Source organism: Citrobacter sp. wls717 (assembly GCF_005280955.1).
In the GTDB taxonomy this organism is placed as follows: domain Bacteria; phylum Pseudomonadota; class Gammaproteobacteria; order Enterobacterales; family Enterobacteriaceae; genus Citrobacter; species Citrobacter werkmanii.
In genome coordinates, this window is record NZ_SZWW01000032.1 from 57,672 (window position 1) to 140,136 (window position 82,465).

Here is an 82,465-nt window from a genome sequence, read left to right on the forward strand (position 1 = left end):
GGGATCATGTTGCGTTCCGAATGGGACGTACAACCGTTTCTGGCAAGCGGTGAACTGGTGCGTGTACTTCCGGACTATGCACAGAGCGCCAATATCTGGGCGGTTTATCAGGAGCCGCTGTATCGCAGCGTGAAGCTTCGCGTGTGCGTGGAGTTTCTGGCGACGTGGTGCCAGAACAGATTAGGCAAGCCAGTGGAAGGGTATCAAATCCCGTAGGTTGCAGGCCGGATAAGACGCTTTAGCGCCGCCATCCGGCAGTACCGTCACTCAGGATCTCTTTCGCGTTTTTTCTTCAGTTTGGTCCAGATCTTCGGCTCCTGACGGCGCCACAGACGCTGAATGTTGTCATGGTGACGTAGCAGAATTAAGCACGACAACATGGAAACCGGGAAAGTGAACTGGGGATTAAACCACCAGACATAAAAGGGAGCGATCAGCGCGCTGACGATAGCGCCCAACGACGAATAGCCGCTGAGCAAGACGGTCAGCAGCCAGGTTCCCGCCATTACGCCCGTTAAGTCCCAACCAATTGGCGCAATTGCGCCAAAGGCGGTGGCAACGCCTTTCCCACCCTTAAAGCCGAAGAATACCGGCCAGATGTGTCCCAGACAGGCAGCGATCGCTATCAATCCCAGCCAGAAGGGGCTGACGCCTAGCGCATAGGCGCCCCAGACGGGTAACATGCCTTTCAGTACGTCGAAAATCAGTACGGCGACGGCGGCTCCCTTACCACCGATGCGCAGCACGTTTGTCGCGCCCGGATTGCCGGAGCCGCTGTCACGCGGGTCCGGCAATCCAGCGAGGCGGCATACCAGAATGGCACTGGAAATAGAGCCGCAGAGGTACGCGAAGATAATCATTCCAGGCGCGATTGCACTCATAAGCTGTTCCGTTTTGAAAATGTCGTGTAAAACGCTACTTCTATGGATAATACGCATATTTCGCCGGAAGTGGTATCCGGGTTAGTCAAAAAGCAGGCGGGTCGTGATGGATATTGTATTTATAGAGCAACTTTCAGTAATCACCACTATCGGTGTTTACGACTGGGAACAAACGATCGAGCAAAAATTGGTGTTCGATATCGAAATGGCATGGGATAACCGTAAATCGGCTAAAAGCGATGATGTCGCAGATTGCCTGAGCTATGCTGATATTGCTCAAACGGTTGTTAATCATGTGGAAGGCGGACGTTTTGCGCTGGTAGAGCGCGTAGCGGAAGAGGTGGCGGACCTCCTGCTGAGTCGCTTTAATTCCCCATGGGTGCGTATCAAACTCAGTAAGCCTGGCGCGGTGGCGCGTGCGGCAAACGTCGGGGTTATCATTGAGCGTGGCAATAATCTGAAAGAAAATAATTAATTTAATAATTTCTAAAACAAACAGGTATAAAAGGGTCCTTTCGTCGGCTCTTTTTTGCCGTGGTTTCTTTATGTAGGGGTTTATTGATGAGTGATATGCACTCGCTGCTGGTGGCGGCAATTTTGGGTGTGGTCGAAGGTTTGACGGAGTTTTTACCCGTTTCCAGTACCGGCCATATGATTATTGTTGGCCACCTGTTGGGTTTTGAGGGTGATACCGCAAAAACATTTGAAGTGGTGATCCAACTGGGCTCTATTCTGGCCGTCGTGGTGATGTTCTGGCGACGTCTGTTTGGCCTGATTGGCATTCACTTTGGCAAAGCCCCACACGAAGGTACTGGCAAAGGTCGGTTGACGCTGGGCCATATCCTGCTCGGGATGATTCCGGCCGTTGTCCTGGGACTGGTTTTCCACGATACCATCAAATCGCTGTTTAACCCGATCAACGTGATGTATGCGCTGGTGGTAGGGGGCCTGCTGCTGATAGCCGCAGAATGCCTGAAGCCGAAAGAGCCGCGTGCGCCGGGGCTGGATGATATGACCTATCGCCAGGCGTTTATGATCGGTTGTTTCCAGTGTCTGGCGTTGTGGCCGGGTTTTTCCCGCTCCGGGGCGACGATTTCTGGCGGTATGCTGATGGGGGTGAGTCGTTATGCGGCATCTGAGTTTTCTTTCCTGCTGGCGGTGCCGATGATGATGGGCGCGACCGCCCTGGATCTCTACAAGAGCTGGTCTTTCCTCAGCGCGTCAGATATTCCGATGTTTGCAGTCGGTTTCGTGACAGCGTTTATCGTGGCGCTGGTGGCGATCAAAACCTTCCTGCAACTGATTAAACGCATCTCGTTTATTCCTTTTGCGATTTACCGCTTTATTGTGGCGGCCGCCGTTTACGTCGTGTTCTTCTGAATAATTTGATGAAAACATCCTGTTTTTTTACAGGATGTTTTTATTTCCACAAATTAATAATTCGCTTCAATTAATATACTGCATATGATTGTTGTGCCTGCATGCTATGGTACTGATGATTTATATGGGAAATTAATTCATCACTTTAGTCTTATTTTTAATTAAACACTGCATAAAGAGTTGTATGCTTTATTTGCTTTGTTAAATAATGTGACTGCAGCAAAGTTAAATTTACATATATTTGTTTCTTAAATGGATGGCGTTTGAATGGAGTAAGTTATGAAATTAAACAAGATTGCACAGTCAGTTATTTTTGCCGCCATAGGGGTTCCTTTCCTGGCATCTGCGGCTTCTGTTACGCATAACGATGATACCAATAGTTTTTCTGGCCTTGATGCCTGGATGATGATTTCGAAAGATTTGGGAAATACCTGGGAAGCCTATACTGACGAAAGTCAGAATAACTTTCCGGGTTCAACCTATGGAATTATTGCCGCCAAAGATGAGCTTGCTATTATATCTCAGCCTTATGATCCAAACTCTACCTATAGAGGTGGAGAGAAAGTTCGCTTCCTGGGCTATTACTGGACGGCGCAATGGTGGGTTGATCAAGGGGTTAGTCCTTCCACGGATTCTGTATGGAAAAAGGGCGATAAAGTCAATTTTAACATTTACTCAGAATTTCAGTTTACCCCTTATACAGGGCAGAAAGCGGAAGAACTGCAAAATAGTGAGAAGAAAAGGGTTAAATCACAGCGCAAAGTGATTGGCTATTTTCCTGAATGGGGGGTTTACGAGGCGCATAATTACTTTACCCCCGATAAGGTGAACTATAAGGGCCTGAGCCATCTTAACTATGGTTTTGCCGTAGTTAAAAACGGTGTAGTGACGATGCATGATACTACGCAGGCGCCTAATTTAATGCGTGAGCTTGACAAGCTTACAGAAAAAAATAATGTCACGTTTATGCTTTCTGTTGGTGGTTGGGATAACTCACAGGAAGGCGTGTTTGAAGCGGCAACTCGCACAGATGAAGGCGTTGAGAAGTTGGCGAACAGCATGGTCGATTATGTCCATGCATGGAATTTTGATGGTCTGGATATTGACTGGGAGTATCCGGACAACGACAGCGAAAAAGCGCAGTTTACTAAACTTATCAAATCATTACGCGCCAAACTTGATGAGCAGGGGCGCAAAGACGATAAGTACTATCAACTTTCTGCCGCTGTCACAACCAACCATAACAATGTGGCTTATATTAACCCGGCTGTCACCGCAGATTACCTCGACAGTATCAACGTGATGGCATACGACATTCACGGCGCTTTTGATGCAAAAACGGGCCACAATGCTCCGCTTTTCGCCAATCAAAAAGATGACGATCAGAAGTTGAATGTCTCCTCTGCGATGAGTGAATATGCGGATGTTTGGCAGATTCCTAAAGAAAAATTAATGATGGGCGTTCCATATTACGGAAGAGGATGGGGATCTGTTCCTGCTACACAAATTGAAGCGGGACTGCCGGGGCTATTCGCGCCGGGTGAGGCGTCTGTAAAAGGCGCATGGGATGATGAGGGGCAATATACTGGCACCAACCCGTGGTATGTTCTGAAAGAAAAACTAGCCAGTGGCGAATACAAACGGTATTGGGATCCGCAGTCACATGTTCCTTATTTATATAGCGTAGGCAGTCAGGAGTTTTTAACCTATGATGATCCGCAATCTATTCGTGAAAAAGTAGATTACATCAACCAGCAAGGATTTGGTGGTGCGATTATCTGGGATATCAGTGGCGATACGGCAGATTATGAGTTAGGGAATATTGTTGATGATATTCTGACTACCTCAGTTGCAAAAGAGAAAGGTGCAACGCTCTACACTGATATAAATTATCTGGGTGATGATATTCAGACTAATGATGATATTTCATGTTTAGCCGATGTTAAATCCGCAACAGGCAAAAAAATGAATGACACTATCTCTTCAGTAAAAATTGCTGAGGGTAGTTTGGGTGTGAATGCTTTTACAAACTGTAATTATTCGGGGACAAAAATAGCGCTTCTGGAAAGTAACTCCGCGCTGAGTAGTGGCAATAATGCGATATCATCCGTAAAAATTATCAAGGCAATTGCTTACGAGGACTACGGACTGGAAGGGCGTTCTCTTGTTATGGATGGTGACATTAAGGATCTGTCAACTTACAGCCTCAATGATGCGCTATCTTCAATTCAGGTCGCTCAGGGTTACAAAGCGCGGCTATATGCAAACGGGAATTATAAAGGCAATTATATCGATATCACGGCCGGCAGTGCCGCAATACGTGATGGCTTTAATGATAAAGTTTCTTCTATTCAATTTATCAAAGAATAATTCTGTCTGATAAGAGCTCAACTTGCCCCTTTACAGGGGCAAGTTTTTTTAACCGATCGCCTTTTCTTGCTTCCAGGTGGCCACCGCCTCAATACGACGCCGGGTCAATTCCTCGCGAATCGCCTGACCTTTGAATCCTGCCTCAACGACGTCTTTCGTTGGCACCGCCTGCGCAACCTGCCAGGCTTCACGCAACAGCCTGCCTTGCGGATAATCCGCCGCTTCAAAGCCGGTACGCCCACGCACGTCTGCCTCGCTGGTCAGAGCGATTTGCTCCACGCGCTGTGGTTTACGCCAGGCATCGATGGAATCAAACAGCTTAACGATGGTTTTTGGCTGCAGGATTGGGAAGGTATGAATGAGATCGTGGAACTCAGCCACCAGTTTGGCTAAATCACGGATGTCATTTGGTACGCGCAGGCGTTGACACAGTTGCTCGACCAACTTGACGCCCGCCGGACCATGACCGTGATGGCGTGGCCACAGCGCTTTAGGCGTTAATGCTTTGCCAAGATCGTGGCACAACGTGGCAAAGCGCACGTCGACCTCGGGGCTTAACATGGCGGCCATCGACAGCGTCATCAGGGTGTGAATACCGGTATCGATTTCCGGGTGCCACTTCGCGGGTGCTGGAACGCCGAACAGGGCATCAACTTCAGGAAACAGAACGCGCAGCGCACCGCAGTCGCGCAGAACCTTAAAGAACACCTGGGGATTACGGGTAGTTAAGGCGTTTTCCGTTTCTTTCCACACCCGCTCTGACGTCAGATGTTCCAGTTCACCGGCAGCGGTCATGTCGCGCATCAATGTCATGGTTTCGTCAGCGATACGAAAACCGAGGTGCGCATAGCGGGCAGCAAAGCGCGCCACGCGCAGTACGCGCAGCGGATCTTCGCTAAAGGCGGGAGAAACATGGCGCAGCAGACGGTTTTGCAGATCGCTGCCTCCGTTATACGGGTCGATAATCTTCCCGTCGTCATCGCGGGCCATTGCGTTGATGGTCAGGTCGCGACGTTGAAGATCGTCCTCCAGCGTTACATCCGGCGCGGCGTAACAGGTGAATCCGGTATACCCCGAGCCTGATTTACGCTCGGTTCGCGCCAGCGCATACTCTTCCCGGGTTTGCGGATGCAGAAACACGGGAAAATCGCGGCCTACCTGCTGGTAGCCCGCATCGAGCATTTCTTGTGGCGTGGCGCCGACAACGACCCAATCTTTATCTTTAACCGGTAGCCCTATTAACGCATCCCGAACAGCACCACCGACCAGATAAATCTTCACGCCACTTTCCTTTTGAAAAAAATCATCCCTTAATCATATGTCAGTGTGGCGGAGAAGGCGATTCAGTTCATCCAGCGATCTTTGCGTTTACGGCTTGGGATCATGTGCGGCAGAACCAGGCCGAGCAGCAGACCAAGACCCAGCACGCCGCCGCCGTACATAAACCACTGCATGATGATGGTGCGCTGTTTGTCATCAAGCTGCAGGTTGGCTGCGCTCACCTTCTTTTGCGCCACGATAAGTTCGTTTTTCAGCTTCTGATTTTCTTGTTTCAGCCCGTCGATCACGCTGTCGCTTTGCGACACTTTTTGCTGCATATCGGCGGTGCGCTGATTCCACGTAGTATCGATATTATTGAGCTTATCTGTCAGCGTCTTAACCTGGTTTTCCAGATCGGGAACGCGGGTACGCAGGCTTGGCGTACTGTTCAGCTCTTTCAGTGGGATCCAGGCGGTACGTCCGGTGCTGTCTTTCACCTGGGCATAGTTGGTGTTGGCATCGGTCTGTAATAGCGTGACTTCCTCGCCGGCGTTAACCGTACCCACGAGGCGATAATTATCTCCCGGACCGCTGCGGACCCAGGTGTTCAGTTCGTCAGAGACATAGCGCTTTTCTTCGGCATGTGAGACTGCAGTGGCGCTAAGTGCGAGTAAAGTTAATCCAATCAGGCGTAATTTTGGCATCAGGCTGTCGTTATTGTCATAGAAAGTGGAACGATAGTAGTGGCATCAGTGTCTCTACGCAAAGCATTCGACATCAATCGGAATCATCTGTGTCCTTTTTGCCACCACCCGAAACTTTTACGCCCGTCAAATTGCTCGTTGCATGGCAATTTGGCGCAAAATACTATCTACTTGACCATTAAGAACGAACTTAGTTCGCAGTCAGTTTTCTCAACTGTGACATAACCCATAAGTACAAGACCATGGCCCAGGAAATCGAATTAAAATTTATCGTCAATAGTGATGCTGTAGATGCGCTACGTGAGCGTTTGAATACGCTGGGAGGAGAGCATCACGCGCCCAGCCAGTTGCTGAATATCTACTACGAAACGCCGGATGCCTGGTTGCGTGGTCACGATATGGGCCTGCGTATTCGCGGGGAAAACGGTCATTATGAAATGACCATGAAAATTGCCGGACGGGTAACGGGCGGTCTGCATCAGCGACCAGAATATAACGTTGCGCTGAGCACGCCTGAGCTGGATCTCGCCCTGTTTCCCGCTGAAGTCTGGCCTGATGGCAAGCTACCCACGGAACTCGCTTCTCAGGTGCAGCCGCTGTTTAGCACCGATTTTTACCGTGAAAAATGGTGCCTTGATGTTGACGGTAGCCGGATTGAGATAGCCCTCGACCTTGGGGAAGTGAAAGCGGGCGAGTTTGCTGAGCCTATCTGTGAGCTTGAACTGGAACTGCTAAGCGGCGATACCCGTGCGGTATTGAAGCTGGCAAATCAGCTGGTTTCGCAAACCGGTTTACGTCAGGGCAGCCTGAGCAAAGCGGCGCGTGGCTATCATTTGGCTCAGGGGAATGCGCCGCGTGAACTCAAACCGACGCGCATTTTGCGGGTTCCGGCGAAGGCGAGCATCGAGCAAGGTCTGGAAGCGGCGCTGGAGCTGGCATTATCCCAGTGGCAGTACCATGAAGAGCTGTGGGTACGCGGCGTCAAGGGGGCGAAATCCGAGGTACTGGCGGCAATGGACCTGGTGCGCCACATTCTGATGCTGTTTGGCGGTAATGTGCCACGAAAAGCGAGCGCTCACTTACGTGATTTGCTGACCCAGTCGGAAGCAATCATGGCGTCGGACGTTTCTGCCGTTTCGGCGGTTTACAGCACACAAACGGCGATGGCAAAACTGGCGCTGACCGAATGGCTGGTAACCAAAGGATGGCAGCCGTTCCTTGATGCGAAGGCGCAGGGTAAAATTGCCGACTCCTTTAAGCGTTTCTCAGATATTCATCTCTCGCGCCATGCCGCCGAACTGAAAACCGCTTTTGCTCAGCCGCTGGGCGATCGCTATGCCGATCAGCTTCCACGCCTGACGCGCAACATTGATAGCATGCTGATGCTGGCGGGATATTATGACGAAAATGTCGCCTCGGAATGGATCGCCAACTGGCAGGGCCTGCGACACGCCATTGCGGCCAACCAATATATAGAAATCGAACACTTCCGTAATGAGGCAATCGCGCTGGAACCGTTCTGGCTGCACAGCGGAAAACGATAATCAGGACTGAGGCCGCCATCTGGCGCTATTCAAAGGATAACTCATAAATGAAGCAGCTCTCTTCACCGTTACAGCAGTACTGGCCGACCGTTGTTGAGCGGCTGCCAACAGCAATATCTGAGTCCTCGCTTAGCGTGCAGGCGAAGTCAGTGCTTACATTCAGTGATTTTGTTCGCGACAGCCTTATTGCCCATCCTGAATGGCTGGTCGAGCTGGAAAGCGCAGCGCCTCAGGCGGACGAATGGCGACATTATGCCGCCTGGTTACAGCAGGCGTTGACCGACGTCAGCGATGAAAACACGCTGATGCGTGAGCTACGCCTGTTTCGCCGTCGCATTATGGTGCGTATCGCGTGGGCGCAGACGCTGTCGCTGGTGACGGAAGAGAGTATCTTGCAGCAGCTAAGCCATCTGGCTGAAACGCTGATCGTTGCCGCGCGTGACTGGTTATACGCCGCCTGCTGTCGAGAATGGGGAACGCCTTGTAATCCTGAAGGTGTTGCGCAACCGCTGCTGATTTTAGGCATGGGGAAACTGGGCGGCGGCGAGCTGAATTTTTCCTCCGATATCGACCTGATTTTTGCCTGGCCGGAGCACGGCAGTACGCAGGGCGGGCGACGCGAGCTGGATAACGCGCAGTTCTTTACCCGTATGGGCCAGCGGCTCATCAAGGTCCTGGATCAGCCCACAATGGATGGCTTTGTTTATCGGGTGGACATGCGTCTACGCCCATTTGGCGACAGTGGTCCACTGGTGCTGAGCTTCTCCGCGCTGGAGGATTATTACCAGGAACAAGGCCGCGACTGGGAACGTTATGCAATGGTCAAAGCCCGCATTATGGGCGATGCCGATGGCACTTACGTCAATGAACTCCGCGCCATGCTGCGACCGTTTGTCTTCCGTCGTTATATCGATTTCAGCGTGATCCAGTCTCTGCGTAACATGAAAGGGATGATTGCCCGTGAAGTGCGCCGTCGCGGACTGAAGGACAACATTAAGCTGGGGGCGGGCGGTATTCGTGAAATCGAATTTATCGTGCAGGTATTCCAGCTTATTCGCGGCGGACGCGAGCCGTCGCTGCAATCCCGCTCACTGTTACCGACGCTGAGCGCCATCAAGGCGTTAAACCTGTTGCCAGACACCGATGCGGAGCAACTGCGCGCCGCCTATCTCTATTTACGCCGTCTGGAAAACCTGCTGCAAAGTATCAATGATGAACAGACCCAGACGCTGCCGGGTGATGAACTGAATCGTGCGCGGCTGGCGTGGGGAATGAACGTTGATAACTGGCAGCAGTTGACCGATGTGCTGGCGAGCCATATGCACAATGTGCGACGGGTATTTAACGAGCTGATTGGCGATGACGAAGCCGAAACTCAGGAGGAGTCGCTGTCAGAACAGTGGCGCGAACTGTGGCAGGACGCCTTACAGGAAGATGACACCACGCCGGTGCTGACGCATCTGGCGGATGACGATCGGCGACGCGTCCTGTCGCTGATCGCGGATTTCCGCAAAGAGCTGGATAAACGCACCATTGGCCCACGCGGACGCCAGGTGCTGGATCATCTAATGCCGCATCTGCTGAGCGATGTCTGTTCGCGTGACGACGCCTCAGTTCCGCTATCGCGCATTACGCCGCTGCTGGTGGGCATTGTCACCCGTACAACCTATCTGGAGCTGCTGAGCGAATTTCCCGGCGCGCTTAAGCACCTGATTTCACTCTGTGCCGCCTCGCCGATGGTCGCCAGCCAGCTGGCGCGCTATCCGCTGTTGCTCGACGAGCTGTTGGATCCGAACACGCTGTATCAACCCACGGCGACAGATGCCTACCGTGATGAGCTGCGCCAGTATTTACTGCGCGTGCCGGAAGATGACGAAGAGCAACAACTGGAAGCGCTGCGCCAGTTTAAGCAAACCCAGCTGCTACGTATTGCCGCGGCTGATATCGCCGGTACGTTGCCGGTGATGAAGGTGAGCGATCACTTAACCTGGCTGGCGGAAGCTATGATTGATGCGGTAGTACAGCAGGCGTGGACGCAGATGGTCGCTCGCTACGGGCAACCCACCCATCTTGGCGATCGCGAGGGACGCGGTTTTGCCGTGGTCGGCTATGGCAAGCTGGGCGGCTGGGAGTTGGGTTACAGCTCGGATCTCGATCTGATCTTCCTGCACGATTGCCCGATGGATGTAATGACGGACGGCGAACGTGAGATTGACGGGCGACAGTTCTATCTGCGTCTTGCGCAGCGCATTATGCACCTTTTCAGTACCCGTACCTCCTCCGGTATTTTGTATGAAGTGGATGCGCGGCTGCGTCCGTCCGGTGCGGCGGGGATGCTGGTAACATCAGCGGATGCTTTCGCCGATTACCAGCGTAACGAAGCCTGGACATGGGAACATCAGGCGCTGGTGCGCGCGCGCGTAGTATACGGTGACCCCCAGTTGACCTCTCAGTTTGACGCGGTGCGTCGCGATATCATGACCCTCGTCCGCGACGGAAAAACCTTGCAAACCGAGGTGCGCGAAATGCGTGAGAAAATGCGTGCTCATTTGGGCAATAAGCATCGCGATCGTTTTGATATCAAAGCGGACGAAGGCGGCATTACCGATATTGAGTTCATTACGCAATACCTGGTGCTGCGCTATGCCCATGAAAAACCGAAGCTGACGCGTTGGTCGGATAACGTGCGCATTCTGGAATTACTGGCGCAAAATGACATTATGGAAGAGCAGGAGGCGCTGGCGCTTACCCATGCTTATACGACGCTGCGTGATGAACTTCACCATCTTGCCTTGCAGGAGCTTCCGGGCCATGTAGCGCCAGAGTGCTTTGAGGCTGAACGTACGCTGGTGCGCGACAGCTGGCAGAAGTGGCTGGTTGCCGAGTGAAGTGTGCTATTATCGCGCGCAAATTTTAAGACCCTCAGAGAATCTCTCAGGAGACAGGAATGAAAGTAACGCTGCCAGAGTTTGAACGTGCAGGAGTCATGGTTGTCGGTGATGTGATGCTGGATCGCTACTGGTACGGTCCTACCAGCCGTATTTCGCCTGAAGCGCCGGTTCCGGTGGTGAAAGTGGATACCATCGAAGAACGTCCCGGTGGCGCAGCAAACGTGGCGATGAACATTGCCTCCCTGGGAGCGAATTCGCGTCTGGTGGGCCTGACTGGTATTGACGACGCGGCGCGTGCGCTGAGCAAAACGCTGGCGGATGTGAACGTAAAATGTGATTTCGTCTCCGTACCAACCCATCCGACGATTACCAAACTGCGCGTACTTTCCCGTAACCAGCAACTGATTCGCCTGGATTTCGAAGAAGGTTTTGAAGGTGTGGATCCGCAGCCGTTGCACGAGCGTATTAATCAGGCGCTGGGTTCTATCGGCGCGCTGGTGCTCTCTGATTACGCCAAAGGCGCGCTGGCAAGCGTGCAGCAGATGATTGCGCTGGCGCGTAAGGCCGGAGTTCCGGTGCTTATCGATCCGAAAGGAACCGATTTTGAACGCTACCGTGGCGCTACGCTGCTGACGCCGAATCTGTCTGAGTTTGAAGCGGTTGTTGGTAAGTGCAAAAGCGAAGATGAGCTGGTGGAACGCGGCATGAAATTGATTGCTGATTTCGACCTTTCCTCTTTGCTGATCACGCGTTCCGAGCAGGGGATGACGCTGCTGCAACCGGGTAAAGCACCGCTGCATATGCCGACCCAGGCGCAGGAAGTGTATGACGTGACCGGCGCGGGCGATACGGTTATTGGCGTGCTGGCGGCGACGCTGGCGGCGGGTAACTCTCTGGAAGAAGCGTGCTACTTTGCTAACGCTGCAGCCGGTGTTGTCGTAGGTAAACTGGGGACTTCAACCGTTTCTCCCATTGAACTGGAAAACGCCGTGCGCGGTCGGGCAGATACTGGTTTTGGCGTGATGAGCGAATCTGAGCTGAAACAGGCCGTTGCCAGCGCCCGCAAGCGCGGTGAGAAAGTGGTAATGACCAACGGGGTGTTCGACATTTTGCATGCGGGGCACGTCTCCTATCTGGCAAACGCGCGCAAGCTGGGCGATCGCTTGATCGTAGCGGTAAACAGCGATGCTTCGACCAAACGTCTGAAAGGCGAAACGCGTCCGGTCAACCCGCTGGAACAGCGGATGATCGTACTGGGCGCGCTGGAGGCCGTCGACTGGGTGGTCTCTTTTGAAGAAGATACACCGCAGCGTCTGATTGCGGGCATCCTGCCGGATCTGCTGGTAAAAGGCGGCGATTATAAGCCGGAAGATATTGCGGGCAGCAAAGAGGTGTGGGCGAACGGCGGTGAAGTACTGGTGTTGAACTTCGAAGACGGCTGCTCAACGACTAATATCATCAAAAAGATCCAAAAAGACAGCGATAAATAATCGCCGGGAAGTTTGCCGGATGGCGGTGGAAACACCTTATTCGACCTACGAGGTTGTGGGCCGGATAAAACGCGTGAGCGTTGCCATCCGGCATTTCTGTTTCTTATTCTTCAGTGGTTTTTTCAACAGGCTGTGGACTGTTTTTCAGCGGTTCAGCTTTACGATGACGCTCTGTCTCAAAGGCGGCGATTGTCGCGTTTTGCTGCAGCATCTTTTCACTCTCCGCACGAGGCGTAGGTTTCATAGGAAAGTGTGAGCCTGGGCTATAAATTTGCGCACATTATGTACAAAACCATTTCGCGTATAGGGAAATACTGAAATCAGAAAAAGCATATGGCCTTAGCAGATATTCAATAACTGGAGGGTATGCTCATGCACAGCAACATGTATTCAATGAACAATTTCGATTTCCTGGCCCGCAGTTTTGCCAGGATGCAGGCTGAGGGCCACCCTGTTGATATCCAGGCCGTCACGGGCAATATGGATGAGGAACATCGTAGCTGGTTTTGTAAACGTTATGCGCTGTACTGCCAGCAGGCGACAGAGGCGAAGAAACTCGAACTGGAACACTAACAAAAAACGGGCCTTGCGGCCCGTTGTCGTTTTTACTCTTGCGGATCGACTGAGGGGATCGCAGGGGCAGGCTTAACGTCTGCCGTTTTTTCACGCGCTTCCAGCTCAGTCAGGCGTTGTTCAAGCAGCGCCAACTTTTCACGGGTACGCAGCAAAACCTGAGTCTGCACATCAAACTCTTCACGGCTTACCAGGTCCAGACGGGTCAGTTGTGACTGCAGCGTTTGACGAATTTTCTTCTCGACGTCTTCCCCAAACTCCCGGATCCCTTTCGGCATCGACTCGTGAACCTGACGAGCAATCTGCTCAATTTTTTTCGGGTCAATCATTGTGGTTTCCCTGAACTGGTACGTGTTGCTGCTTATTGTAGTGCGAATGGGCGCAGGCATAAACCAGAATTGTGTGAAGCTAAGTCGAGTAAAGGCGTTGATGAAGGTAATCAATAGCGTTATAGTTAACCCGCTTATTCTCAGGGCGGGGCGAAATTCCCCACCGGCGGTAAATCAGCTTAATGCTGAAAGCCCGCGAGCGCTTTGGGTGCAAACTCAAAGGTCAGCAGATCCGGTGTAATTCCGGGGCCGACGGTTAGAGTCCGGATGGGAGAGAGTAACGATCCAGTCGGGCATGGACCCGCTCACGTTATTTTTTTGCCGCTTAGACGGTACTCCTAAGACTGCCCTGATTCTGGTAACCATAATTTTAGTGAGGTTTTTTTACCATGAATCAGACGCTACTTTCCTCTTTTGGTACGCCTTTCGAACGTGTTGAACATGCGCTGTCTGCGCTGCGTGAAGGACGCGGTGTAATGGTGCTTGACGACGAAGATCGTGAAAACGAAGGCGATATGGTTTTCCCGGCAGAGACCATGACCGTTGAACAGATGGCGCTGACCATCCGTCACGGCAGCGGTATTGTTTGCCTGTGCATCACTGAAGACCGACGCAAACAGCTCGATCTGCCAATGATGGTGGAAAATAACACCAGTGCTTACGGTACCGGTTTTACCGTGACCATTGAAGCCGCAGAAGGCGTGACCACCGGCGTTTCCGCGGCAGACCGTGTCACTACGGTACGTGCGGCAATTAAGGATGGCGCAAAACCTTCCGATCTGAACCGCCCGGGACACGTTTTCCCGCTGCGCGCTCAGGCAGGCGGTGTGTTGACTCGCGGCGGTCACACTGAAGCCACCATCGATCTGATGACGCTGGCAGGCTTTAAACCCGCCGGTGTGCTGTGCGAACTGACCAATGACGATGGCACCATGGCGCGCGCGCCGGAGTGCATCGAATTTGCCGGCAAGCACAATATGGCTGTGGTCACTATCGAAGACCTGGTGGCTTACCGTCAGGCGCATGAGCGTAAAGCCAGCTAATTGCTCACTACCACGCTTGTCGTGCCAGGGATAAAAAAACCGAAGTCAGTTTTCTGGCTTCGGTTTTTTGTTATTGCAGTCTGGCTATTTAGTTCTGGCCAGTTTGATTGCCCAGGCGCCGCTCATTATCACTAACAGCAGCAAACATACGCCAAAAGCCAGCAGGCAGGCCTGCGCCATATTCATAAAATGCCACGGCGGCAGGAGATACCAACCTTCCGACTGTTGGTACAGATCGACAAACCACTTTTGCATACTGCTGAGCGCCACGCCATCGGGAACGATGGGCGCATCATAGCCGCAGTCTCCTGTGGGCTTAAACCATTCTGGCGCCCAGTTTGCCAGCGGCAAATTGAACGGGAAGGTCGGATCGGTGGAACATCCCTGTACGCCAAACAGTGAATCTGGGTCCGGGTTATGTACTGCATAATGAATGCTGTTAAGTTTGATGGAAAACTTAATGCCCATGATGCTGCCGTAAAATGCCGCGATGCAGCCGATGAGCTTCAGAACAACATTTTTGGGGTTAAGCGCCGCGATTAGCCCACCAAAAACCATCACGAACATGGCAAAGCGAATGTATACACATTGTTCGCAGGGAGCCATGTAGAGATAGATTTGGAAGAAAGAGTGCGCCAGAATAATTAACCCACCCATTGCGCAAGCCATCAGTAACCACAGAAAGCGCCGTTCCTGCCATCTCACCAGGGTATCAACCGGTGCAATACATAAGTCTCGCCACAGTCCTTTAATGAAAGCCATAGCCGGGTCCCTGTTTATTTTGCCGCCAGCTCTCTGACAAGCTCAGCCATAGAATCAATGGATTTGATGTTTTTGGTGTAGATCAGGTATTTGCCGTTGACGACATAAGCCGGTACGCCCTGAATTTTGGCGACATCATATGCCGCTTTCCATTTCTCCAGCGTTTGCTGGACGGCGGGGTCCTTCAATGCGGTTTCAAAATCCGCCTGACTCATACCCGCAGCATCCAGCCCCGTCTTAATGAATGAGGCAGGATCTTTACCGTCTGACCAGCGCTCTTTCTTGTCGTGGTAGGCTGCGTAATAGGCGAACTTGGCTTTTTTGAACTGAGATTTGGCGTCAAACAATGAAATTCCTGCTGCCTGATCCTTATTGATCATTACCGCAAATACCTCACTGGCCTGTTTGCCGTATTCCCCTTTGGTTTCCAGATGAAACGGTGTGAAGGTAACCACGTCGGCTACTTTTTCTGACACGGGAGCCGTTACGGCTTTATCGTATTTGTAGCAGAACGGACAGGCGTAGCTGAATACTTTGATTAACGTCTTATCCGCATTAGGAATCGGTTTCTCCAGCACCATATAGTCAGTGCCCTCGGTAAAAGCCGATGCTGTAAACGATGAGGCAAGTACGGCGGTTAATACCACGCTTTTAAATAATGAAGTGATCCATTTAGACGACATAATTAATCCTTAATCTAACGTGATTATTTAAACATTTGTTGTGGGTGGACCAGTAATGCACGGTAGTGTGTTTGGTTCGGTTTATCGGAAAGGACATCAATTTCAACTTTGACTTCTTTTGTCTTGTAGTCAATTTCATTGATTTTGCCAATGGTCGGTTGTCCAACGTCAAATAAATTAATCGATCCACCAAAGCCAAACATGGTATCGCGATCTTTTTGATATTCGATAACTGAAGTGATAGGACTATAAAAATCATAGCCGCGCTCTTTTCCGTATTCCCAAATTTGTTGGACGGTTCCTTTTTTCTCATCAATTTTATATTCGACAAAACGGGAGTATTTCATCGTCGGCAAAGCGGGTTGTTCGAGTCCACGACCATCGCCGTTATCAAAAATGGTTAATGTCCCTTTGCTGGAGAGCCATGCGGTGTGCTGGGTGTAGGTAAAATCGAAATCAGTATTTTCACACTTGCCATTTTCATCACATTTTAGCACGTTGCCTTTAGCATCTACCGGTTTTAACAGCTTGCTTGCCAGCGCTTTATTCCAGCCTTTAGATGGCGCCAGGATCCACTTCACCTGTTTATCTCGACCAATTTTTACGACCCCCTGATGGCGGGAAGAGATAATGATAGAGTCATCTTTAGCGTCATAGGCAATGGAGTTGACGTGAGCCCAGTTACGACCCGCACCAACGCCGAGGGCATCACCATAGGGAGTATCTGGCTCCAGTTTCGCCTGTTGGCCTGCGTGCGCGAGGTCGACGTTGACGCATACCGCGCCTGCGTCCAGTGCACCCAGCAGGGCATCACGCATCGGGTCGAGAATTTTTGTCAGATCCCATACGTCAACAACGCGACCGGATCTGTCGACTTCAATAATCTGGTCGCGGATAGTTTGCACGTGAATGCCATCTTCCTTGCGATAATCGCGTTTACCTACGCGAAGCAGTACGGTGTCATTGACCGTTTCGATCGATTCATGCGATGCGTCAAGGAATCCACGCGGCAGCTTATGGTCGGCCAGAATCTGTCCCATCATATCGAATTCATACCAGTGCTGACCCTGCACGGCGGTGAAGGTTCCGCGCGGTGTTTCCCGAATGCCCATCAGGTAACCGCGCTTATTGATATCCATGTCATGGCCGTCATAGAAGGTATCCTGATCCAACCACCAACGATATTCACCTGCCGTATCGACGACGAAGGTAAAAGGGGCGATATCAAAGGGTAATGCGCCACCTGCGGGGCCCGCATCAAGGATGCCGGCATTTTTGTCTTTTTCACCATGCCAGTGGAATTCTGCGCCCTGCGCGGTGAAAGTATGGGTATTCACCAGATACAGACGGTCTTCAAAGCCGGGAGCAACCTTAATAACTTTAGTTTGCTGTAAATCAGAAAGAGAACGGTTATCCATGTAGTGATTAACGATGGCGGATGTTTGCACCACGTAATCTTCCTTCATCGCCTTGCCATTTTCTTTATATTCGATGGTAACTTTATTAGCGTACTTTTGATAAAGGCCAAAAACAGGAATGCCATCGTAAGTGGCGAGTGATTCTTTGCCAACGGTATAAGTAACCGGAACCCCTTTTTCACCTTTACCATGAACGGTGACTTTAACATCCGAAATAACGTGACTATCTAATTCAATCAGTGCGGTAAGTGGGGCATTTCCATAAGGATCAACAACTATTGCGCCCAGTTTACCTGCGGGTTGGGCGGGTTGAAAACCTGCGGCAAACGAATTCCCCACAGTTAATCCAAATGCCAGTGCAAGCGTTCCAGCGAGAAGTGTTTTTCGGTATTGCGTAAACATGGATATATCTCCTTATATTACCTGTAAATATAATGGTGCTGAATATATTATGTTTTTACGATGTTAATTAAGCAAAGGATAGTATTGCTGATGCTGCTTTAATGATGAATCAATTAATATTGATGAGGCTTATTGTTCTGCAGAATCTAATTTTTATTATTTGAATAGTATTGGCGAGATATTTTAAGAACAATGTTTATTATTGTGTTGTGTGATCTTGTCGACATAGTTTAATTGTTTATAACGATCTGGGCTATTAGCTTAGTCGCTTATTTATATGATCGAAATCATATATTTGTTTCTGGAATATGCCACTATAGGGGTAGGTTGGAATAAGGTAGTGTAAAATTTTAACGTTAAATGTTTAATGATGTTAAATATTAAGGGTAAAAGAATGTTTATTGCCTGGTATTGGATTGTATTAATTGCACTCGTTGCGGTGGGTTATTATTGTCATATGAAGCGTTATTGTCGTGCGTTCCGCCAGGACAGAGATGCGCTGCTTGAGGCGCGTAACAAACTCTTTCGTCGATCTGGCGAAGATAACGGCACGGTTAAGGGACAGGAATAGTCCTTCGCGTTCTGCTATGGATGAGCGGATGCTGTTAAACTTGCAGGGTGGCATCCGCCCTCTGGATTATCCGATTCCCATGGACTGGAGAATGACGAGACTTAACCCCATCACCGACATTCCGCACAATACCCCATAGCTGGGATTATTATTGGGATCGATCTCTTTTGCCAATGGCATCAATTCATCGACGGACAGCGCGACCATAATACCTGCGACGGCCGCCATTATCGCCGCCATCACTACCGGCGAAATCAGACTACCGAGAATTAACCACGCCAGTACGCCACCCAATATTTCTGCCATGCCCGAAATCCCGGCCCAGAATATCGCGGTGCGTTTAGATCCCGTAGCCGCATAAACCGGACCCGCCACGGCTAATCCTTCAGGAATATTGTGTAATGCGACGGCAAGGGCAATACCAAAGCCCAGTTCGAGGTTGCTGCTGGCGGTAACAAATGTCGCAATTCCTTCCGGAAAGTTGTGCAGGCTAATGCCGAGTGTCAATAAAATCGCGGTACGCCGGATGGAACCAGGTAAAGGCTGCGTGGTTTTTTGCACCAGATCCTGGGGGTGAGCATGCGGCAGTGTACGATCGAGGCCAAAGTAGCCCAGCAAGCCCACAATAAACATCCCGTAGCCCAACACCGGCGACATGCCGTCAGCGGCCAGCGCAGCGGGCAGCATCTCCATTAGGGATATCAGTAACATAATTCCGGCAGCGAAACCTAAAGAAAAGGCAAGAACGCGGTTAGAGGGTTTTTGCCCCAGCACGCCGAGAAATGCGCCAATAAACGTGGCGGCGCCTGCCAGTAAAGTCAGAAGTAAAGGTACTGACATCGACAAATCTAACTCCTTATCAATCTGCTGTTCGGGCCAGATCGTCAAAATAACTGATGATCTTCATCATGGTTATCTGAGTTCTTCATCAACCGAAAAAGCGTATTGTGATGGTATCAAAATGACTCCCTCAGTAAGGATATCATCATGTCTTCAGCTCGTATGCCAGCATTGTTTTTGGGCCACGGTAGCCCGATGAATGTTCTGGAAGATAACGTTTATACCCGTGCCTGGCAGCAACTGGGGGAAACGTTGCCGCGTCCGAAAGCCATTGTGGTGGTGTCGGCGCATTGGTTCACTCGTGGAACAGGTGTGACGGCGATGGAAGCGCCAAAAACAATCCACGATTTTGGCGGTTTTCCACAGGCGCTGTATGGCACGCATTACCCGGCCCCGGGTTCACCGGAACTGGCTCAGCATCTGGTTGACATGCTTGCTCCGGTGCCAGTGACCTTAGACCAGGAAGCGTGGGGCTTTGACCACGGCTCATGGGGCGTGCTGATCAAGATGTATCCGAATGCGGACATTCCGATGGTGCAGCTGAGTGTCGACAGTACCAAACCCGCGGCCTGGCATTTTGAGATGGGTCGCAAACTGGCGGCGTTGCGTGATGAAGGCATTATGCTGGTGGCCAGCGGTAATGTGGTACACAACCTGCGTACTGCGCGTTGGCACGGTGAGAACACGCCATACCCGTGGGCGACCTCATTCAACGATTATGTGAAGGCCAACCTGACATGGCAGGGACCGGTTGAACAGCACCCGCTGGTCAACTACCTCGATCATGAAGGTGGATCGTTATCGAACCCGACGCCGGATCACTATCTGCCGCTGCTGTACGTTTTGGGCGCATGGGACGGTATGGAACCGGTGACGATCCCGGTTGACGGTATTGAGATGGGCAGTTTGAGTATGCTGTCGGTGCAGGTAGGGTAATTAATGCCCGATGGCGTTGCGCTTATCGGGCCTACGGTTCATGCCGTAGGCCGGGCAAAGCGGAGTCGCCATCCGGCACAACGATTATTCGACAAAAATATGCGGATAGAAGCGCGAGAGATCCTGAGTGATCAACGCTCTGTCTTCACGAATGCCGATGCCTGCGGGTTGATCGTTGATCAGCCAGCTGCCAATCAGCATATAGCTGTCGCCAAATTTCGGTAGCTGATGGAACTGCTGGACGATCATGCCTTCTTCGCCATACGGCCCTTCCACGGCTTCGATCGTTTTCCCGTTCTCGATGATGGAGACGTTAGCGCCTTCACGCGAGAAGATTGGCTTAACGACGAATTTATCCATCTGCGGATAGTCGTCTTCGGCGAAATAAGCAGGCAACAGGTTCGGATGGTTCGGGAACATTTCCCACAACAGCGGTAATAGCGCCTTGTTGGAGATGATGCTCTTCCAGGCAGGTTCCAGCCAGCGAACGCCCGCGTCTTCAAGCTTAGTGGAGAACATTTCACGCAGCATGAATTCCCACGGATAGAGCTTGAACAGGTTAGCAATAACCTGATCCTGCATATCCGTGAACTGACCTTTTTCACCCAGGCCAATATCTTCGACATAGAGGAATTCAGTGGCGATCTCAGCCTCGGCAGCGCAATCCTGCAGGTACTGGATCGTACCGCGATCTTCGACCGTATCACGACAGCAGGTCAGATGCAGCAGTTGAAAACCATACTGTTCACGCAGCTCGGTGAAACGCTCGATCAGCTTTTCCTGCAGACTGTTGAACTGATCGCTGCCTTCCGGCAGGTTGCCGGCATTGAGCTGATCTTCCAGCCAGATCCACTGGAAAAACGCGGCTTCGTACAATGACGTTGGCGTATCAGCGTTGTTTTCCAGCAGCTTGGGTTCACCTGTGCCGTCCCAGGCCAGATCCAGACGAGAATAAAGCGACGGTTGCTGTGTCTGCCAGGACTGGCGGACAAAGCCCCAGGTATGCTTCGGAATGCGGAATTTTGTCATCAGCTCATCGCTGGCGATGACCTTTTCCACCACTTTGAGGCACATTTGATGCAGTTCTGCGGTGACCTCTTCCAGCTTTTCAACCTGGGCAAGCGTGAGCTTATAGTACGCGTCTTCACACCAGTACGGCTCGCCGTACATGGTGTGAAAGTTGAAACCGTATTCGGTGGCCTTATCGCGCCAGTCCGGGCGCTCAACAATACTGACTCTTTCCATGACCATCAGCCGCCCATTGAACGTGTAGTGGTACCGCTGGCGCTACGTTGCATGGTGCTCTGTTTAGCCACAGATTCGCCAAATCCGCCGCGGGTGACGGTAGTGGTGGTGGCCGGTTTCGGCGCCATGGCGGTTTTCGGCACGGTCATGGTGCGGCCCGGCGTCGCTGCGCCGTAGTTTTTACCGCTGGCGTCAGTGTATTTGCCGTATGCCGGGCTGGCCGGGTTTTTCGAGCTGAACAGCGGCTGCTGAGCGCCCATTCCGCCGCCCATCAGTCGGCCCATCATGTAGCCTGCCATCAGCGGCATCCAGAAGCTGCCGCTGCTTTGATTCTGCGCCTGAGCCTGGCCTTCGCCGGTCGGCGCCATACCCGCTTGCGCAGGTGCTTGTTGGCACTGGCCTTCGCCGAATTCAGCGATACAGTCTTCGCGAGTGGCATATTTTGGCGCGGTGCGTTCCGCTTCTTTCAGCGCATTGTTGAACGCGGTGGTACATTCGGCGCTTTTACCCGGATTCGCTGCTGAGCAGTCGTCCGCGTTTTGATAAAGCGAAACCGTTTCGTCGCTCTTTTCACAGCCCGCGAGCATAAACACAGCGGTAACTGCCAGGGCGACAGGAGTCAGATGGCGCGCGCTCCAGCTTTTGCGGAACGAAGCGTGATGTATTGATTTTGTCCGTTTCATATATGTCTTCCAGGACCCAGTGGTAAATACTGCTCAGAATAGAGGATGACTGGTCGAAATTGAAGCGGGAAGAGGCGAGAATGCGCAGGAAGGGGCGGATCTTTACGTTGTCTTACGTTCAGACGGGGCCGAAGCCCCGTCATCAGCATTAATTACGGAACGGGTTGGTACCGTTGCTGCTGGTTGTACGTGCGGCTGTCGGCTGCGCCGCTGGCGTCGTGCTGTTGGACGTATAACCATCCGCGGCGGCGTCTTGCTGCGCGTTTTGCGGGGCGATCGTATCCGGGGTAGTGGATACCGGTTTACCCAGCGTATTGTTCAGGGCCACCAGATCCTGCTCGTTCAGCGTACCGAGCGCGGATTTGACGTTTAACTGATTGATAAGATAGGTGTAACGCGCATTAGCCAGCTGTTGCTTGGCGTTGTACAGCGTGGTGGTGGCATCCAATACATCCACGATGGTACGTGTACCAACGGAATAACCGGCTTCCATCGCATCCAAAGAACTTTGCGCAGAAACAACCGCTTGTTTGTACGCGTTGATGCTACTGATGGACGCATTAATGTTGTTAAACGAAGAACGAACGGTCTGCACCACGCTGCGGTGTGCGCTTTCCAGTTGTTCGCTTGCGCCAACAAAGTTGTACTGCGCCTGTTTCACCTGCGAGTTAACCATTCCGCCCTGGTAGATAGGCAGCGAGAAGCTCAGGCCGATTTTGTTCTGGCCCATGTTGCTGTCGTCATACTGGGAGGTGTTGGTTTTGGAACCGCTGTATGACGTATCAGATACGCCAGTAGATGCGGTCAGGTCCAGAGTCGGTAAATGACCGTCCTGTGCCAGGCGAATCTGTTCACGCGCCAGATCCTGGCTCAAACGCGCCTGCAATAAGGTCAGGTTGCGGTTTTCCGCTTCTTTCAGCAGTGCGTTCACCGCCTGCGGTTTGTTGGTTTTGAAGCCGTCAACGTTCAGCGAAGCCAGTTCCGGGTAGTAGTTACCAGTCACCTGGCGCAGTTGTTCCACCGCGTTATCCAGATTGTTGCGTGCGGTAACTTCGTTTGCCAGCACGGTATCGTATTGTGAACGGGCGTTCTGCACGTCAGTGATAGCGACCAGGCCAACGTTAAAACGCTGAGTGGTCTGATCTAACTGACGGTAAACCGCATCTTTCTGTGCCTGGGTGTAAGACAGCACGTCAATTGCGTTCAGTACGTTAAAATAGGCGGTGGCGGTATTCAGGATCAGCGTTTGCTGATCGGTCTGATAGGTCACGTCCTGGATGCCCGCTGATTTTTCTTGCAGCGTCAGGGCACGCCATTTTGACATATCAAAAATGGACTGAGTTAACTGCAGAGATGCGCTGGTGGCGTTGGAGTTGACGCCATTTGCATCACGGTAGCCATTGCTGTAGGTGTAATCGGCACCTAATCCCAGTTGCGGCAGTAATGGGCTACGCGCTTCGTTAATTTTTTCGAATGCAGCATCGCGATCGGCGGCGGATTTACGCAATTCCGGGTTGCTCAGGCGTGCTTGCTGATAAACCTGCATCAGGTTCTCTGCCTGGCTCAGAGTACTGAACCCCGACAGGCTCAGGCCGATAAGGATGGGGAGCAATTTCTTCATTTGCATTCCTTGTTGTGAAGCAGTATTTAGCGCTGATCAAATTGTAAAAATATTTGCTGATTCTAGCAGAATCCGCCACTGCAAAAAGTTGGCGTTACGTGCCATACGGCGTTAATTTGCATCAATTTAACACAAGGGCGTTGAAACATCAGTCAAACGACCTTGAAATTCACATTTTAAACACTATTGGTTTCAGGACAGCACAATGCGTAAACCAGACAACTTGCCAATGACTTTCACTAAAAATGATGTAGAAATTATTGCACGAGAAACGCTATACCGCGGATTTTTTTCACTGGATCTTTATCGGTTCCGCCATCGCTTGTTTAACGGCGGTATGAGCGGTGAGGTAAAGCGCGAAATTTTTGAGCGCGGACACGCGGCAGTCTTGCTACCCTTTGACCCTGAGCGGGACGAAGTTGTGCTGGTCGAGCAGATCCGCATCGCGGCGTTTGATACCAGCGCAAGCCCATGGCTACTGGAAATGGTGGCCGGGATGATCGAAGAAGGCGAGAGCGTGGAAGATGTCGCGCGCCGTGAAGCGATGGAAGAAGCCGGGCTTAACGTTAAACGCGTAAAACCGGTGCTGAGTTATCTGGCAAGCCCAGGAGGCACCAGCGAACGCTCATCGATTATGGTGGGTGAAGTGGACGCCACGACCGCGAGCGGAATTCATGGTCTGGCTGATGAAAACGAAGATATTCGTGTTCATGTGGTGAGCCGGGAACAGGCTTACCAATGGGTAGAAGAGGGGATAATCGACAACGCGGCTTCTGTCATCGCTTTGCAATGGTTACAGCTGCACTATCAAGAGTTAAAAACTGAGTGGAAAAAATGAAGCGTTACACACCTGACTTCCCTGAAATGATGCGCCTGTGCGAAACCAATTATTCGCAATTGCGCCGCCTGTTGCCACGTAATGACGCAGCCGGCGAAACAGTGAGCTATCAGGTGGCAAACGCACAATATCGGTTAACGATCATTGAATTGACCCGATACACTACGCTTGTCGCGATCGAACAAACGGCACCGGCTGTGACTTACTGGAGCCTGCCGTCCTTAACCGTGCGTCTGTATCATGATGCGAGGGTCGCTGAAGTGTGTTCAAGTCAGCAGATCTTTCGCTTCAAAGCGCGGTATGATTATCCAAATAAAAAGTTGCATCAACGCGACGAAAAGCATCAAATTAACCAGTTTCTGGCCGACTGGTTACGGTACTGTTTAGCACATGGAGCGATGGCGATTCCGGTTTATTAGCGTCGTGAAACCTAAGGACACCATTTGGAAAGCCTGTTAACCCTTCCTTTGGCTGGTGAGGCCAGAGTCAGGATCTTACAAATTACAGACACTCACCTGTTTGCCGAAAAGCATGAAACGCTGCTGGGTGTGAATACCTGGGACAGCTATCAATCCGTACTGGATGCAATACATGCTGAGTCGCCAGAGTTCGATCTGATCGTCGCGACTGGCGATTTGGCGCAGGATCAATCCGCTGCGGCTTATCAGCATTTTGCTGAGGGCATCGCAAGTTTTCGTGCGCCCTGCGTTTGGCTCCCGGGTAATCATGATTTTCAGCCTGCAATGTACAGCTCGCTGCAGGACGCGGGCATTTCCCCGGCTAAGCGCGTCTTCATTGGCGAACAGTGGCAAATCTTGTTGCTGGACAGCCAGGTGTTTGGCGTTCCCCACGGCGAGTTAAGCGAATTTCAGCTCGAATGGCTGGAGCGTAAACTTGCTGATGCGCCTGAACGCAATACCTTGCTGCTTCTGCATCATCATCCTCTGCCTGCGGGCTGCAGCTGGCTCGATCAGCACAGTCTGCGCAATGCCGCCGAACTGGACAACGTGCTGGTGAACTATCCGCGCGTGAAGTATCTGCTGTGTGGGCATATTCATCAGGAACTGGATCTGGACTGGAACGGTCGCCGCCTGTTGGCGACGCCATCGACCTGCGTGCAGTTTAAGCCGCATTGTTCTAATTTCACGTTAGATACCATCAGCCCCGGCTGGCGTACGCTGGAGCTATTTGCTGACGGTACGTTGCAGACTCAGGTGTGTCGTTTGCAGGGTAATCGGTTTCACCCTGATACCGCTTCAGAAGGTTACTGATGTCTACGCTTCTTTATCTTCATGGATTTAACAGTTCTCCTCGTTCGGCGAAGGCATGTTTGCTGAAAAGCTGGCTGGCGGAGCACCATCCGCACGTTGAGATGATTGTACCGCAGCTGCCGCCGTATCCTGCTCAGGCCGCAGAGATGCTGGAATCGATCGTTCTTGAGCATGGCGGCGAGTCGCTGGGGATTGTCGGTTCCTCGTTGGGCGGCTATTACGCCACCTGGCTGTCACAATGTTTTATGCTGCCAGCGGTGGTGGTGAACCCGGCGGTACGGCCTTATGAACTGCTGGTCGACTATCTCGGTCAAAACGAGAACCCCTACACCGGGCAGCAATATGTGCTAGAGTCACGCCATATTTACGATCTTAAAGTCATGCAGATTGACCCGCTGGAAGCGCCGGATTTGATCTGGTTGCTCCAACAAACGGGCGATGAAGTGTTGGACTACCGCCAAGCGGTGGCGTATTACGCCTCCTGCCGCCAGACAGTTACTGAGGGTGGAAACCACGCATTCACGGGCTTCGAAGATTATTTCAACCAGATTGTCGATTTTCTTGGACTGCACAGTTTCTGACGATCAATTCGAATTGCTTATTTAAACCATGACGCAAACTTATAACGCTGATGCCATTGAGGTACTCACTGGGCTTGAGCCGGTACGCCGTCGCCCTGGGATGTACACCGATACGACCCGTCCGAACCACCTTGGGCAGGAAGTGATTGATAACAGTGTGGATGAAGCACTGGCGGGCCACGCAAAACGTGTGGACGTGATCTTACATGCCGACCAATCTCTGGAGGTCATTGATGATGGCCGCGGCATGCCAGTAGACATTCACCCTGAAGAAGGTGTTCCGGCGGTTGAGTTGATCCTCTGCCGTTTACATGCGGGTGGTAAGTTCTCCAATAAAAACTATCAGTTCTCTGGTGGCTTGCATGGGGTGGGTATCTCCGTGGTCAACGCTCTGTCGAAGCGTGTGGAAGTAAACGTGCGTCGCGACGGGCAGGTGTACAACATCGCGTTTGAGAACGGCGATAAGGTGCAGGATTTACAGGTTGTCGGGACCTGCGGTAAACGCAATACCGGAACCAGCGTGCACTTCTGGCCGGATGAAACCTTCTTCGACAGCCCGCGTTTTTCCGTTTCGCGCTTAACGCACGTCCTGAAAGCCAAAGCGGTATTGTGTCCGGGTGTTGAGATCACCTTTAAAGATGAGGTCAACAACAGCGAACAGCGCTGGTGCTACCAGGATGGTCTGAATGATTATCTGAGCGAAGCGGTGAATGGCCTGCCTACCCTGCCGGAAAAACCGTTTATCGGTAATTTTAGCGGTGAGACGGAAACTGTGGACTGGGCGCTGCTCTGGCTGCCGGAAGGCGGCGAGCTGCTGACCGAAAGCTATGTAAACCTGATCCCAACCATGCAGGGCGGTACGCATGTTAACGGTCTGCGTCAGGGCCTGCTGGATGCGATGCGCGAGTTCTGCGAATACCGCAATATCCTGCCGCGCGGCGTGAAGCTGTCGGCGGAAGATATCTGGGATCGCTGTGCCTATGTGCTGTCGGTGAAAATGCAGGATCCGCAGTTTGCCGGGCAAACCAAAGAGCGCCTCTCCTCGCGCCAGTGCGCGGCATTTGTCTCTGGGGTGGTGAAAGATGCCTTCAGCTTGTGGCTGAACCAGAACGTGCAGTCAGCCGAACTGCTGGCTGAGATGGCGATTTCCAGCGCCCAGCGTCGTCTGCGCGCGGCGAAAAAAGTGGTGCGTAAAAAGCTGACCAGCGGTCCGGCGCTGCCGGGGAAACTGGCGGACTGTACCGCACAGGATCTCAATCGCACCGAACTGTTCCTCGTCGAAGGTGACTCAGCGGGCGGATCGGCCAAACAGGCGCGCGATCGTGAGTATCAGGCGATCATGCCGCTCAAAGGTAAGATCCTCAATACCTGGGAAGTCTCTTCCGATGAAGTGCTGGCCTCGCAGGAAGTTCACGATATTTCGGTGGCGATCGGTATCGATCCGGACAGCGACGACCTGAGCCAGTTACGTTACGGTAAGATCTGTATCCTGGCGGATGCGGACTCCGATGGTCTGCACATCGCCACGCTGCTGTGCGCACTGTTTGTGAAACACTTCCGCACGCTGGTGAAACACGGTCACGTGTACGTGGCGCTGCCGCCGTTATACCGTATCGACCTCGGCAAAGAGGTGTATTACGCGCTGACGGAAGAAGAGAAAGCGGGCGTACTGGAGCAGTTAAAGCGCAAGAAAGGCAAGCCGAACGTGCAGCGCTTTAAAGGTCTGGGTGAAATGAACCCGATGCAACTGCGTGAAACCACGCTGGATCCGAACACTCGTCGCCTGGTGCAACTCATCATCGATGATGAAGACGATCAGCGCACCAACGCGGTGATGGATATGCTGCTGGCCAAGAAGCGTTCTGAAGATCGTCGTAACTGGTTGCAGGAGAAAGGCGACCTGGCGGATCTCGAAGGGTAAGGGGTATGTAGGCCGGATAAGGCGGTTTGTGCCGCCATCCGGCAAGGTCATCATGCCCGATGGCGTACGCTTATCTGGCCCGGCGGCCAGAACAATAACTTAAATGCCCGGCTCCAGAATACGAATATTCATCTCCAGCACATCGCCTTTGACGGCTTCGCTGTAGGCTTTCATATGCGGAGTCTGCAAATGCGCTTCAAGGTGGGCGATGCTTTCCCACTGTTCAATCATGACGATTGAATCCGGGGCTGTAGTCTGAAAACTGACGCCAGCAGCATGATCGACCATCGGCGTGTAGCCGTGGCAACCTTCTTCCTGTAAAACGATCGGAACGATTTTAGCGAACTGATCCAGTACCGCCTGGCGGTGATGTTGACCTGGACGTGTACGGATTTCTGCAATAACGGTAAGCATGGTTAACTCCTTCTAATTCCAGGTTACCAGTTAACCAAAAATTTCGTTCAGATGCTTGCGATATTCTGCGATATAACGCGGGACATCCGGCATTTTAATCACGTCATTGGTGATAAAGGTCGGCAGCGCTTCCATTCCCAGGAACTGGTTTGCTTTATGGAATGGGAGATAAACGCCATCAACCCCAACGCCATGGAAGAACTGATCTTTTTCCGTAAAGGCTTCCATCGGCGCGTTCCAGGTCAGAGACAGCATGTATTTTTTGCCCTGAATCAGTCCGCCGGAACCGTATTTTTTTGACGCATCTGAACGCGTGCGCCCATCGCTGGCGTACAGCGTACCGTGCCCGGCAGTGAACACGTCATCAATGTATTTCTTCACCGTCCACGGCGCGCCCATCCACCAACCCGGCATTTGCCAGATAACGGCGTCTGCCCAGACGAAGTTCTGCACTTCTGCTTGCACATCATAGTCGCTGTCAGCGCGTACGACTCTAACATCATGCCCGAGGTCGCGCAGGATACCGTCCGCGACCTCGGTCAGGGTGTCATTCAATTGCCCATTGGAATGGCCAAATTTTTTCGCACCGTTGATAATCAGGATATTGCTCATTTTGTGTCCTCAAAGAATAACGTTTGAGGCCGATTCTACGCTGATGATCGGTACGGTGAAATTAGCAAAATGTGCAAAGTCTTTTGCTGACTGCGCAATAATAACGCAGTTACCAACTGATTTTAACTTCAAAGCCGCCTTGCGGCGCATTACCAAACGAGGCTGACATTCTGTGTAAGGTCGCGATGCGACGGACAATTGACAGCCCCAGACCGCTGCCGGTCACGCTTTGCCCCGGTGGGCGATAAAAGCGTTCTCCAATGTGCATCAGAACTTCCGGCGCAATACCTGGACCATTGTCTTTGACGCTAAAATTGCGGGCGTTGAGCGTCACTTCCACAATACTTCCCCGTGGACTATAGCGAATCGCATTATCCAGCAGATTTCGCACCATCAGGCTGAGTAACAGCGGTTGCCCGGTACATGTGATGCCGTGCGCGTTAATCTGCAAACGTACGTCAATATGCGCCTGCTGGGCAGAATGGTAGATATCCATCACCGAAGATTGCAGCAACTCCTCCAGCGAGATTTCCGCCACATCCTGAAGATTGTCGAGGGAGTCAAGGCGCGAAAGCGTCAGTAACTGATCGACCAGACGCGTGGCGCGATCGATCCCGGCCTGCATCTGCATTAAGGCTTTTTGCCGTGCCTGCGGGTCATCGTCAGACAGTTGCGCCACTTCGGTTTGCACTTTCAGCGCCGTCAATGGACTACGCAACTCGTGAGCGGCATCTGAAGTAAAGCGCCGTTCACGCACCATGGTGGTATGAATACGGGTGAAAAGTTGGTTGAGTGATTCAACCAACGGGCGGACCTCGCCAGGAATGCCTTTCAAACTGAGCGGTTCTTCTGATTCCGGGTCGCGTAAACGTAGCGCCTGCGCCAGTTTCTTCAGTGGCTTAAGTTCAAGACTTAACAACACAATCAGGATTAACAGCATCAGCGGCAGAGCGACCAACCACGGCACCAATTGTGCTGTCACAATCGCTAAAGCCATATCTTCACGATATTCCCATTCCTGCCCGACAACGATTCGATACTTTTTATCTGCGGAAGTCAGCCAGACAAAACGCCATTTATCGTTGTCGCCATTCAGATAGCCATCGTCAAAACCTTCCCGGCGATAGCTGTAGGGAATGTATTGGCCATTATCTCCATCGTGAAGAACCATTTTCCCTTCTGGCGTGTAGGCCGCAAAGGTTAGTACATCGTCGTCAATATGACCATGTTTGAATTTTTTCGGGGTATGCGCGATGCGTTCAGAGGCTTTGAGTTCATCAAGATCCAGCGTGACCAGACGCTTGGCGAACAACATTTGCTGCGTGTCGAACATCTCATTCACGTTGTCGGTGGTTTGCTTCCAGGCGACAAAGCTGGAAATCAGCCAGGTCACTAAAACCAAAATCATGAAGATAAGCGTTAGCCTGATGCGCAGGCTGAGACGTTGTGCGAGTTTCATGCGTCACCCAGGGTGTAGCCAATGCCATGCACGGTACGGATAAAGTCGCTGCCGAGCTTACGGCGTAAGTGATGGACGTGTACTTCAACCGCATTGCTGGAGACGTTTTCGTCCCAGGTATACAGTTTTTCTTCAATCAGTTTGCGGGGCAGGACGCGGCCCTTGTTACGCATAAGCAGCTCCAGCAGCGCGAACTCTTTGGGCTTAAGAGACAACGGTTCGCCAGCCGCCGTGGCGACCAGCGCGCCGGGATCAAGCGTCACCTCGCCATGGCGTAATGTGTTGCTGGCCTGGCCGCTGGCACGACGCACCAGCGCCTCCAGCCTGGCGGCAACTTCAATCAACGCGAAGGGTTTACACAGATAGTCGTCCGCGCCCAGGCGTAAGCCTTCAACGCGTTCTGCCAGCGCGTCGCGGGCGGTCAGGATCAGCACCGGTTCCTGCTTCCCGTTGGCTCGCCACTCGCGCAGGATATCCCGTCCGTCTATGCCTGGCAGCGTCAGGTCGAGGATTACCGCATCATACGGGGCACTGTAGAGTGCTTCTTTCCCCTGACGTCCTTCGGTAAACCAGTCGATGCTAAAACCCATTTTACTCAGACCGGTTTTAAGGCCATCCCCAATCAACGTATCATCTTCAACCAGTAAAATGCGCATATATTCTTCCCTGCGAAAACTCTCTTTGCCGTCAGTAAACCTTGTCGCCGCCGCATCTGTACAGCAAAAAAGAATCTTTTTTTTCCTTAAGAACTTGTTAAGGATTAACTTATTTAATAGTCGTAAACCAACATGAAAGGGAGACATGACGATGAAAAAATTAGCTGCAATGGTTGCCGTAATGGCACTGTGTTCCGCACCTGTTCTGGCAGCGCAGCAGGGCGGCTTCTCTGGGCCAACGACGACCACGCAAAGCCAAAGCGGCGGGTTTGTCGGCCCGAACGGCAGCATCACGACGGTAGCAAGTGCTAAATCGCTGCGCGATGACGCTTGGGTTACCTTGCGTGGGAACATCGTTGAGCGTATTTCCGACGATTTGTATGTGTTTAAAGATGCGACCGGCACGGTGAATGTGGATATTGACCATAAGCGCTGGAACGGCGTAACCGTAACCCCGCAGGATGTGGTTGAGATCCAGGGCGAAGTGGATAAAGACTGGAACTCCGTTGAAATCGACGTGAAACAGATTAGCAAAGTTGCTAAATAATCCCCATCAGGGCCGCATTCGCGGCCCTTTTCTTTGTGACTCAACACGCCAGATAGGGTAGTATCTGCGGCAATATTGCCCTTCAATAGAGGGGTACAAAGTTGAGGAACCACGATTAATGAGCGATATGGCAGAGCGCCTGGCGCTGCATGAATTCACGGAAAACGCCTATCTGAACTACTCCATGTACGTCATCATGGACAGGGCGTTGCCATTTATTGGCGATGGTTTGAAACCCGTTCAGCGTCGCATTGTGTATGCAATGTCCGAACTGGGGCTGAATGCCAGCGCCAAATTTAAAAAATCCGCCCGTACCGTCGGTGACGTGCTGGGTAAATACCACCCGCACGGCGACAGCGCCTGCTATGAAGCGATGGTGCTGATGGCGCAGCCGTTCTCTTACCGTTATCCGCTGGTTGATGGTCAGGGAAACTGGGGGGCGCCGGACGATCCCAAATCCTTCGCGGCGATGCGTTATACCGAATCCCGCTTGTCTAAATATGCGGAAGTCCTGCTGGGGGAACTCGGCCAGGGAACGTCGGACTGGGTGCCAAACTTCGACGGCACCATGCAGGAGCCAAAGATGCTGCCTGCGCGTCTGCCAAATATTCTGCTGAACGGTACGACCGGTATTGCCGTTGGTATGGCGACGGACATTCCGCCGCATAACCTGCGAGAAGTCGCCAAAGCGGCGATTACGCTGATTGAGCAGCCGAAAACTACGCTCGATCAACTGCTGGACATCGTGCAGGGGCCGGATTATCCGACCGAAGCCGAGATTATTACCTCGCGTGCGGAAATTCGTAAGATTTACGAAAACGGACGCGGCTCCGTGCGTATGCGCGCGGTATGGACGAAAGAAGATGGCGCGGTGGTGATTTCCGCGCTGCCGCATCAGGTTTCCGGGGCAAAAGTGCTGGAGCAGATCGCTGCTCAAATGCGCAACAAAAAGCTGCCGATGGTTGACGACCTGCGTGACGAATCGGATCACGAAAACCCGACCCGTCTGGTGATTGTCCCGCGCTCCAATCGCGTGGATATGGAACAGGTAATGAACCACCTGTTTGCCACCACCGATCTGGAAAAAAGCTACCGTATCAACCTGAACATGATTGGCCTCGACGGTCGCCCGGCGGTGAAAAACCTGCTGGAGATCCTCACCGAATGGCTGGCGTTCCGCCGTGATACCGTGCGTCGTCGCCTGAACTATCGTCTGGAAAAAGTGCTTAAGCGCCTGCATATCCTTGAAGGTTTGCTGGTGGCGTTCCTCAACATTGACGAAGTGATCGAGATCATTCGTCATGAAGATGAACCTAAGCCTGAGCTGATGTCGCGGTTTGGCATTTCTGAAACGCAGGCTGAAGCTATCCTTGAGCTGAAATTGCGCCATCTGGCCAAACTCGAAGAGATGAAAATCCGCGGTGAGCAGGATGAACTGGCGAAAGAGCGCGATCAACTGCAGGCCATTCTCGCTTCCGAGCGTAAAATGAATAACCTGCTGAAGAAAGAGCTGCAGGCCGATGCCGAGGCCTATGGCGACGATCGCCGCTCCCCGCTGCAGGAACGCGAAGAAGCGAAGGCGATGAGCGAGCACGACATGCTGCCGTCTGAGCCGGTGACCATTGTATTGTCTCAGAGTGGTTGGGTGCGTAGCGCCAAAGGCCACGACATTGATGCGCCAGGATTAAGCTATAAAGCGGGCGACAGCTTTAAGTCGGCAGTGAAGGGCAAGAGCAACCAGCCGGTGGTGTTCGTTGACTCGACCGGACGCAGCTACGCCATCGACCCGATTACGCTGCCGTCGGCACGTGGTCAGGGCGAACCATTGACCGGTAAGCTCACGCTGCCGCCGGGCGCGACGGTGGAGCATATGCTGATGGAAGGCGACGAGCAGAAACTGCTGATGGCATCCGATGCGGGCTACGGTTTTGTCTGTACTTTCAACGATCTGGTAGCACGTAACCGTGCGGGTAAGGCATTGATTACGCTGCCTGAAAATGCGCGCGTTATGCCGCCGGTGGTGATTGAAGATGAAACCGATATGCTGCTGGCGATAACGATGGCCGGTAGGATGTTGATGTTCCCGGTGAGCGATTTGCCGCAACTGTCGAAAGGCAAAGGGAATAAGATTATCAATATCCCTTCAGCAGAAGCGGCGAAAGGCGAAGATGGCCTGGCGCTGCTCTATGTGCTGCCGCCGCAAAGCACGCTGACTATTCACGTCGGTAAACGCAAAATTAAACTGCGTCCTGAAGAGTTGCAGAAAGTGACCGGCGAACGCGGTCGTCGCGGCACGCTGATGCGTGGTCTACAGCGTATCGATCGCATTGAAATTGACTCGCCTCGACGCGCCAGTCAGGGCGACAGCGAAGAATAACGCGACTGCCCGGCTCTCCCTGCTTTCGCTCAGGGAGAGCCAACGTTAAAATTTCCCGTAAAACCGTTGTTTATTCGTGCGTTGCGATTAACAATACGCTTTTCCAGAGAGCCGCCTTAACAAAGCCCTAACCTGATGCAGAGTTATGTATCCGGTGACGTAAAATGCCAGGCTCTTAGGCCTTAGAGGTTGTTATGTTATATATTTTTCGTTTAATCATTACTGTTATTTACTGCATTCTGGTCTGTATTTTCGGTTGTATATACTGTCTGTTCAGCCCACGGAATCCAAAACACGTCGCAACGTTCGGTCATATGTTTGGCCGCCTGGCTCCCCTTTATGGCCTGAAGGTCGAGTGCCGCATGCCGGCAGACGCGCAGAACTATGGTAATGCTATCTATATTTGTAACCATCAGAACAACTATGACATGGTTACCGCTTCGAATATCGTTCAGCCGCCGACGGTAACGGTGGGTAAAAAAAGCCTGCTGTGGATCCCGTTCTTCGGGCAGCTGTACTGGTTAACCGGTAACCTGTTGATCGACAGAAACAACCGTGCTAAAGCGCACAGCACCATTGCAGCCGTGGTGAACCATTTCAAAAAACGTCGTATTTCTATCTGGATGTTCCCGGAAGGGACGCGCAGCCGCGGCCGTGGTCTGCTGCCGTTTAAAACCGGCGCGTTTCATGCGGCGATTGCTGCAGGCGTTCCGGTCATTCCAGTCTGCGTTTCTACAACCTCGAACAAGATCAAATTAAACCGACTCAATAATGGTCTGGCGATTGTAGAGATGCTGCCGCCGGTGGATATTAGCCACTTTGGTAAAGATCAGGTTCGTGAACTGGCAGCGCATTGCCGCTCGCTGATGGAACAAAAAATCGCAGAACTCGATAAAGAAGTTGCTGAGCGGGAAGCCGCCGGTAAGGTTTAATCCGCACAATTCGGGTTTTTTACAGGAAAAGATTTCCTGCGTGTTAATCGCCAGTTTTTCATGGAGTTTATATGTCATTCAGTCGGCGTCAGTTCATTCAGGCATCGGGGATCGCACTGTGTGCAGGTGCTGTTCCGCTGAAGGCTAATGCTGCCGGTCAGCAACAACCGTTACCTGTGCCTCCACTGCTGGAGTCTCGTCGGGGGCAGCCGTTATTTATGACGCTGCAACGCGCGCATTGGTCCTTTACACAAGGCACGCGCGCGCCTGTCTGGGGGATTAACGGCCGCTACCTGGGACCGACAATTCGCGTCTGGAAAGGGGATGACGTCAAGCTTATTTACAGCAATCGTCTGACAGAAAATGTCTCGATGACCGTCGCCGGATTACAGGTACCTGGTCCGCTGATGGGGGGCCCGGCGCGCATGATGTCCCCTAATGCGGATTGGGCGCCAGTGCTGCCGATCCGCCAGAATGCCGCCACGCTGTGGTATCACGCCAATACGCCAAATCGTACTGCCCAGCAGGTCTATAATGGTCTTGCCGGGATGTGGCTGGTTGAAGATGAGGTCAGTAAATCCCTGTCTATTCCCAACCATTACTGCGTGGATGATTTTCCGATCATTATCCAGGACAAGCGTCTGGACAACTTTGGGACGCCGGAATACAGCGAACCCGGCAGCGGCGGTTTTGTTGGGGATACGCTTCTGGTTAATGGGGCGCAAAGTCCGTATGTCGAAGTCTCCCGCGGCTGGGTACGCTTGCGTTTGCTGAACGCGTCAAACTCGCGTCGTTACCAACTGCAAATGAGTGATGGCCGTGCGCTGCATGTGATTTCCAGCGATCAGGGCTTTTTACCCGCGCCTGTTTCATTGAAACAGCTCTCGCTGGCGCCAGGCGAACGTCGTGAGATCCTGGTGGATATGACTAACGGTAATGAGGTCTCTATTACCTGTGGCGAGGCGGCCAGCATTGTCGACAGGATCCGGGGATTCTTTGAACCATCAAGTATTCTTATCTCCACGCTGGTGCTGACTCTGCGACCAACCGGCCTCTTGCCGCTGGTGACTGACAGCCTGCCAATGCGCCTGCTGCCAACCGAGATCCTCAGCGGTTCGCCGATTCGCAGCCGTGATATCAGCCTGGATGACGATCCGGGGATCAACGGTCAGTTGTGGGACGTCAACCGCATGGATATTACCGCGCAGCAGGGTACCTGGGAGCGCTGGACGGTGCGGGCGGATATGCCGCAGTCTTTCCATATTGAGGGCGTCTCGTTCCTGATCCGTAATGTGAACGGCGCGATGCCGTTCCCGGAAGACAGAGGCTGGAAAGATACCGTTTGGGTAGATGGTCAGGTCGAGCTACTGGTTTATTACGGTCAGCCTTCCTGGGCGCATTTCCCGTTCTACTTTAACAGCCAGACGCTGGAAATGGCGGATCGTGGCTCGATCGGTCAGATCCTGGTGAACCCGGCGCCGTAACGCGCCGGGGTTTGCGTTACGCCCGCCAGAACATGCGCGAAAACAGGATCAGTATGGGGTAAATCTCCAGACGCCCCATGATCATGGCTGCGCACATCAGCAGCTTTGCCTCCTCATTTAACGTGCCAAACGTCGTGGCGGTAACGCCAAATCCCAGCCCCATATTGTTGATGCAGGCGGCGACGGTGGCGAAAGAGGAGAAGAGATCGTAGCCCATCAGATTGAGCGCCCAGATAAAAAAGCTGGTGAACAAAACGTAGAGAAAGAAAAAGCTCCATACCGAACGCACCACCCTGTCGCTTACCACGCTGTTACCCACTTTGATGTTCAGCAGGGCGCGAGGATGCGCGAGCTGGTGTAACTCCTGGCGGCACTGCTTGAACATAATCAAAAAGCGCAGCACTTTAATTCCCCCGCACGTCGATCCCACACAACCGCCGAAGAAGCTGGCGCTAAGCAGCATGAAGATCGTGTGCGAGGGCCACTGCGCGTAATCCGCCGTTGACAGGCCATTATCCGTCAGCATGGAGCTGGCCAGAAAAAAGGCATGCACCAGGCTGTCCGTTAGCCCGTACATACCCGCCCGCCAGACCTGCCAGGTGGCGATCAGTGTGACCACCAGCGCAATTAGCAGAAAGAAACGCAGCTCGGCATTACGACGAAAGGGCTTGAAGGTACGTTTTACAATAGCAACGTACCAGAGGGTGAAGTTAAACGCGGATAACAGTGAGAACAGTCCGGCGACGAGTTCTATAGCGTGGCTGTTATAAAAGCCGATGCTCTCGCTGCGAGTGGAAAATCCGCCAAGAGAGACCGTCGACAGCCCGTGGCATAAGGCGTCGAAAAACGACATCCCGGCAGCCCAGTAGGCCAGAGTACAAATAAGACCCAGAATGACGTAGGTCAACCACAGCGTACGTGCGGTATCGGCAAGCCTTGGCGTGAGGCGTTCTTCTTTGAAGGGGCCAGGCATTTCAGACTGATACAGTTTCATGCCGCCAATACCCAGCAGCGGTAATACCGCCACGGCGAGGACAATAACGCCCAGGCCGCCAATAAAATTGAGCTGAGCACGATAGTAAAGATACGATTTCGGCAAGGCGCTGACGTCGTCAATCACCGTTGCGCCTGTGGTGGTAATCCCGGAAACCCCTTCGAACAGGGCATCGGCAAAGGAGAGATTTAAGCCATCGTCCATCCACATCGGCATTGCGCTAATAAACGAAAACAGTAGCCAGAACAAAACGATAATGACGAATCCATCCCGGGTTCTCAGTTGAATTCCCGCATGTTTGGTTGCCAGCCACGCCCCGCCGCCGAGGGTAAAGAAAGTCATAAATGTGCTGAAAAATGCGAAAAAGCTCCGCTCTTTATTTAACAGAGCGATGGTCATCGGCGGCAGCATGGAGAAGCTGTAGAGAAGAACCAGAAATCCGCACAGGTGAACAACAACCCGTAACTGGGAAATATGCAGTGAATCGTTGAGTCGCAATGAAAAATCCCCCGCCGAAAAGAGTGATCTCAGCTGGCCGGCATGGTGTTAATTATGATTGATAAAAATGGCTGTCGTAAAATTTAACAATTTATACAACTTTCTACTGGTCTGGTTCAGACTCCACTTCATTTCTTGCCGACATACAGCGTATAATCCCCGGCCTTTGATTATTTTTTTACCATTTTTGGAAGCATTATGAGCGCAATATCCCTGATCCAACCGGACAGAGACCTTTTCTCCTGGCCGCAGTACTGGGCTGCCTGTTTTGGCCCGGCACCGTTTTTGCCGATGTCACGTGACGAAATGGACCAACTTGGCTGGGATAGCTGCGACATCATTCTGGTGACCGGCGATGCCTACGTCGACCACCCAAGCTTTGGTATGGCGATTTGTGGCCGTATGCTGGAAGCTCAGGGCTTTCGCGTCGGAATTATCGCCCAGCCGGAGTGGAACAACAAAGACGATTTTATGCGTTTGGGTAAACCGAACCTGTTCTTTGGTGTGACCGCTGGCAACATGGACTCGATGATCAACCGTTATACCGCCGATCGCCGACTGCGCCATGATGATGCCTACACGCCGGACAACGTGGCGGGTAAACGTCCGGACCGCGCCACGCTGGTCTATACCCAGCGCTGTAAAGAAGCATGGAAAGATGTGCCGGTTATTCTTGGCGGCATTGAGGCCAGCCTGCGCCGCACCGCGCACTACGATTACTGGTCTGATACCGTTCGCCGCTCCGTTTTGGTGGATTCGAAAGCTGATATGCTGATGTTCGGCAACGGCGAACGTCCGCTGGTGGAAGTGGCGCATCGTCTGGCGATGGGGGAAACTATCGATCAGATCCGCGATGTGCGTAACACCGCTATTATGGTTAAAGAAGCGTTGCCGGGCTGGAGTGGGGTGGATTCTACGCGTCTCGACACGCCAGGCAAGATTGACCCGATCCCGCATCCTTACGGTGAAGATCTGCCGTGTGCTGATAACAAACCTGTCGCACCGAAAAAGCAGGAAGCGAAAGCGGTCACCGTGCAGCCACCGCGTCCGAAACCGTGGGAAAAAACCTACGTGCTGCTACCGTCCTTCGAAAAAGTGAAGGGCGATAAAGTGCTGTATGCGCATGCGTCGCGTATCCTGCACCACGAAACTAACCCAGGCTGCGCGCGTGCGCTGATGCAAAAGCATGGCGATCGCTACATCTGGATCAACCCGCCAGCTATTCCGCTGTCTACCGAAGAGATGGACAGCGTCTTTGCGTTACCGTACAAGCGTGTACCGCATCCGGCGTATGGCGACAGCCGTATTCCGGCCTATGAGATGATCCGTTTCTCGATCAACATTATGCGTGGCTGCTTTGGCGGCTGCTCGTTCTGTTCGATAACAGAGCATGAAGGCCGTATCATCCAGAGTCGCTCTGAAGATTCGATCATCAATGAAATCGAAGCCATTCGCGACACTGTCCCGGGCTTTACCGGCGTGATTTCCGATCTCGGCGGCCCAACGGCGAACATGTATATGCTGCGCTGTAAGTCACCGCGTGCGGAGCAAACCTGCCGTCGTCTGTCATGCGTCTATCCGGATATTTGTCCGCACATGGATACCAATCATGAGCCGACAATTAACCTCTATCGCCGGGCGCGTGATCTCAAAGGCATTAAAAAGATCCTTATCGCATCTGGTGTGCGCTATGACATCGCGGTGGAAGACCCACGCTACATCAAAGAACTGGCTACCCATCACGTGGGCGGCTATCTGAAGATTGCGCCAGAGCATACTGAAGAAGGCCCGCTGTCGAAGATGATGAAGCCGGGGATGGGCAGCTACGATCGCTTCAAGGAATTGTTCGATACCTACTCTAAACAGGCCGGTAAAGAGCAGTACCTGATCCCGTATTTTATCTCCGCACACCCGGGTACGCGTGATGAGGATATGGTGAATCTGGCGCTGTGGCTGAAACAACGTCGTTTCCGTCTGGATCAGGTGCAGAACTTCTATCCATCGCCGTTGGCGAACTCCACAACCATGTATTACACCGGGAAAAACCCGTTGGGTAAAATTGGTTATAAGAGTGAAGACGTGGTGGTGCCGAAAGGTGATAAGCAGCGTCGTCTGCATAAAGCCCTGTTGCGCTACCACGATCCAGCCAACTGGCCATTGATCCGCCAGGCGCTGGAAGATATGGGTAAAAAGCATCTGATCGGCGGGCGTCGCGAATGTCTGGTTCCGGCGCCTACGCTGGAAGAGATGCGCGAAGCGCGTCGCCAGAACCGTCATACTCGTCCGGCGCTGACCAAACACACGCCAGTGGCGCACCAGCGTCAGACGCCTGCCGCGAACAAAAAACGCGGGAAAGTGGCGGGACGTTAATCTGTCTTGCCCGGATAAGGTGCTTGCACCGCTATCGGGCAGAAGAGATCAGTATTTATGCCTCACGAATTCTGGCCGCTAATGCGGCCAGTTTTTCGTCATCAGCCCGTTCATGATCGTGTGACGACAGATATCCTTCATACTGCTCGAAAAATTTGTTCTGCCGCGATTCAATCGGTTTCCAGTGGGTTAAATCGCCAGTACCGTGCATGGGACTTAATTTACTGTGCACATGGTCTACGCCGAAACCTTCGAAGAACATTCCCGTACGACTAACATCCGGGAAAGCCTTATCCAGTTTCTTAGCCACTTTTTGGGTCGCCAGCATCAGGTCCGCTAACGCCTGCGGCGGCATATCGAAGGCATAGCTCGGGTAATGCTTTTTCGGGATCACCACGGTAAAACCGTCGGTGTTCGGGAAAATCGACAGAAAAGCCAGGTGGTGCTCGTCTTCCCATACCTTATGGCAGGGCGCTTTGCCTTCAACAATTTGACAGAAAATACAGGTCATTCCTTTTCTCCGCAGGTAAGGTATTCCTCAGAACGCAGTCAGTTTAGTACAGACCCAACACCTTCCACCACAACAGACCCACGGTAATAAAGACCGCCTGGTTAAACAGGCTGATTATAAATCCTGTGCGCCACCAGACGCCCGTTGGAACGTACCCTGCGCCAAACAGAATTGGACCGCGAGCATGAGTGTACTGGGTGAGCGAGCAGTACAAACTGCTGGTGAAGGCCAGCATTAGCGCCGTGGGGGCCGCGGGAATATTCAGATGCAGCCCGACGCCGAGGAAAACGGCATACAGCGCGGCAATCTGCGCATTTCCGCTGGCAAAAAAGTAGTGGGTATAGAAATAGGCGGCGTTCAGCAGTAGCAGGACGATCACCCAACTGGTCCCGTGCATAGTACTGCTCAGGCTATCGCCAATCAGATTGCCAAACCAGGTGGTGAAGCCCAGTTTTTTCAACTGATTCGCCATCATCAGTAGCGCGGCAAACCATATCAGCGTATCCCATGCCCCTTTCTCACTTTTGACGTCCTCCCAGCTCAGCACGCCGCTCAGCAATAAAATCGACAGCCCTACAAACGAGGCGGTGGTGGCGTCAACGCCCAGCGTATCGCCAAAAATCCACAGCACCAGCAGTACGCCGACGGTTGCCAGCATCAGCCATTCACCGCGTGACATGCGGCCCATTTCCGCCAGCTCTTTGCGCGCCAGGTTAGGGGCATCCGGCGTGTGTTTGATTTCCGGGCGCACCAGCCAGTAGACCAGTAGCGGAACGAGCAGCAAAGAGACCAGACAAGGTAGCAGCGCCGCCATAAACCAGCCGCCCCAGGTCAGCGTAACCCCGGCGTTGGCCGCCAGTTTTACTGCCAGCAGGTTGCCGGTATAGCCGGTCATAAACAGTGCTGCCGTCACGTCGTTGACGTTGCCAATACAGGTGATAAGAAAGGTGCCGATTTTACTGCGGGACTCATCTTCCGGGTTCGAATGGAAACTACGCGCCAGAGAGTCGGCAATCGGATAGATGACGCCGCCGCAGCGCGCCGTATTACTCGGCATAGCGGGAGAGAGGATCAGATCGGCAAAAGCCAGACCGTAGGCGAGTCCCAGCGTGCGCTTGCCGAGCAGGCGGATCATCTGCAATGCAATGCGTCGTCCGAGGCCGGTTTTGATAAACCCACGGGCAATCATAAAGGCCACGACGATAAGCCAGATAAGTGAGCTGTTCAGTTCGCTGAGTGCCGTGGTGATGGCGCCGCTGGCGGTTTTATCGCCGGCAGCATAGGCGAGCGCGAACACCGTAATACCAATAATGCCGACCGCGCCGATGGGTAAGACTTTCGCCACAATAGAGGCGATGGTGGCAACGAAGATAATTGCCGAATGCCAGGCTGGCGCACTTAACCCAGTGGGGGGAGTAAGCTGCCAGAGACCGGCAGAAATGAGTACTATAAGAATTAATGGGAGCTATTTGACACCATTACTTTTTTTATCAGCCACGATTACGCACCTATAGGTGTGGTAAATATATTCATTAGATGAATATATTTATTGAATAATTAACAGGTTATGTTGCGTAATGCTGCTCCAGCGACTGCAAGAAATACATCAATATATGTATGTTAATTGTTTCCTGATATTTCATTGCCAGCAAGGCCCGACGGGAGTGTCGGGCCGGAGAGAAGAGATTAACCGCCGAACTGGTCCGGGTCTGGTCCCAGCCGTCTGCCCTGATCGAGTTTCGCGATTTCGCCTAATTCTTCTTTATCCAGGCGGAAGTCCCAGACGTTAAAGTTTTCAGCGATACGGGCAGGCGTCACCGATTTCGGAATAACCACCAGACCGTTATCCAGATGCCAGCGGATGACAATCTGCGCTGGTGATTTACCATATTTCTCTGCGAGGTCACGGATGATCTTTTGGTCGAAGACGTCTTTCCCGCCCTGCGCCAATGGGCTCCAGGATTCGGTCTGGATCTTATGCGTGGCGTTCCAGGCATGAAGCTGGCGCTGCTGCATAAGTGGGTGCAGTTCTATCTGGTTGATCACGGGATGAACGCCAGTTTCATCGATCAGGCGCTGGAGATGATTGATCTGAAAGTTGCACACGCCGATGCTCTTAATCAGCCCTTCTTTTTGCAGATCGATCATGTTTTCCCACGCTTCAACGTAGTGATCGATCGCCGGAACAGGCCAGTGCATCAGGTAAAGATCGAGGTAATCGAGCTGGAGTTTCTCCATGCTTTCGAGTAAGGCTTCCCGGGCGCGTTTCTGATCATCATTCCACAGCTTGGTGGTGATGAATAACTCTTCCCGCGGCACGCCGGCATTACGTATCGCTTTGCCGACACCTTCTTCGTTTTTGTATGCGGCGGCGGTATCAATCGAACGATAACCCACTTCCAGTGCTTTATGGATAGCGGTAATGACTTCTTCGTTGCTTGCCTTCCAGACCCCCAGGCCCAGTTGCGGCATGACGTTACCATCCTGTAGCTTGATAATGGTTGGACCGGTCATAATTCCCCCCTGGATTACAGTCACCGGAGCAAGCTCCGGTGAGTTAGGTGTGACTTAAGTCTGGTATAAATACCCAAAAACGAAAGGCGGAGGTTAAAAAACCTTAGCGGGCAGCTTCGTAAATCCGACGGCTGACGTCGAGCGTAATGTCCTGATGTTCACCCAGTTTCGTACCGCCGTGCGCTTGCAGTTTTTCCAGCAGCGCCGGGATGGAGCTACCGTCCAGACCGTAGTCAGACAAGCGAGTTGGTACGCCCATTTGTTCGAAGAAAGCACGGGTAGCGGCAATGGCGGCATCGATACGCTGGTCTTCGGAACCTTCAGTGATATTCCAGATACGCTCTGCGTATTGCAGTAGTTTGGCACGCTTGGTATCGCGTTTTTCATTCCACAGCGCAGGCAGAACGATGGCCAGAGTTTGCGCATGATCCAGACCATGCATCGCGGTCAGTTCGTGGCCCAGCATATGGGTTGCCCAGTCCTGCGGTACGCCTGCGCCAATCAGGCCGTTCAGCGCCTGGGTTGCCGCCCACATCACGTTCGCACGCACGTTGTAGTTTTCCGGCTCCTGCAAGGCTTTCGGACCTTCTTCGATCAGCGTAAGCAGAATGCCTTCGGCAAAGCGATCCTGAATTTTCCCGTCGACCGGATAAGTTACGTACTGCTCAACGGTATGCACGAAGGCATCTACAACGCCGTTCGCAACCTGACGTGGCGGCAGGGTATAGGTGTAAACCGGATCCAGAACGGCAAATACCGGTTGTACAAACGGGGTCATAAAGGCCAGTTTGTCGCCGGTGGTTTTCCGCGAGATGACCGCGCCGGAGTTAGATTCAGAACCGGTGGCGGGCAGCGTTAATACGGAGCCCATCGGGATGGCGCTTTTTACGTCGTTGCCGTGAGTTTCCAGAATACGCCATGGGTCGATGCCGTCAGCGTACTGTGCTGCTGCCGCGATGAATTTGGTGCCGTCCAGTACCGAACCGCCGCCCACTGCCAGCAGGAACGTTACTTTTTCATCACGCACGAGCTTTACCGCATTCATTAGCGTTTCATAAGACGGGTTTGGCTCAATACCGCCAAACTCCAGCACGTCCAGGCCTTTCAGTGCATCCTGAACCTGTGCCAGGACACCGGTTTTTTTCACACTGCCGCCGCCGTAGGTAATCAGTACGCGGGCATCCTGAGGGATTTGGTCGCGCAGCTCTGCAATAGCGCCTTTACCGAACAGAATTCGGGTTGGGGTATGGAGATTAAAATTGTTCATTGCTCGTTCCCTTGTGTGGGTAAAAAAGAGGGCAGGAGAGTGTCTGCCGGATGATGAACATTGTGGTCGCCAGCCGCGCTGCTCTCAATGCTCATTTCTGCCGATGTCTTGCCCATTTCTACAGATTACTGGAGAAAACGGATAAATCTGCGCATTATGTCAGGGTCGCAAACCGATGATGAAATGGTGCTTTATGAACCGTGAAGAGATCTGCCTTCTGCTGACAGATAAAATTAAGCAGCTGAAAAACAATGAAAATAAACTCAGTGCATTGCTGCCAGATGTCCGCCTGCTGCACGGAACGGAGCCAGCGGCGCGCACACCGGTCATGTATCAGCCAGGCATCATATTTCTCTTCTCTGGACATAAAATTGGTTATATCAATGAACGTGTATTTCGTTATGACGCCAATGAATACTTGCTGCTAACCGTACCTTTACCCTTTGAATGTGAAACGTATGCGACACCGGAGGTTCCGTTGGCCGGAATTTATCTGAATGTCGATATCCTGCAATTGCAGGAGCTGTTGATGGACATTGGAGAAGATGAGCTGTTTCAGCCTGCCATGGCGGCCAGTGGAATTAACTCCGCGACGCTTTCAGACGAAATTCTCTGCGCCGCTGAGCGCCTGTTGGATGTGATGGAGCGCCCGTTGGATGCGCGTATTCTCGGCAAACAGATCATTCGCGAGATTCTCTACCATGTGCTGACCGGGCCGCGCGGCGGCGCGTTACTTGCGCTGGTCAGTCGTCAGACGCATTTCAGCTTGATAAGCCGGGTGCTGAAGCGGATTGAAACCAAATACACCGAAAATCTCAATGTAGAACAGCTGGCGGCAGAGGCGAACATGAGCGTGTCGGCGTTTCATCATAATTTTAAAGCGGTGACCAGCACGTCGCCGCTGCAATATCTTAAAAGCTATCGTCTGCATAAAGCGCGGATGATGATGATTCATGACGGGATGAAGGCCAGTGCGGCAGCCATGCGCGTCGGCTATGAGAGCGCATCGCAGTTTAGTCGGGAGTTCAAACGTTTCTTTGGCGTGACGCCGGGGGAAGATGCGGCCAGAATTCGGATGATGCAGGGGAGTTGATTTCTTGTCCGTCTGAAAGGTACACCGTAGGCCTTAAAGCTGCGCGCCATAAGGCAAAATGCCGGAGAGTATCCGGCCTACGGATGCGACTCAGGCGTTACAGTATTTTTTTTTAATCACCACGAACAGGGTTCCCAACAGACCTGCGGTTAACAGGGCAATCGGTAGGATCATTAAAAAGGTCATCACCTGATCTTCATGGCGTTTAACGAACGGGATCATGCTCAGCGCGTAGCCAAAGCTGGTGACGACGGTGACCCACAGCAGGCCGCTCAACCAGTTAAAAAACTGGAATCGACGGTTAGGCAACCCTGAAATTCCCGCCATGGTCGGCAGCAAGGTGCGTACGAACGCCAGGAAGCGCCCGGCCAGCAGCGCCATCAGGCCGTGTTGGTCAAACATGCAGGTGGCGCGCTGATGATATTTTTCAGGTAATTGCGCCAGCCAGCCTTTTACCGTTCGCGTGTTGCCCAGCCAGCGTCCCTGAATGTAACTGAGCCAGCAGCCCAGGCTGGCGGCGGCGGTCAGAATAGCTATGGTAGGTAAAAAACTCATCACGTCCTGGGCGATCAGCGCTCCAGCCAGTAATAACAGGCTGTCTCCGGGTAAAAAGGAGGCGGGCAGCAGGCCATTTTCTAAAAACAGTGTGGCGAACATGACGAAGTACACCACGCTCACAACGTGTGGATCCGCCAGCGCGGCAAAGTCGTGTTGCCAGAGCGCGGAGACAATATCTTGAATAACTACCATGGACTTTCCTGTGGAACAGCGTTTATGTGTGGATTGTACTCCTGAATTGTCCGGGATGCCTTGATCCCGGACGCAACAATTGCAGACTTTTCCACCAGAAGTGTCTGCATATATGTCCATCTATGGCAATGTTACTCGATTCGGGCAAATCCTGCGGCTAAATCGGCAATCAGATCGTCAACATTCTCTAAACCGATATGCAAACGGATAAGCGTTCCGCTGAAGTCCACCTCGCCTTGCGGACGGATTGCCGCAATGTGCTCCGGCTGGTTGGCGAGAATCAGCGACTCAAAACCGCCCCAGGAGTAGGCCATGCTGAACAGGCTGAAGTGATCCAGATACGCGGCCAGCTCTTCATTATTAAGCTTCTTATTCAATACAAAGGAGAATAGCCCGCTGCTGCCGGTAAAATCACGTTTCCAGAATTCATGGCCTTTACTGCCGGGTAGCGCCGGGTGATTAACACGAGCGACCTGTGGGTGGTTGGCCAGCCACTCGGCGACCTTTAAGCTGCTTTCATGATGCTGACGTAAGCGTACGCTCAGCGTGCGTAATCCACGGCTGGTCATATAGGCGGTGTCGGCGTCCAGCATTTGTCCCATCAGATAGGCATTTTCGCGCAGTTGGTCCCAGCAGCGGGCATTGGATACCGCTGTGCCGACCATGCCGTCGGAATGACCAATCAGGTATTTCGTACCTGCCTGAATCGAGATATCAATACCGAAATCCAGCGCGTTGAACAGCACGCCGGCAGCCCAGGTGTTATCAATCATGATGACAGCCTCAGGCGCAACGCTTCTGACGGCGGCAACAATTGCCGGTACATCATGTACCTCCATGGTGACGGAGCCGGGTGATTCCAGAAAGACAACTTTGGTGTTCGGCTGAATATGCTTCACTATATCGGCGCCAATCAACGGATCAAACCAGCCCGTTGAGACGCCAAGTTTACCGAGAATTTTGGTGCAGAAGTCCTGGCTGGGCTCATAGGCGGTATTGGTCATCAACACATGATCGCCTTGTTCAACAAAAGCAAGGATGGTGTTGGCAACAGCTGCCGCGCCGCAAGGGAACAACGCGCAGCCCGCGCCGCCTTCCAGTTCGCACATGGCTTCCTGCAGCGAAAAATGCGTCAGGGTTCCACGACGTCCGTAGAAAAGCGCACCGTTAGCACGGTTGCGCGTGGCCTGCTTTTTTGCCTCAACGCTGTCAAACACCAGCGAAGAAGCGCGCTGGATCACGCTATTTACCGAGCCCAGCGTGTACTTTTTACTCCGTCCTGCGTGCACGAGTTTGGTTTCAAGTTGTTTATCTGCCATGGTGTATTACCTGTTTTTATACGTCTGGATGTCTAAACTACCATGAATCAAAGATGACGCATCCTGCAGAAAGGTCATACAGTAGAAAATAATCTCAAAATGCTTCTGGTGACTTTTTTACTGCGTAAGCGCAAGGAAAAGAAACCAAAGGTGCGGCAATATGTAAATAGTAATGAGAACGACTATCAATTCGACGTTGTTTTGATATGATTACGCTTAGATTTTGTGATTTGCGTCCTGGAGATACAGAGTGGGTAATAATTTGATGCAGACGGACCTTTCCGTCTGGGGTATGTATCAGCACGCCGATATCGTGGTTAAGTGCGTGATGATTGGGCTGATTTTAGCGTCAGTGGTCACCTGGGCTATCTTCTTTAGTAAGAGCCTTGAGTTCTTTACTCAGAAACGCCGTCTTAAGCGTGAACAGCAACTGCTGGCGGATGCCCGCTCTTTAGACCAGGCAAACGAGATTGCCGCAGGATTCGATGCTAAAAGCCTTGGCGCACAGTTGATTTATGAAGCGCAGAACGAGCTGGAACTGTCGGAAGGCAGTGACGACAACGAAGGTATTAAAGAGCGCACCGGTTTCCGTCTGGAGCGTCGTGTGGCGGCAGTAGGTCGTCATATGGGACGCGGTAATGGATACCTGGCCACCATCGGGGCAATCTCGCCATTCGTGGGCCTGTTCGGTACGGTATGGGGCATCATGAACAGCTTCATCGGGATTGCACAAACCCAAACCACCAACCTGGCCGTTGTTGCGCCGGGCATTGCAGAAGCGCTGTTAGCGACCGCGATTGGTCTGGTTGCGGCGATTCCTGCGGTCGTCATCTACAATATTTTCGCACGTCAGATTGGCAGCTATAAAGCGATGCTGGGCGATGTCGCGGCGCAGGTGCTGTTGCTGCAAAGCCGCGATCTGGACCTGAATGCCAGCGCCTCCGCGCATCCGGTACGTGCTGCGCAGAAATTACGTGTAGGGTAATGTTCCATGGCAATGAGCTTTAATGAAAACCTGGACGATAACGGTGAAATGCATGAAATCAACGTGACGCCGTTTATCGACGTTATGTTGGTTTTATTGATCATCTTTATGGTGGCCGCGCCGCTGGCAACAGTGGATGTGAAGGTGAATCTCCCTGCCTCCACCAGTACGCCGCAGCCGCGTCCCGAAAAACCGGTTTATCTGTCAGTCAAAGCCGATAAGAGTATGTTTATCGGCAACAATCAGGTGACGGATGAAACCATGATTAGCGAGCTCAATACGCTGACAGAAGGGAAGAAAGACACCACAATTTTCTTCCGCGCGGATAAGACCGTCGATTATGAAACCATGATGAAGGTAATGGACTCGCTGCATCAGGCGGGTTTCCTGAAGATTGGTCTGGTCGGTGAAGAGACCGTGAAAGCGAAGTAACTTTCTCGCCGGGTAGTGGTTTTCACCTACCCGGCCTGCTTATCCTTATTCCACGCCCCACAAACCTGTTCTTATCTGTTTTCATCTAACGCGACCGTGGTTATCCTGGTCGGTTCGTAGCTGCCTTCGGACAGCTTGCGCGTCAGGCGTAAGGTGGCCGTTTCTCGCGCGAGTATATGCTGGTAGGTGCTCTCCAGCCGGGCCATGATTTTATCCCGCAGTTCGGGTTGTTGGGCTATGATGGCCTCAATCGCGGCGCCATAGATCTCTTCTTTCGCCTGTAGCGCATAAATTTCACGGCGATTTTGCCATTTCATCCGCACCAGCGCGGCGGGTATAGAAACCATTTCCTGGGCAACGCTTTCCAGTGTTGCGTTTTTATTGGCAATCAGGATGGCTAAATTCTGCTTTAAGACAAACTCATCACTTTTATGGTCATCTAAAGCCAAATAAACATTATTATCCTCAACATCTTTCATTTTATTTCTCTTCCAGAGAATAAAAAATAGGATCGCTGGATTCGCGGGTAATTAAATTAAGCCAAATTTTATTGCCTTGCTCATTAATGATGGCTGTTTTTTCGGTCAAAATTTCACTTAATTCTTGTGCATTAATGTCGCCTTCTGCTTGCAATGAATTGAGCAAGCGCGTGAATGACTCAATCTTTGCCGCGCAAAACAAACGCTCTTTTAAATGACGGTCGCTCTCTTCAAACAACATATTGCGCGCCTGGCCGGTCGCTGTAGCGCTGATCAAAATATCTGCTTCATAATCGCTTAATGTTCTCTTTCCCTGAGTCAAATTTTCACTGTTTTCTGTGGGGAAGGTATTAGTCGATGTTTGAGATAAATGATAATGCGCGGGAACAAGATGCTCGGGAAGCATGTTGAAATATCCTTTGATGCCAATACTGTATTGTTTTTAATATGTCAGGCTGCGTTGACAATAGCATGGCGTAATTTTAAAATCAAAGAAAATGGAGCCAGTATATGAACAGTATATTTTATTCTGTTATTACCCTGCTATTGCTTACCTGCGGGGTGCTTTTGTTGATGCGCAGCGCAAATAAAAACCGCTATGCAGAAAATGGTAACGCTGGACACCAGCCGGAAATCTTGAGTAAAGAAGAGGGTGAAGATCATTTTTCTGTATTGATGAATTCGATTACCCCGGTATGGTATTGGCGGGTTAATCACGAATATATCGATTTTATCCACTCGACGATCAAACGGATGACGATGGCGGAGCTGAATGAGACGCCTGGCTTATTTGATGCGCAGCGGCGCTGTAGCGACCTTAACTCTGCGGTGTATAAATATTACGACAATATAAAAAAACGCTGTCTCAGCGGCGAGAAGGTCCCGCATGCCGATCTGGATGTGCTCAACTTACGTCAGTGCTTCAGGGAGTTCAGCCTGGAGGCTTACCCTGCGCTCGTCGCGCTGGTGTGGCCGGAATACCAGCGTCCACAGCTCAAAGCAGAAGAAGTATAAGGTCATGGCGCGTTACCATGGCCGGGTAGATCTACATGGCTACCCGGCACGGAGTGACGAACGGCTATTTGTCAGATGAGGCTTGCCACAGGTTCAGCTCGCCATCAGCGACGTGTTTATCGATCTGCGCCAGTTCTTCGGCGCTGAACGTCAGATTAGCCAATGCCTGAACGTTTTCTTCCAGTTGCTCCGGTCGGCTGGCGCCAATTAATGCCGAAGTGACCCGGTTGTTTTTTAGCAGCCAGCTTAAAGCCATTTGCGCCATCGACTGTCCGCGCTGTTGCGCCATCTCATTGAGCAAACGCAGGCTGCTAAGGTTTTCTTCCGTCAGCATATTTTCTGTTAGCCCACGGACTTTTTTCCCTTCACGCTGCATACGTGAACCTTCCGGGATGCCGTTGAGGTATTTCCCCGTCAGCAGTCCCTGGGCCAGCGGCGTAAAGGCAATACAGCCCATGCCGTTAGCTTCCAGCGTATCCAGCAAGCCACTGCTGTCTACCCAGCGATTAAGCAGGTTGTAAGAGGGTTGGTGGATAAGAAGTGGAATTTTCCATTCCCGCAGCAGTTCGGCCATCTTTTGCGTTCGTTCCGGGGAATAGGATGAAATGCCGACATACAGCGCTTTACCGCTTTGCACCGCATGGGCCAGCGCTGAGGCGGTCTCTTCCATTGGCGTATTTTCGTCCACGCGGTGCGAGTAGAAGATATCGACATAGTCGAGACCCATGCGTTGCAGGCTCTGGTCGAGGCTGGCAAGCAAGTATTTACGCGAACCGCCAGAACCGTACGGCCCTGGCCACATGTCGTAGCCCGCCTTGGTGGAGATGATCAGCTCATCTCGGTATTGTGCAAAATCCTCGCGCAGTAAACGGCCAAAATTCTCTTCTGCGCTGCCTGGAGGCGGCCCATAGTTATTGGCCAAATCAAAATGGGTGATGCCTAAATCAAAGGCTTTACGCAGCAGGGCGCGCTGTGACTCCAGCGCCTGAACGTGCCCAAAACTGTGCCACAAACCCAGCGACAGCGCGGGTAAGCGTAAACCGCTGCGTCCACAGTAGCGATAGAGCATCTGCTCGTAACGTTCAGGATTGGCAAACCAGGCCATGAGATCTCCTTAGTGCAGGTGAATTTCGAAACAGCGTTTCTATTCTAGCGGGTTCTCGGTGAATATTCCGTTCACAGGTCACACTGGGATGAAAAACTGGGCAGAATTCGTTACGCGAGTTATTGAAGGAGACCCGCGTGTGAAGGCTATATATCTCCCTGCGTTAATCACGGCTTTCATAATGATCCGACCTCTCATTATGATAATACTGACTCTGATTTCTCTTGGGAGCGCACTCTTGCAGGGTTTAATAAATATTTACGATAAAAAACAAAGCATTATTAAATAATTTAGGTGAGTTATCTGAATAATAATGCTGGCTAATTTCATTAGCATTCATGTTGATATCATCTGGAGAGATATGGCCTGGACTTAAGAAAGTAAAAAAATAAAGAACGCATTATATCTTCTCTACCGCCTGCCGATAACAAGGATAAGTATCGCCTGATGGCGAATTCCTCATCAACGGCAAGGAAATTATTATGGGTTTGCTGAAAAACTTCACTATTCGTATTGTCATGTTGGCAATATTGGGACTTTTTTGCCTGCTGTGGTCGGGCGTGGGTTTATTCAGTCTTCATTCTTTATCAAAAATATCAGAAGGGAATGATATTGACAGTCATCTCGTCCATCAGATGACTGTTCTCAGCCAGGGTAACGATCAGTATTTTCGTTTTGTGACGCGGTTAAGTCGCGCAATGGATGTCAAAATGAGCGGCGGAACGCCGGATTTTGCGCCAGCGCAACAGTCCCTGGACAATATGAGTAAAAAACTCCAGGAGATGAAAACATTGTCTCCCGGCCCCATGGATCCGGAAGTCGCCGCGGCGGTGCTGACCAAGTGGCAGGCGTTGCTGGATAACGGCGTTATCCCACAAATGCAACTGGCTCAGCAGGGCACGCTCACGGCCTTTGCGGAGCATGCCAGCACCGTTACGCCAGCCTTGAGCCGTGAATTTGGCGCCAGTGCTGAGCGTTTTAACACCACTGCGGGTGAAAGGCTCGATACCACCCGCGTTATGGTCGATGGCAAAACGTCTATCATCCGGACGCTAATTATCACCGCCGTAATCCTCGGTATTGCGCTCCTGTTCTTTACCGACCGCTACCTCGTCGCCATGATGGTGAAACCTCTGGGACGTATTCGCCAACAATTTCAACAAATTGCGCAGGGCGATCTCAGCCATTCTATTGAAGATTTTGGTCGTAACTGCGTGGGCCAACTGGTGCCGTTACTGTGCGCGATGCAGGACAGCCTGCGCGAAGCCGTGAGTACCATTCGTTCTGGTAGTGACAATATCTGGCGAGGAGCGACGGAAATTTCCACCGGTAATAACGACCTCTCCTCACGTACTGAAGAGCAGGCTGCGGCGCTGGAAGAGACCGCAGCCAGCATGGAGCAACTGACCGCAACGGTAAAACTGAACGCCGAAAATGCGCGTGAGGCCAGCCAACTGGCCGATACGGCGACAGAAACGGCAGGTAAAGGCAGCTCGTTGGTTTCAGAAGTGGTTGAGACCATGGACGGCATTGCCGCCAGTTCTAAACAGATCGCGGAAATTACCTCTGTGATTAACAGCATTGCTTTCCAGACCAATATTCTGGCGCTTAACGCGGCGGTTGAAGCGGCCAGAGCGGGCGAGCAGGGGCGCGGTTTTGCCGTGGTTGCCGGTGAGGTGCGTAATCTTGCCAGCCGTAGCGCCGGAGCAGCCAAAGAGATTGAGACGCTGATCGGCGAATCGTCGCGTCGTGTCGATCAGGGTGCTCGTCTGGTTAAAGAGACTGGATTAACGATGGAGGCGATTCTGCGCGGCGCGACAGAAGTCACCACCATCATGAAACAAATCGCCTCTGCTTCGGAAGAACAGAACAAAGGCATCTCACAGGTAAGCGTGGCGATCACGCAGATGGACAGCGTTACGCAACAGAACGCCGCGCTGGTCGAACAGGTTTCCGCCGCGGCAGTCGCGCTGGAACGGCAAACGGAAGATCTGCAACGTTCGGTGCAACAGTTCCGTCTATCAGCTAACGACGTGCAATACGCTGCCACTGCGACCGCTTCCCCTTCAGCAGAACGCAAAACCTCTGCAACAGCTAAAACGGATGACTGGGTGTCGTTTTAAGCTGGCACAAAAAAGTCCCTGATACCTCTGGTCTTTGCTTAAAAAATCGCTATATAATTTATTATATAGCGATTGGGGGTTATGCATGGACAACCATTTTGGTAAAGGCCTGATGGCCGGATTAAACGCGGAAAATGCGGATAGCGCACGCTCGGTGGCGCATTTTTGCGCGGATTATAAACGCGGTTTTGTACTGGGGTTTTCACATCGAATGTTTGAAAAAACAGGCGATCGACAGCTCAGCGCGTGGGAAGCGGGCATCCTGACGCGTCGCTATGGACTGGATAAGGAGATGGTGATGGATTTCTTTAAAGAGAACCAGTCCAGTACAACAATTCGCTTTTTCATGGCCGGCTATCGGCTCGAAGCTTGATCCGAAAGGGGTATTATCTTGCTTTAATTAATTACACTATTGACCTACGCCTTCGTTTTGTTGCTCCGTCGAAGTATTATATCGCACATAACCATATAAAAAGTGTGGTAAATGGCGCGCCGATCGCAATATGCAACATGCGAATGGTGCAAAATAAAAAGCCAGGTCTTCGCAACGGAATAACTATAAAATGACTGGAGATAACTCTCTCATCAATTCGAGCGGCATCAATCGCCGCGATTTCATGAAGCTTTGTGCAGCACTGGCCGCCACCATGGGGCTCAGTAGCAAAGCCGCCGCAGAAATGGCCGAATCAGTTTCCCGCCCTCAGCGCCCACCGGTTATCTGGATTGGTGCTCAGGAGTGTACGGGTTGTACTGAATCGCTGCTTCGCGCGACACACCCTACAGTGGAAAACCTCGTCCTGGAGACAATCTCTCTGGAATACCATGAGGTACTCTCTGCCGCCTTCGGCCATCAGGTTGAAGAGAACAAACATAACGCTCTGGAGAAGTACAAAGGGCAATATGTTTTGGTTGTAGATGGTTCTATCCCACTGAAAGATAATGGTATTTACTGCATGGTTGCCGGTGAGCCGATCGTGGATCATATCCGCCGGGCCGCTGAAGGCGCAGCCGCTATCATTGCCATTGGCTCTTGCGCCGCGTGGGGTGGTGTTGCTGCCGCTGGCGTTAACCCAACGGGTGCAGTCGGCTTGCAGGAAGTTCTGCCAGGCAAAACCATCATCAACATTCCCGGCTGTCCGCCGAACCCGCATAACTTCCTGGCAACGGTCGCGCATATCATCACTTACGGTAAGCCGCCGAAGCTGGATACCAAAAACCGTCCAACATTCGCCTATGGCCGTTTGATTCACGAACATTGCGAGCGTCGCCCGCACTTCGATGCTGGCCGCTTTGCGAAAGAGTTTGGCGATGAAGGCCACCGTGAAGGCTGGTGTCTCTACCATCTGGGCTGTAAAGGACCCGAAACCTACGGCAACTGCTCAACGCTGCAATTCTGCGATGTTGGCGGCGTGTGGCCGGTGGCTATCGGCCACCCTTGCTACGGCTGTAACGAAGAAGGCGTTGGTTTCCATAAAGGTATTCACCAGCTTGCTCATGTGGAAAACCAAACCCCGCGCTCCGAGAAACCTGACGTCAACATGAAAGAAGGTGGCAATGTCTCTGCCGGCGCGATTGGGCTGCTTGGTGGCGTGGTAGGGCTGGTCGCCGGCGTCAGCGTGATGGCGGTTCGTGAACTGGGTCGTCAGCAGAAGAAAGATAACGCTGACTCACGGGGAGAATAACCGTGAACAGACGTAACTTTATTAAAGCAGCCTCCAGCGGGGCATTGCTGTTGGGCGCTGCGCCGTCCATCAGCCATGCGGCTGCAGAAAACCGTCCGCCGATCCCGGGTTCTCTTGGGATGCTCTATGACTCGACGCTATGCGTGGGCTGCCAGGCCTGTGTCACCAAGTGTCAGGACATCAACTTTCCGGCGCGTAACCCGGAAGGCGAGCAGACCTGGTCAAACAACGACAAGCTGTCGCCGTATACCAATAACATCATCCAGGTGTGGCGTAGCGGAACAGGCGTTAACAAAGACCAGGAAGAAAATGGCTACGCATATATTAAGAAACAGTGCATGCACTGTGTCGATCCGAACTGCGTCTCCGTTTGCCCGGTCTCCGCACTGAAGAAAGATCCGAAAACCGGCATCGTCCACTATGACAAAGATGTCTGCACAGGTTGCCGCTATTGCATGGTCGCCTGTCCGTACAACGTGCCTAAGTACGACTACAACAACCCGTTTGGCGCGCTTCACAAATGTGAACTGTGTAACCAGAAAGGTGTTGAGCGTCTGGATAAAGGCGGTTTACCGGGTTGTGTTGAAGTGTGTCCTGCCGGGGCGGTGATTTTTGGTACGCGTGAAGAGCTGATGGCTGAGGCGAAAAAACGTCTCGCGCTGAAGCCTGGCAGCGAATACCACTATCCGCGTCAGACGGTGAAAGCGGGCGATACCTATCTGCATACGGTACCGAAGTACTACCCACACCTGTACGGTGAGAAGGAAGGTGGTGGTACGCAGGTGATGGTGCTGACGGGTGTTCCTTACGAGGATTTGGATCTGCCAAAACTGGATGATCTTTCAACCGGTGCGCGTTCTGAACATGTTCAACATTCCCTGTATAAGGGCATGATATTACCCCTGGCTGCGCTGGCGGGCTTAACCGTGTTGGTTCGTCGTAACACGAAAAACGACCATCACGACGGAGGAGACGATCATGAGTCATGATCCTAAACCGCTGGGCGGAAAAATAATCAGCAAACCGGTCATTATTTTTGGGCCGTTAATCGTCCTGTGTATGCTCCTGATCGTGAAACGTCTGGTCTTCGGATTGGGTTCAGTCTCCGATCTGAACGGTGGTTTCCCATGGGGTGTATGGATCGCGTTTGACCTGTTGATTGGTACTGGCTTCGCGTGTGGCGGTTGGGCGCTGGCGTGGGCGGTGTATGTTTTCAACAGAGGGCAATACCATCCGTTGGTGCGTCCGGCGCTGCTGGCAAGCCTGTTTGGCTACTCGCTGGGTGGTCTGTCGATCACCATTGACGTCGGTCGTTACTGGAACCTGCCGTATTTCTACATTCCTGGTCACTTCAACGTGAACTCGGTATTGTTCGAAACGGCGGTCTGTATGACCATCTATATCGGCGTCATGGCGCTGGAATTTGCTCCGGCTCTGTTTGAACGTTTGGGGTGGAAAGTCTCCCTCAAGCGTTTGAATAAAGTGATGTTCTTTATTATCGCTCTCGGCGCGCTGCTGCCAACCATGCACCAGTCTTCAATGGGTTCATTGATGATTTCTGCGGGTTATAAGGTGCATCCGCTATGGCAAGCGTATGAAATGTTGCCGCTTTTCTCCGTATTAACCGCCTTTATTATGGGTTTCTCGATCGTCATCTTTGAAGGCTCACTGGTCCAAGCCGGTCTGAAAGGTAACGGTCCGGACGAGAAAAGCTTGTTCATCAAGCTGACGAATACCATCAGCATATTGCTGGCGATTTTCGTGGTTCTGCGCTTTGGCGAGTTGATCTATCGCGACAAACTGTCCTATGCGTTTGCAGGCGATCTTTACTCCGTAATGTTCTGGATTGAAGTCGTACTGATGGTCTTCCCGCTGGTGGTGCTGCGCGTCACTAAGCTGCGTAATGACTCACGCATGCTGTATCTGTCCGCGCTGAGCGCATTGCTGGGTTGTGCAACATGGCGTCTGTCCTATTCGCTGGTGGCGTTCAATCCTGGTGGTGGCTACCACTACTTCCCAACCTGGGAAGAACTGTTGATTTCTATTGGTTTTGTGGCTATTGAGATTTGTGCATACATCGTACTCATTCGTCTACTGCCGATACTTCCTCCTTTAAAACAAAACGATCAAAATCGTCATGAGGCGAGCAAAGCATGAGCCAGAGAATTACTATTGATCCGGTAACCCGTATTGAGGGTCATTTACGCATCGACTGCGAAATTGAAAATGGCGTGGTATCTAAAGCATGGGCTTCCGGTACCATGTGGCGCGGCATGGAAGAGATCGTGAAAAACCGCGATCCGCGCGATGCCTGGATGATTGTTCAGCGTATCTGTGGCGTTTGTACTACCACTCACGCTATCTCTTCCGTTCGTGCAGCAGAAAGCGCGCTGAATATTGATGTTCCGGTGAACGCACAGTACATCCGTAACATCATTCTGGCCGCGCACACCACGCATGACCACATTGTTCACTTCTATCAGCTCTCGGCGCTGGACTGGGTGGACATCACCTCGGCGCTGAAAGCCGATCCAGCGAAAGCGTCCGCGATGCTGAACGGTGTGTCCTCCTGGCACCTGAACAGCACGGAAGAGTTCACCAAGGTTCAGAATAAGATCAAAGATCTTGTCGCCAGCGGTCAGTTAGGCATTTTTGCCAACGGTTGCTGGGGTCATCCGGCAATGCAGTTGCCGCCGGAAGTGAACCTGATTGCGGTTGCACACTACCTGCAGGCGCTGGAATGCCAGCGTGATGCTAACCGCGTTGTCGCGCTGTTGGGCGGTAAAACGCCGCATATCCAGAACCTGGCGGTAGGTGGGGTTGCTAACCCAATTAACCTCGACGGCCTCGGTGTGCTGAACCTTGAGCGCCTGATGTACATCAAGTCCTTCATCGATAAGCTGAGCGACTTTGTTGAGCAGGTTTACAAAGTTGATACCGCGGTTATTGCTGCGTTCTACCCTGAGTGGCTGGAACGTGGTCAGGGTGCGGTTAACTACCTGAGCGCGCCGGAATTCCCGACTGACGGTAAAAACGGCAGCTTCCTGTTCCCGGGTGGTTACATCACCAATGAAGATCTGTCGACCTATCGTCCGATCACCTCTCACTCCGATGAGTACCTGATCAAAGGGATTCAGGAGAGTGCGAAACACGCGTGGTACAAAGACGAAGCGCCGCAGGCTCCGTGGGAAGGTACAACGGTTCCGGATTACACCGGCTGGTCTGATGACGGCAAATACTCCTGGGTTAAAGCGCCGACCTTCTACGGTAAAACGGTTGAAGTGGGTCCGCTGGCCAACATGCTGTGTAAACTGGCGGCCAAACGCGAGTCTACTCATGCCAAACTGAATGAAATCATCGCGATTTACACCAAGCTGACCGGCAAAACCATCGAAGTGTCGCAACTGCACTCAACGCTGGGCCGTATCATTGGCCGTACCGTTCACTGCTGTGAACTGCAGAACGTTCTGCAGGATCAGTACAACGCGCTGATTGTGAACATTGGTAAAGGCGACCACACCACCTTCGTGAAACCGGATATTCCGGCAACGGGCGAATTTAAAGGCGTTGGTTTCCTCGAAGCGCCGCGCGGTATGCTGTCTCACTGGATGGTGATTAAAGACGGTATTATCAGCAACTACCAGGCGGTTGTTCCGTCAACCTGGAACTCAGGCCCACGTAACTTCAACGATGAAGTCGGACCGTACGAGCGCTCGCTGGTAGGCACGCCAATCGCCGATCCAAACAAACCGCTGGAAGTGGTTCGTACCATTCACTCCTTCGACCCTTGTATGTCATGTGCGGTGCATGTGGTGGATGTTGACGGGAACGAAGTGGTCTCAGTTAAGGTTCTGTAATGCGGATATTAGTCTTAGGGGTCGGCAATATTTTGCTGACCGACGAAGCCATCGGGGTGCGTATCGTTGAGGCGTTAGAGCAACGGTACATCCTGCCAGACTTTGTTGATGTTCTGGACGGTGGTACGGCTGGGATGGAGCTTCTCGGCGATATGGCGAACAGGGATCATCTGATCATTGCTGACGCCATAGTGTCGAAGAAAAACACGCCGGGAACGATGATGGTCCTGCGGGATGAAGAGATTCCGGCGCTGTTTACGAACAAAATCTCACCGCACCAGCTTGGCCTGGCCGACGTATTGTCGGCCCTGCGTTTCACCGGCGAGTTTCCGAAAAAGCTGACGTTAGTCGGTGTTATTCCGGAATCGCTTGAACCGCATATCGGGCTAACGCCGACGGTTGAAGCCATGATTGAACCTGCGCTTGAGCAGGTTCTTGCCGCGCTTCGCGAATCAGGCGTTGAAGCGATCCCTCGGGAGGCGGCTCATGTCTGAGGAGTTTGTCGGTTTTCAGACGGCCCCGAAGACGCAAATTCAGGCGGCGTTTGAAGAGATTGCCCGGCGTTCAATGCACGATCTTTCCTTCCTGCATCCGAATATGCCGGTGTATGTCTCTGATTTTACGCTGTTTGAAGGTCAGTGGACGGGGTGTGTTATCACACCCTGGATGCTCAGCGCACTGATTTTCCCCGGACCGGACCAGATCTGGCCGGTGCGTAAAGTCAGCGAAAAAATCGGGTTGCGTCTGCCGTATGGCGAAATGACCTTTACCGTGGGTGAACTGGAGGGCGTATCGCAATACCTCTCTTGTTCGCTGATGTCGCCGCTTTCGCATAGCATGTCGGCACAAGAAGGTGTCCGTCTGACTGATGATTGCGCGCGCATGCTGTTATCGCTGCCGGTGAGCGATCCGAATGCGCCGCAGCTAAATCGCCGCGCGCTGCTGCTGGGTCGTCGGAACTGCGAAAATGCATGAGCTGTCCCTTTGTCAGAGCGCGGTTGAGATTGTTCAACAGCAGGCAGAGCAGCACGGTGTCAAACGCGTAACCGGCGTTTGGCTGGAAATTGGCGCACTCTCCTGCGTTGAGGAGAGTGCCGTCCGTTTCAGTTTCGACATCGTCTGTCAGGGGACGCTGGCACAGGGTTGTGAGCTGCATATTGATTACAAACCAGCCCAGGCGTGGTGCTGGGATTGCAGTCAGGTTGTGGAAATCACCCAGCATGATGCGCAGTGTCCACTATGTCAGGGCGATCGTCTGCGGGTTGATGCTGGCGATTCACTGAAAGTGAAAAGTATTGAAGTCGAATAACCCATAGGTTGCTATGGGGCGGAGTCAGATATGTGTATTGGAGTCCCTGGTCAGGTTCTGGCCGTTGGTGAAGATATTCACCAGCTTGCGCAGGTTGAAGTGTGCGGCATCAAACGTGATGTCAATATTGCCCTGATTTGTGAAGGTGATACAGCTGAGCTGGTCGGGCAATGGGTGCTGGTGCACGTAGGGTTCGCCATGAGCATCATTGATGAAGATGAAGCTAAAGCCACGTTAGACGCACTTCGCCGTATGGAGTACGACGTCACCAGCGCGTGATTTTATGCCGGATGGCGGCGCAAACGCCTTATCCGGCCTACGGCATGACATCTTTGTAGGCCTGATAAGACGCCCCGGCGTCGCCATCAGGCATTTTAAGCCTGGCGCTTATCTTCGGTATTGGTATCGAAGTCGCTGGCGTCATGGCGTTCATGAAGCTGTTCGTTCAGCGGCCCGTTGGTACGGTTTACAATACGGCCACGCTTAACCGCCGGACGCGCTGCAATCTCTTTTGCCCAGCGCTGCACGTGCTTGTAGCTTCCTGCGTCAAGGAACTCTGCCGCGTCGTACACGTTGCCCAGAACCACATTGCCAAACCACGGCCAGACCGCCATATCGGCAATAGTGTATTCATCTCCGGCCACAAACTGATGCTGCGCTAATTGCTTATCCAGCACGTCGAGCAGGCGCTTGGCTTCCATTGTGAAGCGATTAATAGCGTACTCAATTTTTACCGGCGCATAGTTATAGAAGTGACCAAAACCACCGCCAAGGAAGGGGGCCGCACCCTGTAGCCAGAACAACCAGTTCAGCGTTTCAGTACGTTTAGCCAAATCCTGCGGCAGGAAGTAACCATATTTTTCCGCCAGATAGAGCAGGATTGCGCCAGACTCGAAAACGCGAACCGGCGGATTTTGCGAGTGATCGCGCAGCGCAGGGATCTTCGAGTTCGGATTCACCTCAACAAAGCCGCTGGAAAACTGATCGCCATCGCCAATACGGATAATCCATGCATCGTATTCCGCGCCCTTGACGCCCTGCGCCAGCAGTTCCTCCAGCATAATCGTCACTTTCTGCCCGTTTGGTGTACCCAGCGAATAGAGCTGCAGCGGATGTTTGCCGACCGGCAGCGTTTTCTCATGGGTGGCGCCGGAAACCGGGCGGTTGATATTGGCGAATGCGCCGCCGTTCGATTTTTCCCACGTCCAGACTTTCGCGGGCTGATAGGTATTGTCTGACATGTTGACCTGCCTTCTGAGTGGTTGTGTTGATGCAGTGTAGCAGTTAGGTAGAACTCAATTTAACAGATTGGGACTTTATGTCGCTTTGTGCTGAAAGGGGAAGATAAATCTAACCCGTTCATTGTAGCCGGGCCGTACTCCATGAAGAGGAAATCAATGTTGGACGGAAATTGCTACCGTATTCACCATCAAAAATTGGCGGTGAATAAGCAGTAATAATGAAAAATGGTGTTCCAGGAGTAAGCGATTATCAGGGCCCGGCGGGTGGGTGGGGCGCGGTAAAAGCCGTCACTGCTTCGGTATTTTCGCAAAAGGCTATCGCCCGCGACATTATCGCAATGTTCAAAATGAACCAGGTGAAAGGGTTCGATTGTCCGGGTTGTGCGTGGCCGGACCCTGGACATCGTGCGCCAATCGAGCTGTGCGAAAATGGCGTGAAGGCGGTCTCCTGGGAGACAACCAGCAAGAAAGCGTCCCCGGAATTTTTCAGCCGTCATCCGGTTTCCACGCTCTGGCACTACAGCGATTATGAACTGGAAAACATTGGTCGTTTGACGCATCCAATGAAATACGATGCAGCGTCAGACACCTGGCAGGCGGTGGATTGGGATATCGCCTTCCACGAGATCGGTGAGCGTCTGCGCAGCTATGACTCAGCGGAACAGGTTGAGTTTTACACCTCCGGCAGAACCTCAAATGAGGCGGCATTTCTGTATCAGCTGTTTGCCCGCGAGTATGGCAGCAACAATTTCCCTGATTGCTCAAACATGTGCCACGGTCCTACCAGCACTGGATTAACGCAGGCCATTGGCCTTGGGAAAGGGACCGTTGAACTGGACGACTTTGACCACTGCGATCTGGTCATTTGTATCGGACATAACCCCGGCACTAACCATCCGCGCATGCTGACCACTTTACGCGAGGTTGCCAAACGCGGAGCCAAAATTATCTCCATCAATCCGCTGAACGAAAGGGGGCTTGAGCGCTTTAGCTTCCCGCAAAGCCCAAAAGAAATGTTTGGCGGCCAGGCCACGGAGCTAAGCAGCGATTACTATCAGGTTAAAATAGGCGGTGACGCCTCGCTGCTCAAAGGCATAATGAAAGCGCTGATCGAAATGGATGAAGCGAGGATCTTACTGGATCGACAGCCCTGCCTCGATCATGCTTTTATTCATCAGCATACCGAGGGTTATTCGGCGCTGTATGACGATTTACGCCAGTGTAGCTGGGCAGAACTGGAACAGGACTCCGGACTGACGCGCAGTCAGATGGAGGATCTGGCACACAGCTATAACAAATCCCGCGCCACCATTATTTGTTACGGGTTGGGGATTACTCAGCATAAAAACGGCACTGGGAACGTTCAGCAACTGGTAAACCTGCTGCTGCTGAAAGGCAATATGGGGAAACCGGGCGCGGGGATCTGCCCGTTGCGGGGCCATTCTAACGTGCAGGGCGATCGTTCCGTGGGTATCAATGAAGCGGCGTCCGAAGAGTTCCTGCAACGCCTTGAGGCGCATTTTGCTATCAGCGTGCCGCGCAAGCATGGCCGCTCCAGCGTGGAGAGTATCCGGGCCATCGAACGGGGAGAGGCAAAAGCGCTCATTTGCATGGGGGGTAATCTGGCGGTGGCGATGCCGCAGCCGCAGCGTACTTTTGCGGCGATGAAAAATCTGGATCTGCAGGTCCATGTTGCGACCAAGCTGAACAGATCGCATTTGCTGCTGGCAAAACATAACTACCTGCTGCCCGCGTTAGGGCGAACGGAACGTGACATTCAGGCGACGGGGATCCAGTCGGTGACCGTCGAAGACTCGATGTCGATGGTTCACGCCTCCTGCGGCGCGCTGAAACCGGCTTCCCGCTGGCTAAAATCGGAACCTGCTATTGTCGCTGGTATCGCTCGCGCCACGCTGCCTCTTTCACCAATCAACTGGGAAGCGTTAATCGGAGACTATGCGTTGATCCGTGACGCCATTGCCGCCGTGATCCCGGCGTTCCGTGATTATAACGCACGTATTGCCGAGCCGGGCGGATTTCGCATGGATACGCCCGCCTCGCGACGTGAATGGCGAACGCCGAATGGCAAAGCCAACTTTATCGTCAGCCATCAGCAAGCGGTGGAGCGGGAAAATCAACCTGCCGATGCGTTAGTTCTGGCGACGCTGCGTAGTCACGATCAGTACAACACCACTATCTATGGCATGAACGATCGCTATCGTGGCATTACCGGTCGGCGTGATGTGGTGTTTTTAAGCGCCGAAGAAGCGGCGGCTCGCGGTTTGAGCCAGGGCGATGTGGTCAACGTTCAGGCGCTGGACGACAACGGCCAGCCCTGTGCGGAACGTGTTATGCACGGTTTAACGGTGGTGATTTACAATATGGCGGCAGGCTCTGTTGGCGCTTATCTGCCTGAAGCGAATGTCCTGCTTTCGCTGGATGCGGTAGACACACAGAGTCTGACTCCGGCGTACAAAAGCGTACCGGTCACCCTGAAAAAAGCGTAGTTCCTGCTGTGAATTTTTCGCCTCTGAGCGCCAGCCGCTGCGTTGAGGTGTATGATGATGTCGACCTCTGTCCGGTTAGTGTCGCAGAGCAGGCAATCAGAGCGATAAATTCACGCCAACCTGCTCAGGCTGTATTGTTTTGAGGTAAGGTGCATGAGCAAAGGAACGACCAGTCAGGATGCCCCATTCGGGACATTATTGGGCTACGCCCCAGGCGGCGTAGCAATCTACTCTTCAGATTACAGCTCCCTCGACCCACGGGACTACGACGATGACGCGGCATTTCGCAGCTATATCGACGACGAATATATGGGCCACAAATGGCAGTGCGTAGAGTTTGCCCGCCGTTTTCTCTTCCTGAACTATGGCATGGTTTTCACCGATGTGGGCATGGCATGGGAGATCTTCTCCTTACGCTTCCTGCGTGAAGTGGTGAATGACAATATCCTGCCGTTACAGGCATTTCCGAATGGTTCGCCCCGTGCGCCGGTTGCAGGTGCTCTGCTTATCTGGCAGAAAGGCGGCGAATTTAAAGACACCGGCCATGTGGCGGTAGTCACCCAATTGCTGGAAAACAAAATCCGCATTGCCGAACAGAACGTGATCCACACGCCGCTGCCTCCCGGACAGCAGTGGACCCGCGAACTGGAAATGGTGGTTGAAAACGGTTGTTATACCCTGCGTGATACCTTTGACGACACCACCATTCTTGGTTGGATGATCCAGACCGATGATACCCGTGACAGCCTGCCGCAGCCGGAGATCGCCAATGACTCACTGAAAATTAGCGGCGCGCGACTGGAAAATAGTGGCCAGTTCGACGGTAAATGGCTGGATGAGCAGGATCCGCTGCAAAAAGCCTACGTGCTGGCGAACGGTCACGTCATTAATCAGGATCCGCATCAGTACTTCACCATTACCGAGAGCGCGGAGCAGGAGCTGATTAAAGCCACCAACGAACTGCACCTGATGTATCTACACGCGACCGACAAAGTGCTCAAAGACGACAACCTGCTCGCGCTTTTCGACATCCCGAAAATCCTCTGGCCGCGTCTGCGTCTTTCCTGGCAGCGTCGTCGGCATCACATGATCACCGGGCGTATGGATTTCTGTATGGATGAACGCGGACTGAAGGTGTATGAGTACAACGCCGATTCCGCATCCTGTCATACCGAAGCCGGTTTGATCCTCGAAAGATGGGCCGAGCGGGGCTACACAGGACAGGGACATAATCCGGCTGAAGGATTGATCAACGAACTGGCTGGCGCCTGGAAACACAGCCGCGCGCGTCCTTTTGTCCACATCATGCAGGATAAGGATATTGAGGAAAACTATCACGCGCAGTTTATGCAGCAGGCGCTGCGTCAGGCCGGGTTTGACAGCAAAATTCTGCGTGGCCTCGATGAGCTACGTTGGGATGACGCCGGTCAGTTGATTGACGGTGATGGTCGCCTGGTGAACTGCGTCTGGAAAACCTGGGCGTGGGAAACCGCGATAGAGCAGGTGCGAGAGGTCAGCGAAACGGAGTATGCCGCAGTGCCCATCCGTACCGGGCATACCAATCAGGAAGTGCGTTTGATAGACGTGCTACTACGCCCGGAAGTGCTGGTCTTCGAGCCTCTGTGGACGGTGATCCCTGGCAACAAAGCGATTCTGCCGATCCTGTGGCAATTGTTCCCGCACCATCGCTATCTGCTTGATACTGATTTCACTGTTAATGAAGAGCTGGCGCGAACCGGTTATGCAGTGAAACCTATTGCAGGACGTTGTGGCAGCAACATCGATCTGGTGAGCCACCAGGAAGAGCTCCTGGATAAAACCAGCGGTAAGTTTGCTGAACAGAAGAACATTTATCAGCAGCTTTGGTGTCTGCCGAAGGTTGCCGATAAATATATTCAGGTTTGTACCTTCACCGTAGGCGGTAACTACGGCGGAACCTGTCTGCGCGGCGACGAGTCGCTGGTAATTAAAAAAGAGAGCGATATAGAGCCGCTGATTGTGGTGAAGGAAGCGTAATCTTTCTTCATGTCCAGAAATGAGGTGCGAAAAGCCGGAGTATATCTTCGGCTTTTTTTATTTATAGTTAAATTGATTCTGATTATATTTTAATAAACACCGTGGCATATATTTATAATGATAATTATTTATTTTGGTAATGTTTCTTAATAAGAATACATTTATTCAGTGAATGCATTTAACATTAATTAATTCCTGTGACTTGTATTAGATAAAGAGCTTCTTGATCTCTTTTTTAAATAAATAATTATAATGTGTTATTTGGTTGATTGGTGATATTGATCATGTTTTCACTTGGATAATATATCGGATTACGTCGCTATACTAATTATAATCATTAATTGTCATTAACAGTCGTTGTTGGCTGCCCACAAAAATGACGTTGTATGAGACTCGTTGAGCGATTGGAAAATGCTCTGTTAGGAAACGCAAAACATCGGCAGGAATCGCCGGTCTGAGAGGGACGTATGGGTGACAGTTTTCAGAATGAAGTGCCAACGGCACGCGTTAATATCAAGTTAGATTTACATACCGGAGGCGTTCAGAAAAAAGTTGAATTGCCGTTAAAACTTTTAACCGTGGGTGATTTCAGTAATGGTAGAGAACAACGACCACTATCGGAACGCGAAAAGGTTGATATTAATAAAAATAATTTCAATGATGTGTTAGCTAAGTTCTCACCAGTAGTTAATCTGAGTGTTAAAAATACGTTAGCTGGCGATGATAGAAATGACGATATTAATCTTACCTTTAAAAACATCCGCGATTTTGAGCCTGAGCAGGTAGCCAGAAATATCCCACAATTACGCGTTCTGTTGGCTATGCGTAACTTACTTCGTGACCTGAAATCTAACTTACTCGATAACGCTGCTTTTCGCCGCGAGCTGGAAACCATCCTAAAGGATCCAGCCCTGAGTCAGGAACTGCGTAATGAACTGGCAACCATGATGCCAGAAGAGATTTAACGCTATACAGGGTTTCCTCCGCTTAATTGGCAGGAATAGTAAAGGACCATAAAAGGAATATGTTGATGTCTGTTCAGGAACATACCTCTTCAGTCGCGGCCACTACGACCAGTGAACGCAGCGTTTATCAATCCCTCTTTGACAAAATTAATCTTTCCCCGGTTTCGGCATTAAAAAATGTAGATGCGTGGCAGAGCGATGAAGCGCTTTCTGATGCCGCTCCGGCTGAACGCGTGACCGCCGCTATTCAGGTTCTGGTCTCATGTCTGGCGGACGCTGCACAGCCAGTAGAGCGCCTGGATAAAACGCTGCTTGATGAACAAATTGCTCGTCTTGATAAGCAGATTAGCGATCAGGTTAATGAAGTTATGCATCATGCTGAGTTTCAGAAGCAAGAATCGCTCTGGCGCGGTTTACATTCGATGATCACCGGCATCGATTTTCGTCGCAATGTCCGGGTAGAAATGATGGATATCAGCAAGGATGCGTTACGTGATGATTTTGACGATGCGCCGGAGCTTATCCAGAGCGGGTTATACCGCCATGTTTATATTGAAGAATATGATCAGCCTGGTGGCGAACCCATTGCGGCAATGATTTCAGCGTACGAATTTGATAACAGCCCGCAGGATATTGCACTGCTGCGCAATATTTCTGGCGTGTCGGCAGCCTGTCATATGCCGTTTATCGGTTCCGTTGGGCCGAAATTTTTCCTGAAAGAAAATATGGAAGAAGTCGCGGCCATAAAAGACATCAATGATTATTTCGAACGTGCTGAATACATCAAGTGGAAAGCATTTCGTGATAGCGACGATTCACGCTACATCGGGCTGACTATGCCGCGTGTATTGGGTCGTCTGCCGTATGGTCCTGATACCGTGCCGGTACGTAGCTTTAACTATGTTGAAGAGGTGAAGGGGCCGGATCACGAAAAATATCTGTGGACCAGCGCATCTTTCTCTTTCGCTGTGAACATGGTGAAAAGTTTTATCAAGAATGGCTGGTGCGTCCAGATCCGTGGGCCGCAGGCGGGCGGCGCAGTTAAAGACTTGCCTATCCATTTGTACGATCTGGGTACGGGTAATCAGGTGAAGATTCCATCTGAGGTGATGATTCCGGAAACCCGGGAGTTTGAATTCGCCAACCTTGGTTTTATTCCGCTTTCTTATTACAAGAATCGTGATTACGCCTGCTTCTTCTCCGCTAACTCGGCTCAGAAACCTGCGCAGTATGATACGCCGGAAGCGACGGCTAACAGTCGGATTAACTCTCGTTTGCCGTATATCTTCCTGCTTTCTCGTATTGCACATTACCTGAAAATACTGCAGCGAGAAAATATTGGTACGACCAAAGATCGCCGCCTGCTTGAGCTTGAGCTTAATAATTGGTTGCGCAGTCTGGTAACCGAAATGACCGATCCTGGCGATGATTTGCAGGCATCACACCCGCTGCGTGATGGGCGTGTCGTGGTGGAGGATATTGAGGATAATCCCGGTTTCTTCCGTGTACGCCTGTATGCCATTCCGCATTTCCAGGTTGAAGGTATGGACGTCAGCTTGTCGTTAGTTTCACAAATGCCTAAGTCGAAATCTTAACGACGCAGCGCACAGGAGGTGCGATGAAGATCTATCGTCCGTTATGGAGCGAGGGGGCCTTTCTGGCTCCCCAGCAGTTTCAGCAACAGACACGTTGGGATGCCTATGTCGCTGACGTTGTTGCTCACATGTCACTTTCATCACCGTGGGGTGTCATCAGCGCGGAGTTTGATGAAAGTGCGCTAACGGTTTCCCGTTTGAATCCCGTTAATCTGGTTGTGCGCTTTCCTGACGGCACGTTAGTGGATACAGGTATTTCAGATAACCTGCCTCCGGCGTGTGATTTATCGCATCTTACTGGTTACAGCAGTGTTGAGATCGTGCTGGCGTTGCCGCTGCTTTCGGCTAATGGCGGCAATCTTTCATCAGGCAACGGCGTTAGCCGTCCGTGTCGCTGGCAGCAGGAATGGCTGCCAGTACAGGATCTCTCAGGTCAGGAAAGAACTGATATGGCAGTGCTGCGGCATGCTATCACCCTCCGGTATAGCCATGACGATAACAGCGCTTACCTGACTTGTCCGGTAGCTTGCCTTATTCGTAATGCTCAGGGGCAATGGGAGCTGGGACGTGATTTTTTACCCCCAGCGCTTTCACTCTCAGCCAGCCCCTCATTAATCAATTCGCTTAGTGATTTGGTGCATCGTATCCAGGCTCGTTGTCGCCGCCTGATGGCCTTGCGCCGAGAAAGTAATGAACGAATGGCGGATTTTGCGGTAGCTGATGTTTCGTTGTTTTGGCTGCTGAATGCGCTTAATAGCTCAGAGCCTGTTCTGAAAGAAATGCTGCAAAACCCAGGCCGTCACCCCGAACTTTTGTGGCGTGAGCTGGCGCGGTTAGCAGGCAGCCTGCTGACTTTTTCATTAGACCATGATGTCAGCGTTGTACCTCCATACCAGCACGCAAATCCGCAGCAGGTATTCCCTCCGCTGTTTGCACTTTTGGTGGAACTGCTGGAAGCCAGCCTGCCATCTCGCGTTGTCGCTATTGAACTGACGCAAGAGCGACAGTTCTGGTATGGCGCTTTGTCGGATGCCCGACTGCGTGAAGGCGCTGATTTTTACCTTTCCGTTCGCTCGGATCTTCCTGCGCATGTCCTCCTTACGCAATTCCCACAGCTCTGTAAAGCAGGGAGCCGGGCAGATGTCTCTGATGTCGTCAATGTGGCACTGAGCGGTATTCCGTTAAAACCGCTAACGCATGTACCCGCAGCCATCCCGTTACGACTGGAAAATCAATACTTTGCTCTTGAGATTAATCATCCAGCAGCCCAGGCCATGCTGGATGCCGGTAATTGCGCTTTCTATGTGCCGGGAACGCTGGGAGAGATTCAACTTGAGCTTTTCGCAGTCTTAAGGGATTGAAATAAATGAATAAGGATATTGATCAGGTGTTTTGGCCAACCTGGCTTGCTGTCAGCCAGTTACGTGGCGGGGCGGAAGTCGATGATGGGGCAGCTTTTTATCGCCAGGCCTGTCAATGGGTTGATTCTGCGCGTGAGGCATTGCGTGAGATGGGGTACAGCGAACACAGCGTTGAGCACATGCTCTACACGCAATGTGCGTTACTGGATGAAAGCGTGTTGAACCGCAATCGGCAGGATAGCGGTTATACCACCTGGCTTGCGACCCCTTTACAGGCCCGCTATTTCAACACGACCAATGCAGGAGAAGAGCTCTGGGAGCGCATCCGTACCGTCCTGCGCGAGTCCGTTCCTGATACTGCCGTATTAACCTGCTTTTATCGTGCAATCACGCTCGGTTTTGTTGGGCGCTATCGTGAGCAAGGTGACGAGCGTCGTGAAGATGTTCTTGAAGCGCTGGCGACTCAGGCGATGCCTTTTAAGTTAAAGCACGATGCCCCAGTTATCATGCTGGCCTCTGGATTCTCAGGCGGTAAGCGCCGCTGGTGGTTGGCATGGATTGTCGGTGCGCTGGCGTTGGGCGCCCTGTGGCTGACATTTTCTCATGTCTTACAAGGGCAGGTAGCTCAGCTTATTGGGCAGGGATAAGGCATGGCTCAGTTGCGAGGGAGCGTTAACTCTGTGCTGGCGGCCGTGCTGGCTTTGTTGCTGGTCTGGGGATTTAGTCCGTTAAGTGCGGGTGTAAGGAGTGGGCTTACCGTCTTTATTTTACTGCTTTTCATTCCAGGGATGGTTTATGCCTGGCGTCAGTATGGTCGGTTGAAGTCTGCTCATTCTGCTCATGAAGTTCCGCTCCCTCCGGAGAGTTTCAGTGGGCCTGTTGTGCTGGTGTGTGGCGATAATGATCCCTTGTTTGCCGGACGCGGCGATTCTTGCGAGAGTTCACAGGGCTGGTATTTATCTGTCCAGTCCCCGGAGCATTATATTGCTCTGGTTCGTCAGTTAGCTACGCAGCGTCCGGGGCTTCTTATGCGCGTTTCCGTGATGCTGGCCTTGGCTCCAGAACGGCATAATGATGAAGGCGCGCTTAAGCACATGCTGCTCAGCTGGCGGCGTGTGGTGGCCCAAAGCCGGCGTTGGTTATCAGGTATACCGCCGTTTTGGCTGTGCTGTTGGCTGAATTCTCCTCAGTGCAATGAGAGTGTACGTTGGTTTATTCGTACGCCTCAGGATGCGGAAGTGCAGTCGGCTACGGGATTAGACGACTTTGCGGCTTTCTCTTCGCAAGAACGCCCGGCTCGTCATTTTCATCTTACACATGCAGTGTGGTTAGATAATTTACTGGGATGGCTGCAGAAGGTACAAGGCGACACCGAGCGCCATGCTCCGCCTCTTTTCTCTGCTTTACGGGTAGTGTGTTTCACCTCATTGGCGGTCTGCGAAAATAATCTGTGGCAACGGCATATCACGGCTCAAACAACGCTTCCTCCAGCCGCGTCAGCAGCGCCCGTACAGTTGCCTTTTCCTGATTTAGCATTGCCTTTTTTATCACACCGCCGGGCGCTGACTGCTTTTCAACGAGCGGTGGGCGTAAGTGGTCTTCTGTGCGGCCTTTTTGTCGGGCTGGCAATGACATGCAGCTTTATCAATAACCAACATCTCATCAGGATCACCAACGATCATTTGACGGTATACCGCCATCTTAGCGGTAATCCTGTCGAGCCAAAGATTCAGGCTCAGGATCAACTTCGTCGGGATGCGCAGCGGCTGGATCGCTGGTATCAGCGAGGTGAACCCCTTTCTCTTTCAATGGGATTGTATCAGGGGATGAGATTGATCCCGCCTTTGCTAGCCGCCATCAGCGACTGGCTACCACCTGAAAAACCGAAAGTGACCTCACCGCAAACCGTACGTCTGGACAGTATGTCGCTGTTTGATACGGGCAAATGGGCGTTAAAGGCCGGTTCAACAAAAGTACTCATTAGGGCTTTGGTCAATATCAAAGCTAAACCCGGTTGGCTGATCGTCATCGCCGGACATACCGATGATGTGGGTGACGATAAATCTAATCAGCAGCTTTCTCTCAAACGTGCGGAATCTGTTCGCGACTGGATGCGCGATACCGGCGATGTTGCGGAGAGCTGTTTTGCCGTTCAGGGCTATGGCGAATTACGTCCCTACAAAAGCAACGATACGCCTGAGGGGCGGGCAGCTAACCGCCGTGTAGAGATCAGTCTGGTACCGCAGGCTGATGCCTGTCAGGTGCCGGGCATGAAGGAACCGTCACCGCAAGGCGGTGACGCATTAGCGAAGTAAAAAATGGAGAAAGAGTTATGGCAATTCCAGTCTACCTTTGGCTGAAAGACGACGGCGGCGCGGATATTAAAGGCTCTGTTGATGTGAAAGACCGTGTGGGCAGTATCGAAGTCGTGGCCCAGGAACATAATCTGTACATCCCTACGGATAACAACACCGGTAAGTTGACCGGGACGCGCATCCATACCCCGTTCCTTTTCACTAAGGAAATCGATGCCTCCAGCCCGTATCTGTACAAGGCTGTAACCACCGGTCAGACCCTGCGTCAGGCAGAGTTCAAATGGTATCGCATCAATGATGCGGGTCAGGAAGTGGAATACTTCAACACCACACTGCACAACGTGAAAGTGGTGAAAGTAAACCCGGTGATGTACGACATTAAAGATCCCGCTAAAGAGAAGCATAACCACCTGGAACAGATTGAACTGCGCTACGAGAAGATCGTCTGGACCTATAAGGATGGCAACATCATCCATTCTGACGCCTGGAACGAGCGTACTACCGCGTAATGCACTAACGGATGAGGATTTCCTCATCCGTTTTTTTATGCCCTCTGCTGAGCGTCCCGGGCGGGGTTCAGCAGAGAGTATCAACATCACTATTACCTTATGGGCATTGGATTACGGCCACGGGCGGTAGCGTGCCTGAATACAGGGAGTCAGGAAGCAAATGGAACACCAGTCAGCAGTGTTATTACGACGTCTCAACCCCTATTGTGCTCAGACGCTTGAAGCAGCGGCATCGTTATGCCAGACGCGCGCGCATGCAGAAATCACGCCCGAACACTGGTTACTAAAGCTGCTGGAGCAGGGAGAGGGCGATATTACGGTCATTGCTCGTCGTTATGAATGGGATATCGACAATCTCTGGCAGTCACTGCTGGCGCATCTGGATGTTCAGCCTCGTTCCGTGAAAAGTCGCCCGCAGTTGTCTGATGCGCTCCTTTCTTTAATGCAACAAGCGTGGCTGTGTGCCGCAACGGATGAAAATTCGCAGATACGTGGCGTACATCTGCTGATGGCACTGGTAGGAAAGCCTTCACTATTGCAGTGTGACGGCCTGTGGCCTCTTTTGAGCGCCGGACATATTCAACTGGAACGGCTTCTGCCGCTATTAAATGTCCAGTCGGATGAACGTCCGGAAAGGCAGCAAGAAGCCGCTCTGACGCAGGTTTCCCCAGATGACGAAGTGCGTCCAGGACTGGCTCAGTCGACGTTGTCGCCAGCATTACAAGGCGTGCTCGAGAAATTTACGCTGGACGTGACCGCGAAAGCGCGTGCTGGCGATATCGACCCGATATTTGGTCGCGATAATGAAATCCGGCAAATGGTGGATGTGCTGTCCCGTCGGCGAAAAAATAATCCCATTCTGGTCGGGGAACCTGGCGTCGGCAAGACCGCTCTGGTGGAGGGGCTGGCGCTGCGTATTGCTGAAGGTAATGTGCCTGATAGCCTGAAATCAGTAACGCTACGCACGCTGGATCTTGGGCTGTTACAAGCCGGTGCTGGAGTGAAAGGTGAGTTTGAGCAGCGGTTAAAAAATATCATTGATGCCGTTCAGCAATCGCCAACGCCTGTTCTGCTCTTTATTGATGAAGCCCATACCATCATCGGGGCTGGTAATCAGGCGGGGGGCGCAGACGCAGCCAACCTGCTAAAACCCGCTCTGGCCAGAGGTGAACTACGAACCATCGCGGCGACCACATGGAGCGAATATAAACAGTATTTTGAGCGTGATGCTGCGCTGGAGCGGCGTTTTCAGATGGTTAAAGTTGATGAGCCGGATGATGACACTGCCTGTTTAATGCTGCGTGGTCTGAAATCACGCTATGCAGAACATCATGGCGTTCACATCACCGACGAAGCGGTTAAAGCCGCCGTTACGCTCTCTCGCCGCTATCTTACCGGGCGGCAATTACCCGACAAAGCCGTCGATCTGCTGGATACCGCAGGTGCAAGAGTGCGGATGAGCCTTGATACCGTTCCTGAACCACTGACGCGTTTGAAGTCGGAGATCACCGCGCTTGAAATTGAAAAGCAGGCATTGCTTGCAGACCTCGCGGTAGGAAATGGCCAGCATGGTGAAAGGCTGGCCAGTATTGAACAGCGGGAAAATCGTCTGCTTGTCGAACTGGATGAACGCGAAACCCAGTACGGCCAGGAATTAACGCTCACTGAGCAACTGCTGGCCAGCCGCCGTGATATTTCTCGTCAGGCGGAAACGGTTGAATTGCAGCAGCAGCTTAGTGTGCTTCAGCAGGGCCATCCGTTACTGTTTCCGGATGTAGACGCACGTACCGTTGCTACGGTGATCGCCGACTGGACCGGTGTACCTTTGTCTTCATTAATGAAGGATTCCCAGGCGGATTTACTGACGCTTGAAACCCAGATGGGAAACCGCGTTATCGGACAGGATTACGCGCTGAATACAATCGCACAGCGGTTGCGGGCATCAAAAACAGGGCTTACGCCGGAAAACGGCCCACAGGGCGTGTTTCTGCTTACCGGGCCAAGCGGAACCGGCAAAACAGAGACTGCGCTGGCCCTGGCTGACATTCTCTTTGGCGGTGAAAAATCGCTGATCACGATTAATCTGTCTGAGTATCAGGAGCCGCATACCGTGAGCCAGCTAAAGGGCTCACCTCCGGGATACGTGGGTTATGGACAGGGAGGGATCCTGACCGAAGCGGTGCGAAAACGCCCCTATAGCGTGGTACTACTGGATGAAGTAGAAAAAGCGCATCGCGACGTCATGAACCTGTTTTACCAGGTATTTGACCGTGGTTTCATGCGTGACGGCGAAGGTCGTGAAATTGATTTTCGCAATACCGTTATTTTGATGACTTCCAATCTTGGCGGCGACGCAGTGATGCAACTGCTGGAAGAGCAACCGGAAACCACAGAGTCAGAGTTGCACGAACTGCTGCGCCCACTGTTGCGCGATCATTTCCAGCCGGCGCTGCTGGCCCGCTTCCAGACAATTATCTACCATCCGCTCAGTGAATCTGCGTTACGTACGATTATACAGATGAAACTGGAGCAGGTTAGCCAGCGATTACTGCGTCACTACGGCATCACCACAATAATATCCGAGAACCTTTTTGATGCCCTGACCGCCGCTTGCCTGCTACCGGATACGGGAGCGAGGAATATTGATAGTCTGCTGAATCAACAAATCTTACCTGTGCTCAGTCAGCAGTTGTTAACGTATCTTTCCCGGCAGCAAAAACCTCAGCAACTCACTTTAAGTTGGAATGATGAAGAGGGAATGATGCTGGAGTTTAATGATGAGTAAACGTGACGATATTATTGAACCTTCCGAGTGGACCTTGGATCGTAAAACAGGGCTTGTTTACAGCGAAATATTGGGATGGATAGATATAGGCCATGCACAGGGAAGTGATATTAAAAACCTACTGTTAGATATAAAACGAGGTGAATCAAGTCGTGATGGTTATTATGACGTCACCTATAGCCAAAAGATGTTTGTATATCATCGCCAGTTTGGTACAGGAAAGTTTGTTAAGTGGCGTATCAAACAAGGTTTATCTACATGTGAGAAAAACAGCGTTGCGTTAGCCATGATGATGATGACGGCGCGCTTGTTTGAACGTTTGCAATCTAATTGGTGTTTTAGTTGGTATACCGACAGTGGATTTAGCGGAGAGGATCTTACCTCCGATCTTTTAGGCTTCTACCGGGCAATCCTTCCCTCAGACTACCCGTCAAGACTGAGCTTAGTCAGTAAAGAGCGGGCACTGAGTAGATGGGATTTTTATGGGCCGATAGGCAATTATAAGAATAAAGGATTTTTACCATTACTGTTTCCAGACCCCCAGGATAACTGTGCTGTCCATAAACCTTATAAAGGGCGCCTGCCTTCATTTATGACATGGGTGCAACCGTGGAGTGATTTCACTTCTGGTCGGGTAGAAATTATCACCGGGGATGGCGGTTATTATTCATTTTTGTCGAGGTGAATGATAATGAGCTACTATAAAATAATACTGGTGACGATTGCTTTGATTTTCTTGTCACCGCTGTTAATAGCCTGGCCAGATAAATTAGAATATCGGGAAAGCGATCTTTTTGACTACTATTTCTATACTGATGTTGATATCAAGCAGGCTCCAAGGATATCAAATAATTATCGCTTTGAATATATTTCTCCTGATGGAAGTACACGAGAAACAAATCTTGTTATTTTTCACGGTGGTGATGTGGGAATTATTCGTGATTATCTAACAGGTCTTGGCTTTCATCTTTATGATTATAGTGATAATGGAAGAGAAGAACTTTGGATATCAAATGATAATCATCGATTTACTTTTTCTATTGTCACTAACAAGAAAAAAGATTTGGTCAGTTTAATAAAAACAATGCGTTGAGGGTAAGTTTTTGTTCTGGAAGTGGCTCTTTATAAATTTACAGGGGTTAAATATATGGGAATGGATGAATCACTTGGCGGCGGGATGTCATTTATATCTGAAAATACGCTGAATCGTTATCAATTGTATATCCCTTCATGCAAGTCTGTACTGGATGTTATTAACTTTAATGGTACAGAGGAAATGAGTTCGCTGTATCGATACGTAGTACATTTTTCCAGCCAGGATAAAGATATTGCGGTCGAATCAATACTCAGAAAATCAACGACATTGACTATGGGAATGGGGGAGTTAAGTGAGTTAACTGCCCGCAAAATCGTACATGGTATTGTGACATCTTTCCATCGTATCAGTGGTTCAAAAGACCAGACTATCTACCAGATAATCATTGAACCTTTTGTCGCGTTGCTGAAAAACCAATTTCGCACACACCGTTTCTTTATTAATATGTCAGTTCCTGAAGTGGTTACTCAAATTTTACAGGAGCATGGTTTAAAAGACTGGGAATATAATTTTGATTTGGTAATGGAATATCCCAAAAGAGAGCAAATTAATCAGTATCAGGAGAGCGATCTGGTTTTTATTGAACGCCTGCTCTCTGAAGTTGGAATATTCTTCTTCTTCCGACTTCAGCCTGATGCTGGCACAGAGGTGATCTATTTTGCTGACAAACAAAGCGCATGGGAGTTTGGTAAAACATTACCGCTGAATAGTCCCTCCGGAATGAATGACAATGGAGTCGACTCAGTCTGGGATATTCAGTTCCAAGAGTCTACGGTGCAGGCATCGGTTACAGCCGGGGATTATAACCATCGCCAGGCTCAGAAAATATTATTTTCTGCACAAGCCGATATGACTTACGGTGAAGGTGACGGGGTGACTTACGGGGATGTTTACCACTATCGCCCACGCCATCTTGAAACGGGTGATCAGGTTTCGCCGGCGCCTGAGACAGGGAATTATTGGGCGCGACTGGAACATGAACGTTATCTCTCCTCACAAGCGACAATCACTGGATTATCAACCGATGTGAGCCTCCGCCCGGCTCAGGTCCTGAATATTACGGAATCGACACCTGTCCCAACGCTTCCTGCCAGTGTGCGTAACAGCTTGCTGGTTACGGCGGTTTCATTCAGCGCAAGCCGAAAGGAAGCGCTACAAGTGGTGTTGATGGCGACCATTTACAGTGAAACGCGCTGTTGGAGACCTCCACTCAAACCGCGGCCAGTGATTAGCGGCACGCTAATGGCACGTGTTTCAAGCCCGAAAAAGAATGATGAATATGCTCATTTAAATCAGAGCGGGCTTTATTGGGTTAAGTTTGATGCGGACCGCGATGCGAAACAGCAGGGCTACGAAAGTATGCCAGTACGCCTTGCCAGACCCTACGGTGGTGACACCTACGGTATTCACTTCCCGCTGATACAGGGCACAGAAGTGGCGGTGGCGTTCCATGAAGGTGACCCGGACCGGCCCTATATCGCCCATGTGCTGCATGACTCCCGGCATCCTGACCACGTGACACAGGCAAACCATACCCGTAACGTCATCCGCACGCCCGCGAACAACAAGCTGCGCATGGAGGACAAACGGGGTGAGGAGCACGTCAAGCTCAGTACCGATTACGGCGGGAAAACGCAACTTAATCTGGGGCATAACGTGGATGCACAGCGTGCGCTGCGGGGAGAGGGGGCAGAGCTGCGCACCGACGACTGGGTGGCGGTACGCGGCGGTAAAGGGGTTCTGATAACGGCAGAGATGCAGGCGGAAGCCGTGGACCGGATGCTGGAGATGGAATGTGTGATACGTCAGCTTGAGCAGGCGCTGTCACTGGCAAGGAGTCTGCAGCGGTCAGCGGAGACGGCAAAGGCAACGGCGGGAGACACAGCGAGCCAGCAGACGCTCAATGATGCGCTGGAGGAACTGGCTCAGCCGGGGCTTATTCTGCATGCGCCAGCGGGTGTAGGGATGATGAGTGCGAAGGCCGTACGGGTGTCCTCGGGAACGGACAGCGTGGGAATAATGTCGGCGCACAATACGGATATTAGTACCGGCCGGTCATTTACGGTGGCGGCGAGCGATACGGTAAGCCTGTATGCGCAGGGACAGGGGATGCAGCTGTATGCGGCAAAGGGAAAAGTGGATATTCAGGCCCAGGACGATGAAATGGGCATGACTGCGAAGAATGATATTACGGTAAGCAGCACAGAGGGGAAAATCACCGTGAATGCGAGCGAGGAGCTTTTGCTGAGCTGTGGTGGGGCGTATATCCGGTTGAAAGAGGGGAATATCGAACTGGGATGTCCGAATAATATCCTGCTGAAGTCAATGAATGTGCAGAAATTAGGGGCTACAAGTTTGAATACTCCAGTAGAGGAGCTGCCTCGAGGTTATAAAGGTGGTTTCACAATCACTAGTGAAAAGACCGGAGAAATAATGCCTTATGTTAGTTATCGAATGACGACTGCTGAAGGTGATGTATATGAAGGGATATCAGATGAGAATGGTCAGACGATACCAGTATACACAGCAATACCCTCCTCCGTAAAAATTGAGTTTCCGGACAGTAAAACCAGTGATAAGGAATAATCCCTGTGAGTGAAACCAAAACCTCAAATTCTGGTGAGTTTGGCAGTGCAACTGCGCCAGAACAAAAGAAAAATTGGATCGAAATACAGCTTATTGATGAACAGAGAAAACCCGTAGCGAATATGCCTTATATGGCAGATAACGATTCCACGCATAGAGGTGAAAAACCAGCTTCTTATCATGGGGTAAGTGATGCGAATGGTATTATTCGTATTGAAGAAATTCCCCGTTGCACACTGATCCTAAAGATTCAAGCCCAGCCATTGGCTGATGAAATGGAACAGCGCCCGCTAAACACTGAACAAAGAATGAGCTCCGAAACTAGAAAAATGAATGGATTCGGAATTGATGAAGAGACGGGATGTATTATCTATCACGTTGTTATCGGTAATCTTTGCGACAAAGTACCCGCCATGCCCTGGTGGGATGAACAGTATAAACAACATAACAAATATGTATGGGGAAAGGAGGGGGATTCAAATGAATATCAAGATGAGCAAGAAAGACAATACCAGGAGTTACATAAGTTAGCTCAGTATCCAGAATACCATTTTCCCGACCCTGAGTTTTCTGGGCTGAAAATTGCGGCACTTCATTTTAATGCCAGAGTATTAGTGGAAATTTGTCCGTTTAGAGCGTGGAATTTATTACTGCATAATACCAAAAATTATTCAATGGTGAACGCTTATAATCAGGGGTTGATGGCTAATTTGACCTATTCAAATAGCGATGATTTTTTCAAATTCTTTAATGGTTTCATGGATCTATCATCGATTCCTAATCTTGGAAATGGTCGTCAATTGTTTTATCCCGTCGTAATTGATGTACCTTTTAGCAAGAGTTACAAAGGTGCTGTATTTCTCGATACCGCAGAATTGCTAAAAGATACCCCTCAGAGCGAGGGGGTAGTTTTTTTTACCGAAGATAATAAATGTATGGAGTTTGCCGATACGCAAATATTTTATATCTATGGTGATGATGATGTGATCGTGGGCTGGCGTGGTTCACAGGAATTTCAGGACTGGTTAAGTGATTTTACGTTCAGACCCATAGTGACCAGCACCCGGATAGATGATAGCAAAGTGCCTCAACAACTGCTGCCAGAGGGGTTTGTCCATAAAGGCTTTTGGGATGCGTTCAGTATTGCGAAATATGTTTTTAGTAGAGAATTTAAATTTCTTATTGATCAGATTAATAAAACCGATTCTGGACATAAAACACTATATATCTGCGGCCACAGTTTAGGCGGTGCACTATCTCTGATTCATGCCACAGAGCTAAAAGCGTGGAATCCAATCCTTTATACCTATGGAATGCCCAGAACGTTTACCGTCAGTGCCATAAAGAATATGGCGGAGATAGTGCATTACCGGCATGTCAATGACGCCGATATGGTTACTTTTGTCCCGCCGGAAGCGAAGCTGGATAACGATTTATATGACTATTTTGGTACTTTTTTTGGCTTTATTGCGTCCCTAACACAGTGGGCCTATTCAAAGGGTGTGGATGACAGCGAGTGTTTTTTACATCATGGCAATGTGGTAGTTTTCTTCAGAGCGGAACAGCACTATACCTGTATGGGGCCTACTTTAGATAGCGATGGAGGGGTCTACAGAAAGACACAATATGTTAAAGCACTGTATGACAGCAGCAAGTTCTATCTTGTTCCGGTATTAGACTCAGGAGCATATTCTCAGGCTGAGAAACTCCAGTCTCAATACATCAGGCTGTTTCCACCGAACGCTAACCCGGACCAGGATTCGTTTATTAACCCGATGCATCACCTGATGGGGGATAAATATATCCCATTCTTAAATAATCAGTTGCTTGAATTATGCGATCCAGGCAGAGAAATGCAGAGAAAAAGAAAGAGAGAAAGGTTTATTAGCCGCATTGAACCCTACAAAGGTCCGGCAACGGTCTGTGAGAATGAAAGACAGAGGAATTTGCTTTTTAGTAAAATGCAAGAAGAAATGTCAGGCACATTATTAATATCAGAATCTGTGGAGGGCGGGAAAAATGCACTATTGCGATTTAAAACATTCGCTGATGAGGATGAAGAACTCTAAGCTTCTCTTGTCTCCTTTACTATTCTTGGTTCTTTCCGGATGTGACGGCAGTTTCTTTTCATCTGATGTCAGAAAAGTCACCATAGCAATGGATACGCCGGACCTTCTTGAGAAACCGTGGTTCTCCGTAACCTACCGTTCACATAAATGCCAGCGTACCCGGCGTGATGGTGATTTTAAAAAACACTACGAAGATGATTCCAGTGTCACTACCTATGAACCGGAGCGGGAAAAGAACAGTAATATTTATAGCGTCACGGTGCCGGTTGAAAAAGGCTGGTACTGTGACTGGAAACTGAGTAATGTTGAATTTAAACTAAAGTATAAAAAGGGGAGCGAAATTCTTGAGGGAATTGATGACACAATCTTTGAAAGAATCACGTTTGTGTTTGATGAACAT

General features: G+C 51.6%; 76 protein-coding genes and 1 riboswitch (1 of these 77 running past the window's edge). Of the genes, 49 read left to right on the forward strand and 27 right to left on the reverse strand.

Annotation, left to right across the window (positions count from 1 at the left end; genetic code table 11):
• Positions 1-216 carry the end of a LysR family transcriptional regulator gene (locus FDX09_RS17295; RefSeq protein ID WP_137347608.1) on the forward strand. The gene continues 717 nt to the left of window position 1, outside the view, so only the last 216 of its 933 coding nucleotides appear in the window; its start codon lies off the left edge, out of view; its stop codon occupies positions 214-216.
• Positions 217-263: 47 nt separating this feature from the next.
• Here the strand turns inward: FDX09_RS17295 and plsY are convergent, their stop codons facing one another.
• Entirely contained in the window at positions 264-881 is a 618-nt protein-coding gene (plsY, locus tag FDX09_RS17300; protein ID WP_003828443.1) for a glycerol-3-phosphate 1-O-acyltransferase PlsY, read from the reverse strand.
• A 106-nt stretch (positions 882-987) separates the two neighbouring features.
• On the opposite strand from plsY, the gene folB reads away from it, so the two are divergent.
• The 3 genes from folB (at position 988) to FDX09_RS17315 (ending at position 4,631) form a co-directional block, all read left to right on the forward strand.
• Positions 988-1,356 carry a bifunctional dihydroneopterin aldolase/7,8-dihydroneopterin epimerase gene (gene folB, locus FDX09_RS17305; protein WP_038633959.1) on the forward strand — a complete coding sequence of 123 codons (369 nt, stop codon included), beginning with the start codon at positions 988-990 and terminating at the stop codon, positions 1,354-1,356.
• An 86-nt stretch (positions 1,357-1,442) separates the two neighbouring features.
• Positions 1,443-2,261, forward strand: coding sequence for an undecaprenyl-diphosphate phosphatase (bacA, locus tag FDX09_RS17310; protein ID WP_038633957.1), 819 nt, complete (start codon positions 1,443-1,445; stop codon positions 2,259-2,261).
• A gap of 279 nt (positions 2,262-2,540) precedes the next feature.
• Entirely contained in the window at positions 2,541-4,631 is a 2,091-nt protein-coding gene (locus tag FDX09_RS17315) for a glycosyl hydrolase family 18 protein (RefSeq protein WP_137347609.1), read from the forward strand.
• 48 nt (positions 4,632-4,679) lie between these two features.
• Here the strand turns inward: FDX09_RS17315 and FDX09_RS17320 are convergent, their stop codons facing one another.
• Together FDX09_RS17320 and FDX09_RS17325 are read right to left on the reverse strand one after the other, a co-directional pair.
• Positions 4,680-5,912: a multifunctional CCA addition/repair protein gene (locus tag FDX09_RS17320; RefSeq protein WP_137347610.1), complete on the reverse strand. Its 1,233-nt coding sequence runs from the start codon at positions 5,910-5,912 to the stop codon at positions 4,680-4,682.
• Positions 5,913-5,974: 62 nt separating this feature from the next.
• Positions 5,975-6,595, reverse strand: a complete 621-nt coding sequence (locus tag FDX09_RS17325; protein WP_038633948.1) for a TIGR04211 family SH3 domain-containing protein — start codon at positions 6,593-6,595, stop codon at positions 5,975-5,977.
• 242 nt (positions 6,596-6,837) lie between these two features.
• On the opposite strand from FDX09_RS17325, the gene FDX09_RS17330 reads away from it, so the two are divergent.
• Genes FDX09_RS17330 through hldE form a run of 3 tightly spaced genes read left to right on the forward strand, consistent with a single transcriptional unit; the run spans position 6,838 to position 12,520 of the window.
• On the forward strand, positions 6,838-8,139 hold the full coding sequence (locus FDX09_RS17330; RefSeq protein ID WP_038633946.1) for an inorganic triphosphatase: 1,302 nt from the start codon (positions 6,838-6,840) through the stop codon (positions 8,137-8,139).
• Positions 8,140-8,186: 47 nt separating this feature from the next.
• On the forward strand, positions 8,187-11,027 hold the full coding sequence (gene glnE, locus FDX09_RS17335; RefSeq protein ID WP_137347611.1) for a bifunctional [glutamate--ammonia ligase]-adenylyl-L-tyrosine phosphorylase/[glutamate--ammonia-ligase] adenylyltransferase: 2,841 nt from the start codon (positions 8,187-8,189) through the stop codon (positions 11,025-11,027).
• 59 nt (positions 11,028-11,086) lie between these two features.
• Entirely contained in the window at positions 11,087-12,520 is a 1,434-nt protein-coding gene (gene hldE / locus FDX09_RS17340; RefSeq protein ID WP_038633941.1) for a bifunctional D-glycero-beta-D-manno-heptose-7-phosphate kinase/D-glycero-beta-D-manno-heptose 1-phosphate adenylyltransferase HldE, read from the forward strand.
• Positions 12,521-12,623: 103 nt separating this feature from the next.
• Here the strand turns inward: hldE and FDX09_RS23725 are convergent, their stop codons facing one another.
• Entirely contained in the window at positions 12,624-12,764 is a 141-nt protein-coding gene (locus FDX09_RS23725; RefSeq protein WP_159121568.1) for a hypothetical protein, read from the reverse strand.
• 122 nt (positions 12,765-12,886) lie between these two features.
• Between FDX09_RS23725 and glgS the strand changes: the two genes are divergently transcribed.
• A complete protein-coding gene (gene glgS / locus FDX09_RS17345; protein ID WP_087856824.1) occupies positions 12,887-13,093 on the forward strand; it encodes a cell surface composition regulator GlgS in 207 nt (68 codons plus the stop codon).
• A 32-nt stretch (positions 13,094-13,125) separates the two neighbouring features.
• Here the strand turns inward: glgS and ubiK are convergent, their stop codons facing one another.
• Positions 13,126-13,422, reverse strand: coding sequence for a ubiquinone biosynthesis accessory factor UbiK (ubiK, locus tag FDX09_RS17350; RefSeq protein WP_085048721.1), 297 nt, complete (start codon positions 13,420-13,422; stop codon positions 13,126-13,128).
• Between the two features lie 132 nt (positions 13,423-13,554).
• A riboswitch (FMN riboswitch) is annotated at positions 13,555-13,705 on the forward strand.
• Positions 13,706-13,811: 106 nt separating this feature from the next.
• On the opposite strand from ubiK, the gene ribB reads away from it, so the two are divergent.
• Positions 13,812-14,465, forward strand: coding sequence for a 3,4-dihydroxy-2-butanone-4-phosphate synthase (gene ribB / locus FDX09_RS17355; protein ID WP_038633931.1), 654 nt, complete (start codon positions 13,812-13,814; stop codon positions 14,463-14,465).
• 84 nt (positions 14,466-14,549) lie between these two features.
• On the opposite strand, the gene dsbI is transcribed toward ribB, so the two are convergent.
• Genes dsbI through FDX09_RS17370 form a run of 3 tightly spaced genes read right to left on the reverse strand, consistent with a single transcriptional unit; the run spans position 14,550 to position 17,730 of the window.
• A complete protein-coding gene (gene dsbI, locus FDX09_RS17360; RefSeq protein ID WP_085048722.1) occupies positions 14,550-15,227 on the reverse strand; it encodes a protein-disulfide oxidoreductase DsbI in 678 nt (225 codons plus the stop codon).
• A 14-nt stretch (positions 15,228-15,241) separates the two neighbouring features.
• Complete coding sequence (locus FDX09_RS17365) at positions 15,242-15,910, reverse strand: thiol:disulfide interchange protein DsbA/DsbL (RefSeq protein ID WP_137347612.1); 669 nt, start codon at positions 15,908-15,910, stop codon at positions 15,242-15,244.
• 23 nt (positions 15,911-15,933) lie between these two features.
• On the reverse strand, positions 15,934-17,730 hold the full coding sequence (locus tag FDX09_RS17370; protein ID WP_137347613.1) for an aryl-sulfate sulfotransferase: 1,797 nt from the start codon (positions 17,728-17,730) through the stop codon (positions 15,934-15,936).
• A gap of 394 nt (positions 17,731-18,124) precedes the next feature.
• On the opposite strand from FDX09_RS17370, the gene FDX09_RS23730 reads away from it, so the two are divergent.
• The gene (locus FDX09_RS23730; RefSeq protein ID WP_069324349.1) at positions 18,125-18,301 is read left to right on the forward strand and encodes a hypothetical protein; all 177 of its coding nucleotides are present in this window, start codon (positions 18,125-18,127) and stop codon (positions 18,299-18,301) included.
• Between the two features lie 66 nt (positions 18,302-18,367).
• Here the strand turns inward: FDX09_RS23730 and zupT are convergent, their stop codons facing one another.
• On the reverse strand, positions 18,368-19,141 hold the full coding sequence (gene zupT / locus FDX09_RS17375; protein WP_137347614.1) for a zinc transporter ZupT: 774 nt from the start codon (positions 19,139-19,141) through the stop codon (positions 18,368-18,370).
• A 147-nt stretch (positions 19,142-19,288) separates the two neighbouring features.
• Here zupT and ygiD point away from each other — a divergent pair, with 147 nt between their 5' ends.
• The gene (gene ygiD / locus FDX09_RS17380; protein WP_137347615.1) at positions 19,289-20,077 is read left to right on the forward strand and encodes a 4,5-DOPA dioxygenase extradiol; all 789 of its coding nucleotides are present in this window, start codon (positions 19,289-19,291) and stop codon (positions 20,075-20,077) included.
• Positions 20,078-20,161: 84 nt separating this feature from the next.
• Here ygiD and FDX09_RS17385 read toward each other — a convergent pair whose 3' ends face one another.
• From FDX09_RS17385 to tolC, 3 genes are all read right to left on the reverse strand, one after another.
• Entirely contained in the window at positions 20,162-21,322 is a 1,161-nt protein-coding gene (locus FDX09_RS17385; RefSeq protein ID WP_038642878.1) for a glutathionylspermidine synthase family protein, read from the reverse strand.
• A gap of 5 nt (positions 21,323-21,327) precedes the next feature.
• Positions 21,328-22,005 (reverse strand): DUF1190 family protein, encoded by a 678-nt coding sequence (locus FDX09_RS17390; protein ID WP_006688037.1) that lies wholly within the window; start codon positions 22,003-22,005, stop codon positions 21,328-21,330.
• Between the two features lie 148 nt (positions 22,006-22,153).
• On the reverse strand, positions 22,154-23,632 hold the full coding sequence (gene tolC / locus FDX09_RS17395) for an outer membrane channel protein TolC (protein WP_110496816.1): 1,479 nt from the start codon (positions 23,630-23,632) through the stop codon (positions 22,154-22,156).
• Between the two features lie 199 nt (positions 23,633-23,831).
• Between tolC and nudF the strand changes: the two genes are divergently transcribed.
• The 5 genes from nudF to parE are packed head-to-tail and all read left to right on the forward strand — an operon-like array spanning position 23,832 to position 28,237.
• Positions 23,832-24,464, forward strand: coding sequence for an ADP-ribose diphosphatase (nudF, locus tag FDX09_RS17400; protein ID WP_038633920.1), 633 nt, complete (start codon positions 23,832-23,834; stop codon positions 24,462-24,464).
• On the forward strand, positions 24,461-24,883 hold the full coding sequence (locus tag FDX09_RS17405; protein ID WP_137347616.1) for a DUF1249 family protein: 423 nt from the start codon (positions 24,461-24,463) through the stop codon (positions 24,881-24,883). The genes nudF and FDX09_RS17405 overlap by 4 nt, the downstream gene beginning before the upstream one ends.
• Before the next feature lie 24 nt (positions 24,884-24,907).
• The gene (gene cpdA, locus FDX09_RS17410; protein WP_069324348.1) at positions 24,908-25,735 is read left to right on the forward strand and encodes a 3',5'-cyclic-AMP phosphodiesterase; all 828 of its coding nucleotides are present in this window, start codon (positions 24,908-24,910) and stop codon (positions 25,733-25,735) included.
• A complete protein-coding gene (yqiA, locus tag FDX09_RS17415) occupies positions 25,735-26,316 on the forward strand; it encodes an esterase YqiA (RefSeq protein ID WP_038633915.1) in 582 nt (193 codons plus the stop codon). Before cpdA ends, yqiA begins: the two co-directional genes overlap by 1 nt.
• 28 nt (positions 26,317-26,344) lie before the next feature.
• Entirely contained in the window at positions 26,345-28,237 is a 1,893-nt protein-coding gene (gene parE, locus FDX09_RS17420) for a DNA topoisomerase IV subunit B (RefSeq protein WP_005123094.1), read from the forward strand.
• Between the two features lie 99 nt (positions 28,238-28,336).
• Here the strand turns inward: parE and FDX09_RS17425 are convergent, their stop codons facing one another.
• The 4 genes from FDX09_RS17425 to qseB form a co-directional block, all read right to left on the reverse strand.
• Positions 28,337-28,651, reverse strand: coding sequence for a putative quinol monooxygenase (locus tag FDX09_RS17425; protein WP_137347617.1), 315 nt, complete (start codon positions 28,649-28,651; stop codon positions 28,337-28,339).
• A gap of 30 nt (positions 28,652-28,681) precedes the next feature.
• The gene (locus FDX09_RS17430) at positions 28,682-29,263 is read right to left on the reverse strand and encodes an NAD(P)H-dependent oxidoreductase (RefSeq protein ID WP_006688047.1); all 582 of its coding nucleotides are present in this window, start codon (positions 29,261-29,263) and stop codon (positions 28,682-28,684) included.
• Between the two features lie 109 nt (positions 29,264-29,372).
• A complete protein-coding gene (gene qseC / locus FDX09_RS17435) occupies positions 29,373-30,722 on the reverse strand; it encodes a quorum sensing histidine kinase QseC (RefSeq protein WP_137347618.1) in 1,350 nt (449 codons plus the stop codon).
• Positions 30,719-31,378: a quorum sensing response regulator transcription factor QseB gene (gene qseB, locus FDX09_RS17440; RefSeq protein ID WP_032940770.1), complete on the reverse strand. Its 660-nt coding sequence runs from the start codon at positions 31,376-31,378 to the stop codon at positions 30,719-30,721. The genes qseC and qseB overlap by 4 nt, the downstream gene beginning before the upstream one ends.
• A gap of 151 nt (positions 31,379-31,529) precedes the next feature.
• On the opposite strand from qseB, the gene FDX09_RS17445 reads away from it, so the two are divergent.
• The 4 genes from FDX09_RS17445 (at position 31,530) to ftsP (ending at position 36,718) form a co-directional block, all read left to right on the forward strand.
• A complete protein-coding gene (locus tag FDX09_RS17445) occupies positions 31,530-31,925 on the forward strand; it encodes a YgiW/YdeI family stress tolerance OB fold protein (protein WP_038633899.1) in 396 nt (131 codons plus the stop codon).
• Positions 31,926-32,043: 118 nt separating this feature from the next.
• Positions 32,044-34,302 carry a DNA topoisomerase IV subunit A gene (gene parC, locus FDX09_RS17450; protein WP_137347619.1) on the forward strand — a complete coding sequence of 753 codons (2,259 nt, stop codon included), beginning with the start codon at positions 32,044-32,046 and terminating at the stop codon, positions 34,300-34,302.
• A gap of 194 nt (positions 34,303-34,496) precedes the next feature.
• Entirely contained in the window at positions 34,497-35,234 is a 738-nt protein-coding gene (gene plsC, locus FDX09_RS17455) for a 1-acylglycerol-3-phosphate O-acyltransferase (protein ID WP_038633894.1), read from the forward strand.
• Between the two features lie 71 nt (positions 35,235-35,305).
• Entirely contained in the window at positions 35,306-36,718 is a 1,413-nt protein-coding gene (ftsP, locus tag FDX09_RS17460; RefSeq protein WP_137347620.1) for a cell division protein FtsP, read from the forward strand.
• 16 nt (positions 36,719-36,734) lie between these two features.
• Here the strand turns inward: ftsP and FDX09_RS17465 are convergent, their stop codons facing one another.
• A complete protein-coding gene (locus FDX09_RS17465; protein ID WP_042311002.1) occupies positions 36,735-38,210 on the reverse strand; it encodes a TrkH family potassium uptake protein in 1,476 nt (491 codons plus the stop codon).
• Positions 38,211-38,408: 198 nt separating this feature from the next.
• Here FDX09_RS17465 and FDX09_RS17470 point away from each other — a divergent pair, with 198 nt between their 5' ends.
• Positions 38,409-40,580: a YgiQ family radical SAM protein gene (locus FDX09_RS17470; RefSeq protein WP_003024532.1), complete on the forward strand. Its 2,172-nt coding sequence runs from the start codon at positions 38,409-38,411 to the stop codon at positions 40,578-40,580.
• Between the two features lie 55 nt (positions 40,581-40,635).
• Here the strand turns inward: FDX09_RS17470 and FDX09_RS17475 are convergent, their stop codons facing one another.
• The 4 genes from FDX09_RS17475 to yqhD all read right to left on the reverse strand — a co-directional run bounded on the left by FDX09_RS17475 (position 40,636) and on the right by yqhD (position 44,872).
• Positions 40,636-41,091, reverse strand: a complete 456-nt coding sequence (locus FDX09_RS17475) for an HIT family protein (protein WP_042310999.1) — start codon at positions 41,089-41,091, stop codon at positions 40,636-40,638.
• 43 nt (positions 41,092-41,134) lie between these two features.
• Positions 41,135-42,547 (reverse strand): DASS family sodium-coupled anion symporter, encoded by a 1,413-nt coding sequence (locus FDX09_RS17480; RefSeq protein WP_249360020.1) that lies wholly within the window; start codon positions 42,545-42,547, stop codon positions 41,135-41,137.
• A 230-nt stretch (positions 42,548-42,777) separates the two neighbouring features.
• A complete protein-coding gene (dkgA, locus tag FDX09_RS17485; protein WP_038633879.1) occupies positions 42,778-43,605 on the reverse strand; it encodes a 2,5-didehydrogluconate reductase DkgA in 828 nt (275 codons plus the stop codon).
• A gap of 103 nt (positions 43,606-43,708) precedes the next feature.
• A complete protein-coding gene (gene yqhD, locus FDX09_RS17490) occupies positions 43,709-44,872 on the reverse strand; it encodes an alcohol dehydrogenase (RefSeq protein ID WP_038633876.1) in 1,164 nt (387 codons plus the stop codon).
• A 193-nt stretch (positions 44,873-45,065) separates the two neighbouring features.
• Here yqhD and FDX09_RS17495 point away from each other — a divergent pair, with 193 nt between their 5' ends.
• The gene (locus tag FDX09_RS17495; protein ID WP_069324424.1) at positions 45,066-45,965 is read left to right on the forward strand and encodes an AraC family transcriptional regulator; all 900 of its coding nucleotides are present in this window, start codon (positions 45,066-45,068) and stop codon (positions 45,963-45,965) included.
• A gap of 90 nt (positions 45,966-46,055) precedes the next feature.
• Here FDX09_RS17495 and yghB read toward each other — a convergent pair whose 3' ends face one another.
• Both yghB and metC read right to left on the reverse strand, forming a co-directional pair.
• Positions 46,056-46,715 carry a DedA family general envelope maintenance protein YghB gene (yghB, locus tag FDX09_RS17500; RefSeq protein WP_085048733.1) on the reverse strand — a complete coding sequence of 220 codons (660 nt, stop codon included), beginning with the start codon at positions 46,713-46,715 and terminating at the stop codon, positions 46,056-46,058.
• Between the two features lie 131 nt (positions 46,716-46,846).
• A complete protein-coding gene (gene metC / locus FDX09_RS17505; RefSeq protein ID WP_042310987.1) occupies positions 46,847-48,034 on the reverse strand; it encodes a cystathionine beta-lyase in 1,188 nt (395 codons plus the stop codon).
• 250 nt (positions 48,035-48,284) lie between these two features.
• Here metC and exbB point away from each other — a divergent pair, with 250 nt between their 5' ends.
• Together exbB and exbD are read left to right on the forward strand one after the other, a co-directional pair.
• Complete coding sequence (gene exbB, locus FDX09_RS17510) at positions 48,285-49,019, forward strand: tol-pal system-associated acyl-CoA thioesterase (protein ID WP_061382446.1); 735 nt, start codon at positions 48,285-48,287, stop codon at positions 49,017-49,019.
• Positions 49,020-49,025: 6 nt separating this feature from the next.
• Positions 49,026-49,451: a TonB system transport protein ExbD gene (gene exbD / locus FDX09_RS17515; RefSeq protein WP_038633864.1), complete on the forward strand. Its 426-nt coding sequence runs from the start codon at positions 49,026-49,028 to the stop codon at positions 49,449-49,451.
• 71 nt (positions 49,452-49,522) lie between these two features.
• Here exbD and FDX09_RS17520 read toward each other — a convergent pair whose 3' ends face one another.
• Positions 49,523-49,930, reverse strand: coding sequence for a hypothetical protein (locus FDX09_RS17520; RefSeq protein WP_038633861.1), 408 nt, complete (start codon positions 49,928-49,930; stop codon positions 49,523-49,525).
• A gap of 1 nt (position 49,931) precedes the next feature.
• Positions 49,932-50,336, reverse strand: a complete 405-nt coding sequence (locus tag FDX09_RS17525; protein ID WP_085048736.1) for a hypothetical protein — start codon at positions 50,334-50,336, stop codon at positions 49,932-49,934.
• Positions 50,337-50,440: 104 nt separating this feature from the next.
• Here FDX09_RS17525 and FDX09_RS17530 point away from each other — a divergent pair, with 104 nt between their 5' ends.
• A complete protein-coding gene (locus FDX09_RS17530) occupies positions 50,441-50,944 on the forward strand; it encodes an ESA_00282 family adhesion-associated protein (protein ID WP_038633854.1) in 504 nt (167 codons plus the stop codon).
• A gap of 64 nt (positions 50,945-51,008) precedes the next feature.
• Here the strand turns inward: FDX09_RS17530 and FDX09_RS17535 are convergent, their stop codons facing one another.
• Positions 51,009-52,049 (reverse strand): aldo/keto reductase, encoded by a 1,041-nt coding sequence (locus FDX09_RS17535; protein WP_137347621.1) that lies wholly within the window; start codon positions 52,047-52,049, stop codon positions 51,009-51,011.
• A gap of 482 nt (positions 52,050-52,531) precedes the next feature.
• On the opposite strand from FDX09_RS17535, the gene FDX09_RS17545 reads away from it, so the two are divergent.
• The 10 genes from FDX09_RS17545 to hybG all read left to right on the forward strand — a co-directional run bounded on the left by FDX09_RS17545 (position 52,532) and on the right by hybG (position 61,299).
• On the forward strand, positions 52,532-54,172 hold the full coding sequence (locus tag FDX09_RS17545) for a methyl-accepting chemotaxis protein (RefSeq protein ID WP_137347622.1): 1,641 nt from the start codon (positions 52,532-52,534) through the stop codon (positions 54,170-54,172).
• 85 nt (positions 54,173-54,257) lie between these two features.
• On the forward strand, positions 54,258-54,545 hold the full coding sequence (locus FDX09_RS17550) for a DUF2623 family protein (RefSeq protein ID WP_038633845.1): 288 nt from the start codon (positions 54,258-54,260) through the stop codon (positions 54,543-54,545).
• Positions 54,546-54,735: 190 nt separating this feature from the next.
• Complete coding sequence (gene hybO / locus FDX09_RS17555) at positions 54,736-55,854, forward strand: hydrogenase 2 small subunit (RefSeq protein WP_003024486.1); 1,119 nt, start codon at positions 54,736-54,738, stop codon at positions 55,852-55,854.
• Between the two features lie 2 nt (positions 55,855-55,856).
• A complete protein-coding gene (hybA, locus tag FDX09_RS17560; RefSeq protein ID WP_003828357.1) occupies positions 55,857-56,843 on the forward strand; it encodes a hydrogenase 2 operon protein HybA in 987 nt (328 codons plus the stop codon).
• Positions 56,833-58,011: a Ni/Fe-hydrogenase cytochrome b subunit gene (hybB, locus tag FDX09_RS17565; protein ID WP_038633842.1), complete on the forward strand. Its 1,179-nt coding sequence runs from the start codon at positions 56,833-56,835 to the stop codon at positions 58,009-58,011. Before hybA ends, hybB begins: the two co-directional genes overlap by 11 nt.
• Positions 58,008-59,711, forward strand: coding sequence for a hydrogenase 2 large subunit (gene hybC, locus FDX09_RS17570; protein WP_038633838.1), 1,704 nt, complete (start codon positions 58,008-58,010; stop codon positions 59,709-59,711). Before hybB ends, hybC begins: the two co-directional genes overlap by 4 nt.
• Entirely contained in the window at positions 59,711-60,205 is a 495-nt protein-coding gene (locus tag FDX09_RS17575; RefSeq protein ID WP_032944999.1) for a HyaD/HybD family hydrogenase maturation endopeptidase, read from the forward strand. The genes hybC and FDX09_RS17575 overlap by 1 nt, the downstream gene beginning before the upstream one ends.
• Positions 60,198-60,686 carry a hydrogenase-2 assembly chaperone gene (hybE, locus tag FDX09_RS17580; RefSeq protein WP_079225995.1) on the forward strand — a complete coding sequence of 163 codons (489 nt, stop codon included), beginning with the start codon at positions 60,198-60,200 and terminating at the stop codon, positions 60,684-60,686. Before FDX09_RS17575 ends, hybE begins: the two co-directional genes overlap by 8 nt.
• Entirely contained in the window at positions 60,679-61,020 is a 342-nt protein-coding gene (gene hypA / locus FDX09_RS17585) for a hydrogenase maturation nickel metallochaperone HypA (RefSeq protein ID WP_003828349.1), read from the forward strand. Before hybE ends, hypA begins: the two co-directional genes overlap by 8 nt.
• Positions 61,021-61,050: 30 nt before the next feature.
• The gene (gene hybG / locus FDX09_RS17590; protein ID WP_003024459.1) at positions 61,051-61,299 is read left to right on the forward strand and encodes a hydrogenase maturation factor HybG; all 249 of its coding nucleotides are present in this window, start codon (positions 61,051-61,053) and stop codon (positions 61,297-61,299) included.
• 95 nt (positions 61,300-61,394) lie between these two features.
• Here hybG and yghU read toward each other — a convergent pair whose 3' ends face one another.
• Positions 61,395-62,261: a glutathione-dependent disulfide-bond oxidoreductase gene (gene yghU / locus FDX09_RS17595; RefSeq protein WP_003846344.1), complete on the reverse strand. Its 867-nt coding sequence runs from the start codon at positions 62,259-62,261 to the stop codon at positions 61,395-61,397.
• 218 nt (positions 62,262-62,479) lie between these two features.
• Between yghU and FDX09_RS17600 the strand changes: the two genes are divergently transcribed.
• From FDX09_RS17600 to FDX09_RS17665, 14 genes are all read left to right on the forward strand, one after another.
• The gene (locus FDX09_RS17600; RefSeq protein ID WP_085048738.1) at positions 62,480-64,768 is read left to right on the forward strand and encodes an FdhF/YdeP family oxidoreductase; all 2,289 of its coding nucleotides are present in this window, start codon (positions 62,480-62,482) and stop codon (positions 64,766-64,768) included.
• 153 nt (positions 64,769-64,921) lie between these two features.
• Positions 64,922-66,784, forward strand: a complete 1,863-nt coding sequence (gene gss, locus FDX09_RS17605; RefSeq protein WP_085048739.1) for a bifunctional glutathionylspermidine amidase/synthase — start codon at positions 64,922-64,924, stop codon at positions 66,782-66,784.
• Positions 66,785-67,251: 467 nt separating this feature from the next.
• Positions 67,252-67,749: a type VI secretion system contractile sheath small subunit gene (gene tssB, locus FDX09_RS17610; protein ID WP_085048740.1), complete on the forward strand. Its 498-nt coding sequence runs from the start codon at positions 67,252-67,254 to the stop codon at positions 67,747-67,749.
• Positions 67,750-67,814: 65 nt separating this feature from the next.
• On the forward strand, positions 67,815-69,344 hold the full coding sequence (gene tssC, locus FDX09_RS17615; RefSeq protein WP_069324335.1) for a type VI secretion system contractile sheath large subunit: 1,530 nt from the start codon (positions 67,815-67,817) through the stop codon (positions 69,342-69,344).
• Positions 69,345-69,367: 23 nt separating this feature from the next.
• Positions 69,368-70,705, forward strand: a complete 1,338-nt coding sequence (gene tssK / locus FDX09_RS17620; protein WP_085048741.1) for a type VI secretion system baseplate subunit TssK — start codon at positions 69,368-69,370, stop codon at positions 70,703-70,705.
• Positions 70,706-70,710: 5 nt separating this feature from the next.
• Positions 70,711-71,352, forward strand: a complete 642-nt coding sequence (gene tssL, locus FDX09_RS17625; RefSeq protein WP_087856812.1) for a type VI secretion system protein TssL, short form — start codon at positions 70,711-70,713, stop codon at positions 71,350-71,352.
• 3 nt (positions 71,353-71,355) lie between these two features.
• The gene (locus tag FDX09_RS17630) at positions 71,356-73,020 is read left to right on the forward strand and encodes an OmpA family protein (RefSeq protein WP_137347623.1); all 1,665 of its coding nucleotides are present in this window, start codon (positions 71,356-71,358) and stop codon (positions 73,018-73,020) included.
• A 17-nt stretch (positions 73,021-73,037) separates the two neighbouring features.
• Complete coding sequence (gene tssD / locus FDX09_RS17635; protein ID WP_003024437.1) at positions 73,038-73,529, forward strand: type VI secretion system tube protein TssD; 492 nt, start codon at positions 73,038-73,040, stop codon at positions 73,527-73,529.
• Between the two features lie 160 nt (positions 73,530-73,689).
• Complete coding sequence (gene tssH / locus FDX09_RS17640) at positions 73,690-76,314, forward strand: type VI secretion system ATPase TssH (RefSeq protein ID WP_137347624.1); 2,625 nt, start codon at positions 73,690-73,692, stop codon at positions 76,312-76,314.
• Positions 76,307-76,999: a hypothetical protein gene (locus tag FDX09_RS17645; RefSeq protein ID WP_121529540.1), complete on the forward strand. Its 693-nt coding sequence runs from the start codon at positions 76,307-76,309 to the stop codon at positions 76,997-76,999. Before tssH ends, FDX09_RS17645 begins: the two co-directional genes overlap by 8 nt.
• A gap of 6 nt (positions 77,000-77,005) precedes the next feature.
• Complete coding sequence (locus tag FDX09_RS17650; RefSeq protein ID WP_137347625.1) at positions 77,006-77,407, forward strand: hypothetical protein; 402 nt, start codon at positions 77,006-77,008, stop codon at positions 77,405-77,407.
• A 54-nt stretch (positions 77,408-77,461) separates the two neighbouring features.
• A complete protein-coding gene (gene vgrG, locus FDX09_RS17655) occupies positions 77,462-79,996 on the forward strand; it encodes a type VI secretion system tip protein VgrG (RefSeq protein ID WP_137347626.1) in 2,535 nt (844 codons plus the stop codon).
• Between the two features lie 5 nt (positions 79,997-80,001).
• Positions 80,002-82,065, forward strand: coding sequence for a lipase family protein (locus FDX09_RS17660; RefSeq protein ID WP_137347627.1), 2,064 nt, complete (start codon positions 80,002-80,004; stop codon positions 82,063-82,065).
• Positions 82,052-82,465: hypothetical protein (locus FDX09_RS17665; RefSeq protein ID WP_137347628.1), on the forward strand; the 414-nt coding region annotated here is incomplete at its 3' end. The genes FDX09_RS17660 and FDX09_RS17665, both read left to right, overlap by 14 nt.

Coding starts and splice junctions, on each gene's coding strand:
- glgS (WP_087856824.1), top strand. CDS start 12,887: ATGCTCATGCACAGCAACATGTATTCAATGAACAATTTCGATTTCCTG.
- FDX09_RS17525 (WP_085048736.1), bottom strand. CDS start 50,336: ATGCTTCCCGAGCATCTTGTTCCCGCGCATTATCATTTATCTCAAACA.
- hybG (WP_003024459.1), top strand. CDS start 61,051: ATGTGTATTGGAGTCCCTGGTCAGGTTCTGGCCGTTGGTGAAGATATT.
- FDX09_RS17370 (WP_137347613.1), bottom strand. CDS start 17,730: ATGTTTACGCAATACCGAAAAACACTTCTCGCTGGAACGCTTGCACTG.
- FDX09_RS17430 (WP_006688047.1), bottom strand. CDS start 29,263: ATGAGCAATATCCTGATTATCAACGGTGCGAAAAAATTTGGCCATTCC.
- hybE (WP_079225995.1), top strand. CDS start 60,198: ATGTCTGAGGAGTTTGTCGGTTTTCAGACGGCCCCGAAGACGCAAATT.
- metC (WP_042310987.1), bottom strand. CDS start 48,034: ATGGCAGATAAACAACTTGAAACCAAACTCGTGCACGCAGGACGGAGT.
- FDX09_RS17545 (WP_137347622.1), top strand. CDS start 52,532: ATGGGTTTGCTGAAAAACTTCACTATTCGTATTGTCATGTTGGCAATA.
- yqiA (WP_038633915.1), top strand. CDS start 25,735: ATGTCTACGCTTCTTTATCTTCATGGATTTAACAGTTCTCCTCGTTCG.
- tssD (WP_003024437.1), top strand. CDS start 73,038: ATGGCAATTCCAGTCTACCTTTGGCTGAAAGACGACGGCGGCGCGGAT.
- hybC (WP_038633838.1), top strand. CDS start 58,008: ATGAGCCAGAGAATTACTATTGATCCGGTAACCCGTATTGAGGGTCAT.
- FDX09_RS17325 (WP_038633948.1), bottom strand. CDS start 6,595: ATGCCAAAATTACGCCTGATTGGATTAACTTTACTCGCACTTAGCGCC.
- ygiD (WP_137347615.1), top strand. CDS start 19,289: ATGTCTTCAGCTCGTATGCCAGCATTGTTTTTGGGCCACGGTAGCCCG.
- hybO (WP_003024486.1), top strand. CDS start 54,736: ATGACTGGAGATAACTCTCTCATCAATTCGAGCGGCATCAATCGCCGC.
- tssL (WP_087856812.1), top strand. CDS start 70,711: ATGAATAAGGATATTGATCAGGTGTTTTGGCCAACCTGGCTTGCTGTC.
- folB (WP_038633959.1), top strand. CDS start 988: ATGGATATTGTATTTATAGAGCAACTTTCAGTAATCACCACTATCGGT.
- nudF (WP_038633920.1), top strand. CDS start 23,832: ATGCGTAAACCAGACAACTTGCCAATGACTTTCACTAAAAATGATGTA.
- qseC (WP_137347618.1), bottom strand. CDS start 30,722: ATGAAACTCGCACAACGTCTCAGCCTGCGCATCAGGCTAACGCTTATC.
- tssC (WP_069324335.1), top strand. CDS start 67,815: ATGTCTGTTCAGGAACATACCTCTTCAGTCGCGGCCACTACGACCAGT.
- FDX09_RS17385 (WP_038642878.1), bottom strand. CDS start 21,322: ATGGAAAGAGTCAGTATTGTTGAGCGCCCGGACTGGCGCGATAAGGCC.
- yghB (WP_085048733.1), bottom strand. CDS start 46,715: ATGGTAGTTATTCAAGATATTGTCTCCGCGCTCTGGCAACACGACTTT.
- ftsP (WP_137347620.1), top strand. CDS start 35,306: ATGTCATTCAGTCGGCGTCAGTTCATTCAGGCATCGGGGATCGCACTG.
- tssK (WP_085048741.1), top strand. CDS start 69,368: ATGAAGATCTATCGTCCGTTATGGAGCGAGGGGGCCTTTCTGGCTCCC.
- FDX09_RS17535 (WP_137347621.1), bottom strand. CDS start 52,049: ATGGCCTGGTTTGCCAATCCTGAACGTTACGAGCAGATGCTCTATCGC.
- FDX09_RS23730 (WP_069324349.1), top strand. CDS start 18,125: ATGTTTATTGCCTGGTATTGGATTGTATTAATTGCACTCGTTGCGGTG.
- yghU (WP_003846344.1), bottom strand. CDS start 62,261: ATGTCAGACAATACCTATCAGCCCGCGAAAGTCTGGACGTGGGAAAAA.
- FDX09_RS17365 (WP_137347612.1), bottom strand. CDS start 15,910: ATGTCGTCTAAATGGATCACTTCATTATTTAAAAGCGTGGTATTAACC.
- FDX09_RS17475 (WP_042310999.1), bottom strand. CDS start 41,091: ATGACCTGTATTTTCTGTCAAATTGTTGAAGGCAAAGCGCCCTGCCAT.
- tssH (WP_137347624.1), top strand. CDS start 73,690: ATGGAACACCAGTCAGCAGTGTTATTACGACGTCTCAACCCCTATTGT.
- FDX09_RS17495 (WP_069324424.1), top strand. CDS start 45,066: ATGAACCGTGAAGAGATCTGCCTTCTGCTGACAGATAAAATTAAGCAG.
- zupT (WP_137347614.1), bottom strand. CDS start 19,141: ATGTCAGTACCTTTACTTCTGACTTTACTGGCAGGCGCCGCCACGTTT.
- bacA (WP_038633957.1), top strand. CDS start 1,443: ATGAGTGATATGCACTCGCTGCTGGTGGCGGCAATTTTGGGTGTGGTC.
- tssB (WP_085048740.1), top strand. CDS start 67,252: ATGGGTGACAGTTTTCAGAATGAAGTGCCAACGGCACGCGTTAATATC.
- FDX09_RS17550 (WP_038633845.1), top strand. CDS start 54,258: ATGGACAACCATTTTGGTAAAGGCCTGATGGCCGGATTAAACGCGGAA.
- hldE (WP_038633941.1), top strand. CDS start 11,087: ATGAAAGTAACGCTGCCAGAGTTTGAACGTGCAGGAGTCATGGTTGTC.
- FDX09_RS17530 (WP_038633854.1), top strand. CDS start 50,441: ATGAACAGTATATTTTATTCTGTTATTACCCTGCTATTGCTTACCTGC.
- tolC (WP_110496816.1), bottom strand. CDS start 23,632: ATGCAAATGAAGAAATTGCTCCCCATCCTTATCGGCCTGAGCCTGTCG.
- qseB (WP_032940770.1), bottom strand. CDS start 31,378: ATGCGCATTTTACTGGTTGAAGATGATACGTTGATTGGGGATGGCCTT.
- plsY (WP_003828443.1), bottom strand. CDS start 881: ATGAGTGCAATCGCGCCTGGAATGATTATCTTCGCGTACCTCTGCGGC.
- FDX09_RS17630 (WP_137347623.1), top strand. CDS start 71,356: ATGGCTCAGTTGCGAGGGAGCGTTAACTCTGTGCTGGCGGCCGTGCTG.
- FDX09_RS17520 (WP_038633861.1), bottom strand. CDS start 49,930: ATGAAAGATGTTGAGGATAATAATGTTTATTTGGCTTTAGATGACCAT.
- exbD (WP_038633864.1), top strand. CDS start 49,026: ATGGCAATGAGCTTTAATGAAAACCTGGACGATAACGGTGAAATGCAT.
- FDX09_RS17600 (WP_085048738.1), top strand. CDS start 62,480: ATGAAAAATGGTGTTCCAGGAGTAAGCGATTATCAGGGCCCGGCGGGT.
- FDX09_RS17445 (WP_038633899.1), top strand. CDS start 31,530: ATGAAAAAATTAGCTGCAATGGTTGCCGTAATGGCACTGTGTTCCGCA.
- hypA (WP_003828349.1), top strand. CDS start 60,679: ATGCATGAGCTGTCCCTTTGTCAGAGCGCGGTTGAGATTGTTCAACAG.
- vgrG (WP_137347626.1), top strand. CDS start 77,462: ATGGGAATGGATGAATCACTTGGCGGCGGGATGTCATTTATATCTGAA.
- FDX09_RS17650 (WP_137347625.1), top strand. CDS start 77,006: ATGAGCTACTATAAAATAATACTGGTGACGATTGCTTTGATTTTCTTG.
- glnE (WP_137347611.1), top strand. CDS start 8,187: ATGAAGCAGCTCTCTTCACCGTTACAGCAGTACTGGCCGACCGTTGTT.
- yqhD (WP_038633876.1), bottom strand. CDS start 44,872: ATGAACAATTTTAATCTCCATACCCCAACCCGAATTCTGTTCGGTAAA.
- ribB (WP_038633931.1), top strand. CDS start 13,812: ATGAATCAGACGCTACTTTCCTCTTTTGGTACGCCTTTCGAACGTGTT.
- parE (WP_005123094.1), top strand. CDS start 26,345: ATGACGCAAACTTATAACGCTGATGCCATTGAGGTACTCACTGGGCTT.
- FDX09_RS17645 (WP_121529540.1), top strand. CDS start 76,307: ATGAGTAAACGTGACGATATTATTGAACCTTCCGAGTGGACCTTGGAT.
- ubiK (WP_085048721.1), bottom strand. CDS start 13,422: ATGATTGACCCGAAAAAAATTGAGCAGATTGCTCGTCAGGTTCACGAG.
- FDX09_RS17425 (WP_137347617.1), bottom strand. CDS start 28,651: ATGCTTACCGTTATTGCAGAAATCCGTACACGTCCAGGTCAACATCAC.
- dkgA (WP_038633879.1), bottom strand. CDS start 43,605: ATGACCGGTCCAACCATTATCAAGCTACAGGATGGTAACGTCATGCCG.
- FDX09_RS17575 (WP_032944999.1), top strand. CDS start 59,711: ATGCGGATATTAGTCTTAGGGGTCGGCAATATTTTGCTGACCGACGAA.
- FDX09_RS17390 (WP_006688037.1), bottom strand. CDS start 22,005: ATGAAACGGACAAAATCAATACATCACGCTTCGTTCCGCAAAAGCTGG.
- hybB (WP_038633842.1), top strand. CDS start 56,833: ATGAGTCATGATCCTAAACCGCTGGGCGGAAAAATAATCAGCAAACCG.
- FDX09_RS17470 (WP_003024532.1), top strand. CDS start 38,409: ATGAGCGCAATATCCCTGATCCAACCGGACAGAGACCTTTTCTCCTGG.
- FDX09_RS17315 (WP_137347609.1), top strand. CDS start 2,541: ATGAAATTAAACAAGATTGCACAGTCAGTTATTTTTGCCGCCATAGGG.
- parC (WP_137347619.1), top strand. CDS start 32,044: ATGAGCGATATGGCAGAGCGCCTGGCGCTGCATGAATTCACGGAAAAC.
- plsC (WP_038633894.1), top strand. CDS start 34,497: ATGTTATATATTTTTCGTTTAATCATTACTGTTATTTACTGCATTCTG.
- gss (WP_085048739.1), top strand. CDS start 64,922: ATGAGCAAAGGAACGACCAGTCAGGATGCCCCATTCGGGACATTATTG.
- FDX09_RS17405 (WP_137347616.1), top strand. CDS start 24,461: ATGAAGCGTTACACACCTGACTTCCCTGAAATGATGCGCCTGTGCGAA.
- FDX09_RS23725 (WP_159121568.1), bottom strand. CDS start 12,764: ATGAAACCTACGCCTCGTGCGGAGAGTGAAAAGATGCTGCAGCAAAAC.
- dsbI (WP_085048722.1), bottom strand. CDS start 15,227: ATGGCTTTCATTAAAGGACTGTGGCGAGACTTATGTATTGCACCGGTT.
- FDX09_RS17330 (WP_038633946.1), top strand. CDS start 6,838: ATGGCCCAGGAAATCGAATTAAAATTTATCGTCAATAGTGATGCTGTA.